Annotated in this window: 104 protein-coding genes; 13 read left to right on the top strand and 91 right to left on the bottom strand. The window is 42.3% G+C overall.

Annotated features, from left to right (window positions below):
• Positions 1-227: 227 nt before the first annotated feature.
• Together RZO55_RS01465 and RZO55_RS01460 are read left to right on the top strand one after the other, a co-directional pair.
• A complete protein-coding gene (locus RZO55_RS01465) occupies positions 228-425 on the top strand; it encodes a hypothetical protein (RefSeq protein ID WP_318062530.1) in 198 nt (65 codons plus the stop codon).
• Between the two features lie 104 nt (positions 426-529).
• Entirely contained in the window at positions 530-1,792 is a 1,263-nt protein-coding gene (locus RZO55_RS01460; protein WP_318062529.1) for a peptidoglycan-binding protein, read from the top strand.
• Between the two features lie 77 nt (positions 1,793-1,869).
• Here RZO55_RS01460 and RZO55_RS01455 read toward each other — a convergent pair whose 3' ends face one another.
• The 11 genes from RZO55_RS01455 to RZO55_RS01405 all read right to left on the bottom strand — a co-directional run bounded on the left by RZO55_RS01455 (position 1,870) and on the right by RZO55_RS01405 (position 11,788).
• Complete coding sequence (locus RZO55_RS01455; RefSeq protein ID WP_318062528.1) at positions 1,870-2,772, bottom strand: DUF368 domain-containing protein; 903 nt, start codon at positions 2,770-2,772, stop codon at positions 1,870-1,872.
• Between the two features lie 34 nt (positions 2,773-2,806).
• Positions 2,807-3,451, bottom strand: coding sequence for an HAD family hydrolase (locus tag RZO55_RS01450; RefSeq protein WP_318062527.1), 645 nt, complete (start codon positions 3,449-3,451; stop codon positions 2,807-2,809).
• A gap of 123 nt (positions 3,452-3,574) precedes the next feature.
• Positions 3,575-4,357, bottom strand: coding sequence for an N-acetylmuramoyl-L-alanine amidase (locus tag RZO55_RS01445; protein ID WP_318062526.1), 783 nt, complete (start codon positions 4,355-4,357; stop codon positions 3,575-3,577).
• Positions 4,358-4,437: 80 nt separating this feature from the next.
• Positions 4,438-4,893: an Lrp/AsnC family transcriptional regulator gene (locus RZO55_RS01440; RefSeq protein WP_318062525.1), complete on the bottom strand. Its 456-nt coding sequence runs from the start codon at positions 4,891-4,893 to the stop codon at positions 4,438-4,440.
• Between the two features lie 134 nt (positions 4,894-5,027).
• Positions 5,028-6,257, bottom strand: a complete 1,230-nt coding sequence (locus RZO55_RS01435) for an LL-diaminopimelate aminotransferase (RefSeq protein WP_318062524.1) — start codon at positions 6,255-6,257, stop codon at positions 5,028-5,030.
• A gap of 15 nt (positions 6,258-6,272) precedes the next feature.
• Positions 6,273-7,085 (bottom strand): diaminopimelate epimerase, encoded by an 813-nt coding sequence (gene dapF, locus RZO55_RS01430; RefSeq protein ID WP_318062523.1) that lies wholly within the window; start codon positions 7,083-7,085, stop codon positions 6,273-6,275.
• Between the two features lie 15 nt (positions 7,086-7,100).
• Positions 7,101-7,640, bottom strand: coding sequence for an ANTAR domain-containing response regulator (locus RZO55_RS01425; protein ID WP_369293187.1), 540 nt, complete (start codon positions 7,638-7,640; stop codon positions 7,101-7,103).
• A 51-nt stretch (positions 7,641-7,691) separates the two neighbouring features.
• Complete coding sequence (locus RZO55_RS01420; protein ID WP_318062521.1) at positions 7,692-9,029, bottom strand: glutamine synthetase family protein; 1,338 nt, start codon at positions 9,027-9,029, stop codon at positions 7,692-7,694.
• 233 nt (positions 9,030-9,262) lie between these two features.
• Positions 9,263-11,128, bottom strand: coding sequence for a heavy metal translocating P-type ATPase (locus tag RZO55_RS01415; protein WP_318062520.1), 1,866 nt, complete (start codon positions 11,126-11,128; stop codon positions 9,263-9,265).
• Positions 11,129-11,143: 15 nt separating this feature from the next.
• Positions 11,144-11,368, bottom strand: coding sequence for a cation transporter (locus RZO55_RS01410; protein WP_318062519.1), 225 nt, complete (start codon positions 11,366-11,368; stop codon positions 11,144-11,146).
• A gap of 36 nt (positions 11,369-11,404) precedes the next feature.
• Entirely contained in the window at positions 11,405-11,788 is a 384-nt protein-coding gene (locus RZO55_RS01405) for an ArsR/SmtB family transcription factor (protein WP_318062518.1), read from the bottom strand.
• A gap of 361 nt (positions 11,789-12,149) precedes the next feature.
• Here RZO55_RS01405 and RZO55_RS01400 point away from each other — a divergent pair, with 361 nt between their 5' ends.
• The 3 genes from RZO55_RS01400 to RZO55_RS01390 are packed head-to-tail and all read left to right on the top strand — an operon-like array spanning position 12,150 to position 14,561.
• Entirely contained in the window at positions 12,150-12,950 is an 801-nt protein-coding gene (locus RZO55_RS01400) for an ABC transporter ATP-binding protein (RefSeq protein ID WP_318062517.1), read from the top strand.
• A 9-nt stretch (positions 12,951-12,959) separates the two neighbouring features.
• The gene (locus RZO55_RS01395) at positions 12,960-13,763 is read left to right on the top strand and encodes an ABC transporter permease (protein WP_318062516.1); all 804 of its coding nucleotides are present in this window, start codon (positions 12,960-12,962) and stop codon (positions 13,761-13,763) included.
• Positions 13,764-13,775: 12 nt separating this feature from the next.
• On the top strand, positions 13,776-14,561 hold the full coding sequence (locus RZO55_RS01390; RefSeq protein ID WP_318062515.1) for an ABC transporter permease: 786 nt from the start codon (positions 13,776-13,778) through the stop codon (positions 14,559-14,561).
• A 79-nt stretch (positions 14,562-14,640) separates the two neighbouring features.
• Here the strand turns inward: RZO55_RS01390 and RZO55_RS01385 are convergent, their stop codons facing one another.
• The 9 genes from RZO55_RS01385 to RZO55_RS01345 form a co-directional block, all read right to left on the bottom strand.
• Positions 14,641-15,030: a NifB/NifX family molybdenum-iron cluster-binding protein gene (locus tag RZO55_RS01385; protein ID WP_318062514.1), complete on the bottom strand. Its 390-nt coding sequence runs from the start codon at positions 15,028-15,030 to the stop codon at positions 14,641-14,643.
• 58 nt (positions 15,031-15,088) lie between these two features.
• Positions 15,089-16,456: an MATE family efflux transporter gene (locus tag RZO55_RS01380; RefSeq protein ID WP_318062513.1), complete on the bottom strand. Its 1,368-nt coding sequence runs from the start codon at positions 16,454-16,456 to the stop codon at positions 15,089-15,091.
• 11 nt (positions 16,457-16,467) lie between these two features.
• On the bottom strand, positions 16,468-17,427 hold the full coding sequence (locus RZO55_RS01375; RefSeq protein WP_336624237.1) for a glycoside hydrolase family 25 protein: 960 nt from the start codon (positions 17,425-17,427) through the stop codon (positions 16,468-16,470).
• 12 nt (positions 17,428-17,439) lie between these two features.
• A complete protein-coding gene (gene ytvI / locus RZO55_RS01370; protein WP_318062512.1) occupies positions 17,440-18,582 on the bottom strand; it encodes a sporulation integral membrane protein YtvI in 1,143 nt (380 codons plus the stop codon).
• 51 nt (positions 18,583-18,633) lie between these two features.
• Positions 18,634-19,689: a histidinol-phosphate transaminase gene (gene hisC / locus RZO55_RS01365; protein WP_318062511.1), complete on the bottom strand. Its 1,056-nt coding sequence runs from the start codon at positions 19,687-19,689 to the stop codon at positions 18,634-18,636.
• Positions 19,686-20,894: a pyridoxal phosphate-dependent aminotransferase gene (locus RZO55_RS01360; protein WP_318062510.1), complete on the bottom strand. Its 1,209-nt coding sequence runs from the start codon at positions 20,892-20,894 to the stop codon at positions 19,686-19,688. Before RZO55_RS01360 ends, hisC begins: the two co-directional genes overlap by 4 nt.
• A 76-nt stretch (positions 20,895-20,970) precedes the next feature.
• Positions 20,971-24,783: an EAL domain-containing protein gene (locus RZO55_RS01355; protein ID WP_318062509.1), complete on the bottom strand. Its 3,813-nt coding sequence runs from the start codon at positions 24,781-24,783 to the stop codon at positions 20,971-20,973.
• 238 nt (positions 24,784-25,021) lie between these two features.
• Positions 25,022-25,882: a diaminopimelate epimerase gene (gene dapF / locus RZO55_RS01350; RefSeq protein ID WP_318062508.1), complete on the bottom strand. Its 861-nt coding sequence runs from the start codon at positions 25,880-25,882 to the stop codon at positions 25,022-25,024.
• Positions 25,883-25,884: 2 nt separating this feature from the next.
• Complete coding sequence (locus RZO55_RS01345) at positions 25,885-26,901, bottom strand: D-alanine--D-alanine ligase family protein (RefSeq protein WP_318062507.1); 1,017 nt, start codon at positions 26,899-26,901, stop codon at positions 25,885-25,887.
• A gap of 140 nt (positions 26,902-27,041) precedes the next feature.
• Between RZO55_RS01345 and RZO55_RS01340 the strand changes: the two genes are divergently transcribed.
• A complete protein-coding gene (locus RZO55_RS01340) occupies positions 27,042-27,908 on the top strand; it encodes an AraC family transcriptional regulator (protein WP_318062506.1) in 867 nt (288 codons plus the stop codon).
• A 48-nt stretch (positions 27,909-27,956) separates the two neighbouring features.
• Here the strand turns inward: RZO55_RS01340 and RZO55_RS01335 are convergent, their stop codons facing one another.
• The 19 genes from RZO55_RS01335 to RZO55_RS01245 all read right to left on the bottom strand — a co-directional run bounded on the left by RZO55_RS01335 (position 27,957) and on the right by RZO55_RS01245 (position 45,275).
• Complete coding sequence (locus RZO55_RS01335) at positions 27,957-29,249, bottom strand: O-antigen polymerase (protein ID WP_318062505.1); 1,293 nt, start codon at positions 29,247-29,249, stop codon at positions 27,957-27,959.
• A gap of 101 nt (positions 29,250-29,350) precedes the next feature.
• Positions 29,351-31,066, bottom strand: a complete 1,716-nt coding sequence (gene ptsP, locus RZO55_RS01330; RefSeq protein WP_318062504.1) for a phosphoenolpyruvate--protein phosphotransferase — start codon at positions 31,064-31,066, stop codon at positions 29,351-29,353.
• A gap of 33 nt (positions 31,067-31,099) precedes the next feature.
• Entirely contained in the window at positions 31,100-31,363 is a 264-nt protein-coding gene (locus RZO55_RS01325) for an HPr family phosphocarrier protein (RefSeq protein WP_318062503.1), read from the bottom strand.
• Positions 31,364-31,415: 52 nt separating this feature from the next.
• Complete coding sequence (locus RZO55_RS01320) at positions 31,416-32,720, bottom strand: CdaR family protein (RefSeq protein WP_318062502.1); 1,305 nt, start codon at positions 32,718-32,720, stop codon at positions 31,416-31,418.
• The gene (gene cdaA, locus RZO55_RS01315; RefSeq protein ID WP_439100008.1) at positions 32,698-33,579 is read right to left on the bottom strand and encodes a diadenylate cyclase CdaA; all 882 of its coding nucleotides are present in this window, start codon (positions 33,577-33,579) and stop codon (positions 32,698-32,700) included. The genes RZO55_RS01320 and cdaA overlap by 23 nt, the downstream gene beginning before the upstream one ends.
• Before the next feature lie 17 nt (positions 33,580-33,596).
• The gene (locus RZO55_RS01310) at positions 33,597-34,544 is read right to left on the bottom strand and encodes an ABC transporter permease (protein ID WP_318062501.1); all 948 of its coding nucleotides are present in this window, start codon (positions 34,542-34,544) and stop codon (positions 33,597-33,599) included.
• Positions 34,541-34,969, bottom strand: a complete 429-nt coding sequence (locus RZO55_RS01305; protein WP_318062500.1) for a hypothetical protein — start codon at positions 34,967-34,969, stop codon at positions 34,541-34,543. Before RZO55_RS01305 ends, RZO55_RS01310 begins: the two co-directional genes overlap by 4 nt.
• Before the next feature lie 120 nt (positions 34,970-35,089).
• A complete protein-coding gene (locus tag RZO55_RS01300) occupies positions 35,090-36,301 on the bottom strand; it encodes an ABC transporter permease (protein WP_318062499.1) in 1,212 nt (403 codons plus the stop codon).
• Between the two features lie 8 nt (positions 36,302-36,309).
• Positions 36,310-37,518, bottom strand: coding sequence for an ABC transporter permease (locus RZO55_RS01295; RefSeq protein WP_318062498.1), 1,209 nt, complete (start codon positions 37,516-37,518; stop codon positions 36,310-36,312).
• On the bottom strand, positions 37,512-38,303 hold the full coding sequence (locus tag RZO55_RS01290) for an ABC transporter ATP-binding protein (RefSeq protein ID WP_318062497.1): 792 nt from the start codon (positions 38,301-38,303) through the stop codon (positions 37,512-37,514). Before RZO55_RS01290 ends, RZO55_RS01295 begins: the two co-directional genes overlap by 7 nt.
• A gap of 12 nt (positions 38,304-38,315) precedes the next feature.
• Positions 38,316-39,695, bottom strand: coding sequence for an efflux RND transporter periplasmic adaptor subunit (locus tag RZO55_RS01285; protein ID WP_318062496.1), 1,380 nt, complete (start codon positions 39,693-39,695; stop codon positions 38,316-38,318).
• Positions 39,696-39,850: 155 nt separating this feature from the next.
• Positions 39,851-40,132 (bottom strand): hypothetical protein, encoded by a 282-nt coding sequence (locus RZO55_RS01280; protein ID WP_318062495.1) that lies wholly within the window; start codon positions 40,130-40,132, stop codon positions 39,851-39,853.
• Between the two features lie 10 nt (positions 40,133-40,142).
• Positions 40,143-41,006, bottom strand: a complete 864-nt coding sequence (locus tag RZO55_RS01275; RefSeq protein WP_318062494.1) for a glycine betaine ABC transporter substrate-binding protein — start codon at positions 41,004-41,006, stop codon at positions 40,143-40,145.
• Between the two features lie 17 nt (positions 41,007-41,023).
• A complete protein-coding gene (locus RZO55_RS01270; RefSeq protein ID WP_318062493.1) occupies positions 41,024-41,857 on the bottom strand; it encodes an ABC transporter permease in 834 nt (277 codons plus the stop codon).
• Positions 41,850-43,043 carry a quaternary amine ABC transporter ATP-binding protein gene (locus RZO55_RS01265; protein WP_318062492.1) on the bottom strand — a complete coding sequence of 398 codons (1,194 nt, stop codon included), beginning with the start codon at positions 43,041-43,043 and terminating at the stop codon, positions 41,850-41,852. The genes RZO55_RS01270 and RZO55_RS01265 overlap by 8 nt, the downstream gene beginning before the upstream one ends.
• Positions 43,044-43,429: 386 nt before the next feature.
• Positions 43,430-44,068: a GntR family transcriptional regulator gene (locus RZO55_RS01260; protein WP_318062491.1), complete on the bottom strand. Its 639-nt coding sequence runs from the start codon at positions 44,066-44,068 to the stop codon at positions 43,430-43,432.
• 85 nt (positions 44,069-44,153) lie between these two features.
• The gene (locus RZO55_RS01255) at positions 44,154-44,423 is read right to left on the bottom strand and encodes a hypothetical protein (protein WP_318062490.1); all 270 of its coding nucleotides are present in this window, start codon (positions 44,421-44,423) and stop codon (positions 44,154-44,156) included.
• Between the two features lie 89 nt (positions 44,424-44,512).
• Positions 44,513-45,007: a hypothetical protein gene (locus RZO55_RS01250; RefSeq protein WP_318062489.1), complete on the bottom strand. Its 495-nt coding sequence runs from the start codon at positions 45,005-45,007 to the stop codon at positions 44,513-44,515.
• A complete protein-coding gene (locus tag RZO55_RS01245) occupies positions 44,991-45,275 on the bottom strand; it encodes an MFS transporter (RefSeq protein ID WP_318062488.1) in 285 nt (94 codons plus the stop codon). The genes RZO55_RS01250 and RZO55_RS01245 overlap by 17 nt, the downstream gene beginning before the upstream one ends.
• Before the next feature lie 125 nt (positions 45,276-45,400).
• Between RZO55_RS01245 and RZO55_RS01240 the strand changes: the two genes are divergently transcribed.
• On the top strand, positions 45,401-46,603 hold the full coding sequence (locus RZO55_RS01240) for a helix-turn-helix transcriptional regulator (RefSeq protein WP_318062487.1): 1,203 nt from the start codon (positions 45,401-45,403) through the stop codon (positions 46,601-46,603).
• 9 nt (positions 46,604-46,612) lie between these two features.
• Here the strand turns inward: RZO55_RS01240 and RZO55_RS01235 are convergent, their stop codons facing one another.
• The 3 genes from RZO55_RS01235 to RZO55_RS01225 are packed head-to-tail and all read right to left on the bottom strand — an operon-like array spanning position 46,613 to position 49,428.
• Positions 46,613-48,361, bottom strand: coding sequence for a glycoside hydrolase family 3 protein (locus RZO55_RS01235; RefSeq protein ID WP_318062486.1), 1,749 nt, complete (start codon positions 48,359-48,361; stop codon positions 46,613-46,615).
• Position 48,362: 1 nt separating this feature from the next.
• Entirely contained in the window at positions 48,363-49,220 is an 858-nt protein-coding gene (locus tag RZO55_RS01230; protein ID WP_318062485.1) for an HAD family hydrolase, read from the bottom strand.
• A gap of 1 nt (position 49,221) precedes the next feature.
• Entirely contained in the window at positions 49,222-49,428 is a 207-nt protein-coding gene (locus tag RZO55_RS01225; protein WP_318062484.1) for a carboxylesterase family protein, read from the bottom strand.
• A 125-nt stretch (positions 49,429-49,553) separates the two neighbouring features.
• On the opposite strand from RZO55_RS01225, the gene RZO55_RS01220 reads away from it, so the two are divergent.
• The gene (locus RZO55_RS01220; RefSeq protein WP_318062483.1) at positions 49,554-50,777 is read left to right on the top strand and encodes an AraC family transcriptional regulator; all 1,224 of its coding nucleotides are present in this window, start codon (positions 49,554-49,556) and stop codon (positions 50,775-50,777) included.
• A gap of 113 nt (positions 50,778-50,890) precedes the next feature.
• Here the strand turns inward: RZO55_RS01220 and RZO55_RS01215 are convergent, their stop codons facing one another.
• The 4 genes from RZO55_RS01215 to RZO55_RS01200 are packed head-to-tail and all read right to left on the bottom strand — an operon-like array spanning position 50,891 to position 56,576.
• On the bottom strand, positions 50,891-51,982 hold the full coding sequence (locus RZO55_RS01215) for an NADH-ubiquinone oxidoreductase-F iron-sulfur binding region domain-containing protein (protein WP_318062482.1): 1,092 nt from the start codon (positions 51,980-51,982) through the stop codon (positions 50,891-50,893).
• Between the two features lie 12 nt (positions 51,983-51,994).
• A complete protein-coding gene (locus RZO55_RS01210; protein ID WP_318062481.1) occupies positions 51,995-54,085 on the bottom strand; it encodes an FAD-dependent oxidoreductase in 2,091 nt (696 codons plus the stop codon).
• A gap of 41 nt (positions 54,086-54,126) precedes the next feature.
• Positions 54,127-55,608, bottom strand: a complete 1,482-nt coding sequence (locus tag RZO55_RS01205; protein ID WP_318062480.1) for an FAD-dependent oxidoreductase — start codon at positions 55,606-55,608, stop codon at positions 54,127-54,129.
• Positions 55,609-55,631: 23 nt separating this feature from the next.
• Positions 55,632-56,576 (bottom strand): flavodoxin family protein, encoded by a 945-nt coding sequence (locus RZO55_RS01200; RefSeq protein WP_318062479.1) that lies wholly within the window; start codon positions 56,574-56,576, stop codon positions 55,632-55,634.
• 214 nt (positions 56,577-56,790) lie between these two features.
• Between RZO55_RS01200 and RZO55_RS01195 the strand changes: the two genes are divergently transcribed.
• Positions 56,791-58,305, top strand: coding sequence for a PucR family transcriptional regulator (locus tag RZO55_RS01195; RefSeq protein WP_318062478.1), 1,515 nt, complete (start codon positions 56,791-56,793; stop codon positions 58,303-58,305).
• Here the strand turns inward: RZO55_RS01195 and RZO55_RS01190 are convergent.
• The 9 genes from RZO55_RS01190 to RZO55_RS01150 form a co-directional block, all read right to left on the bottom strand.
• Positions 58,302-59,096 carry a DAPG hydrolase family protein gene (locus RZO55_RS01190; RefSeq protein ID WP_318062477.1) on the bottom strand — a complete coding sequence of 265 codons (795 nt, stop codon included), beginning with the start codon at positions 59,094-59,096 and terminating at the stop codon, positions 58,302-58,304. The two genes, RZO55_RS01195 and RZO55_RS01190, sit on opposite strands and share 4 nt — an antisense overlap.
• An 83-nt stretch (positions 59,097-59,179) precedes the next feature.
• Positions 59,180-59,827, bottom strand: coding sequence for a 3-oxoacid CoA-transferase subunit B (locus tag RZO55_RS01185; RefSeq protein WP_318062476.1), 648 nt, complete (start codon positions 59,825-59,827; stop codon positions 59,180-59,182).
• Positions 59,817-60,476, bottom strand: a complete 660-nt coding sequence (locus tag RZO55_RS01180) for a CoA transferase subunit A (protein WP_318062475.1) — start codon at positions 60,474-60,476, stop codon at positions 59,817-59,819. Before RZO55_RS01180 ends, RZO55_RS01185 begins: the two co-directional genes overlap by 11 nt.
• Before the next feature lie 11 nt (positions 60,477-60,487).
• The gene (locus RZO55_RS01175) at positions 60,488-61,666 is read right to left on the bottom strand and encodes an acetyl-CoA C-acetyltransferase (protein ID WP_318062474.1); all 1,179 of its coding nucleotides are present in this window, start codon (positions 61,664-61,666) and stop codon (positions 60,488-60,490) included.
• Positions 61,667-61,791: 125 nt separating this feature from the next.
• Positions 61,792-62,625, bottom strand: a complete 834-nt coding sequence (locus tag RZO55_RS01170; RefSeq protein ID WP_318062473.1) for a beta-keto acid cleavage family enzyme — start codon at positions 62,623-62,625, stop codon at positions 61,792-61,794.
• A gap of 1 nt (position 62,626) precedes the next feature.
• Positions 62,627-63,562 (bottom strand): cyclase family protein, encoded by a 936-nt coding sequence (locus RZO55_RS01165; RefSeq protein ID WP_318062472.1) that lies wholly within the window; start codon positions 63,560-63,562, stop codon positions 62,627-62,629.
• 59 nt (positions 63,563-63,621) lie between these two features.
• The gene (locus tag RZO55_RS01160) at positions 63,622-64,410 is read right to left on the bottom strand and encodes an SDR family NAD(P)-dependent oxidoreductase (protein WP_318062471.1); all 789 of its coding nucleotides are present in this window, start codon (positions 64,408-64,410) and stop codon (positions 63,622-63,624) included.
• A 15-nt stretch (positions 64,411-64,425) separates the two neighbouring features.
• Positions 64,426-64,773 carry a cupin domain-containing protein gene (locus RZO55_RS01155; RefSeq protein WP_318062470.1) on the bottom strand — a complete coding sequence of 116 codons (348 nt, stop codon included), beginning with the start codon at positions 64,771-64,773 and terminating at the stop codon, positions 64,426-64,428.
• A gap of 34 nt (positions 64,774-64,807) precedes the next feature.
• The gene (locus RZO55_RS01150) at positions 64,808-65,752 is read right to left on the bottom strand and encodes a 3-hydroxyacyl-CoA dehydrogenase family protein (RefSeq protein ID WP_318062469.1); all 945 of its coding nucleotides are present in this window, start codon (positions 65,750-65,752) and stop codon (positions 64,808-64,810) included.
• A gap of 237 nt (positions 65,753-65,989) precedes the next feature.
• Between RZO55_RS01150 and RZO55_RS01145 the strand changes: the two genes are divergently transcribed.
• On the top strand, positions 65,990-66,892 hold the full coding sequence (locus RZO55_RS01145) for a LysR family transcriptional regulator (RefSeq protein WP_318062468.1): 903 nt from the start codon (positions 65,990-65,992) through the stop codon (positions 66,890-66,892).
• Between the two features lie 338 nt (positions 66,893-67,230).
• Here RZO55_RS01145 and RZO55_RS01140 read toward each other — a convergent pair whose 3' ends face one another.
• From RZO55_RS01140 to RZO55_RS01100, 9 genes are read right to left on the bottom strand one after another with little or no spacing between them, the layout of a single operon-like run.
• Positions 67,231-68,292, bottom strand: coding sequence for an electron transfer flavoprotein subunit alpha/FixB family protein (locus RZO55_RS01140; RefSeq protein ID WP_318062531.1), 1,062 nt, complete (start codon positions 68,290-68,292; stop codon positions 67,231-67,233).
• A gap of 25 nt (positions 68,293-68,317) precedes the next feature.
• Complete coding sequence (locus RZO55_RS01135; protein ID WP_318062467.1) at positions 68,318-69,100, bottom strand: electron transfer flavoprotein subunit beta/FixA family protein; 783 nt, start codon at positions 69,098-69,100, stop codon at positions 68,318-68,320.
• Positions 69,101-69,112: 12 nt separating this feature from the next.
• On the bottom strand, positions 69,113-70,264 hold the full coding sequence (locus tag RZO55_RS01130; RefSeq protein ID WP_318062466.1) for an acyl-CoA dehydrogenase family protein: 1,152 nt from the start codon (positions 70,262-70,264) through the stop codon (positions 69,113-69,115).
• 45 nt (positions 70,265-70,309) lie between these two features.
• The gene (locus RZO55_RS01125) at positions 70,310-71,761 is read right to left on the bottom strand and encodes an AMP-binding protein (protein WP_318062465.1); all 1,452 of its coding nucleotides are present in this window, start codon (positions 71,759-71,761) and stop codon (positions 70,310-70,312) included.
• Positions 71,745-72,935: an acyl-CoA reductase gene (locus RZO55_RS01120; RefSeq protein ID WP_318062464.1), complete on the bottom strand. Its 1,191-nt coding sequence runs from the start codon at positions 72,933-72,935 to the stop codon at positions 71,745-71,747. The genes RZO55_RS01125 and RZO55_RS01120 overlap by 17 nt, the downstream gene beginning before the upstream one ends.
• Entirely contained in the window at positions 72,925-73,995 is a 1,071-nt protein-coding gene (locus tag RZO55_RS01115) for a LuxE/PaaK family acyltransferase (RefSeq protein WP_318062463.1), read from the bottom strand. Before RZO55_RS01115 ends, RZO55_RS01120 begins: the two co-directional genes overlap by 11 nt.
• A 44-nt stretch (positions 73,996-74,039) precedes the next feature.
• The gene (locus tag RZO55_RS01110; protein WP_318062462.1) at positions 74,040-74,276 is read right to left on the bottom strand and encodes an acyl carrier protein; all 237 of its coding nucleotides are present in this window, start codon (positions 74,274-74,276) and stop codon (positions 74,040-74,042) included.
• Positions 74,254-74,994 carry a MaoC family dehydratase gene (locus RZO55_RS01105; protein WP_318062461.1) on the bottom strand — a complete coding sequence of 247 codons (741 nt, stop codon included), beginning with the start codon at positions 74,992-74,994 and terminating at the stop codon, positions 74,254-74,256. Before RZO55_RS01105 ends, RZO55_RS01110 begins: the two co-directional genes overlap by 23 nt.
• Before the next feature lie 18 nt (positions 74,995-75,012).
• Positions 75,013-75,903: a LysR family transcriptional regulator gene (locus RZO55_RS01100; protein ID WP_318062460.1), complete on the bottom strand. Its 891-nt coding sequence runs from the start codon at positions 75,901-75,903 to the stop codon at positions 75,013-75,015.
• Positions 75,904-76,017: 114 nt separating this feature from the next.
• On the opposite strand from RZO55_RS01100, the gene RZO55_RS01095 reads away from it, so the two are divergent.
• Complete coding sequence (locus RZO55_RS01095; protein WP_318062459.1) at positions 76,018-76,305, top strand: NifU family protein; 288 nt, start codon at positions 76,018-76,020, stop codon at positions 76,303-76,305.
• A 35-nt stretch (positions 76,306-76,340) separates the two neighbouring features.
• On the opposite strand, the gene RZO55_RS01090 is transcribed toward RZO55_RS01095, so the two are convergent.
• From RZO55_RS01090 to RZO55_RS01065, 6 genes are read right to left on the bottom strand one after another with little or no spacing between them, the layout of a single operon-like run.
• Positions 76,341-76,673 (bottom strand): hypothetical protein, encoded by a 333-nt coding sequence (locus RZO55_RS01090; protein ID WP_318062458.1) that lies wholly within the window; start codon positions 76,671-76,673, stop codon positions 76,341-76,343.
• A 21-nt stretch (positions 76,674-76,694) separates the two neighbouring features.
• Complete coding sequence (locus RZO55_RS01085; protein ID WP_318062457.1) at positions 76,695-78,002, bottom strand: acetyl-CoA hydrolase/transferase family protein; 1,308 nt, start codon at positions 78,000-78,002, stop codon at positions 76,695-76,697.
• 3 nt (positions 78,003-78,005) lie between these two features.
• Entirely contained in the window at positions 78,006-79,322 is a 1,317-nt protein-coding gene (locus tag RZO55_RS01080) for an acetyl-CoA hydrolase/transferase family protein (RefSeq protein ID WP_318062456.1), read from the bottom strand.
• Between the two features lie 40 nt (positions 79,323-79,362).
• Positions 79,363-80,811 (bottom strand): 4-hydroxyphenylacetate 3-hydroxylase family protein, encoded by a 1,449-nt coding sequence (locus RZO55_RS01075; RefSeq protein ID WP_318062455.1) that lies wholly within the window; start codon positions 80,809-80,811, stop codon positions 79,363-79,365.
• 16 nt (positions 80,812-80,827) lie between these two features.
• Positions 80,828-81,943 (bottom strand): 4-hydroxybutyrate dehydrogenase, encoded by a 1,116-nt coding sequence (locus RZO55_RS01070; RefSeq protein ID WP_318062454.1) that lies wholly within the window; start codon positions 81,941-81,943, stop codon positions 80,828-80,830.
• A gap of 11 nt (positions 81,944-81,954) precedes the next feature.
• The gene (locus tag RZO55_RS01065) at positions 81,955-83,313 is read right to left on the bottom strand and encodes an aldehyde dehydrogenase family protein (RefSeq protein WP_318062453.1); all 1,359 of its coding nucleotides are present in this window, start codon (positions 83,311-83,313) and stop codon (positions 81,955-81,957) included.
• Between the two features lie 301 nt (positions 83,314-83,614).
• Here RZO55_RS01065 and RZO55_RS25770 point away from each other — a divergent pair, with 301 nt between their 5' ends.
• Entirely contained in the window at positions 83,615-83,938 is a 324-nt protein-coding gene (locus RZO55_RS25770) for a LysR family transcriptional regulator (protein WP_336624238.1), read from the top strand.
• A 6-nt stretch (positions 83,939-83,944) separates the two neighbouring features.
• Here RZO55_RS25770 and RZO55_RS01055 read toward each other — a convergent pair whose 3' ends face one another.
• A complete protein-coding gene (locus RZO55_RS01055; protein ID WP_318062452.1) occupies positions 83,945-84,172 on the bottom strand; it encodes an oxaloacetate decarboxylase in 228 nt (75 codons plus the stop codon).
• Between the two features lie 201 nt (positions 84,173-84,373).
• On the opposite strand from RZO55_RS01055, the gene RZO55_RS01050 reads away from it, so the two are divergent.
• The gene (locus RZO55_RS01050) at positions 84,374-84,925 is read left to right on the top strand and encodes an ECF transporter S component (RefSeq protein WP_318062451.1); all 552 of its coding nucleotides are present in this window, start codon (positions 84,374-84,376) and stop codon (positions 84,923-84,925) included.
• Between the two features lie 58 nt (positions 84,926-84,983).
• On the opposite strand, the gene ablB is transcribed toward RZO55_RS01050, so the two are convergent.
• From ablB to RZO55_RS00950, 20 genes are all read right to left on the bottom strand, one after another.
• Entirely contained in the window at positions 84,984-85,847 is an 864-nt protein-coding gene (ablB, locus tag RZO55_RS01045; protein WP_318062450.1) for a putative beta-lysine N-acetyltransferase, read from the bottom strand.
• On the bottom strand, positions 85,828-87,105 hold the full coding sequence (gene kamA, locus RZO55_RS01040; protein WP_318062449.1) for a lysine 2,3-aminomutase: 1,278 nt from the start codon (positions 87,103-87,105) through the stop codon (positions 85,828-85,830). The genes ablB and kamA overlap by 20 nt, the downstream gene beginning before the upstream one ends.
• Positions 87,106-87,205: 100 nt before the next feature.
• Positions 87,206-87,928, bottom strand: coding sequence for an amino acid ABC transporter ATP-binding protein (locus RZO55_RS01035; protein WP_318062448.1), 723 nt, complete (start codon positions 87,926-87,928; stop codon positions 87,206-87,208).
• A 7-nt stretch (positions 87,929-87,935) separates the two neighbouring features.
• On the bottom strand, positions 87,936-88,607 hold the full coding sequence (locus RZO55_RS01030) for an amino acid ABC transporter permease (RefSeq protein ID WP_318062447.1): 672 nt from the start codon (positions 88,605-88,607) through the stop codon (positions 87,936-87,938).
• Between the two features lie 30 nt (positions 88,608-88,637).
• Complete coding sequence (locus RZO55_RS01025) at positions 88,638-89,426, bottom strand: ABC transporter substrate-binding protein (protein WP_318062446.1); 789 nt, start codon at positions 89,424-89,426, stop codon at positions 88,638-88,640.
• Between the two features lie 251 nt (positions 89,427-89,677).
• The gene (locus RZO55_RS01020; RefSeq protein WP_318062445.1) at positions 89,678-90,064 is read right to left on the bottom strand and encodes a ribosomal maturation YjgA family protein; all 387 of its coding nucleotides are present in this window, start codon (positions 90,062-90,064) and stop codon (positions 89,678-89,680) included.
• Positions 90,024-90,374 (bottom strand): MmcQ/YjbR family DNA-binding protein, encoded by a 351-nt coding sequence (locus RZO55_RS01015; protein ID WP_318062444.1) that lies wholly within the window; start codon positions 90,372-90,374, stop codon positions 90,024-90,026. The genes RZO55_RS01020 and RZO55_RS01015 overlap by 41 nt, the downstream gene beginning before the upstream one ends.
• Positions 90,375-90,412: 38 nt before the next feature.
• Positions 90,413-90,814 carry a (deoxy)nucleoside triphosphate pyrophosphohydrolase gene (locus RZO55_RS01010; protein ID WP_318062443.1) on the bottom strand — a complete coding sequence of 134 codons (402 nt, stop codon included), beginning with the start codon at positions 90,812-90,814 and terminating at the stop codon, positions 90,413-90,415.
• The gene (locus RZO55_RS01005) at positions 90,811-93,822 is read right to left on the bottom strand and encodes a DEAD/DEAH box helicase (RefSeq protein ID WP_318062442.1); all 3,012 of its coding nucleotides are present in this window, start codon (positions 93,820-93,822) and stop codon (positions 90,811-90,813) included. The genes RZO55_RS01010 and RZO55_RS01005 overlap by 4 nt, the downstream gene beginning before the upstream one ends.
• Positions 93,823-93,837: 15 nt before the next feature.
• Entirely contained in the window at positions 93,838-95,004 is a 1,167-nt protein-coding gene (locus RZO55_RS01000) for an HNH endonuclease domain-containing protein (protein WP_318062441.1), read from the bottom strand.
• 53 nt (positions 95,005-95,057) lie between these two features.
• Positions 95,058-95,399 carry a nucleotide pyrophosphohydrolase gene (locus RZO55_RS00995; protein WP_318062440.1) on the bottom strand — a complete coding sequence of 114 codons (342 nt, stop codon included), beginning with the start codon at positions 95,397-95,399 and terminating at the stop codon, positions 95,058-95,060.
• Between the two features lie 138 nt (positions 95,400-95,537).
• Positions 95,538-96,023: an immunoglobulin-like domain-containing protein gene (locus RZO55_RS00990; RefSeq protein ID WP_318062439.1), complete on the bottom strand. Its 486-nt coding sequence runs from the start codon at positions 96,021-96,023 to the stop codon at positions 95,538-95,540.
• Between the two features lie 38 nt (positions 96,024-96,061).
• Positions 96,062-96,649 carry a helix-turn-helix domain-containing protein gene (locus RZO55_RS00985; RefSeq protein WP_318062438.1) on the bottom strand — a complete coding sequence of 196 codons (588 nt, stop codon included), beginning with the start codon at positions 96,647-96,649 and terminating at the stop codon, positions 96,062-96,064.
• Between the two features lie 301 nt (positions 96,650-96,950).
• A complete protein-coding gene (locus RZO55_RS00980) occupies positions 96,951-97,640 on the bottom strand; it encodes a hypothetical protein (RefSeq protein WP_318062437.1) in 690 nt (229 codons plus the stop codon).
• Complete coding sequence (locus tag RZO55_RS00975; RefSeq protein WP_318062436.1) at positions 97,621-97,878, bottom strand: hypothetical protein; 258 nt, start codon at positions 97,876-97,878, stop codon at positions 97,621-97,623. Before RZO55_RS00975 ends, RZO55_RS00980 begins: the two co-directional genes overlap by 20 nt.
• A 287-nt stretch (positions 97,879-98,165) precedes the next feature.
• Positions 98,166-99,248: an SIS domain-containing protein gene (locus RZO55_RS00970; RefSeq protein ID WP_318062435.1), complete on the bottom strand. Its 1,083-nt coding sequence runs from the start codon at positions 99,246-99,248 to the stop codon at positions 98,166-98,168.
• Positions 99,249-99,263: 15 nt separating this feature from the next.
• A complete protein-coding gene (locus tag RZO55_RS00965; protein ID WP_097003774.1) occupies positions 99,264-100,124 on the bottom strand; it encodes a PfkB family carbohydrate kinase in 861 nt (286 codons plus the stop codon).
• 17 nt (positions 100,125-100,141) lie between these two features.
• Complete coding sequence (locus tag RZO55_RS00960; RefSeq protein ID WP_318062434.1) at positions 100,142-101,113, bottom strand: SIS domain-containing protein; 972 nt, start codon at positions 101,111-101,113, stop codon at positions 100,142-100,144.
• A gap of 42 nt (positions 101,114-101,155) precedes the next feature.
• Positions 101,156-102,583 carry a YfcC family protein gene (locus tag RZO55_RS00955; protein ID WP_318062432.1) on the bottom strand — a complete coding sequence of 476 codons (1,428 nt, stop codon included), beginning with the start codon at positions 102,581-102,583 and terminating at the stop codon, positions 101,156-101,158.
• A 17-nt stretch (positions 102,584-102,600) separates the two neighbouring features.
• Positions 102,601-104,151, bottom strand: coding sequence for an amidohydrolase family protein (locus tag RZO55_RS00950; protein ID WP_318062431.1), 1,551 nt, complete (start codon positions 104,149-104,151; stop codon positions 102,601-102,603).
• Positions 104,152-104,256: the final 105 nt, after the last annotated feature.

Below are 104,256 nucleotides of genomic sequence, written 5' to 3'. Positions count from 1 at the left end.
TTTTCTGAGCTGACTGCTATCAGCCCAAATTGAATAGATTATACATTATCCCGCGACATTTTTCAACTGTTTTTTTATAATTTATTCATCTACTTTTTATGCATCATTTTTCTTTTTTCAGATATTTCAGCGGTATTTTTTGTATAATTATGCAAAGCATTTAATATTATACATTTCCGTATACTTTACGAGTACTTTGAACAAACTATGTTTGAGGTGATAAAATCATGATTGATAACAGAGAACTTCCCATTGGATTTACCATGGAACTTGCCCAGCATTCGGACATTATGATTCAGTTTTCCGGACTCTCAAAGGAAGAACAAAACCGCATTATAGACGGTGCAAAAGACATTGTCAGCCGGAATGAAATGAGAAGCTACGTAGAATCCATGTTCGGAGAACCCAAAACATCTTTCTTTTAAAAAGTCCCCGCAAAAACTGATTTTTCGGTTTTATGCGGGGCTTTTGTAATCATTGCCCCAGACAGCTAATATATTAATAATAATCATTCCCAAAGGGGCTATTTATGAATCCATATATGACCACTGCCCAGGAAACAGCTGAAACCGGCTCTCTTCAGGTAGATGTGGTTTCCTCAGAGAATAACTATCCCATTCAGGACGCTGAAATTTCCATCACCTACACAGGAGATCCAAACAGCATCATAGAAAAGGTAACCACCGACAGTTCCGGTCAGTCCGAAAACGTCAAACTTACCGCTCCTCCTGTAAGCTTAAGCTTATCCCCTGGACTGGTGCAGCCTTATTCAGAATATTCTCTGTATATCACTGCCCAGGGCTTTGAACCCGTAGCCATAGCCGGAACGCAGATCCTTGCTGAGACGGAAGCCATTCAGCCGGTCAAAATGACTCCCATTAAGGACGAAACTACACCCGATACTCCCATTACAATTCCGGAACACACGCTATACGGCGATTACCCCCCAAAAATCGCGGAGGCTGAGGTAAAACCAATTGCAGAAACCGGCGAGATTGTATTAAGCCGCGTAGTTGTTCCCCAGACGATTATTGTCCATGACGGTGTCCCAACAGACCCAACAGCCACCAATTACTATGTTCCCTATGGCGATTATGTTAAAAATGTAGCCTCCAGCGAAATTTACGCTACCTGGCCCAGAGAGACCATCATCGCCAATGTTCTGGCTATTATGAGTTTTACCTTAAACCGGGTTTATACCGAATGGTACCGCAATCAGGGTTATGACTTTACCATTACTTCCTCTACTGCCTTTGACCATAAATGGATCTATGGGAGAAATATTTACGAAAGCATTTCTCAGATTGTAGATGAAATCTTTAACAGCTACTTATCCAGACCCGGTATCAAGCAGCCAATTCTGACCCAGTACTGCGACGGCAACCGGGTAACCTGTCCAAGATGGATGTCACAATGGGGAAGCAATACCTTAGGCGAACAGGGCTATTCTGCCATTGATATTCTCCGTTACTATTACGGAAGCAACATGTACATCAACACTGCAGAGCAGGTATCGGGGGTTCCCTCTTCCTTCCCAGGATATGAATTGTCTGTGGGCGCTTCCGGTGACAAAGTCCGTCAGGTACAGGAACAGCTTGATACCATTGCCGGTGTTTATTCCAGAATCCCCAGAATAACAGCAGATGGGGCTTATGGGGAAAACACAGCAGAGGCTGTCCGCCAGTTCCAGTCAATATTCAAACTCCCGGTTACAGGAGTCATTGATTTTGCAACCTGGTATAAGATCTCAAATATTTATGTAGGCATCACCAGAATTGCCGAATATTCTTAACGTGTAAAAGGGATATTCGATCCGATACATAATTTGTATCAGACCGGATATCCCTCTGCTTTATCACAGGCTAACACTCATCCCTCGCCTCCCAGTAAGTCTGCGGCAACGTAGCCTAAGAGAGCCAGTGCAATCCCTCCCAGCAGCTCATAAATCTCCACGTTATTCCAGGGCACATCCCACAAAATTACAAATGGAGAGGAAATCACCAGCCCTATTATCACCCGGTACATCTGGTGCTCATAACGGTTCAATAGCCCTTCCACAACCCGGGCAAATAATAGAATACCTGTCAGCATTCCAAGAAAATATGGAAACAAAACCATCCCATTTTGAATCAGTCCGTTAAAATCAAGAGCACCTGCCGCCCTGATACATGCATTATTGGTCTGCAGCACCGGTTCATAAAAGCCAAGCATCATCATAATCATTGACCCGCTTACTCCCGGCACAATCATGGTAGCTGCTGCCAGAAGACCCACTGCGAACAGAGTTACCACCCAGTATCTGCCAGATGAAAGATATTCCGCTCCTGAAGCCATGATAAAGCCCTCTCCGTTGCCGCCGGAAGCAATCGCAGACTCTGCCGCCCAGGTAATTACAATCACGATCCCGCAGGTAACACCGGCAGTCACAAGTCCTTTCCATAAATCATTTTTCTTACCGGTAAAAGCTTTACGGCTAAGAGCCGGAAGACCTCCTCCGATCAGCCCCAGAAATGAAAGCTTCGTTTGAAAGGGATATGTATGAAACAGATATTCAAATACCAGTGACAAAAAAATAATACCTGCAAATGCACCGATTCCGTAAGGAAGAAGGAGCCGCATACTTTTTACCGGTTCCTTAAACAGCCGGTTTACCGCATGTATGATCTGGTCATAGACTCCCATTGTAATGGCCAGCACTCCTCCGCTGATACCCGGCAGTATATTTGCCACGCCTATAATAACACCTTTTAGAAGCTCACCGATATACTTCAAGCAATTCCTCCTGCATTAATCCGTATATCCAATCCTATGCCAATTTAACCGCTTCTAACACATCTTTTACCTGAGTCAGCTTATAATCTGCAAGACTTTGATCAAATTCAAATCTTGTATCTATGACTGCCGCAATCATGACCCCTGCCCTGTGTGCAGCCGTGATTCCGATGGTGGAATCTTCCACAGCCAGACATTCTCCGGGGCTCAGTTTTAACTGTCTTGCTGTATATAAATAGATTTCCGGATCCGGCTTGCTCTTTTTAAACTGCTCGCCGCTGACCACTGCCTCAAAATAATCCCGAATTCCATTTTCCTTAAGAACCCGCTCCACCAGCTCCAGATGGGTGGAAGAAGCCAGAGCCAGACGGTAACCAGCCTGCTTCAGCTGCATTAATGTATCTGTTACCTCCGGACGGTAAATACTGCGATAATCAATCTCATCATAGATGTTTCTCTGCCGGAATTCCATTCTCAGTTCCTCCCAGGTTTGTCCGTTGGAAACCGCTCTCTCCAACACCTCCCAGCAGTCCTGTCTGGTAGCACCAACCATAGGAAACAGGTCTTTAAGAACCACATTGGGATTTTTCGTTCTGGCAAATTCCAGCTGATATTCCAGATAGACTACTTCACTGTCAATAATAACACCATCCATATCAAATATTACTGCCTTAATCATAATTCTCTCCTCTGTACTCATTCTGATTAAGACCATACGATATAAAAAGACCTTTTGTCAAGTCAAAATAAGAAACGGCCGAAAGCTGCCTGCTTACCTGCACCCTCCGGCCGCTTCCCGGTCTCAATACACAGCAGGGCGTTTTACCATAAATGTGTTATGCCCCAGCTGTCTTAGAGCCTGCTCCATCTTTACAGCATTGTCCATATTTCGGAATGCGCCTACACGAACCTTGTATAATCCGTCTTCATAAACTACAAAAGCCGGAAATCCCTGGGATTTCAATATATTGGTCTGATTCTCTGCAAGAGACCTCACCCGGAACGCCCCCGTCTGGATCTGATAATACTCGGTCTCGCTTTCCTCCTGCTGCTGTATGGTATTTAAAATACCATCGGCAATTGCCTGTGCGATCTCCTGAAAATGATCGTCAAAAATATAATTATCTTCCTCGTTATCTATAAATCCAGCCTCAACTAAAACGGAAGGAACATTCGTTCTTCTAAGCACTACCAGCCCCGGGCGTTCCACCGTTCCTAAATTGGTAAATCCCACAGAACCAAGGGCATCTCCGATATTTTTTGCCAGCATTCCCTCTACGCCCTTATTTCCAAAAACAAGGGTTTCAACACCAGCCCCGGTCCCAGGAACCGGCATAGCATTCCGGTGAATGGAGACAAATAAATCTGCTTCTGCATCATTGGCCATCATGGCTTTTTCCAGGGGTGTATTATAGGTATCGTCAGTTCTTGTATACCTGACATCAACTCCGTTTTCTGCAAGGATTTTCCCAACAGCAAGCGCAAGTTTTAAGTTATCATTTTTTTCCTGCCGCCCAATATATTCTGCACCCGGGTCTGCACCGCCGTGACCGGCATCTATTACCACGATCTTTCTCTCAGCCAAAAGAAAAACTCCTTTCACATACCTTTATTCTATAACGTATGTAAAAGAAGTGTTCTCCGTACCATGTTTCAGACCATGATTTATGCATTCTCTCCTAATTCCGCCATCACATCCACACCTCTTGGTCCAACCGGAGTAGAAAAAACAATCTGGGTGCTGGTCTTTCCGTACTTCTGAAGCTGTCCAATGAAAATATCCAGTTCCATGGTGCTCTGAAATGCCACCTTAATCAGCATGGAATAATCTCCAGTCACACAATTGCATTCCAAAACATTGGGTATGGAATCCATATAGGAATAAAACTGAATTTTATCTACCGGTAAAACATCCAGATTCACAAATGCAATGATGTGATATCCCAGCTTCATTGGATCCACAGATGCGTGATATCCGGTAATGATTTTTTCCCGCTCCAGCTTTTCAATTCTGGAGGAAACAGCAGGCGAAGACAAAAAGGTATTTTCTGCTATGTTCTTTAAAGATGACCGGGCGTTCTTTTGCAGTGTCAGCACTATTTTCTTATCAATATCGTCCATATCTTCCTCCTTGAATTAAAAAAAGCGCCAGTACCTCTAAAGTACTGAACGCTTTTGTTCTAACAAATTAAGCTTAAATCTTATTATTCTTTTCTTATCAATATCATAACCAATTATTAAATACTTGTCAACGTTTATTTTATTAAGGAAGGCATATTTTTAATCCGTTCAATAGCTTCCACTGTATTTTCATAGGTTCCGAATGCAGTAAGCCGGAAGTACCCTTCCCCGCTGGGGCCAAAACCACTTCCAGGAGTTCCCACAACGCTGGCTTCCTCTAACAGGCGGTCAAAGAAATCCCAGGAAGTCATGCCTTCCGGAACCTTTAACCAGATATAGGGAGCATTAACACCTCCGTATACTTCACATCCTGCTTCTTTTAAGCCGTCATAGATCACCTTTGCATTTCTCATGTAGTAAGCGACCTGATCTTTTAACTGAGCCTTCCCCTCTTTGGAATAAACCGCTGTTGCCGCTTTCTGAATGATATAGGGTGCTCCGTTAAACTTGGTTCCATGACGTCTTGCCCATAGGGAATGAAGTTTGACTCCGCCCCGTTCCAGAGATTTGGGAATTACGGTAAAGCCGAGGCGTACACCGGTAAACCCGGCATTCTTTGAGAAAGAACGGAACTCGATGGCACAGGTTCTGGCACCCTCGATCTCAAATATAGTGTGGGGCACATCTTCCTGTGCAATGTAAGCCTCATAAGCGGCATCGTAAAGAATGACCGCTCCTGTTTTATTGGCATAATCCACCCATACCTTTAACTGGTCTCTGGTGAGAGTGGTTCCGGTTGGATTATTTGGAACGCATAAGTAAATAAGATCCGGAGTCTCCTCAGGCAGCTGGGGAACGAACTGATTCTTTGCTGTGCACGGCATGTAAATGACATTGCTCCACTTTCCTGTCTTCTCATCATATTCGCCGGTTCTTCCAGCCATGACATTGGAATCCACATAAACCGGATATACCGGATCACAGACTGCAATTTTACAGTTTTGATCAAAGATCTCCTGAATATTTCCGCAGTCGCTCTTTGCTCCGTCAGATACAAAAATCTCATCCGCCGATATCTGGCATCCTCTAGCAATATAATCTTCCCCGGCAATGAGTTCTCTTAAAAAACCATAACCAAGATCCGGCGCGTATCCATGAAATGTTTCAGCCTTTCCCATCTCGTCAACCGCTCCGTGAAGCTCTTCAATAATAGCCGGAGCAATGGGTTGTGTTACGTCACCGATTCCAAGACGAATCACCTTTTTATCTGGATTTGCCTCTGTATAAGCATTTACCTTTTTTGCAATCGTGGAAAAAAGATAGCTTCCGGGTAATTTTAAGTAGTTTTCATTGATCTTAAGCATAAGTTCCTCCTGATTTTAAAAATTATTTATGTCAAACTCTCCCTCAAACACTTCCACAGCAGGGCCTGTCATAAATACGTGACCGCTCCCCTCTCTGTCCCAGTGAATGGTTAAGTTTCCGCCTTTTAATGATACTAAAACCGTATTGCCGGTACGTCCGCAAAGTACGGAAGCCACTGCGCTGGCGGTTGCTCCGGTTCCGCACGCCCACGTCTCTGCGCTTCCTCTCTCCCACACACGCATACGAATGTGCTCCGGACTGATGACCTCTATAAATTCAGAATTGGTACGCTCCGGGAAACGCCCATGATTCTCAAAACCAGGCCCAATGGATACTAAATCCAGACTGTCAATGTCATCCATATAGTAAACTGCATGAGGATTGCCCATGGAAATACCAATAAATTCATAATCCGTTCCGTCAACACAGATCGGCTCCGGAATCTGACTGGTTACTTCCGGGATTCCCATATCAACCGTTAAGAGAATTGCTTTTCCATTCTCCTCTGTCACTTTTAAATGTCTGATTCCGGCTCCTGTTTCCACATCAAATTCCGTCTTGTCTACCAGATGATGATCAAACACATATTTTCCCACGCAGCGGATTCCATTTCCGCACATGGGACTTTCTGACCCATCTGCGTTAAACATACGCATACGGCAGTCTGCCACTTCTGACGGGCAGATCAGGATCAGCCCGTCAGATCCGATTCCAAAATGACGGTCACTGATTTTTATAGAAAGCTCTGCGGGATTTTCCACATCTTCTTCAAAGCAGTTGATATACACGTAATCGTTTCCGATTCCCTGCATTTTAGTAAATTTCATCTTGCTCCCCCACTATTATATATTAATAAGACTCATAATCATCTGGGCGGTTTCCACCATGTTGGTGCCGCTATCCATGCTGCATTTTTGAATATATCGGTGTGCTTCTGATTCTGTCATATGATTCCGTTCCATTAACAATTCTTTCGCCTGTTTTATCAGTTCCAGTTCTTCACTGTTTCTCTCCTTTGGCTGGCTCTTTAATTTTTTCCGCCTTTTTGCCATGGACTCCATCATCATTTCCAGAGTGCTTAAAAGATCCTGAACCTTTAACGGCAGGCCAAGACAGACTATGTCATCCGGTGCTCTGCCGCTCCACTGACTGGGAGATGCGACTAAAAGCATCCGTATCCCGCCCGGAAGACAATCATAAATCTCCTGATACATCATATCTGCAAATCTGCCGCCGCAGACTACTATTCCGCTGCCCAATTCATCCGCACTGTTTAAAGCCTGGGCACCCGAGGTGCAGACTGCCGAGACTGTAAAACCGTTCTTCATCAGTATATTCTTTATATTTTTCGCATCCTCTGCCTTTGAAAATGCCACAATCACATTGGTCAAACACTCTCACCTCCAGATAACAGTATCAGTGAACAGGATCTATTAATACTTGTATAAGTATTCTTCCACTTCCCAGTCTGTTACCTGTGTAAGGAACATTTTCCATTCGGCATCCTTGGCTTCTAAATATTTGGTATGAATGTGTTCGCCCAGTATTTCCTTCATAAACGTATCCTTACGGAATGCCTCAATGGCCTCACCCAGTGTTTCCGGCAGCTGTTCAATTCCTTTGGAAGCCATCTCCTCTACAGACATGGAACCTCCGTTGAAGTCCACGTTCTCAGGCGGAGTCATCTTCTTTTCAATTCCGTCAAGGCCTGCTGCCAGACAGGCGGCAAGAGCCAGATAAGGGTTGACTGCAGAATCCGGACTGCGCAGTTCAATACGTGTACTTTCTCCTCTAGCGCAGGGAATTTTAATAAGAGAGCTGCGGTTTGACTTGGCAGACCATGCGATATAAACGGGAGCATCATAACCTGGCATCAGACGTTTATAGGAATTAACCAGAGGATTGGTTAATATTGCCATTCCCTTCATATGGTAGAGGATACCTGCCATAAACTGATATGCGGTCTGGCTTAAGCCCAGCTCATCGTCTTTGTCTTCAAACATATTCCTGCCTTCCAGATCCGAAAGGGACATATTAATGTGCATTCCGGAACCATTGACACCCGCTTTGGGTTTGGGCATAAAGGTAGCGTGAAGTCCATGACGCTTGGCAATGGCCTTCACTGCCATCTTAAATGTCATAATATTGTCCGCTGTTACCATACCTTCCGCATACTGAAAATCAATCTCATGCTGTCCCGGAGCGATCTCATGATGAGATGCTTCAATCATAAATCCCATCTCTTCCAGAGTGAGAATCATATCTCTGCGGACATTCTCTGCCTGGTCAATGGGAGCCACATCGAAATAACCGGCCATTTCATGGGTATCAGTCGTTGGAAGTCCCTCTTCATCCATATGAAAAAGAAAGAATTCGCATTCCGGACCTGCATGAAAAACAAAACCCATATCACTTGCTTTTTTCAGCACCTTTTTAAGTACAAACCTGGGGTCTCCTTCAAAAGGAGCCTGGTCAGGACAATGTACATCACACATCAGCCTTGCGACCTTCCCCTGCTGGGGACGCCATGGGAATATCTCAAAGGTATCCAGATCCGGATACAGATACATATCAGACTCTTCGCTTCTAACAAATCCTTCTATGGAAGAACCATCAAACATGCAGCGGTTTTCCAGCGCCTTTCCCAACATATTCTTTGTAATTGCCACATTTTTCATCATGCCGAATATATCCGTAAACTGAAGACGGATAAATTCCACATCTTCTTCTTCCACAATGCGGAAAATATCTTCTTTGCTATACTTGCTCATAAAACACTCTCCTTTTCTCATGATTGAATAAAGAGCCCCGGCTATTTCGGGACTCTCCGCCACTAATGCGATCCTTGCGGAGCGTCTCTGCTCTATGGGGAACGGTCGTTCCTTCAGAAAATAATACCAGAAAAAAGGGTGGGCAAACACAGCCTCAGTACAATGGACCATCTTCGCACCACCCCGTCATATGTGTAAAATATAACAGCTGGAAAAAAATTTGTCAATGTTTTTTAACTTTTGTTCTGATACCGAAGAGCCCTGACCGCATTTAAAATAGCAAGTACGGATACACCTACATCACCAAAAACAGCCGCCCACATAGTAGCCAATCCTGCTGCCGACAGAATCAGGATCAGTACTTTCACGCCTATTGCAAAAATAATATTCTGTTTTACAATAGCAACCGTTTTCCTGGCGATCCGTATGGTATCAACCAGCCGGGTCAGCTCGTCAGTCATAATTACCACATCAGCGGCCTCAACGGCTGCATCCGATCCGATCTGGCCCATGGCGATTCCCACATCTGCACGGGCCAGAACCGGTGCATCGTTGATTCCGTCTCCCACAAATGCCAGCGCTGCATCTTTATGCTTCTTAGCCAGCAGCTCCTCAACTTTTCCTACCTTATCGCCAGGAAGAAGACCACCATGTACCTCATCAAGTCCAAGCTTTTCACCTACCAGCTTTCCTACTTCCGGTTTATCTCCCGTAAGCATTACAAGCTTTTTCACTCCTGCTGCCCTTAAGCCCTTCAGTGCGTCAGGCACGTCTTTTCTGATTGTATCTGAAATAGTCACAGAACCAAGATATGTGTTCCCGTCTGCTATATAAAGCGTTGTTCCTTCTGCCGGATTGCTGCCAGTTACAGTAATCTTCTGCTGCTCCATGAGTTTTGCATTCCCGATATAGAGCTCTCGTTCTGTATTCTGTACAGAAACGGTTGTTTTTACTCCAAGTCCTGCAAGCTCTTTCGCTTCACCTACTTTTGACTGATCCAGTGGTTTCTTAAAAGCTTCTTTTACAGACTGGGCAATTGGGTGGTTGGAATGAAACTCCCCATATGCAGCCAGTTTCAGAAGTTCTTCCTTCGTTCCTGTCAGAGGGTCCACGCTGGTAACCTGGAATTTTCCTGTAGTCAGGGTCCCTGTTTTATCAAATACAACTGTATCAAGATTAGCCATAGCTTCCAGATAGTTGCTGCCCTTTAAAAGAATACCCTGACCGGAGGCAGCTCCAAGTCCTCCAAAGAAGCTTAGTGGTACGGATATTACCAGAGCACAGGGGCAGGATACAACTAAAAAGCTGCATGCACGGTAAATCCAGGTTCCCCAGTCTCCGGTGAAAAGCGGCGGAATCACGGCAAGCAAAAGAGCGAGCACTACGACAACCGGAGTATAGATCCGCGCAAATCTGGTGATGAAATTTTCAGCCCTGGCCTTCCTGGAGCTGGCATTTTCCACCAGCTCCAGAATTTTGGCTACTGTGGAATCATCAAACAGTCTGGTTACCCGAACCTCCAGAACACCATTTAAATTGATGGAACCACTGATAACCGGATCCTGATCCTTTATCTCCACAGGCATGGATTCACCGGTCAGAGCCTTGGTATCAAGGCTGCTGCTGCCTTTCACCACAATTCCGTCAAGGGGCACTTTCTCACCCGGCTTTACTATAATGATGTCATCAACTGCCACTTCATAGGGATCAACCTTCTCCTCTGTTCCATCACGAAGCAGATTGGCATATTCCGGATTTATATCCATAAGATCCGTTATGGATTTTCTCGATCTGTTCACTGCATAATCATTAAATAATTCACCCACCTGATAAAACAGCATAACGCCGACAGCTTCTTCCAGTGCGCCGATTCCAATAGCTCCAAAGGTGGCTACAGACATGAGAAAATTTTCATCAAATAACTGGCCGTTTCTTATATTTCTCAGTGCTCTTAAGGGTATATCATAGCCTGCAGCAAGATAAGAGATAATAAATAAGATCCAGTACCCGAATACTCTTCCCTCCATTAACATGGCAAGAGCAAAAAACACTGCACTGATGAGCAGCCGGATTCCCATAATTTTCTGTTTTTTTGTCATAACTGCTCCTTTTGCTTACCGAAGAACTTTAAATTCAGCTTCCGGCTCTATCTTGTTTGCTGTTTTTCTGGCTGCTTCTATAATCTCATCCACCCTTTTCTCTTCCACTTCCATGGTTAATCTCTGAGTCATAAAGCTTAAGGAGGCATGTTCAACTCCACTTAATTTTTTCACCTCATCTTCAATTTTAGCCGCACAGTTTGCACAGCAAAGGCCCTCTAATTTAATTATCTTTTTCATGTTTTATCTTCTCCTTTTAATAATATGTCTGATTTATTACTCGCTGATGTGTTCCATCCCCTGAGCCAGGATGGTCTCTATATGACCGTCTGCCAGAGAATAAAAAACCGTCTTGCCTTCTCTTTTAAACTTCACCAGGCGCATCTGCTTTAATACCCGGAGCTGGTGGGAAATCGCCGACTGCCCCATCTGCAGCAGATTTGCAATATCACAGACGCACATCTGAGACTGGCTGAGCACATAGAGAATTCTAACTCTTGTGGGATCTCCGAATATTTTAAAAAAATCAGCAAGATCCATCAGCTGCTGCTCTTTGGGCATAACTTTTATGACCTGATTCACAACATTCTCATGAACGCAGATAAAATCGCACTGGTCGAACTCACCATCCTGAATGGCCCGTTTCTCTTCTTCTGCCATCTGGAACCTCCTTATATATTATTATATGAATATCTGTTCATATGTTAATATTATCATTTTTATGATATTTGTCAAGCTCATTTTGACAAGCTATTGACAGTTTTTCTCAGCAATGATAGAATGTAATTCCTTTTCCAAATCTAAACTCACATCTCAAATTCAGGAAAAGAGAATATTGATACCACGGTAGAGTCCCCGGAACATTATTCCGGAGAGCTGTGCTGGCATTTTTGCCTGCACTGACCGCTTGGAAAGATATTAGGACGTTCTACCAGTTATGACAGACCACCTACCTTTACGGCAGGATCTGCCCGCTGCAGGAATGACACGTTCACAAATATTACTGCCAGGAGGAATTTATATGATTCAAGTGGAACACATGAACAAGACTTTTAAAGTCGCAAGAAGAAGTGCCGGATTTTCCAATGCGGTAAAGGCGCTTTTTCACAAGGAGACTGACACAGTCCATGCTCTTTCAGACATCTCCTTTCGCATCGGAGACGGAGAAATGATAGGCTATATCGGTCCCAACGGAGCCGGAAAAAGCTCTACTATTAAAATTTTAAGCGGAATTCTCACACCGGACAGCGGAACCTGCCAGATCAATGGCCGGATTCCATGGAAGGACCGGAAGGAGCACGTAAAGGACATCGGCGTTGTATTCGGGCAGCGTACCCAGCTGTGGTGGGACGTTCCTGTAATTGATTCCTTTGAATTGCTCCGCGACATCTACGACATCCCCAAACACCAATACTTAACTACCTTAGAAGAGCTTACCAATCTTCTTGCTTTAGAAGAGATCTTAAAGACTCCGGCAAGACAGCTTTCTCTCGGTCAGCGCATGCGCTGCGAAATTGCAGCATCCCTTCTCCATACCCCGAAGATTCTCTTTCTTGATGAGCCCACCATTGGACTTGATGCAGTTTCCAAGCTTGCAGTCCGGGATTTTATCAGAAAGTTAAACCAGATCCATAAAACCACGGTTCTTCTTACCACCCACGATATGCAAGACATCGACGCCCTTGCTGACAGGGTTTTGCTGATCGGAAAAGGACGGCTTCTTTTGGACGGAACTCTTTCAGATTTAAAATCCCGCTGTAAACCCCCATGTGCCACCTTAGACGAGATTGTTGCATCCCTTTACCGGGAATTTCAGATATAGGAGGGCAGGATGAAAAAATACTGGTCTTTTTTCCGCATTCGTTTTATCAGGGGACTACAGTACCGCACTGCCGCTCTTTCCGGCATGGTGACACAGTTTGTATGGGGGGCTATGGAAATTCTTTTATTTAAAGCCTTCTATGAGGCATCTCCGGAAAGCTTCCCCATGACATTTGAAGCACTTTCCACGTATGTGTGGCTTCAGCAGGCATTTCTGGCGCTATATATGGTCTGGTTCTGGGAATCAGAGCTTTTTAATTCCATTATAACCGGGGATGTGGCCTATGAATTATGCAGGCCGGTCCGTCTTTATCATATGTGGTTTGTAAGGGGGTTGGCAGTCCGCCTTTCAAAAGCAGTGCTTCGCTGTATGCCAATACTCATTGTTTCCTCATTTCTCCCAGCTCCCTACGGGCTTACTCTGCCGGGAGATATTACAACCTGGGGAATCACTCTTTTGTCCATGACACTGGGACTGCTTCTCATCGTGGCTTTTAACATGATTGTATATATGTCCGCATTTTACACCGTATCCTCACAGGGAATGAAACTGGTCATTACCTCTTTAGCGGAATTTTTAAGCGGAGCTGTCATACCCATTCCCTTTCTTCCTGACCATGTACGTAAAATCGTAGAATTTCTGCCCTTTGCCTCTGCACAGAATGTGCCATTCAGAATCTTTGGCGGCGATTTAACAGGGCCTGATCTGTATAGCAGCTTAATAAAACAGGTATTCTGGCTGTTTGTATTTGTGCTCATCGGAAGTTTTATGGAAAAGCGGGTACTGAAACGAGTTGTCATACAGGGAGGGTGAAAGGAGGATTCCATGAATTCAATCAGACTTTATATCAATTTTTTTCTTATGCACTTAAAAAGCATGATGCAGCACAAAGTTTCATTTTTCATGACTTTAATGGGTCAGTTTTTAATCTCCTTTAACATCTTTTTGGGAGTTTACTTTATGATGACCCGGTTCCACCAGGTAAAGGGCTTTTCTTACAGTGAAGTTCTGCTCTGCTTTTCCATCACTCTGATGGCCTTTACTCTGGCAGAAACCATATTCCGGAGTCTGGATACCTTTGAGACTATCATTGGAAACGGAGAATTTGACCGTATTCTCCTCCGTCCGAAAAACAGTCTGTTCCTGGTTCTTTGCAGCAAGATTGAATTAACCCGCTTCGGCCGCCTTCTTCAGGCTGTAGTCATGCTGGCTTACGGGATTTCTCTCAGTTCCATAGTCTGGACTCCCCTTCGCTGTCTCCTTGTAGTGCTCATGATTCTTGGCGGAATCTTTGTTTTTGCTGCTATCTACTTAATTTTCGCATGCTTATGCTTTTTTACTTTGGAGGGGCTGGAATTTATGAATGTATTTACAGACGGAGCGAGGGAATACGGCAAATATCCCATTGGTATTTATGGAAAAAATGTGCTTTTTATCTGCACTTATCTGGTCCCTTTTGCCTTATTCCAGTATTATCCCCTGTTATATCTTACAGGCAAATCAGACAATTCCTGGTATATATTGCTGCCGCTATGCTGTCCCCTCTTTCTGATTCCAGCATTCCTTTTATGGAATTCAGGACTGAGACACTACCAGTCCACCGGTTCCTGACAATATAAAATGCATCCGTTCTGACCTGTTACGGCTGATACGGATGCATTACCATCTCTGTCTTTTTTCAATTATAAAATTAGTGTCCGCAGGACTCTCCATGATGGCCGCATTCATGCTCTTCGCTTCCCTCATGATGATGATCGCAAAGAGTATCCGGATCAAACTTAAGATTTCCTGACAGCAGAGAATTCACTGCCTCATCTACATTCCCTTCTACTCCAGGATATAATTTAATGCCTGCATCAGATAAAGCATTTCTCGCTCCTGCGCCAATGCCTCCGCAGATCAGAGTTTTTACACCTAAATTTGTCAAAAAGCCTGCCAGAGCGCCATGACCGTCTCCGTTGGTATCTGTGATTTCCTGTGATACCACTTTTTTATCTTCTACCTCATAGATTTTAAACTGTGTGGTTTGACCAAAATGCTGAAAAACATCTCCTCTGTCATAAGTAACCGCAATCTTCATAGCGTGACCTCCTGTTTTTTATTCAATCGCTCTTAAGAATATCATAGAATTATTTTGATCATATGTCAATAATTTTTGTCCTGTTATTAATGATTCGCCCGAATAATTTTGTAAAAACAATCATGGATACAGTTACGCTGATGAAATCTGAAATGGGTTCCGTATAAAAAATATAATTGACCCCCAGCCATGCTGGCAGCACTACTGCCCCAAGGAGGAAAATTATTTTTCGGAACATAGACAGGGAAATTGCCGCTTTTGCAGCTCCCATACCTGTAAATCCGTCTACAATTACATACTGAAGTGCCAGCGGGATAATTCCCATGGTATAGATCTTTATCCCACGGACTGTTTCATCCACATAGGATTGGTCTCGTGTGAAAATATGTACAAAAAGCTGAGGAACCGTATGGGCGAGCAGGAACATGACAGCCGTAAATCCAATCGCAAGCAGCGCAATACAACGCTCTGCCTGCCTGATCTTCTCCGGTCTGCCCGCACCCAGGTTATAGCCAAGGATTGTCTGGGTTCCTGTTGTAATGCCTCCCAGGGGCATGGTTACCATCAGCATGAAGCTCTGTACAATTGTCATACAGGTTAAAAGTCTTTCTGCGCTGCCTTCCCCGCCATAATGCATGATCACCTTATTCAGTGATATAATCAGCACATTGTCAAATGCAATAATAAGAAAAGGGGAAAGGCCCAGCGCAAGAATTCTCTTTATAACTTCCAGATCATAGCCCTCAAAGGTAATCGTAACCGGCAAAACTTTACCAAAAAGGAACCGGAGTACATAAATACAGGAAATGAACTGGGATATTACAGTTGCAATGGCTGCTCCTTTTACCCCCAGTCCGAAACCGAAGATAAACAGAGGATCCAGAAGGATATTGCTTATCGCTCCCCACAGTACTGTCTTCATCCCTATTTTAGAATATCCCTGACATACAATAAATGGATTCAGGCCTGCACAAAGCAGCGCAAACACAGTTCCTGCAAGATATATGGACAGGTATTGGTCTGCATAAGGAAATATGGTCTCACCTGCACCGAACCACAGGAGAATACGGTCCTTAAGCAAATATGAGCCAGCCATAATGAATAGAGAAAAGACTAGTAAAAGCATAAAACAATTGGCAAGAATCTGACTGGCTGCCCTCTTATTTTTTCCTCCCAGCCGGATACTCATAAGGGGAGCGCCTCCTGCACCCACTAAAAAAGCTACAGAAGAAATCAGGGTTACAACCGGACCGCAGATTCCAACTCCTGCCAGGGCAGATTCCCCAATTTCAGAGATGTTCCCTATATACATGCGGTCTACAATACTATATAAAACACTGACAAATTGAGCCAGCATGGAGGGTACCGCAAGCCTCCATACCAGCCCTTTTATATGATCTGAACTTAAATCGTTTTCTTTTTTCACTTATAACTCCGTTATTTTGTCTGATTTGTAATTTCTCCCTGGGAACCGAACGTATAGGTGACTCCATCGATCTCCATCGTCTGATCATGGATCACTTTACCGTCCGGATCAAGATAATACAATTTTCCATCTGTTTGAATCCAACCGGTCTGTTTTTCAAAGTTTTTCATGTAGTACCGTTCTCCGTCAATGGTTTTAAAGCCATCCCCGGGGATAATGGAATCATAGTCTGCAAAGGACAATTCGATCGTAACATCGCCTTCAATGCCTTCCACCCTTCCCTTATCCGTGCACTGCCAGATGGTCCTGTTTTGGCAGTCATTGACAGTTCCGTACCTTGCATACCAGACATCATACGGAATCTGATTCATATCTATATGAAACGACAGCCATTTATTGTTTGCATAGACAATCGGACGGTATCCGGCATCTGAAACGGTTTTGCAGAATGCATTGATATTGTCCGTAATCTGCTGCCTGGAAAGCTTGTTATCAAGAAGATATTGGGATTCTACGTCATAAGCAATGGGGTACGAGATCCGGTAATCCTTGATCTGGCGAAGTACATACTTCGCTTCTTCCACTGCAGTCTGTGTATCAAGTGCCTGGGTATAGAAAAACACTCCGGTTCTGATCCCGTTTTCCGATGTATGCTTCATATTTTCCTCAAAATAAGGATCCATATCATTGAGGTAGCCAATCCGCACCATGGCAAACGAAACTCCATCCTCCGCTACCCGTTTCCAGTCGATCCCTCCATTGACCTCATTCTGTCTGTTTTGGTATTTCGTTACGGTAATCCCTTTTTTTAAAGCTCCTGTTATGGCATTACCGGATGCATCGATGTATTGTCCGTTTTCCAATTTCCAGGCTTGTGCTGAAAAGCCATCTAAAGGGGTTGCAAATGCCTCAGAAGCCATAAGACAGGCAACCAGATACGCGGCAATCCGAAATCTTATGTTTTTTTTCATTGTCTCCTCCAATTACTTCTTTTTATCTGTTTCATCCTCTTTTCGGAATGCATCAAGATCGTAGATCAGGGTTTTCAAGCTATACAAAAACCGGTCAAATGAACCGAATTTATATAGATTAATCAGCAGCATACCGATAGGAACAGCCAGAATCATACCTGCGATCCCACTTATTTTAAATCCCAGGTACAAGAATAACAATGTCATCAGCGGATCCAGCCCCATGGTATCTCCCACGATCTTTGGCTGTATAATCTGCCTTAATACCAGAGTCAGAACGTAAATCACAATCAGACCCACTCCAAAGGCATATTCACCAGAAACAATCCGAAGGAATGCCCATGGAATCAGAATGGTTCCTGTCCCAAGAATGGGAAGAAAATCCAGCAGTGCAATAATCACTGCAATTAAAAGTGCATACTTGACTCCCAGAATCAAAAAACCTGCTGCCAAAACACCTGCGATAACAAACATGATTTTAAACTGAGCCAGGAAATAGCCTCCCACCAGATGCTTTACGTCTTTTTTCAGATAATCGTAATATCTTGAAAAGCCCCTTGGCAAATATCGTTTCAGAATGGTAAGAATCTTATCCCGGTCCACAATAAAGATATAGGAAGAAAATATGGTTACTACGATGTAAACCAATGCTGCCGGAATGCTTTTTACAACATTTCCTGCAGCCATAAATGTGGGAGATGCAATTTTCTGCACCATTACATTTAGATATTCTCCGATATGTGTGATAAACAAATTAACAGAACTCTGAATCCCGCCAGGAAGAAAACGCAGAAGATCTTCCGCAATCAAAAGGATCTTCTGGACCTCAATCCAGGCCGAATCATAGTAAAAGGGGATATCCTCTATAAATCCTGCTGCTTCGGAAATCAGCTTGGTTATAAGAAAATAAAAAGCCGCAATAATCAAAGCCAGTACTGCTACCACAATCAGTACAGAACTGTGCTTTCTCACAATCCTCAGTCGTTTTTCCAGCAGACGTACCAGCGGGTTTGCGATTACTGCAATCACCCATCCGATTACGAATGGCAGAAAAAAATTCAGTAATCTGGGTCCCCACACACAGATGAAATATAAGAAAACAATAGGGATTATAATATTTAATATGATCCTGCAATATTTTTTAACCGTATCCATGCTTATCTCCTGCCTTTACCATACCCCCAAAAGCCCTGGTGATCAATACCTTTATGAAAGAAATTCCTCCAGGAAATCATAAAGCTGTCTCATCTCTTCATCCGTCCCTATGGTAATCCTTAAATACGAATCCAGCCTGGGCTGTTTAAAATAACGGACAAAGATCTGATTCTCCTTTAAAGCCAGATATATCTCCTCTGCACTCTTCTCCTTATGGCTGGCAAAAATAAAATTTGCCATGGAATCAGGAAATTTAAAACCAAGTCTGCTGAGGCGTTCCTTCGCACGCTCTCTTGTTGTAATGATTTTATCCAGAGTCTCTTTAAAATAGCGGTCATCCTTTACCGCTGCTGCTCCCAATATCTGGGAAGGCATATTCATAGTATAGGAATTATAAGAATATTTCACATCATTTAATGCACGAATCAGATCCCGGTTACCCATGGCATAGCCGATACGCATTCCCGCCATAGAGCGGGATTTACTGAACGTCTGAACTACAAGCAGATTTTCATACTTCTTTATCAGCCCTGCCGCACTTACTCCACCGAAGTCTATATATGCCTCATCTACAATCACAACCGATTCCTGATTATGTGCGATAATATCTTCCACTTCACTTAATGGCATCAATACGCCTGTGGGCGCATTGGGGTTTGGAAATATGATTCCCCCATTTTCCCTGTAATAATCTTCTTTTTTGATAAGGAAGTCCTCATCAAGTGCAGGTGTTATATAGGGAATCTGAAAAAGCTTTGCCCATACTTCATAGAAAGAATAGGTCACATCGGGAAACAGGACCGGTTTTTGCGAATTGAAAAAAGTAAGAAATGCCATAGCTATTACATCATCGGAACCGACTCCAACAAAAATCTCATCTTCCCCAATCTGATAATATTCACAAAGAGCCTCTGTCAGAACAGAGGAGGCCGGATCCGGATATTTTCTAAACAGCCCGTAATCCATCTCATCCATGGCCTTTTTAACGAAAGGAGAGGGAGGATAGGGATTTTCGTTGGTATTCAGCTTAATTAGATGTTCCCCCTTCGGCTGCTCCCCCGGAACATAGGGTGTCACTCTGCGTATATTTGTCTTCCATGGTTTCATCTTAAGTCCTCCTCACTGGCTGTCAGCCCGTATGCCCGGGCAATCTGTTTAAAGGACGGCAGCGAGCTCTCAATCTGCTCATAGGATACGCAATAAGCAATCCGCGCATAGCCGGGACAGGCAAAAGCACTTCCCTGAACCAAAAGAACGCGGTGCTTTTTACAAAGTTCACAGAACTTCCGATCATCCTCAGGAGTTTTTATGAATAGATAAAATGCACCTTCCGGTTTAATACACTGAAAACCATATTCTCTCAGGCTGTTGTATAGCAGTTCCCGGTTTCTGTTGTAAGCGGACAAGTTTACCTTTTCATCCACGCAGCGCAGAATCACCCTCTGCATCAGCGACGGGGCATTGACACAGCCAAGCACACGGTTAGCGATGGAAGCTGCTGCAATCACCGCCTTAGAATCCTCCACTTCATCCGGAATTACCAGGTACCCGATTCTCTCCCCGGGAAGAGACAATGATTTACTGTAAGAATAGCAGACCACTGTATTCCGATAAAACAGCGTCACATAAGGAACGTTAATACCATCATATGCCAGTTCCCGGTATGGTTCATCTGAAATTAAAAGAATTGATGTACCATATTCTTTCTCTTTTCGTTCCAGAATCTCTCCGATCTCCCTAAGGGTTTCGGAAGAATAAACAACCCCTGTGGGATTATTAGGAGTATTTATAATCACAGCCTTGGTTTTTTTCGTTATTGTGCATTCCAATTCCACAAGATTAGGCTGAAAGGTTTCTGTATTGGGCGAAATCACAGTAAGAACACCATCATAATTGCGTACGTAAGAACCATATTCCATGAAATAGGGGGCAAATACAATTACTTCGTCACCAGGATCCAGAATGGTTTTTAAAATTACATTCAGACCGCTGGCCGCACCTACTGTCATAAGGAGATTGTCTACATGAAAATGAGTCCCGAACCGCCGGTTTATGGACTGCGCAATGCCCTCTCTGACGTCCTCAAAGCCTGCGTTGCTCATATAACCATGAACCATCGTTGATTCTTCCTCGTTTATAATATCAATAATTGCCTGTTTCACTGCATCCGGAGCAGGTACATTGGGATTACCGAGACTGAAATCATAAACATTTTCTGCACCAAATTGTGCAGCCATCTTTTTTCCTTCTTCAAACATGGCGCGGATGGCGGAATTGTTTTCTACAAGGGGTCTCATCTTGTCTGCTATCATATCATCAATCCTTCCTTTATCCTGAAATGGTTTACGTGGATTATAACACATATGAAAATGGAGGTCTATTCTTAATTTACAATTCCTGATCTGTACTTAAGTCTGTTCTCCTCAGGGAATCTCTGACTCTTTCGTAACATTCATCGAAATCTTCATCCTTAACCTGGATCACCGTAAGCCCTGCCCTGACAGGCAGCAGCATCTTTGACATCCGGCTCATCATCTGATATCTTAATTCCTTTAATATGCGCCTGCATTTTATGATCATATCGTCTTCTCTGATATTCCGGCACAAAATCAAAATCTCATACTCCCCATCAAGGCATATGATGTCATCTTCTCTGAAAAACCGTTTCATGAACAATGCCTGTTCAAGAAATGACGGTCTTACCGACTCCTTTAAGGCTGAATCTATATTCTCATGATTGAACGAGAACAGCATAAGACCTGATGTTAAAAATCTGTGGCGGGTCAGATAATTCTGCATTCTTCCTACTGCAGCCTCACGGTTCTGGAAAAATCTTACACCTCCAGGCAGCATCGGAGTTCTGCATTCTTCCACCTGGCTATACAGTTCACCCAGCTCCTCAATATCCATCATAACTCCGTAAAAAAAACTGTCCCCGGATTTCACGGATAATCTGGAATGGCAGAGAATCCATTTGTAACCATTGCGGGTCAGGATCCGGTACTCCACGCCCTTTAAGCTCTCAGCCGGACTTACGGTCTCCGTCATGAGTCTTATTTTTTCCCTATCACCCGGGTGTATCATATTTAAAAGCCGATTCTGGAACAGTTCACTCAAATCCTCTATGCTGTAGCCAAGAATTTCAAGGAAGCGTGGGCTGGTATATAAAAACTCCATATCCTCTGATTTTCTGCAGCGGTAATACCCTCCAAGCATTCCGGAGCTTAAAAACTCCAGCTCATCATTCTTAAAGCGAAGGGTTCTGTTGGCTTCCTGAAGCCTCTTCTGTGCCAGTACCGTATCGTTAATATCCATACAGGCACTTACAATTGCAAATCTTCCGTCTTCTGCCTGTACTACCCTGCCTTTTGCTGTCATCCACAGCCAGGTTCCGTCTCTTTTCTTCATGCGGTGGCGGAAGTTATATTCCATCCCAGGTGTCAGAAAGCGCAGCATATGCTCCTGTATCATATTTAAATCTTCCGGATGCAGGAGATTTCGCCCTGTACCCTTGGTTTCCCTGGCGAACTCCTCATATGAATCATAATTGAGAATACGAAGCATCTCATTATTGGCAAAATACAAAGGAAGTCCATTTTCACAGTAAACTCCGATCAGGCCTCCCGGTGCCATCTGGGCAAAAATTGCACTTGCAGCCCATTGATTCTCTTCTGCAATGTTATTAAATGAGATGTTCTTTCCTGCAATTTTCAATACATCTCTCAGCATGTCCTGGGAATCTTTCAGCTTCTGCCTCTGTTCCATCTGCTCTGTGGCGTCACTTACCGCCCCATAGTAAAGACGGTGATCATCCTGCTCCCGTAAGAAGAATACACGCAGATGCACCCACATCAATTCTCCGCTGTTGCGGTAGCGCCGGAATGTACCTTCTGCACCCTGCAGGGGATTTTTGTAGGCTTCTTCAAAAATGTTTAATACCCAGTCCATGTCGTCTCTGTAAACCTTGTTTAACACGTACCGTTTCCGCTCTTCCATATCAACGGGGTTGTCTCCGGTTATTCGGTAATATTCCTCATTTACCCGAAGAATCTCGCAACGGTCCTCATATATCTCATACAAAGCGATGGCACCAAGCATATTATTAAGCATAGCTTCACTGATGATATTCTCATTAAATAAATCTTCCAGTTTCAACTGCTTTAACTGCCGTGCCTGGATTCCGCGGTAATCTAAGTTGTTATCTTCCTCCAGAAGCTTTTCCATTACTTCCACAGGAAGTGGCTGATGGTAATAAAAGCCTTGTCCGTAAATACAGCCGATGTTGATAAGGAAATCCACCTGTTCCTTTTCTTCCACCCCTTCTGCAATGACCTTTAACTGCATAACCCTGGCCATCCGGACAATGGTCTCCAGAATCCCCATTCCTCTGCCTTTGCTGTTTTCATTCATATCGAGGAATTTGGTATCAATCTTGATAACGTCCACATTCACATCCTTTAACATGTTTAAGGAAGAATATCCGCTGCCAAAATCGTCCATAAACACCGGGAAGCCAACTCTGCGCAAATCCTCCACCACTTTACGGATCAAATCGTAATCTTCTGCATATGCACTTTCCGTAATCTCTATTTCTAAATATTTCGGGTCAATGTCATAGCGGCTTACCAGCTGTCTGAACTTTTCCACTACATCAATGGCATAGATATCCATGCGTGACATGTTAACAGATATGGGGATGGGCCGCCGCCCTGCTTTCTTCCAGGCACTTAACTGTTTGCATACAAGCTCCCAGATATACACGTCCAGATATGTAATAAAACCGTTCTGTTCCAGCAACGGAATAAACTCTCCGGGGGCTATGATCCCCCTCTTTGGGTGCTTCCATCGGACTAAGGATTCCAGACCGATAATCTTGCCAGTCAGCATATTGCACTGTGGCTGGGCATAGAATATGAATTCCTTTTTCTCAAGAGCACGCTGAATCTCAGAAAGCAGAACCTGATCACTTTCCATCTTGCGCTTCATTTTGGGATCATACCAGCCCACCCGCTTTGTATAATTCCCTTTAACAGAATTCAGAGCTATGGCAGCCCGGTCATACATCATACTGACCGGAAGGCTTAAGTCCTCGACGCGGTATACGCCAAAAGCGGGCATGAACCCTGCGTTGCCGCCATACTGCTTGGCATATATGTTTATCACATCCTCCAGTTCCTCCAACACGGATAAATCATCAGGAATTAAAATAACAAAATCATCTCCGCCCATATAGCCGGCAACAGAAGTGTAAAATTTCTGAATCTCTTTTAAGTAATCACTGATTCGTATTAAAAAACGGTCTCCTTCATCTTCCCCATACCATTCGTTAAAAAGTTTAAAATGTTCAATATCAATGGCGACCATAAAGAATCCTGTACAATCAGTATTATTCAGCAACTGGCCCGCCTTATCAAAAAACGGCCCGTAGCGATAAAGACCGGTCATGGAATCCGTCTCTTCTCTTATCTCTCTGAGCCGCTTTTCCTCTTCTTCATCCTTTTTCTTTCTCTCATCAATATCCTGGATATAACACATAATGATGGTATCCTGATCTTCACCGCAGCGGAAAAGAACCAGTATCAGGTTAATCCAGCAATAACCATCCCCTGAAGTCTTTCTGCGAAACTCTCCCTTTAATACCCTTCCACTCTCATTTAATCGGTCAACCATTGAGGAAATATCCCAAAATTCCTCAAAGCTCTGCCTTTCATCCGGATGAACCATAATATTCAATGCTTCTTTAAGAATCTGATCCAGTGAGCCTTTTAAAGGCGACATCTCCAGCTTTTCGTTATCATGAAACAAAACCTTATAAGTATTCGCAAATAAATTTATTTCAATCAATCCGTCATATACCGTAGATTTGGTAAGATGATAGAATAAATTTTTACTCTTTTCATTCACAGGCCGGGACATCATAAGTCTGCAGTTTCCACTGCCCGGCCAGTCAATCAGACCGGATGTTACAGCCATCCAGACCTGAGAATCCATATTATAAAAAATTACAGGACTGCTGGTTTCCTCCATCCAGGGACAGTCCGTACAGGGAGCCTGTTTAACCCCTATTCCCTGATAGCAGTACATTCCTACCTGTAAATTCGGATAATATAATTTTGCCATATCATTGAGATATACAACCTTGTAATCCTGGTCAATTACGTAAATACCAGCTTCTCCGTTTTCACACGACATACGCTTCATAAGCTCCCGCCTCTCCTGCAATATATCTTTCTTGCAGTAACTAAATTAAGGTATATTATAGTATGAAAATGCCGTTTCCGTCAACACATTAACAATATACCGCAATAGAATTTTCCTTATTTTATTAATAAAATATTTATAAATGGACGAAACAAAAAAAGCATGACTTACCACCGCATCAGCCGCGGGATTACTCCCTAAGCTTTCTGCGGATAGCTGTCATGCCAAAACTATATTTTTACTGTAGTGCCTTCACCTGTTCTGCAAATTCATGGGACAATGTAAATCTTCCCACATAGCCGACTTCTCCTGTCATGAGAACACTGTAATCCTCTTTAATTTCCACTTCAAGGACTCCGCCTGGCATATGCACATACATCTTAGGATCTGTCAGTCCCATGCGGTACGCAGCGCCAGCAGCTGCACAGCCGCTGGTCCCGGATGCAAGGGTATAACCAGCGCCTCTTTCATAGATCTCTATCTCAATATTGGTACGGTCCAGTACTTTTAAAAGCTGGGTATTAATCCTTTCAGGGAAATACTCCGCATTTTCAGAATGCTTTCCAATCCGGCATACCAGATCTTTAGAGATATCATTTAACCAGATTACGCAGTGAGGATTTCCGATATTTACACAGGTAACACGGTAAGGAATGCTTCCAAAGAGCATGGTTTCATTTAAAACCTCTCGTCTCGGACCTGTTACAGGAATCTCATCGCTGTAAAAATTGAGTTTTCCCATGGAGACCTTAATTCTGGTTCCCTCTTCATTTAAGTACTGAATGGTTTGTTCTCCGCTTAATGTGGTGACCACGAATTTATTCTTCTGGACATAACCGGCATCCTTTAGATATTTTCCAAATATGCGGACTCCGTTCCCGCTTATCTCTGCTTCACTTCCGTCAGGATTTAAAATCTTTACTTCCAGCTTATCCTGCCCCAGTATGGGGCCTACCAGCAGACCGTCTGAGCCTACCCCAAAGTTCCGGTCACAGATGAGTCTGATATTCTCCTTTGTCAGCCGGCATTCATTCTTGTTGGGATCAAAAATCAGATAATCGTTTCCCAGACCATGATATTTTTCCAAAGTAATGTTCATTTTTATACCCCTTTCCCATGCTTCACAATCGTGTCACACAGTTCATTATAAGATATTCCTGCAGCTGCTGCCTCCTGAGGGAGTAAGCTGTAAGGTGTCATTCCCGGTAATGTATTTGCTTCCAGACAATATATGCTGCCGTCCTCTGCCATCATAAAATCCACTCTGGAGTAATAGCCAAGCCCAAGAGTCTTATGTACTCTTAAAGCCAGATCAGCCAGATAGCCTGCTTCCTTCGCCGACAGGGATGCAGGACAGATTTCCTCTGTCTTTCCAGGCTGGTATTTGTTCTCATAATCATAGAAACCACATTTGGGTATGATCTCAATAACAGGAAGAGCAGTTCCTCCCAGAATCCCTACAGAAAATTCTCTGCCTGAAATTTTTGCTTCTGCAAGTATGGCAGCTTCACAGGTAAATGCAGTCTCAACTGCCTTTATCCACTGGTCATCTGTTTCAACGATGGAAACGCCAATACTGGATCCGCAGCCGCACGGTTTAACAACACAGGGGATTTTAAAAGGCTCCGTATTTGTTCCCTTTTCGTAAAGTCTCCAGTCCGGAGTAGGAATATTCGCATCCCGCATCAAAAGCTTTGCCAGGTGTTTATCCATCGCCTTAAAGCACCCTTCGTACCCGGTTCCAGTATATGGGATCCCGTATCCGTCAAGAACTGCCTGAATCTGTCCGTTTTCACCCGCTCCTCCGTGAAGCGCCAGAAAAACCGTCTCCGCCTGCATACACGCTTCTATTACCCGGCTGCCCAGAATCCTGCGATTGCTGCCGATTCGTTTTAACTGTTCTAAATCCGGAGCACTTTTTCCAATATGTCCGGTAAAGGTTTCTCCGTCTTTCAGGCTTACAAACCGGATCTCTATACCATCAGGGATTCCCAGATAGGAATCCACAAGACATACTTCATGTCCCTGTTCCATCAGCGCGTTTGTAATCATGGCACCCGATGATAAAGAAACCTCCCGTTCGGGGCTGTATCCGCCCGCCAGTACCGCTATTTTCATCGTTCATTCCTTTTCATTCCATTATTTGATTGATACCTACTATTATAAACAGCACAATCCATCATTTCTATTCATATAATGCTTTATATATTGCAAAAAGTGTTGTATTATAAAATCGACGGGAGGTGTAATCAGCCATAATGAATAACTATGAAAAGCGGGGATATCTAAACAGCGATTTTAAGCTGTTTCATCTTCTCGATGAAGGAAACCAGAACTACGAATACCATTATCACGATTTTGATAAAATCATTATTTTTATTCAGGGATCTGTGACTTACCGGATTGAAGGCTGTGCTTATTCCCTTGAACCGTATGATATCATCTTAGTAAATCAGAATGACATACATAAACCAGACATAGCTTCACATGTTCCTTACGAGAGAATCATCGTCTATCTTTCTCCTGGATTCTTGCATGCATACCAGTCCGAGGCCTATGATTTAAGTGCATGTTTCCAAAAATCCAAAGAACTCCATTCTCATGTTCTGAGGATCCATTCCATGGAGAAAAGCAGCCTGTATCAGACTCTTGCCAACTTAGAATATGCCTGCACCCACGACGGCTATGCAAAAGATTTATACTGCCAGGTGGTCTTTCTGGAATTCATGATCCAGTTAAACCGTGCCTCACTGACAAACCGGGTCCAGTATCTGCCCCCTTCCACCGGTGATGCCAGAATCTTAAGCATGATGGATTATATTAACAGCCATCTGACGGATGATATGACGGTGGACTCTATTGCAGAAACATTTTTCATCAGCCGCTACCATCTGATGCATCTTTTTAAAGCTGAAACCGGATATACACTTTTCGATTATATCACAGAAAAACGGCTCTTACTTGCTAGAGAACTCATAAGAACTGGTATTTCCGTTACAGAAGTATGCTTTTCCTGCGGATTTAAAAATTATTCCACATTTTCAAGAGCTTACAAGAATAAGTTCCACATTTCTCCCTCTGATACCGTAAAAGGGGACACCATTCTGCTATCCTATAACAGCTGAATAAAAAAAGCGCATGAAACCGGTGTTAAACCGGAACCATGCGCATAACTATTCATGCCTTCCATTATTCTTCCAGGAACAGAAAACATATAAGGCGCCAGTCACTGCCAAATAAAACCAGGTTGCCGGATTGCTGAACCAGGTTGTAAAAAATGACAGAATCAAATACATGGCAAACTGGGCATAAAACAGATAACCAATGGGATTTCTCACCCGCTTTATAAACCGCATCAGGAAAAATCCAACAGCTCCCAGGATACAGCTGAACAAAAGCACTCCAATAATGCCAAAATCATAAAACGAATCATAAAACAAAGTGACTGTTGTCAGCTCTTCCTTTGTTACATAAATAGGGAAATCCACCAAAGCAGGCACCAGGAATTTAAGTCCGGATAATGCCCACAAAGGGAACAGCATTCTAAGTCCAAACGTATGGGATGGAAGCCATTCCACCAGGCAGTTGAAATTATCGTAGTTATTGGCAATATACATGTACGGCTGCGTGATAAAAATCGGCATCTGGCTGTATTTCATCTGAAAAATACCATTTAAATAAGTGACATCATGTCCCCTGGCTATGGTAAGAATTATATAGATGGGAATCATACCTGCCAATAGTCCTGCCCCATATATAATCTTCAGCCTGTTCTCCATGGCAATATAGGTGAGAATTGCCAGACCTACTGCCAGAATCAGCTGAAAGCGGGAAACGCATAGAACCGGGATCACACAGGCAATGAGATCCATAAGCACTGCCAGGATCAGCCTGATCCCATTCCTTCCCTGTTCGATGCTGATATACAGCACGGAAAGAGCAGGTACCAGAACACAGGATACCGTGAAATAATGGAGCCCTGTGATGTGAAACGTAGAATATGCATGAGGCATTCCCTTGATAAAAAATGGAATAAATCCAAGAATCGCCGCCTCTGCAAGGAATGCTAAAAGTGACAGTACCGTAGTGATAAGCATCGCCAGAAAAAGCGGTTTTTCATATCCCTTAAAGCTGAACCATCTGGACCGCTGTCCTCCTGATGCGCCCTGCGTTCTGATCAGAAACTCATACGTCCCCCAGAAACCTAAGTATGCCAGCAGAAAGCAGAACCAGGTGATGATACTCCAGTCGGATGACAGTTCTGACAGCTTTAAGCATGCAATGCCCTGTCCTCCCACCCAAAATAAGGAAAATAATCCCCGTAAATGAATGATATTCTCTGTTCTACGGTAATCACACCAGTAGAGAAAGAAAGCTGCAAGCATGAGAATCAAACCGGAAAGCCAGTAATAACCGGCTCTTGCAAATAGATAAGATGCTGCATAACTGATCAGATAAACGCTCATTGTAACATATCCCCTTTTGTAAATAATCACCTTTTACCCTTTTTTTGAAAAAATGCAGCCGCCTTCATGGCAACAGCTGCATTCTTTCTATCATCAGTCTATTATGAACGGCTGATAAAATCTTTCATATAATCTTCCACTTCTTTTACAGTTGCAAAGGACATGGCCTTATTGGCAACTTCCTTAAGCTCCTGTGTGCTGTAACCCGTAATCAGCTTTCTTGCATTTAAAATTGCAGATGCACTCATACTGAACTCATTTAAACCAAAAGCAAGAAGAAGCGGTATTAACAATGGATCGCTTGCGGCTTCTCCGCACATACCAACCATAATTCCTTCTTTTCTTCCGCATTCAATCACATGGCGGATGCTTCTTAAGACGGCCGGATTAAGAGGAGAGTAAAGATAGGATACTTTGTCATTGCCCCGGTCTACAGACATGGTGTACTGGGTCAGATCATTGGTTCCGATACTGAAGAAATCAACTTCTCTGGCAAATACATCTGCCATCAGGGAAGCTGCCGCTGTTTCCACCATGATTCCAACCTGGATATCTTTATTATAAGCAATGGAGTTTTCATCCAGTTCTTTCTTAATCTCATCTACGAAAGCTCTCGCTTCCCGATATTCTTCCAGACACGTTACCATAGGCACCATAATCCGGATATTACCAAATGCGCTTGCTCTTAAAAGTGCGCGGATCTGAGGACGGTATACATCTTCCTTCCTATCCAGACAGAAACGAATAGCACGATATCCAAGGAACGGATTCTCGTCCTTTTCCAGACCCATATAAGGGATTTCTTTGTCTCCGCCGATATCCAGAGTACGAATGATAACCGGTTTCCCGTTCATAGCAGCCGCTACCTTGCGGTATGCCTCAAACTGCTCATCTTCCGTGGGCATGCTTGACCGGTCCATAAAAAGAAATTCCGTCCGGAACAGACCGATGCCTTCTCCGTCATATTGAAGAACCTTCTCCACATCCTCCGGCTTACCGATATTGGCAACCAGTTCGATAGTCACACCATCCTTTGTGATAGTTGGCTTTCCGATGTATTGCTCCAGTTCCTTCTTTTCTTTTAAGAATGTATCCCTTTTCGCTGTGTACTCTTCCCTTACTGCCTGATCCGGGTCTGAAAAAACCACTCCCTCTGATCCATCCAGTATCAGCTCTGTGCCATCTGAGATCTGGCTCATAAAGCCATCCACTGCAACCACTGCAGGGATCTCTAAGGCTCTGGCAAGAATGGCACTGTGAGATGTCTTTCCGCCCAGCTCGGTTACGATACCGGTTACGTTTAACGGATTGATTCCTGCTGTCATGGACGGTGTTAAGTCCCTTGCCACCAGAATGCTTCCTGCAGGAAGAGATCCGATATCCACGGAACTGACTCCCAGAAGGATCTTCTGCATACGGGTTTTAATATCACGCATATCCGTAGCCCGCTGCTGCATCAGCTCATCTCCCATGGAGGCAAACATATCAGCATACGTATTGCATACGGTTTCGATTGCATATTCACTGTTAACCGTCTCTCCAGAGATGGTATTCTCGATTTCACCAACCAGCATGGGATCAGAAAGCAGCAGCAGATGGCCGTTAAGAATCTCAGCTTCCTTTTCTCCGACTCTTGTGGCAAGATCTTTTGCCAGAGCATCGGTTTCCTCCATGGTCTGGTTTAAAGCCTTCTGAAAGCGGGCTTTTTCCGCATCCACATCTGTGATTGTGTCTTTCTTAATCTTCAGTTCTGTCTCTTCTACGATAACGGCTTTCCCAATTCCAATTCCCGCAGATGCGCTTGTTCCTTTAAACATAAAATCCTCCTTATTAATTAAAAATGAAAACATCTATTCACCAAGGCCCCCCTCAACAGCCTTGATCATGGTCGCCAGAGCTTCCTCTTCGTCTGCTCCCTCACAGACAAAGGTAATTTCATCGCCGCTTTTTACACAGGCACCCAACACACTAAGTACACTTTTGGCATTGGCAGTGGTGTTCTTAAAACGAAAACTCACTGTTGAATTAAAGTTCATGGCTTCCCTACAAAGAATCCCCGCCGGTCTCAAGTGCAGACCGGTAGGATTCTTTATAACAACTTTAGCACTGACCATACTGAATTTCCTCCAAACTTTTTACATACTAATCATCTGAATGACCAGTCTTTTACTGTGCAGAACTTTCTGTCGTCTCAGACACAGTGGTGCTTTGCGTCTCTGTCGAAACCGTGTTTTCTTTTGCAACCGTAACATTGAACGGTGTATACACGGTGACTTCAAATCCTTCCGCAACTTCAAAATGAATCATTCCGGGATATGTGCCGGGATTCAGATCTGAAACATCAAGAACAGCATTTAAATTCTCTTCTTTTAATGCATCTAAATCTTCCTTCAGTCCCTTCACAGTAACATCACAGGTCTGCTTGTCAAAACTATAATTGTAATCCTCAGACATCCCCTTCTTGTCAAGGTTGCTTAACTGAAGGGTAAATACCCGGGTGGTCAGTGGCTCCACTTTCAGTTTTACGGATACGTCTTTATATTCATCACCTGCAATGGTGGTATTCGGCGGCAGATACTGGCTCAAATCCAGCCGTACTATTTTATCTTTTGTGGCACCGTCTATATTCAGCTTATCTGATGATACATCGATGGACGTCAGAGAAGCAAGCACAGATTTAGTTCCTGCAACAGCAACCGATTTTACATCTGACTCCAGCCCGGTATAGCGGTATCCCTTTGCAACCTGACCCGTAACTTCAAAATTAAGGGGAAGGTTCTTTGCTTTCAATATCTGAACATAATAATCAATTTGCGACTTGTTCACAGTCACTTTATCTGACAGGTTCAGCTTATTGCCGTTTGCATCATAAAACAGCGGCTCAGCAGTCGCATTGATATCTGAAGTCGTATTGGCGGCAATCTGAATTTCCACTCCCATATGGTTGATCTGTCCCACCAACGATTCCGGTCCTTCCACTGTGACATGATCAGGAACCAGATTAATGGTTCCAGGCTGGTAGCCTTCCTTGGCTTTTCCTTTGGTAACCACCTGTAAATCAAATCGTTTGGTCTGAAGCTGTTCCGTAATGATCCGGATTACCATAGGCTTTGCCGTAATGGTATCGCTTTTTACCAGACCTTCCTTATCTTTATTTATCTCCACTGTAACCGGAACTGCACCTGTTACATTGTAATCTTTCAAATCCACATATGCCTTAAAGTCTGATGCCTTTATCAGAGACCGGTCTCTGGTTCTCACCTGGTAGTAGACTGCCACCATATCCTTGCCGTCGATTTCATAGGTTAAGTCTGCTGCCTTTAAAGCCTCCTCATTACGAACCTCAACAGGAACAAGCTGGGAGTCACCAATGACAGGGTTGGATATGTTTACAATCGCCATCCACACGCCAAAAGCAAGCACCAGAGACGCAACTTTCAGTCCAAGGTTATTTAAGAGCTTTTCCTTCATTCTTACGCCTTCCCTTCAAAATCCTGAATCTGCTTCCTTCCTCTCCGGCCTGCTTTACACCAGCCAGAACGGTTCTCAGCATATCTGCATCTGCAATACGCTTTAAACCTCCTTCCAGTGCAACCGTCACCCTTCCGGTTTCTTCAGAAACCACGATGGTTATGCTGTCACTGACTTCACTCACTCCGACTGCTGCCCTGTGTCTGGTTCCCAGATCCTTACTTATGGTCATATTATCGGACAACGGCAGATAACAGGTCGCCGCTGCAACCCTGTTTCCACGAATTACCACAGCCCCGTCATGAAGAGGGGTATTATGCTCAAAAATATTAATCAGAAGCTGGCTGCTGACAATTCCCCCCACTTCTATCCCAGTCCTTTCAATCTCTTTTAAGGAATCACTCCGTTCAATCACAATGAGTGCTCCCGTCTTTACCTTCCCCATCTCAAAAGTGGCTTTTACCAGTTCATTAATTGTCTTATCGGTAAATCCCGAATTATCTCTTCCATCGTCAAAGGTAAGTATTCCTGTAAATGGATTCTTGCTGCCCAGCTGCTCTAAGGCCTTTCGCAGTTCCGGCTGGAAGATTACAATTACCATGGTCACTGCCGGAGCAGCGATCTTATTGAGGATCCAAAAAATATTATCCAAGCGGAAAACGTAAGCAAAGAGATAAAAAACAAAGATTACAATAATACCTTTGAGCAGTGTCCAGGCTTTCGTATTCATAATCCATGCAAGAAGCTCATAGAGCAAAACTGCTATGATAACAATCTCAACCAGATTCGTTTTTGATATTCTGGGAAGGAACGATACCCAGGAATACATATTATCTAAAAAGTTTGCCAAGTCATCCACCTCCCTATTTGTTCTTCTTACCTTTGCGGTCTCTGGAGTTTTCTGGCATTGATTTTCTGAACTTTTACATCAGGGGTGCTGACTGTCAGCTTGGGAACTGCCTTGACGTAATAATAATAGTCATCATCTTCAAACTGTACGTACTCCGTCCGCGAATAATCCACTGTAAATACAAAAAATGTGTAGATTCCTGCAAGTACAACAGAAACAAGGACTCCTCCAAAAAGTTCCAGAACAGATACCGATACATCCGCTGTAATGTCACCAATGAAAATAACACTAAGCTGTGCAATGGTTCCTGCAATAATGGCTATAATCCAGGAATAATCCATGGAAAGCCCCCGTATAATCACCACAATTAACAGTGCCAGAGTAAATGCAAGCACCATAATTAACATCAGTTTGTTTGCAAGCAGACTCTTCATCAACTGCATAAACTTCTGCATCTCATCTGCAGCCAAATCATTGGTCAGCACTCCCGCATTCTGTTTCACATACAGGAGCGTATAATAGATAAATACGCCGCAGCCCACCGGTATTACGGAAACAATTCCTCCGGAGAGTCCCACAATCAAAGGGATTGCATAGGGGATCTTCAATAGGAAAAAGACCGGTGTCAATATCAAAAGATAGCTGTCTCCTGGCTGAAAACCATAATACAGCAGGCCAACCACAAGGATAAACACTGCCATAACCAGGGTAACTTCCAGTGAAATTCCTGACAGATGAGCAAGCATAAAACTGGCAGCAAGAAAGGAAATTGCTCCATAAGGAAGAAAAGAGCAGACCAAAGCCAGAACCAGCGGGATAAGCGGTTCTGTCAGCTTCGTCATAAATCCAATATTCTTGTTCATCAAAGAAAAAGCCAGAAAACTGAATATAAATTTGATAACAGGAGTGATATAGATTCCATACCTTGCATAAAACTCTTTTAGTCGTTCTCTTAAGACAAGAAGGCCCATCATGATGTACGCCCTCCTTTTATTCTTTTTATTGATCTGGTATTTCCATCATATCGCTTGTCCAGCCTCTTTAATTTTGCCAGATAAACCTTGATTCCACGGCTGGCATACTCGTAACGCTTCATATATATAGAGATGCTGATAACCAGATAAACCGCAAGACCGGTAGCGTAGACAATGCCAACCTTTATTCCAGTATCCATCAGACTCTTTATGTCCATGGTATTCAACCAGCGTTCCATATAATAAAGTCCCCATAACAGAAGGCAGGCAAGAAAGCTGAACGTGTAGCTGAAAAAGGAGCGAAACAGCTTGCTGCTGACGTAGTCACTTCTAAAGTACCGGTTGATCGGAAAAATCCTTTTCCCTTCCTTTTTCTCAAACATCGCGAGATTCGTCATGATTTTTATTTTTTCTTCACTCAGCATATGGTCTCCTCACTATACCATAAGATATCACCTTATTATAGCATAGAACATGTTACTTTGCGAGCCAATTAAGGAATTTTTTATTTTTGAGAAAAAAAGCACAGCAAGACTGCTGCGCTTTTACTCATACCTCAAGGCATCAATAGGATCTTTTCCCGCTGCTTTGGAAGCCGGATAAATGCCAAAAAACAGGCCAACCAGTGCAGAAAATCCAACAGCCACGATAATTACCAGCGGTTTGATTACAACTGTCATTCCAAGAAGTGTACCTCCAAGGAAAACCAGCCCCGCTCCCGATACAACACCTATTATTCCCCCTATTGCTGAAAGGATTGCTGATTCAGTCAGAAACTGAACCATAACATCCCCGGTTTTTGCTCCAAGAGCCTTGCGAATGCCGATTTCACGGGTTCGTTCTGTTACGGAAACCAGCATGATGTTCATAATTCCTATGCCTCCGACGAGAAGGGAAATTGCGGCAATTCCACCTACGGCTGCAGACAAGCCGCCCATAACCTGATCAACGCTTCCCATTTCACTGGATACGGAATAAAAGGTAACATCTTCTCTTTTCCTGTTCTTCATATTCGCTATATACTGGGAAAATCGGTCAGAAAAGGTTTTCATATCGGTCCCCTCTTTTGCGTACAGCCTGATATTGTAAATCGAATCATTTGGCCATACCAAAATTGTCTCCGGCAGATAACCTTCTTGCTTTTCATCGGCTCCTCCCATCATGGCCTCTAATGGATTCACCTTCTTGCGGTATACTCCTACCACGTCGTAATCAGCTGTATCTCCGTAAAAAGTCGTCCGGAAAGTCTTTCCTACGGCATCCTCCGTGCCAAAAAGCGCTTTCGCACCTTTTGCCTCCAGAACAACATGATTTTTTCTGCCCTTTATATCAGCCTCATTTAAATTCCTGCCATATATAATATTAATCTCATGAACGTCGGGATAATTGGCACGAATACCCTCAAACGCAAATTTTACCTTGTTTCTGCCGAAAACAGCTTCTGCATTCTGCCTTGCATCAGCATCTATATAACTGATCTCATCTCCGTAAACTTCTTTGATCCGGTCAATTTCATCCACACTGAAATAATCACTGTCTCTCATGTCACTGCCGTCAGAGGGCCAGACATAAACAGAAGCCAGGGTTGTTCCCGCATCCTTGTAGATATCTGAAATCATAAACCTCATGGTATCACCAATGGATACAATGGCAATCACCGACCCGATACCAATGATAATTCCCAGCATGGTAAGAAGAGACCTCATTTTGTTCGCTTTTATGGCATGAACTGCCATAGTCATATTTTCAAACAGCATGTTTCCTCCTATTCATACCTCAAAGCTTCTATCGGGTCTGCCTTTGCTGCTTTCGAAGCCGGATAAAGCCCGAAAAATATTCCCACCATTCCGGAAAATCCAACTGCCAGAACAACCACAGAGGGTCTTACGATTACGGCCGTTTTTAAAACAGCTCCTCCAATCATTACAATTGCCACACCAAGGATAATTCCAATGATACCGCCGCATGCGGACATCAATGCTGATTCGGTTAAGAACTGAATCATAATATCCTTTGTCCTTGCGCCAAGTGCTTTTCTGATTCCAATCTCTCTGGTACGCTCTGTCACAGAAACCATCATGATGTTCATGATTCCGATTCCACCTACAAGCAAAGAGATCGCAGCAATTCCTCCTACAGCTGCAGACATGGCTGAAAGAGTGGTATCCATGCTTCCCATCTCATCTTTTACTGTATTAACCATAATTTCTGATTCTTTGCGTCCCTTTATTTTTGCTACATACCTGGTTATCATAGGCTGAAACTCTTTCATGTTCACTCCGTCACGTACATAAACGTTCAATACCCGGAATCTGCCGCCTTTCTTACTGACAACAGTATCAGGTATGAATCCTGCCTGATTCTGTCCATTCCCCAGAAGCATAGCAGCCATGGGTGACAGATCTTTGTGATACACGCCTACTACAGTGTACTCCTGGGTATCCTTATCAACCGTCATTCGGAAGGTACGTCCTACACAGTCCGCAGTACCAAATAACTTCACCGCGCCCTTATCTTCCAGCACTACGTGATTCGCTGCCTTTTTCACATCAGCTTCATTTATAAATCTGCCGTAAATAATATTCTGCGGCTGAACATCCGTAAAATTATAATCCACTCCCTGAAAATCGAACTTCACCTTCTTTAAGCGGTTCACAGCTTCTGCATCAGCACTTGAATTGGTGTCAATATACTCTATCTTATCACGGAAGACCTCTTTGACCCTGTCCAGCTCATCTCTGTCAAAATAATCCGAATAGCGAAAATCCTCCACTTCCCATGATACCAGAATTATGGCCCGGTTCACTCCCACATCTTTGTAAGCATCCTTAAATACATTCCTCATGCTGTCGCCCACCGACACAATGGCAATCACTGAGCCAATACCGATTATGATGCCCAGCATCGTAAGAAACGACCGCATTTTATTAGATTTTATGGCATGTATTGCCATACTCATATTTTCTATCAGCATAATGCTTCCCCACTCTGATACTCTGAATTTTCCTCTTTGCCCATCGATACCGGAATATTAGGAGTATCGCTGACCAGCTCGCCATCCCTAAAACGGATTATACGGTTGGTAAACGCTGCGATATCTTCTTCATGAGTAACTAAAACAACGGTTGCCCCTTCGTCATGAAGTTTAGAGAATAATTCCATAATTTCCACGGAGGAAGCGGAATCTAAATTACCGGTAGGCTCATCTGCAAGGATCAGCGGCGGTTCATTGGCAAGAGCTCTTGCAATGGCAACTCTCTGTCTCTGGCCTCCGGAAAGCTCATTTGGCATATGTTCATATCTGGTTCCAAGACCTACACGCTCTAAAAGATCCATGGACCTTTTTTCTCTTGCTTTTTTTGAAATGTGGGCATAAGTCATGGGAAGCTCCACATTCTTTAACGCCGATGTTCTTGATATCAGATTAAATGACTGGAATACAAAGCCGATTTTCCGGTTTCGTATCGCAGATAAATCATCAGACGGCATATCAGCAGTATCAATGCCATCCAGATAATAATGTCCCATGGTCGGCCGGTCCAGACAGCCAAGAATATTCATCAGTGTTGATTTTCCAGATCCGGACTGCCCCATGATAGCAACGAACTCGCCCCGCTTAATTGTTAAGTTCACCCTTTTTAATCCCAGAACCTTAATGGAACCGGTATCATAGATCTTTACCATATCAACCAGTTTTATCAGATCCTCGCTGACATTTTGGGTAATATAGTCAGGGACCACTTCTTTCTTTTTCCACATACTAAATCCCCCTTACGATTGAGACGGAAGCACGTGAACCGCCATTCCATCTGAGATCATGGAGGATGGAGCTTCAATCAGCTGGAGACCTTCTGATAATGCACTCTCATCTTCCGGTATAATCTCCACCTCGATATCACTTTCTACACCTGTTTTTACAGGAATATATTTTACTGTGTTATTGACAACAGACGCAACTGCCATGCTTCCATCCGGATTCTGGATCAGCGCGGAAATGGGAACCACCCATACATCTTCTGCTTTTTGCAGTTCAATCTTGGCCTTTGCTGTAATTCCAGCAATCAGTTTAGAATTCTGGTCAATAATGCGGATGGTGGTAGGAATGACTCGCTCTGTAGAGCCGCCTCCCTTTTCCTCACCAGTAGGAGAAATCGCAGTCACTTCCCCTTTCACTGTATCACCATTTAATATGTCGGCACCTATCTCAACGGGCTGACCCACCTTTACCTTGCCGATGGAATACTCGCTGACATTAATTTTCATCTCCAGAACATCTAAATTATTGATAATGAACATGGGTTTATCATCATCTGTTTTATCTGCAAAACGTCCTACCTTACAATTTACCCGGACCACAGTTCCTGAGATCGGGCTTATTACTTTCGTATTCTCCAGTGCTTCTTTTTTCTGCTGCAGTTCAAATGCTTCTTTTTCAATCTGCAGGGTGTAAGATTCATTGGCAACCGGTTTTCCATCCTTTAGGGTGTAGGTGGTTATCTCCCTTGCCGCATCATTCATGGTGTTGGTAACACCTTCCAGCTCAACTTGTGTTGCGCTGCCCCCCTGGTATAAAGCGAGAGTTCTGTTGTAATTTGCCTTGGCCGTCTCATAGTCCTGTTTTGCCTTTGCATATCCGTTCTCGGCTTCTAACTGTTTATCTTTATATGTACTGACAGCCAGGTCGTAAGCATTCTGAGCTATATCCACTTCTTTTTTGGCATCTTTATCATCAAGAGTAGCCAGCAGCTGCCCCTTCTCTACCTTGTCACCTTCTTTTACCGGGAGATCCAGGATTTCAGCATGCAAATTGGACACAACCTCTACACTGTCCGTTCCCTGAACTGGTCCGCTTACAGAAAGAGTTTCCGTAACCTCCCCCTTCTTTAAAGGTGTTACCGTAACCGGCATCACTGCACTTTTCCCTCCTGCTGCACTGTTAAATGCAATAAAAAGGAATAGTACAGCAGCTACAGAACCTACTATAATTTTCTTTTTCTTACTCCATTTTTTCTTAAACAACTTTTTCTTCTTCTTTTTTCCATGCTCCTCAGACATCAGATGCTCCAGTTCCTTTTCAAAGACATCATCTTCCATAGGTCCGGCTTCCGCCGTCTGCACCTCTTCGTCTATTTTCTTTTTAAACCACTTCATTCTCAAACCCTCCATATCAGTCTCTGTCTCTATCCTATTATAACGTTCTGTTATAATGAATTAAATATTAAAATTCTTATAATTTTCTAAATTTTTCCAGATAATTAAAAAAGACTGCAATAAGGAAGTTTAATTCCTTACGCAGTCTTCTTAAATTACGATTGAATTTTTAATATCATTCCCATATTAATAAGGAATAAACTGGTGATGGTTAAAAACGCAATTCCGGCTCCCTGATACAGATAAGGTATGGAATAAGTCTTTAATCCCCACAGCAGGAGCAGCAGAACTGCATCTCCTCTTAAATAATGTCCAAACAGAGAACTGATACGCTTTTCCTTCTGTGACAAATCCGCTTCACCGGCCAGCAGCCAGCGCACTCGCTGACAGCTGAAAACAATCGATAAAAAGATAAAGAACAGTGCGGCGAATAACATAAAACACCCCTTACTTACCTAACCATGAATTTACCTGATCTTCATTCTCATTCATCCATTTTTTTGCTGTCACAAGGGGATCTTCCTTGCTGTCTTCAATCTTAGCCATCAGATCAGATAATACATCATCCGATAATTTGAAATTTTTGATAAATTCTGCTGCATCCGGCATATCTTTATCAAATCCTTTTCTGCTGTATGCATGAATATTTTCTGCATCACCATAGACCCCTTTTGGATCTTCCAGAACTTTTAAATCCCAACGGGCGAACATCCAATGAGGTGTCCAACCAGTTACAGCAATTGCTTCGTTTTTATCAATTGCCTTCTTTAAGGATGCAGTCATGGCAGGGCCGCTGCCGCTGACCAGTTCGTAATCCAGGCCATACTCATCGATAGCTTCTTCTGTTTTCTTCATAATTCCAGCCCCGGAATCAATTCCTATAATTTTACCGCCAAACTTATCCTTGCTGTCGTTTAACTGGTCAATGCTGTTTATATCAACATAAGACGGAACTACAAGACCGATCTTTGCATTTTCATACTCAACACCCATATCTACAATATCTTTTCCATATTTATCAAGATAATCTTTATGTGTAACCGGCAGCCAGGTGTCAAGAAATAGATCTGTATTTCCGCTTGCCAGTGAAGTAAATACAGGAGCTACATCGGCGAGTACCATATCAACATCGTACCCCATCTTATCTTCCAGTATTGCAGCTGCAAGGTTCGTCATCGCGATTCCTTCTGACCAGTTTACATACCCGATTTTAATCTCCTTTGCTTCCTCCTTCTTAGCGCCAGAAGCACATCCAGTTACCATACTTACCGCTAATCCCATTGTTAAAACACATGCTATAATTTTCTTCATTCAATCTTCCTTTCTTTTTAACCTTTTGCTTTTTTTGATTTACCAATACTCTGAGTAATACGATCCAGGATCATGGCCAGAATTACGACAGCCAGACCACCTTCAAACCCGTCACCAACCTTCATCTGGGATATACCCTTTAATACAACATCACCAAGACCGCCTGAACCAATCATGGCAGAGATAACTACCATGGACAGGGATAACATGATGGTCTGATTTAAACCTGCCAGAATCGTTGGCATAGCCAGCGGAATCTGCACCTTGAAGAGCATCTGTTTTGGAGTTGCTCCAAAGGATCTGGAGGCTTCCACCACATCGGCGGGCACCTGTCTGATCCCCAGGCTTGTTAAACGTACAATAGGCGGCATTGCAAAGATTATGGTTGCAACAGCACCTGGTACCGGACCCAGATCAAAAAAGTAAACTGCCGGGATCAGGTATACGAATGCCGGCATGGTCTGCATAAAATCGAGAACAGGTCTCATGATTTTATTCAACCGGTCGCTTCTTGACATCCAGATCCCCAGCGGAATTCCAATCAACAGTGCGATTAATGTCGCTGTTGTAACAAGAGCAAATGTACTCATGGTCATTTCCCATAATTCAATACTTTTAATAATTAAACAGCCTGCAACTGAAAAAATCGCAGTTCTCTTTCCAGCTGTTACATAAGCCAGGGCTGCAATTAACACCAGCATAATAACAAACGGAATTCCGATATATATAAATTCAAATCCATCAATAATTGACTCTATGCCGACTTTAATTCCCACAAAAAACGACGACCAGTGAATGGTCAGCCAGTCAACACCTTTTTCTACATAAACACCAATTGGCAGCCTAATCATTAACTACCTCCTCTCCCATTATTCCAGCCAGTACAGAGACTTTAAATATAATTCCCTTAATTGTCTGTTCTTCATCCGTAACAACTACCGGATATTTTGAATTCATGAATAATGGTATTAAATCTTCTATTAAAGTATCAGGTGAAACTTCATTGATATCACGATCGATAATTTCGCCTAAATCTTCCTTACCGGAATTGATCAGCTCCAGCGTATCTTCAATCTTAATAATACCCTTGATCTTCTTTTGCTTATCTACCATAAAAACACTGGATATATTGGCTTCCTTCATCTTTCTTACTGCCACTCTTGCACCATCCTTGGTATAAACCAGAGTGTCTGCTGGCTTCATGATGGAACCGGCTGTTACAACTTTCACGCGGTTTACACCCTGAACAAACTCTTTTACATAATCGTTGGCAGGGTTCTTTAATATATCTTCCGGTGTACCGATCTGAACAATCTCTCCATCTTTCATAATCGCTATTCTGTCACCGATTTTTAATGCCTCGTCAAGGTCATGAGTGATGAAAATAATTGTTTTCTGCATTTTAGACTGAATAGAAAGCAATTCATCCTGCATTTCTTTTCTGATCAGGGGGTCCAGGGCACTGAATGCCTCATCCATCAGTAAGATATCAGGGTTAGTGGCTAAGGCTCTTGCAAGACCTACTCGCTGCTGCATTCCACCGCTAAGCTCTGACGGCATGGATTTTTCATAACCCTTTAAGCCAACCAGCTCCAGAGCTTCGTGAGCTTTTTTCATACGTTCATCTAACTTTTCGTTTTGTATCTCCAGACCAAACGCCACATTTTCTTCAATACTGCGGTGAGGCAGCAGTGCAAAATTCTGAAAAACCATACCTATCTTTTTTCTTCTTACTTCTCTTAACTGTGCTTTGTCGCATTGCATGATATTCTGATTGTCTATAAAGACTTCCCCGCTGGTGGGTTCAATGAGACGATTGAGACATCTGATTAACGTTGACTTTCCACTTCCGGACAGTCCCATAACCACAAAGATCTCTCCCTCTTCCACTGCAAAGCTTGCATTGTTAACGCCAATCCCGTGGTCGGTTTCTTTTAATATGTCTTTTTTGGACTGGCCTTTTTTTAACCGTTCCATCACCCGGTGGGGTGTTGTACCAAATATCTTATATAGATTTTTCACTTCTAATTTGGTCATATACTTACCTTCCTTTTTATATTCACAAAAACAGGCATGCGAGTGATCAACATTCTTTTCACTTAGTGTGCTCAATTTTTTGTATAAAAAACAAAACATATTTAGCACTGTTGTATTATCCCGTAACTTTAGATTAGATGATTCAAGGAAATTTTTGATTTGTAAAAGATAAAAAGAATGTGGATTTCAGCTGCATTTCAACTTTAATGTTAGTCTGTTGTGAACTAGACTGAACAAACAACTTGCCTTAATTTGTAAGTTGTCACCTTTAAAAATATAACATAATTATTAAGATCTGTCAACATTCTTAACATTTTACTTCCAAAATGCAGCAAGACCGCAGGATCTCATCCGAGTCCTGCGGCCTTATGGTTTCATTTATTAAGTTAATTTTCAGGATATAAAAATTCCTTCACGCGGTCCGCTGTATCATCCTGCGCAATGAAATAAATCGTATCGCCCTCCGTCAGCGCCACATAGGGTCCTGGTGATTTCATTACCAGATCCTTCCTGCTTACAGCAATCACAGTCGCACCTGTATGCTGCCAGAACTGTATCTCTGTTACCGTCTTATTCAGGTAAACACAGTCATTCGTAATCCGGATCTCAAACGGCATAAAAGGATTCATGGATCGGAAATGTACGGAAGCTTCAATCAGTTCATTCATACACTCATTTAAGTAATCCATCTCTTTCTTCTGGCGGGCCACGCTTTTCATTAAATTCTCTTTAATGGTGTCAATGGTCTCCAGCTTACTGTTCTGCTGAATATAATCCTTCGCCTTCTTCTGGGATCTTATGATAATACCGCTGCCCTTTTCCGATGACACGATGCCTAAGTCACTGAGTATGCAAATGGCCCTGCGGGCAGTTTCCGGAGAAACGCTATACTGGCTTGCAAGGGAGGAGCGGGCATATATCTTCACCCCTTCTCCGTATTCTCCATTTGCAATACGTGCAGCTACCTCAATTGCAATCTGCTGGTATCGTGGTATCACGGTTCTGGTCTTTGGTTTTATGTCCATGTTGTTATCATTTCCTTTTCTGAATTATAATGTTAAACAAATTCAGTATATCCTAAAATCAGACGAAAAACAACCCGTGTTAATACTATATCTCATCATCTGCATCCATGAGAATTCCCAGAATTTTCACAGCCTTCTGGTAACTGATATCTTCCACCTGATGAAGCCGGTTCACTACCTGGCGTGTGAGCAGTCTTTTATCTTCCTCATCAGCGGAAAACACGTGCATAGAGCCTGTTTCCTGCTCTGCCCGGTTCGTCAGTTTAATATAATCATCTGTTATTTCTTCTACACTGTAATTTTTTTCATGATCTTCTTCGCAGACCGTAATCGTATCGCCAATACAAAGTTTCATATCAAGACCTCCCATAGAATATATATAGCACAAACCAGACGAAAAAAAAAGTAGGAAAAGACCAAAAATATGATCTTTCCCAGAGGAAACTAGTATTTTTTTATTTCGTTTAAAGCACTGTTTAAATCTACCATTTTGAAATCAGGATTATTGTCTTTATCACGACTGACAATACTCATAAGAGCCAGCCCTAATGGAATGCCATCATCTTTTATTATTTTTTCAGCTGTTACAGGGGCAAATTTAGATAATGCCTTCATCGCCTCCTGATTCTGAGTGATATCATAAGCACTGTCCTTTAAGGAAAAAAATCCTTCTCTTATCAGATCATCCTCTTTCAAAAACCAGTTTCTTACAGCTTTACCCGCTCCAGAATCAGGTAATCGATAGGACATTTCCTTTTCTGCCGCTCGTTCAAAGGTCGCACAATCCTCTGCACAATCTGCTCCTTCTTCCGCTTCTACACTTTTAACTACAAAGCAATTTTTTCCGGGCAATAACGCTGTATCATTAAAAACAATTATTCCATTTCCATTATTGTGTGCAGAACATATAAATTCTTTTCCGTCATTCCCATTTTCCAAACCGTCCGCCGAACTTATCAATAAGAAAACCAACGATAGGATCTGTAACGCCATCCCACAAACGCATAATAGTAGAAAAACTGGATGCCAATACTACAGCCATCCCTACATATCCATTGAGATAATATGACATAATCATGGTAATTCCCATATAGAGATTCACCGCCATGTTAGCACCGCTGAATCCGAAGATACGCCAGACCGGAACGAAATGTATCCCGTCCTCCTTCATATACTTTTTTATTTTTTCATTTGAGCTGTTATCCATTATGTCCTCCCTGTTTTTTTTACTTTATCAGCTACGCGTAATAGAATAGCATATTTATATTTTTTGTGATAGAATAATATCATTCGAAATAGCAATATATAATTATCCCGGAGAAAGGCAGTAAAATGAAAAATAGTACCTATGAAAAATATACAATTGCAGCGTCTTTAATTCAGGATTTTTATCATTTACAGATTAGTGTATTTGACCAGGAAGATCAAATAGAAAAATTTATTGATAAAAATCGAATTCACAATGTTCAGGCTTTTTTTACCAGTGAGATATTAAACCTTTATACACAGCAATACGTTCCTGATCGAATCTATTATCTGACGGATGCATTCATGGTGCATTTAGTTATCTTTTTTATTGAGGAAAATCCTGTGGTAATAGGTCCTTTCTGCACGCTTCTTATGACGCCCAAGGATGCCCGTACTATATTTGATCAGTACAAAATAACAAACTTAAGCCAGACGGATTTTTTTTCCTATCTCAGTTCGCTCCCCGCCATAAAAGAATCTGAACTTTTTCGCATGGTTTCGTCGTTGATTCATACAGTCTGCCCGCAAAGTCCGGAAAAGCAGATTCAGCATATTAATTTTTTTAATCACACAGCTTTAATACCAAAAGAATATGAAACCCGGGAACACTATACAGAACTTCTTGAAAAACGGTATACTTATGAACAGCATTTTATTCAGGCGATTGAACGCGGAAACTCCAGATCTGCTATTTTTAATCTTCATAATATGCAAATGGATGTGGCCTATTTAAAACGGATTGGAACTACCCTGGAAAATGAGCGGATCGGAGCGGCGATTACCAGAACAACTGTAAGACTTGCCGCACTTCGGTCCGGTCTTCCGGCTATCGTAGTTGACAGAATATCGTCTCAGAACACTGCTGTTACTCATAGTGCAAAAAGCGTGGAAGAAATTCTGACTGCAAAAGAAAAAATGATCCGCGAGTTCTGTAATGCAATCCATCATTACAAAGATCAGAAATATAGTTTCCTCGTACAAAGTGCGTTATACTTTTTTGACCACGAATATTATAAAGATATCAGGATAAAAGAACTTGCTGATGAATTAAACGTATCCCTGAATTACCTGATTTCTGTATTTCGCAAGGAAACCGGCACCACACCTAATTCATATCTGCAAAAAAGCAGAATGAAGCAAGCCTCCATTCTGCTTTCCAGCACCGATATGTCCATGCAGGAAATAAGCAGTTCCGTTGGCATATCAGATGCGAATTATTTTATTAAGGTATTTAAAAAATTGTACGGAGAGACACCAACCAATTACAGGAGAAAATACCGAAGCTAATTTTTCCTTCTACAGTCTGGTATCCCATCTGTCACAGAATACTTTATCATTAGCAGTTCCACAGAATTTACTTTTTCCGCATATTTTTTCAATTGCTGCTCTGATATTCTCCTGATTGCTGCCATAAGCATTCACAAAGGTATGAATCTGGGGTACATCAATTAAGTGATTGGTATAATTGAGGCTGATTCCAATTGTGGGGACCTCCAGATTATACCAGGGAAGTTCACAGCTATGATTGCAGCTCCAGCGAAGGCGGACATTGTTTTCCAGTGCATAACCTTTTACGTTTATCACCAGAAATACAATATCGTGATTATCAATAAAGGACTGTCGTGATTCGTGCCCCAGCATTTTCACAAAGTTCATGGGAGACACTCCGTTTTCCACTTCAAGATCATGGTAATTCGGACATACGTCAACATCAAATCCCGCGCGCTCTAATTCTTTTATTACTGTTTCTTTTACAGGATCGCCTTTGTATCCCTTACTGGTTGGTGTGCTCTGAACGTAAACCAGATATGCTCTCTTTTTTGAATGCACATCAACAGGAATTAGCTGCTTTGTGTCTTTTACCAGCGTAATGCATTCATCTGCTGCCAGTTTTGTAAATGCATGATGTTCTTCACAGCCAATCCATTTGTCTTTCAATTGCTGATCTGGTATTCTTACTGACTCATCGTAAAGATGTAACTTTGCCTTTAACCCAAGGACACGGTGTACTGCGTCGGAAAGCCGCTCCTGTGTTACGCCCCCGTTCTTAATTCCTTCACGAAGATATCCCATATCCTCTTCTACATCATTGGCAAATAAGAACATGTCGCAGCCGGAGGCAATAGCCCTGGGAATGGCATCGCATCGCCTGATCATGGCAGTCATACCAACCATATGAGACGCATCCGTAGTGATGACACCATTGAATTTCATCTCATTCCGGAGCAGATCAGTGATTAATTCTGGGGCAAGTGTTGCCGGCATTATTTCTTCATCTTTTATTCCAGGGCGTAACTTTCTGCTCATTTCCGGTAAGGCAATATGTCCGGCCATAATTGATTCAAGGCCCTCATCAATCATGGTCTGATATACTTTTCGAAAACTACTATTCCATTCTTCCACACTCAGGGAATTTACACCAAGCGCAAGATGCTGGTCCAGTTCTTCCACACCATCTCCTGGAAAATGCTTGCAGCAGCAGGCCATGTTGGGATTCGCTTCTTTAATCCCCTTTATGTATGCCCGGGCATGATCGGTGACTATCTGTGCATTATCACCGAAACTCCTTGTATTCACAATGGTATTTCGCCAGTTCATGTAGATATCTGTAATTGGATTAAACATCCAGTTACAGCCAACCGCAGTCGCTTCCCGGCCAGCCACCAGTCCTATATGATAGGAATGCTCCACATTGCTTCCAGCTCCGCATTCCGCTGCTGTGGCGACAAACGTTCCTTCTGGTATACAGCCGTTTCCACCATCATCACAATTGGCTGCAATCAGTAAAGGAATCTTGCTATACTTCTGATATAACGTATTTTGTAAATAAACTGCTTCCTTATCTCCTCCCTGCCAGCGCAGACCTCCCTGATGAGATTGGCTTACAGAATGCTTTATTTGTTCTTCATTGACTCCGGGAGCTCCTTTCAACAGGATAAACAATTGTCCGATTTTTTCGTCCAATGTCATTTCAGAATAAATCTGTTCCACCCATGAAATCTGTTCTTCATTTAAGCAAAATGGTTGTTCTTTTAAATTTACCAATTTATATTTCCTCTTTCTCATTTTTAAAATTATCATAGAATTTCTTTTTGTAGCAGACAGCGTCATCACCAAACTTCTGTTGAAGAAATTTTTCTAACCCATACTCGGAAAACTCTTTCCACGATTTTGCTTCCTGTCTTACAAGAATCGGATAAAAAAGAACTCGATTCTCATCAGCAGCTTTCTCATCTCCAGGGGCATCCCCTATCATGATTACATGGTCCGAATCATATCCCTTTGCCAGCAATTCATGAATACAATGAGATTTACTTCCAATATTTTGTGATAACAGCAAATCAATATGATCCAGAAGTCCATTATCAGACCATTCCTCCCGGACAGCTTCATAATTTGCAGAAGAAACAATTGCAATATCCGCATACTGATGTACCTGTTCCAATACTTCCTTTACATGATCAAAAGGTAGCTTTTCTTCAGGCATCAATTCTTTAATTTTTTTATTCAGGTTTTGTGACCACTGTAATGCCATTTGAAGGCATACGGAAGTGTTCTTTGAAATTTGCTCCATCAAAGATTCATTGGATAATTCTTTTGTTGCTTTTACCCAATTCAGAAAAGTATCCAGAGCCTCGATTTCAATGTAGGTTTCATTGATTTCTTGCAGCGCGATTGCAAGTCCTTTAAATCTGTTAATTCCTCTTAATTCGGAATACAGATTAATCTCACACCAGCGATTAAGAATTTCCTCCTCCCATTGCTGCAGATTCCATGTTTCAATCAGACAGGGACCAAAACATTTTTTATGCTTTATATCCATGGTATCCATAGCGCAACCGTCCGAATCTACACAGACCAGGAATTGTTTCTTTTTTTTATAGTTTTCAATATTTTGTAACATTTTATTTACTCCCTGCTATTTTGCCCATTCCTATCTCTGAATCTGAAAATATCATAACATCAGTCTGGGAATTACTTGTTGTTTTCCATTCTGGAAGCGATTCACCATTAGGGTTCCCATGCTTAGCAAAGTTGCTGAAATAATCCATTATTACATCAGATAAATGATAATCTTTCTCTTCCCAGGGCCTCCAGCAAAATAGTAACAATTATTTATGCAAGATAACAGAATTTTTTTTATTAAAAATAGCATTATTTTTTGTTTTATATTGTTTTGTCATGAAATTTATGCTATTTTGAATAAAGATGATTCCATAAGGAGGTACTCATAAATATGATTGATCAATCTATTAACTTAGCAAAAAATATATTCGACAGTCAAAACATACAGTCAACACTTCTAACTTCTCCATTTGATAATATCAGCGAGATTGATTACTCCTTACGTTCCCACCTGTATCCACAGCAAAATCCTTATGAAGATATCAAAAACTGGCTGATACAGGAATGTTCTTTTCCTAATATTTATCTCATAGAGAGCTCTTATCATTTCTGTAATGTATATTTGAAACTTCCTATTGCAGATGATGCCAGTTCTTATTTATCAATCGGTCCTTTTTTGTTTAGCAGGCCAACTGAACCGGAAATTCAACAAATAGCAGGTATTTATCCGTCTCCGCATATGGAACAGGAATTAAAATTCTTTTACAACAATCTTCCATTAACGTTCGCCCGTGAAAAATTCCAGGCTTTTATTACCGCGCTTTTTTCACCTGTACTGGGACCGGAAATGCGAATCATTTATCAGAGCCATTCAGATGTTTTAAATAATCTGATTACAGCGAATGATTTTGAACATTCTTTTTCTGAAGGTGATTTGTCACTGAATCTGGTAGAACAACGATATCAGATTGAACAGCAGATGATTGCCGCTGTTAAACAGCAAAACATCAGGGAAGCGATACGTTTACACAAGAAAATGATACAATTTAATTACGGACAGCGAACTTCAAACCAACTGCGTAATTCTAAAAATTTTATGATTGTATTTAATACACTTTTAAGGGCTGCGGCAAGGGAATGCGAAGTTCACCCATTCTACATTGATAAAATATCACACCAATTTGCCATAGAAATTGAACAATGTACCAATGATCTGCAATTAATGAAACTTTCCGCTGATATGATTCGTAAATACTGCCTGCTGATTCACAATCATTCTGTCAAAAAATACTCTGACAATATTCAGGACTGTGTCACTTATATAGATCTCCATTATAATGAAAATCTTACCCTGAAAAAAATGGCTGAATACTTAAATTTGAACAGCAGTTATCTATCTACTCTCTTCAAAAAGGAACTGGGTAAGACAGTCACTGAATATATTACTCAAACCCGCATCAAACAAGCTTTATTATTATTAAATTCAACCAAACACTCTATACGGGAGGTGGCCAATCAATGTGGGTTTGATGATATCAATTACTTTTCCAGAATATTTAAAAAATATGAGGGAATGTCGCCCAGTTCCTATAGAAAAATGATACAAGACAACTAAATTTATTTATAAAATTAAAATTACAATAACAGGCAGAGTTTTATCTGCCTGCTATAAAAATGATGTTAGTTATCAACTGCCTTTTATTAAACTGCACTTGGTTTTTAACATACTTATATACGCTTACATGGTACCGGTTTTTTCGGACATTTGGGCTTATCCGCTCCTGCCCTTATGATTGCATTCTCCTCGCAGGCCTCTATACAGTCGCCGCACCCGGAGCATTCATTCTGGTCGATGACATGGATAAATTTCTTTTTCCCGAGAATAGCTTCATCCTCACATACATCAAGGCACTCCGTGCAGCCTGTACATATATCCGGCAGAATGTGAAAAGTCAAAAACTTTTGACATACTCCTGCTTTACAGCTTTTCCTGGTGATATGCTCCTCTATTTCACTTTTAAAGCAATCCAAAGCACTCTCCACCGTATTGGCAATGGAAAAACCGGCTTCGCAAAGGGATTGCCTCTTCATTTCATGGCATAAATCTAAAATTAAGTTCAGATCATGTATTTTCCCTTTTTTTAAGGTCATATCCGTTAAAAGCATACGGATCTGAAAAACACCTTCATGACCGAATACACATCTTCCACAAGCTTCTTTTCCGTATCTGTCTGCGGTTTTAAGAAGATAATCCAGCATACAATCCGACTCATTTAAGATTTCAATATAATCCGTGGTCAGTTCAACCGGTTGATCTATCATGGTCTCATTGATGAAAACTCCCATTGGATGACCAAAGTACATTGCCTTAAATATTCCCTGCACCCCAGAGGCAGCCAGTATATATCCCGGAGTTATCTTCCTGTCCAAATCAAGAAATCCCTTTTTCTCAGCCTTCCCTCCGACATACACTTTCTTCTTCCCGGCATTCAGCAATTCTTCTACTGTAACCACCCTGCAGTCATCCGAATGAAACTCATCGTTGCGGCATAATGGAATCGGCTTTTCTCCCTCAGTTACCTTTTTCAGTGCAGAATCATTTCCATAACTAAAACCGGATTTATGACGGGTTTCGATGATTGTCAGACCCTCAGGTTTATCCCATACCCAACCGCCCTCCGGCACAATCAGGTAACGAATACCGGCAGGTTCCTTTAACAGCGCTTCCATGACCTTTTCTATGTTATCTTTTATAATCATAGAAGAAACGGGTGCCTCATGATATACCGGCATTGCATTGCAAATAATCATATCCATCATCCTTCGTTCCTCCTAGTATTCGTTCCAAAGCCTGGGATTGGTTAGATTCAACCTCAAATCACATTGCAGGCACCGCCCTGCTTCACATTTTGCTTCCCCACAGGTAAATGTCTGTTCCACTGCAGCGAAGCTTTTTTTCCGTTCCTGGGGTTCCATAAGAGCCGGTGACAGCCGCTTTAAGTTTCCAAAATCTTCCGTCCTTCCAAGGAACGGATCCGCCGTTTCCTTTTCCAGCAGTTCTTCGGAAATATCTCCGTCTCCACCAAGGTAACGGTCCATCTCCACAGCAGACTTTCTCCCGGCAGCAATCGCTTCTATTACTGATTTTGTTCCGGTTACCACATCGCCAGCCCCATAAACCCCTGGCATGCTGGTAGAAAAAGAGCTGTTTACCTTTACAAAGAAACCAGGATTCAGTTCGATCCCCAACTCCTCTGTCCCAGCCGGTGCCTGTCCCACTGCGAAAATCACATGATCCACTGGTATGTTCTCCCGAGATCCCTCTACAAGTTCTATGACTGCTTTCCTGTTTTCATCAAAATAAAACTTCTCCACTTTTTGAAGCTCGACGCCTTCTACTTTCGTGTTTCCTGTAATACGAAGAAACGAATGGCTGGAATGAAGAATAATTCCCTCATCTCTTCCTTCCCGTATTTCTTCTTCTGATGCGGTCATCTGATCCCCGCCTTCCAGGCAGGCAATGTGGACCTCTTCTGCGCCCAGGCGAAGGGCTGTCCTGGCGCAGTCATAAGCAACATTTCCACCGCCCAGCACCATCACTCTTTTACCTGGATCATCAATCTGGTTTCTGCGTGCATCTTTTAGAAAATCCGTATTCAGCATGACTCCGGGAAGCATATTGCCTTCCAACGGCAGCCGGATGCCCTTATGGGTACCGGTAGCAATTAAAACCGTATCATATCCCTGTTTTAAAAGGACTTCCGGTGCGTCAGCCGCAGTATTCACCCTCAGCGAAACTCCAACTTCCAGAATATCGCTGATCTCCCGGTCCAGCACCTCATCGGGCAACCGGTAGGAAGGGATTCCATAACGGCACTGTCCGCCCGCTTTTTCGTTGGACTCAAAGACGGTTACTTCATGACCTTTCTTTGCCAGATAATAGGCTGCTGTCAAGCCGGCTGGACCGGCTCCGATTACAGCCGCCTTTTTTCCTGTAGGAGCCGCGGTTTTTCTGTTTTTCTTCCATTCATCGGAATGAACAGCGGCGGCGGTTCTTTTTAACTTGCAGACAGACAGCGGCTTTCCAAGCTCGTTGCGCTTACAGGCTGTTTCGCAAATGTGATTGCAGATGCATCCCAGTGTTTCTGGAAAAGGCAGCTTTTCGCGGATAACAGCGGTTGCTTTTTCATATTCTCCCTCTTTTATGTACCTTAAGTACCTGGGGATATCTGTATGTGCAGGACATGCAGTCCTGCATGGAACCACACTTTCCCCATAAGAGACGTCTTCCCTTATCTGTCCCAGGGCATCCATAATGGAGCCGGTAGGGCAGACTTCAATACAGGCTCCACAGAATTTACAGCCTGCTTCTTTCAAGGAAATGTTTCCGTCGGTTCCGATGCGTACTCCCTCATCTGTTTTTTGGAAATCCAGCACCTTCACACCACGAAGATCCCTGCAGGCACGCACACAGCGTCCACAACGGACGCATCTGGTAAACAAATGCCGGATTAAGGGATTGCTGTCATCGGTTGGGACTGTTCTGGCCTTCTTTTTCCACCGCTCGGGACCCACTCCCAGATACTGATACATGGATTGCAATTCACATTTTCCGTACTTTGGGCAACCGGTGCAGTCCGCAGGATGTGTTGCAAGAATCAGTTCCATCGCCGTCTTTCTGGTCTTTTCCGCTTTGGGTCCATGAATAGTAACCCTCATCCCTTCCTGCACCTTTACCATGCAGGAAGGAACTGCCTCATCCATACCTTCAATCTCTACGGAACACAGGCGGCATCCCCCTATCGCCTCCAGATCCGGATGCCCGCAAAGATGTGGAATGTATATTCCCGCCCCCAAAGCAGCATTTAAAACGGACATTCCTTCTTTTGCCTCTATCTGCTTATCATCAATTGTTAACCACATATTTCCTCCACTTAGCGAATCAGCCCCCGTATTCTAAGACTTTAATACTCCACCGCTTCTTCTGCTGCATTTTCTCCTGCTATTCTTCCACTGTTTAAGCAAAATCCCATTGAATTTCCGGAAAGGATAAACGGATAGCTGTCTCCAAAAATATTGCACGCATCTGTCCCAACACAATAAAAACCAGGAATTACCTTTGCCTCTTCATTTAATACCTGTGTCTTATGATTGATCTTTACTCCACCCAAAGTGCCGTAAGCCCCTACATTCTGACGGCAGCAATAAAACGGTCCTTTTTCAATGGGCTGCATAAATGCCCGGTTTTTTTCAAAAATCTCATCAAATCCTGCCTCGCACATTTCATTGTACTCTTCGATTTGTTTTTTCAGCCCCTCTGAATCAATTCCGGCTTTCTTTGCCAATTCTTCAATGGTGTCGGCCTGACAGATGGGTTCATACCCATCCGCTAAATCCCGTTCCCACTGATCCTCAAAGTGGTCGAACAGATCGTGAGGATGCACATGCGAAATAATATCCGGGCCTTTTTTCTTATATTTCTTTAATAACTTACTGTCAAAGATCGAATATGCCACATAGCCTGGCTGGGAGGAAATCGCGTTGCCTGTGAACGTAGTATTGGCAATCTGGTCTTCCGGCATAAAACGATTTCCATTCCGATTGACCCAGAGACATGGCTGGCGGAATGCTCCGTCCAGAATAAAATGATTCATGTTATCCGGAAGCTGGTACATCAGTTCCATGGTGCAGGGGGCATGCCCGGCACCGGCTTCCCATGCCATTTTGATCCCATCCCCTTTCATTCCAGGTATGGCAAAATTAAAGATTGTCTTACCAAATTCATATCCGGTCTGTTCCCTGATCATTTCCGGATTGTCTCCGAAACCTCCGGTTGCAAGAATCACCGCCTTGGCTCTTGCTTCTATTTCTCCGCCGTCTCTGTCTCTGGCAATGACTCCCACAGCCCGTCCATCTTCCATGATAACTTTGGCAACAGGAGTCTCCATAAAAAATTCCACTCCCAGTTCTTTTGCCCGTTCCGTCATCTTCTTTGTCATAGCCGTTGCACAGCGTGGGCCGGGAGCTCCGCCGCCCTCCGGTTTTACCACATGCCAGGTAAATTCCCCATCCGAATATGCTCTTGTGGCTTCTGGCGCATTAAATGCCCTCTGCACTCCTAAGAATTCTACTCCCATGTCCATAAGCCATTCAATGGTCTCTCCAGACTTATAATAGTAATCCCGGACCAGACGTGCATCTACCCGGTAATGGGTATAATACATGTGCTTGCGAAATGCTTCTCCAGGTGTCAGGGAAATCATCTGCTGTTTCTGTATAGGAGACCCCACCCCAAGAGGTCCCATTCCCATATTGGCAGCGCCGCCGGTTGTATTAGATTTTTCAAAAATGATTACCTCTGCCCCATTTTCTGCTGCAGTAATGCCTGCTGCCATTCCAGAAAGTCCTGCTGCCACCACAATAACATCTGTATGTAACTGCTTCATCGAAATACCTCCATTTTTTGATTTTATATTGTTTTAAAATTCAGGTTTTTGTATTTTTCAAGCTTTTCGCTGGCAATTCTGCGTTTCTCCGGATCGGATAAGAACCCTCCCTGCGTATGGATGATTTCTTCCAGGTGCTTGCCCCTTCCCGCCAGGGTATTACGGTCTCTTATAAGCCCATTTTCCTGAATCACAAACTTCCACTTTCCCTCTTCTGCTTTCTCAAGGGTTCCGCCAGCACCGCATACCTGGCATTCAACTGGAAAATGAAGCCCATCCCACTGAACTTCTCCCAGAATCAGTGCATTGGAATGGCAGTTTGGACACCAGCCCATATCTTCGTCTCCCAGCCATTTGCGTTCTTCCACAGGAGTATTGATTGCAGTCACGATGTTTTTCCCCATCTGCCCCACTCGTTCAATCATCTCGTCGTGAAGGAGACATTGTGCAGGAGCCGGAACTCTCGTAGCAAGATACATATCCACAACCTTAAAGTCCGAAGTGAACATAGCTGCCTGCATGGATTCCAGAGCCATGGACTGCCAGGAACGGGTGGACCCACCTACGGCAATCAAAGCACTGACTCTGTCCTTATGTTCGATTGCCCCGATGGACTCCAGGAATGAGTTCTCATAGCTTAAACTTCTCTGGGCAAACTTTGCAAATACGGAACAGGCCTGCAGATCGTAAGTAGGTGCTGCAAAAATAACCCCGTCCGCTTCTAACAGCACCTCCATGATTTTCTTCTTATCATCCTTATTGTCCAATACGCAGCCGGTATTCTTTCCCTGTGACATGCCTATGGTACATGAGGTGCATCCGGTACAATCTATAATGTCATAATCTCTCAAATTGACCATTGTAACATCGGCTCCCTCCTCCTGACATGCAAGAAGTGCCTCCTTTAACAAAACATCACAGTTGCTGTTTTTACGCCCTGTGCTGACTCCTAAAATTTTTACTGACATGAATATTCTCCTTTTCTATTTCTCTAAAATTTAGTACAATTATCGAAAGTTATCATAATAAAGTTCCGTTATGTAAATATCTATAAAAATACTGTTTACTTGTACGTTAAAATAATAACATAGTATAGATGAAGAAGCTTCCACCGTTTATCGAAATTTTTTCTCATATTACCGGGATCATTTCCTACATTTGTCTCAATGAAAAGGAGTTTTAATGGCTTGTTTAAAAAATATAATTCAAAAAATACAAGATACATTTCAGGTTCATGTTCACGGACCCATTTTTTCCAACCAGCGGATTGAGTGTGTTTATTATCTGCAGCCTCCACATGACGATAAGCTGCAGCCTGATTCCGACACCCTGTACATAGGAACTTATCCGGATTATCAGCCTCTCATTCCAGGCGGCTGTATTCTTTTGCTCAACTGTTGTTCCAATGAAGAAAATAACAGACTTACCATTAAAGAGAACCTGGACTCCTTTGCGGTCTTAAACTGCATACAGCAGGAAATATACGATTGCCGCAAGGCAGATTTAAAGAAGGATGAAGTATTACAGGTATTGCAGGCAGGTTATGGTTACCAGGGCATGCTTGATACGGCAATGTCATTTCTAAATAACCCCATAACCTTATGTACCACAAGCTTCTCCGTGCTTGCCTCCAGCCCTAAGGATTATTTTGATGATAAATTTGATGTCTATGATGAAAAATTCTATTTAAAAAGTAATTTTATTCAGAGTATGAAAGAAAAACAGGTTCTGCAGCATCTGTTTACCTCGTCCTCCCCGATCATAGTGGAACCGGATGATTCACACGATATCTCTTATCTGTTCTGCAGCATTCATATCAGACGTGCCGCAGTCGGATACTTATGTATCAGCTCCCTTAACCGTCCGTTTGAAGATGCTGACAGTTCCTTTGCCATGAACTTGTCCAAGCTGATCTCCCTGGAAATGCAAAAGGATGAGTGCTACGCAGAAAAAACAGGGCTGAAATATGAGTGTTTCTTAACCGACTTGATCGAGCAGAATCTGCACAGCAAGAGCATTGCAGCCCGGCACCTGGCACAGCTGGGAGAGACCTTTTACCAATATTTCTGGGTACTGGGATTCACCTTTCATGGTTTTTCCAATAACCAGTTGAACCCTAATTACTATATTGACCAGCTATCAGGAATTTTTAAGCACAGCATGGCTTTCTTTTATAAAGGGATAATAATTCTTTTGCACACCAGCAACTGCAAAAATCTTTACCAGTCCATTGACAAACAGAAGCTGTTTCATTTTCTTCAGCTGAACCAGATCCATGTTGCGATTAGTTTTCGATTTGAACAACTACTGGATACCCCACGCTATTATAACCAGGTAATGTTTTTGCTGAAAAATCAAAACTGTATCAGGAAGGAGCACATTCTCACTTATGAAGACAATTATTTAAACCATCTTTTGGAAGCCTCTCAAAATCAAATAAGTACAGAGACCCTCATTCATCCGGATCTTTTATTTCTGCAAAACTATGACCGGGAAAACAACACAGAATACATGAAGACTCTAAAGGCATATTTCTTAAATAACCGTAATGCCTTAAATACTTCTAATTACCTGCATATTCATAAAAGCACCTTTTTTTACCGCATTGGTAAAATTGCAGACTTGACGGAATTTGATCCTTCCAATGCAGAGATTCTTTTTTCCTATGAATTTTCCTTTCGGATATTGGGATTTTAAAAATTATCTTTGTTCTGTGCGTACACTTCCAGCAAGATGGCTGCTAAATTGGAAAATTCCTTTATGTTGTGGGCAAAAAGGCTTTTAGCAGCGATTTCCGGAATTTTAAAGCCTTCAGGCAGGGCTTTCTTTATAATTCCATTCTCCAGTTTAAAACCGATCCAGAAGCGGGAGCAGAACATAACCCCGTCCTTATAAGGATACCATTTATGGGTCATGGCACAGGCGCAGGAACTCTCTCCAATGGCACAGACCAAAGACTCACATGCTTTACTTCCTAAGATGGAGGAATCATACCCGAAATCAGCCGGACTTTTGAAACACAGCTTAAGGAATTCAAAGCCGGGGCCAATATCTTCCATTATGTAGTGGTTCACTCCCCAGGTCTTCTCCCTCATTGGTACTTCAGGGTCACAGACATAATCGGGGCGGTCAGCCCTGGCAAAACAATGATCCTCCGGGTCCCATATTTTGTAGCGGAGATCGGAACCTACACTATGCCAGGGGAACCACCAGTCCAGCATGTCTCCTGTGACGCCGGGCATGTATGTGGTATTACATACGTAGCCAGTTCCATCATCATGGATGCCGTAACCGTTCTGACAGTATTCTTCATCATTTCCTGCAAGATAAAGGTTTCTTTTTTCAAATGGCACTCCCGCTTTTTTGTCCCCCTGTCCATTTATTAAGATGGCAAGCTTTTCCTCCGGTATTTCTGCCATAGGGCGCTCAAAAAACTTATAATAGGATAAGTTCTTTTCTTCCTGGCTTACGCCGACTTTTTTCCCCATATTCCTATCTCCTGTCTTTTATTTTTTATTGCTTAAACTATATTTATAATTCATTTTCTTAAATACTTCAAGTCTGTCGAATATTAAAAGCGCCCAATGCACTCCGCCATAATCAGAGGTGCTTCTGTCTTTGCGACCACCTCTTCAGGTGTGGTATCCACGGAAACTTCCTTAAGAACAAGACCGTCCTTTGTCACTTCGATGACAGCAAGTTCTGTCACGATTTTATGGACCTTGCGAACTGCCGTTGGCGGTAATGTGATGTTGTTTAAAATCTTGGGGGAACCGTCCTTTGCCGTATGGGTCATAGCAATGATCACCTTTTTGGAGCCTGTAACCAGATCCATGGCTCCACCCATGCCTGGGACCATCTTACCCGGTATGATGTGGCTGGCAAGGCTTCCCTGCTGATCTACCTGCAAGGCTCCCAGAACGGTTACATTCACATGCCCTCCTCGAATGATGGCAAAGGAAAAAGCGCTGTCAAAATAGCTGGCTCCATGTTCTACAGTCACAGGTTTTCCGCCTGCATTGACAATATTAGAATCGTATCCATCCGCTCCAGGCACAGGTCCCATGCCCAGGATTCCATTTTCAGACTGGAGGTGAATGGTCATTCCATCTGGTATGTAATCGGCAACCATTGTAGGAAGTCCAATTCCTAAATTCACCACATCTCCATCGTTCAATTCCTTTGCTACACGCCTTGCAATGGTTTCTTTAATCGACATAAGGTTCACCTCCTACAAGAAAATCCACAAATATTCCAGGCGTTGCGACGCTTTCTGCCTGAATCATTCCTACATCCACGATCTCTTCCGCCGCAGCAATGACTATTTCTGCCGCAGTCGCCATCATGGGATTGAAATTCCTGGTGGTTGCCCGGTAGAACAAATTACCCTTTTCATCGGCAACGGAGGCGCGAATCAGAGCAAAATCGGCTTTTAGTGGCTTTTCAAAAACAAAATGTTTTCCATTCACTTCAATTACCTGTTTTCCCTCTTCAATCTCTGTGCCCAGTCCGGTAGGAGTCAGAACGCCACCAAGGCCAGCTCCTCCTGCGCGGATCTGCTCTGCAAGGGTTCCCTGTGGCACAAGCTGTACCTCCATTTTCCCCTCGTTCATAAGCTGTCCTGTAAGTGGGTTTAAGCCAATGTGGGAAGCGATCAGCCGGCTGACCGCTCCTGTTTTGATGAGGCGGCCAATTCCTGTATCAAGAGTTCCTCCGTCATTTGCAATAATCGTTAAATTCTTAAGATCTTTTTCTATCAGCGCATCAATCAGGATTTCCGGAGTTCCGTTTGACATGAAACCTCCGATCATGATTACGGCTCCGTCATTGATGGAAGCAACCGCTTCCTGGGGCGAAACTTTTTTCATGCGCATTCCTCCTATCGTTCCACTACGATTGCTGTTCCCATGCCACCGCCAATGCATAAGGTGGCAAGGCCTTTTTTTGCATCCCGCTTCTCCATCTCATAGAGGAGGGTGGTCAGGATTCTTGCGCCGGAAGCGCCGATGGGATGGCCTAAGGCAATTGCCCCGCCATTTACGTTGGTCTTTGCCGGGTCAAGTTCTAAGTCACGGCACACGGCAATAGCCTGAGCCGCAAATGCTTCGTTGGCTTCTGCCAGATCCAGTTCTCCCGCGGTGATTCTGGCATGTTTCATGGCAAGTTCTGAAGCCGGGATCACGCCAAGACCCATGACCTCCGGTTCTACGCCTGCAGAACCATAGCCTGTAATCTTTGCCATAATGGGAAGTCCTAATTCTTCCGCCTTTTCTTTGGAGCAGAGAATCACCATGGCAGCTCCATCATTTAATCCGGAAGCATTGCCTGCTGTAACTGTTCCGTCCTTGATAAAAGAGGGACGAAGCGTTCCAAGCGTCTCCTTCGTCGTTCCAAACCGAGGAAATTCGTCCGTATCAAAAAGCTTTGGCTCTCCTTTTTTTACAGGAATTGATACCGGTACGATTTCTTCTTTAAAACGGCCTGCTTCTATAGCTTTTTGTGCTCTTTGCTGGCTTTCCGCTGAAAATGTGTCCTGTTCCTGTCTGGTGATTTTGTAACGCTTTGCAATGTTTTCTGCAGTGACACCCATGTGATAATCGTTATATACATCCCACAGGCCGTCCTGAATCATGGTATCTACCAGAGTTTCATTTCCCATTTTGTGGCCGTACCGATGATTGTTTAAGACATAGGGTGCACATGACATGCTTTCCGCTCCGCCAGCCAGGATCAAATCGGCATCTCCTGCCTTAATAATTTGTGCGGCAAGAGTAACTGCTCTTAAGCCCGAACCGCAAACTTTGCTGATCCCCATAGCTGGTACCTCTACCGGCACCCCTGCTTTTAAGGATATCTGGCGTGCCACGTTCTGTCCTGAGCCTGCGCTGAGTACATTTCCTACGATGACTTCATCAATTTGCTCCGGCTTGATTCCAGCCCGTTCGATAGCACCTTTTGCAGCCGTGGTCCCTAAATCCACCGCTGAAATGGCAGCAAGGCTGCCGCCAAAGCTGCCGATGGCTGTCCGGGCAGCACTTACGATAACTACTTCTCTCATGTTTCCTCTTTCCTGCCCACGTTCTTTGGGCATAAAGGTATACCCGTAGGGTGTTTCCTCTTTCCTGCCCACGTTCTTTGGGCATAAAGGTATACCCGTAGGGTGTTCCCTCTTTCCTGCCCTTGCTATACCCCAAGTATCTGTCTTGCTTCCTCTGGTGTGGCAACCTCTTTGCCGAATTCATGGATGATGCGCTTTGCCCGTTCCACAAATTCCACATTGGACTTTGCCAGTTCACCTTTGCTGTACATAATGTTATCTTCCATTCCCACACGGATATTTCCCCCAAGTGCCAGCGCAGTGTATAGAATGGGAAGGTGACCTTTCCCGATCCCAAGCGCACTCCAGGTGGAACCTTCTGGAACCAGATTTTTTAAATAGACCAGGTTTTCTACGGTAGCAGGCATTCCTCCTGCCGCACCTAATACGAACTGAAAATGGAGAGGGGCTTTTAAGACGCCTTTTTTTAAGTAATAAAGGGCATTGTAGATCATACCCACATCGAAAATTTCAATTTCAGGCTTTACACCTGCTTCCTGCATGGCATTGCCAAGTTTCTCTAGAAAAGCAGGGCTGTTTTCAAACACGCAGTTATTCTGCCAGTTCATGGAACCGCAGTCATAAGAAGCCAGCTCCGGTTTTAATTCTTTAAAGGGTCTGATTCTTACTTCATCGTCCAATCCGATCCCTCCGGAGGTTGTTAAATTTAAGACAATATCACAATCCTCTTTGGCTCGGATGAGACGGACAGTCTCTTCGAATTTATTGTAATCCATGGAAGCTTTCGACTCGTCATCTCTTACGTGTATGTGTGCCATGGAAGCCCCAGCTTTATAACAGGCGTAAACCTCCTGCGCGATCTCTTCGGGCTGAATCGGCACATAGGGGGTAATTTCCTTTGTGGGCCAAGCGCCCGTAGTGGCTACGGTCAGAATTACCTTATTGCTCAAATCTCCCATATTAAAATCCTCCATACTGATAGGTTCTTTCCGGAACATCGTTTAAATCGTCCTCATCGATTTCTGCCACGCACCGTGCCATGGAACCGTCACCTAAGTGCCAGCGGAGAGGGAAGCAGTAGAAACGGAACCGTTTTCCAGAAACTTTATCTAAGTTGCCGCCTAAGTTCTCTACGCCCACAATTCCGTGTCCCAGCATCTCCTTATGGCATGGCTCCCATGTCCCCCAGCAGCCGATTGCTTCCAGTTCACCGAATTTCTTGTCATAAGCTTCCTGGCCGTGAAGTCTGATGTATAATTCTTTATCAAATTCCGCATAGGCCTCCTCACCGAATTTCTCAATATATTCTTCGGTGATGGGTCTTCCGGAAGCACCCAGTAAATTCATTCTTGTCATGCCGTTGTTGCCCATGGCTGTGTGAAGGGGATGGTCTAATGCCTGCATATCCATAGCGACACATTTTACCTTGTGCTCCACAAACCATTTTCCAGCCTCAATGCCTGTGCCGCAGGAATAGTGGTAATATTCCTTGGAATCGTCAAATTTGCGGTGCATTCCGGTGTTTAAGCAGACAATCATGCCCTCCAGTTCTTCCGGTTTGATATTGGCTCTCTCACATGCATCTTCTAAATGCTTTCCTGTAATAAGCCCCCATGCCTCGATTTCAATTTCCAGACAGATGGCATCTCCGGTATAAGCATCTACAGGCATCTCATGGGTATATCGGGCACGTTTTCCGTCAAATTCCTTCTCCATGACATGTCTCGGTGCATCGCAGTGAGTTCCGGTATGCATGGTGCATCCTATGTATTGGGTTAAAACACCGCCCTTTGCAAGGGAATGTTTATTGTCAATGACCGGCTTGTCAAAATATGGCCAGCGGGGAATATCTGCACTGAATGGATGGGTTAAGTCTACGAATACTTTCTTGCTCATGGGTGTTTACCTCCGTAATCAACTTTATATTTTTGTATGTTCAAATGGTTTAGCCGCAATTAATTGGCCCAATATCCGCCGTCTGTGGCCACATTGGCACCCGTCATGAAATCGCTTGCCATTGATGCCAGAAAAATGCACGGCCCCACGAAATCTTCCGGCTCGCCCAGACGTCCGATGGGAAGGCGCTTCAAGAAATTCTGGTAAACAGCGCTTTCCGGGTCAAACATCCATTCGGTTAAATCAGAGCGGAACACGGTGGGATTGATTGTGTTCACATTGATGTGGTATTTTGCGGTCCACTCACAAGCCAGAGACTGGGCCATTAAGTCAATTCCGCCTTTTGCGGTACAGTAGCCTGTGTAATTTGCCATACCCATCTTGGAGCGGGCTGAGGAAACCATAATAACCTTTCCACCTTTGCCCTGATTTATCATCTGCTCACCCACGTATTTGCAAAAGAGCCAGGTTCCCTGAACATCAGAATCCATAATCTGCTTCCATGTGGATAAATCCTGTTCGACTATGGGCTGAGGCTTGTTGTATCCTGCCGCTGTTACCAGCACATTGATTTCCCCAAATGCCTTGACGGTATCGTTGACCACCTTAATCACATCTGCTTCCACAGCCGGGTCCCCTGTAGAATATCCGCACTGAATGCCCCGTGCTTCTAACTCCTCACAAAGCGCCCTGCAGGTTTCTTCCTTGCGGCCTGTGACCATGACTTTCATTCCTGCCAGACCGTAACCGATTGACACTGCCTTTCCAAGAGCTCCTGTGGCTCCCGTCACAAGGGCAACCTTGCCGGACACGTCAAATAAATTTCCCATAAATTCCTTGTTTACCATATGGATCTCTTCCTCCTACTCCGGATAATTGATGATGACCAGCATACTTGCCGGACGGTTGGATTCATTGACTAAATAGCGTCCTTCATTGGGCTGGAAGGAAATGCTTTCGTTCTGATGAATGACATACCTGGTTCCGGCTTTGTCCGTCACCGTTATTTCTCCTTCCAGGACGTAATATACCTTCTCTAAGGGATTGTCTTCATAGGCATATTCTGCCCCGCCTCCCGGCAAAAAGGTGGACAGCCCCATCCAAAACTTCCTGGCTCCTGTCTCTTCTTTCCCATGAATCCTCATAGCCGTCATACCGAAATGGCCTGGGGCATTGTAGCTTTTTAATTCTTCCAGCGTTCTCTTTATCATTATTTCCCCTCCGTTTTATATGTGTTTGCTGTGTTTAATCGTAATTCTTACTGGCTTGCAACTGCCGGATTAACCGTTTATGGAACTGGTTCTGAATCTCCTGCTTTTCCTGCTCCGGATAAGCAAAGAACCCTTCTCCGGTCTTAAAACCCAGTTTGCCTTCCATGACCTTTTCCCGTAGAAGCGGGCTTGCCTGCGCTGATCGGTCCATAACAGCTAACAGGTTATCCCCGACGGTGCACCAGATGTCCAGCCCGCCGAAGTCGGTTACCTCAAGCTGACCGGTGGTGGCATACCGGAATGCAGGGCCATATTTTAAAGCAGCATCAATATCTATGGGATCAGCTGCTCCCATTTCCATGAGAGAAAATACCTCTCTTGCGATACCCTGCTGGATTCGGTTGGCTAAAAGTCCTGGAATGTCCTTTTTCACCTTTGCAGGCCTTTTTTCGATGGATCGGTAAAGATCCTCCACCTCCTTGTAGCGGCTTTCCGTCATGTTTCCGAAAAATGACAGCTCTACCAGCGGAATTAAATGGGCCGGATTATACCAGTGGCATACCATGACCCTGGACTTATCCTTTTCCTCTAATTTTGCGGTTAAGTCGGAAAATGCGATGCTTGAAGTGTTGCTGGCGATGATGGCATCTGCCGGAGAGTACTTCATGAGGTTTTCAAAAAGCTGCTGCTTTAAATCCAGTCTTTCCGGAATGGCTTCAATAATATAATCTGCATCCTTTACAGCGAGCTCCAGATCATGAAAGGTCTCGATTCTGACCAAAGATTTTTCTATATCGACCGGCTCAATCAGCCCCTCCTCCTGGAGAAGTTTATACTGTTTTCTGATTTTTTCCTTACAGGTATTGCGTACCTCTTCAAAGCTTTCATAAACGGAAACAGGATATCCATATAGTGCAAAGCACCCCGCTATGGCATGTCCCATGGTTCCAGCTCCTATCACAGCGATATTTCGAATCACATGTAACACCTTCTCTCTTTACAAATTGTGACAATGATTGATATTCATCTCATTTTGCTTTTGTAAATCCAGTGTATCATTTTTTTGATTTTATAATAAATTGATAATTTTTATTACTGTAATAGTAATTTTTCATGCAATATAATTATTGATTTTTGAATTAAGGAGATTTTTATTAAAATTTATGATATATTAGATCTGTAAAAATGAGTTTTTTTAGTAAAATGGAGAGTATAGATGAACCTTTTTCAATTAGAATATTTTATTGTCCTAGCCGAAACCCTCAGCTACACGAAGGCTTCCCAACAGCTTCACATCACCCAGCCGACGTTAAGTAAGCTGGTCATTAACTTAGAGCACTCAATCGGTTCCCAGCTTTTCATTCGAAACAAAAGGGAGGTAAAACTGACTCCAACCGGAAAGATTTTTTACCACGAAATCAGAAAGATACTTCACGCTTATGATTCTGCCGTAATAAAAGTAAAAGACATGGAAAATGGGACAACAGGAGTCATTAGCATCGGGCTTTTAGGAACTGCCCTTGTCCATCATTTTCCCAAGCTGATCAAGCGGTTCCATGAGCTTCACCCAACCATCAAGGTGAACCCCATGGACTATACCTACGATTACATTATGGAAACCTTAACAAGCGGTCAGATTGATGTTGCCATCTTACCAGATATAGAAATTGACTGCCCGCCTCAGTTTATAAAAAAGACCGTTTTCACAGACCATATGTGCGTGGTACTGCCTCAAAACCACAAATTTTCAGAGTTAAAATCTGTTTCTCTTACCATGATAAAGGACGAGCCATTTATACATATGGACCCTAAGTATTCCAGGACTGACCATAATTTAATTGACAACATCTATTCCCAGGAGGGCTTTTCTACCAACACGGTTTATGAGGCCAACTCTCTGATTAATATGATGCTTATGGTAGACTGCCAGCTGGGCATTTCCCTTCTCGCCAGCCATATGAAGCAGTTTGCAAATGATACCGTGCGTTTTGTTCCTCTGATAGGTTTTGAAAATTATTTTAAAGTAATATGTCTTTATAACAGGGAATCAAATGATTGTATTGAGAAGTTACTGGAAGTGGCTGATGAATATTTTAACAGCTGTAGCAACCGGGAATAGCCATTGGTTGCTAAATGCTGCATAATGCAATTCATAACTTATTGATGCAGTCAATAGATGAATTTACCTTTTAGGTAAACCAGTATAAAAGAAACAGCAGGCACAAATCCTGCTGCCTGCTGTTCCTTATTTATAAATTACGATTTTTAATTACGACAATTATGGTTCCCAGAATGATGATGATTCCACTTACCAACAGGACCGTGGAAGTAACTGGACTTGGCTTTCCGCAAATCCATTTCATCATTTCTGCTTGCCCCTTTTGTTTTGATTATTTCAAGTACTTTGTAATAAGTATACCAAACTGTTGGAGCTTTGACCAGTCAGTACATGTTTTTCTATTTTATAAAAGCAAAATGGGCTGTTACTTTTTCATTCTGAATCTTTTTTATCAGCTCCGGTACAATCTTTTTCCAGTCTCCGACAATCCCATAGTCCGCCACATCAAAAATAGGAGCTGTTTCGTCCTTATTGACAGCAATTATAATATCAGATTCTTCCATTCCGGCCACATGCTGGATTGCTCCTGAAATACCAATGGCAAAATACACATTTGGCCTCACCGTCTTTCCGGTCTGTCCTACCTGCATATCCTTGGGCTTCCAGCCGGCATCTACAACCGCGCGGGAGCAGCTGACCTGACCATTAAGCGCTAAAGCCAGTTCTTCCAGTAAACCAAAATTTTCAGGTCCGCCAATGCCCCTTCCACCTGACACCAGTATTTTAGCATCCATGATGTCGGCACACTCTGCTGCTGATTTTACAATATCCAGTATCTCAACATATTTTTGATCGGGTGTGAATCCAGGATCAAATTCTTCCACAATTGCCTTCCTGCCTTTTATGGGCGTGATTGCCTGCATCACACCGGGGCGCACCGTAGCCATCTGGGGACGGTGATTGGGGCATGCAATGGTGGCTATGGTGTTGCCGCCAAAGGCCGGGCGGGTCATTAAAAGCTGGTTATGTTTTTGCTCTCTGCCCGCCACCGGATTCAGAGGAAAATCCCCGATCTCCAGTTTGGTACAGTCTGCAGTAAGCCCGGTAGCAACTCTGGCTGAAACTCGTGGTCCCAGGTCCCGGCCAATTGCAGTCGCGCCCACCAATACAATCTCCGGTTTGTATTTCTCTATCACACCGGCCAGCGCATGGGTATATGGTTCTGTCATATACTCCTTTAACGCCGGATTATCAACCACGATGACATGATCCGCCCCATATTCAGCCAGTTCCTCTGCCATCTGTTTTACACCGGAGCCTAACAGGACCGCCGTCACATCTGTCCCTAAACGTTTTGCCAGTTCCCCTGCTTCGCCTAACAGTTCAAGTGCAATCCTGCAGATCTGATTATCCACCTGCTGGGCAAATATGTATACACCCTTATATTCCTCTAAACCCATTTTATTCACCACTTTTCTTTCCATATTAGATGATATGTCTTTCTCTAAGTTTGTTCACAATATAATCAACAGATTCCGGCACCTCCAGATTCACAACCTCTCCAGCACCCTTTCTCACTTTATCTGATGCCTTTGCGATCTGGGTGGGGGAACCTTTCAGACCAAGATTGCTGTCGTCAACCTCTTTTAAATCCTGCCTTCCCCACACGGTAATCTCTGCAGCATAGGCATCGAATATGCCTCCCGGTGTCATATACCGGGGAACGTTTAACTCCGAGAGAGCAGTAATCAGACATGGCATCTTTGCCCTGAGCAGATGATAACGGTCCTCAAACTGGCGCTCTGCAATTACATATTCTCCATCTATCCTTAAATTCTGTACATAGGATATGACCGGGATATCAAGGTGCTCGGATATCTGCGGTCCCACCTGGGCAGTGTCTCCGTCGATGGCCTGACGCCCGGTGAGAATCAGATCATAATCAAGTCTTCTAAGCGCTCCTGCCAATGTGGAGGATGTAGCCCATGTATCAGCTCCTCCCAGTACCCTGTCTGTGACAAGAATGCCGTTGTCTGCCCCCATTGCCAGGGCTTCTCGCAGGACCTCATCTGCTTTTGGCAGACCCATGGTAATTACGGTCACTTTTGCACCGTACTGGTCTTTTAATTTGAGAGCTGCTTCAAGTCCTGCCTTATCATCCGGATTCATAATTGCCAGCATGGCACTTCTGTCAAGGGTGCCATCCTGATTAAATTTTACACCGCCCTTTGTATCAGGCACCTGTTTTATGCAAACAACAATATTCACTATGTATCCTCCTTATTTCAGAACATCGCTGGAAATCACCATAAGCTGTACCTCGCTGGTTCCCTCGTATATCTCTGTTATTTTCGCATCCCGCATCATTCTTTCCACGTCATATTCGCGGATATATCCATAACCGCCGTGGAGCTGAACCGCTTTTTCCGTCACTTCCATTGCAGTCTTTGCAGCATACAATTTTGCCTTTGCCGCTTCCACACTATATATTTTCTGGGTTTCCTTTGCCAGAGCTGCTTTGTATACAAGCATTTTGGCAGCCTCAATCCTGGTTGCCATATCCGCCAGCTGAAACTGGGTATTCTGGAACTGTCCCAGCGTACGGCCGAACTGCTTTCTCTCTTTGACATATTTCACTGCTGATTCAAAAGCCCCTTCTGCAAGACCAAGTGCCTGAGCGGCAATGCCGATCCTTCCGCCGTCCAGTGTATGCATGGCAATACCAAATCCCTTGCCTTTCATTCCCAAAAGGTTTTCCTTTGGTATCCTGCATTCATCAAATATCAGCTCATAGGTCGCAGAGCCGCGGATACCCATCTTTTTTTCTTTGGTTCCAAACGAAAAGCCTGGTGTCCCTTTTTCCACAATAAAGGCTGATATCTCCTTCGATTTTTTTCCTCTCTTTTCAACAGTTCCAGTAACCGCTATGACGATGTAAACATCTGCTTCCTTTCCATTAGTGATAAAGCACTTAGAACCGCTAAGCACCCACTCTTCTCCGTCCAGAAACGCTTTCGTCTGTTGCCCCTGGGCATCGGTTCCAGCCCCCGGTTCTGTCAGTGCAAACGCTCCAAGCTTCCTGCCTGCCGCCAGGTCTGGTATGTAGGTTCGCTTCTGCTCCTCTGTCCCGTATGTAAGAATGGGATCAATACACAGGGAGGTATGGGCCGATAAGATTACCGCAGTGGTACCGCATGCCTTTGCCAGTTCTTCCACGCACATGATATACGACAGTACATCACAGCCCTGTCCGCCATACTCTTTTGGAACCGGTATTCCCATCAAACCGCATCTGGCCATCTTTTCAACAGTTTCTCTGGGAAATATTTCCTTCTCATCCACCTCATGTGCCATTGGCTTCACCTCATTTTCAGTGAAACTTCTGTACAGAGATTGTGCCAGAAGATGTTTTCTTGATAAACTAAAATCCATATCCTGTTTCTCCTTTTACACTCCGGCATCAATGCCGTTATTTACTTACTCCCTGTTATTAGCTGCTGTTTCCAATTCTTTATACAGGGTTTTTCCCGATTCATTTTTAGGAATCTGATCCACACACCTTACGGATGCTGCCCTGCTTCTGATTCCCGTTACGCGGTATAAGTAATCAAGAATCTCCCCGCCGGCGTCTGGTATGAGATAATCTGTAAAAATCACAAGCTTATCATCGCTTCCCACACATGCAAAATCAATTTCTTCATACTGTTCCTTCAAAAGATGCTCCACTTCATCCAGATTCACCCTGCTGCCGGATACTTTAATAAAGCGCTTTTTTCTTCCTGTTATATAGTAATACCCGTCAATGTCCCGGCTGGCAATATCCCCGGTATGCAGTACTCCCTTCCATTCATCCGGTTTTATAAGATCGTCTTTACCGCAGGCATAGCCAAGCGCTACATTCTTCCCCTGATACACCAGTTCCCCCGATACGTCAGGCTTTGTGATTTCACTCCCCTGTTCATCCTCCAGCCAGAATCTGCCGCCAGGTATGGCAAATCCCATACTGCCGCACTTCTCCAGAGATTTTGAGGCGGGAAGATATCCCATTCTCGCCGTCGCTTCTGTCTGTCCGTACATAACAATCAATTTCCTGTTGGTCCGTTCTGCGTAAAGGGCAAATTCTTTGTGCAGACCAGGCGGCAGCTTACCACCTGCCTGGGTCATGGTTTTTAAATCCGGCAGATCCATATCCATGAACCCAATCCGTTTTAAAATCTGATAGGTATAAGGTACACCGCCCAATGATGAAGCTTTCCTCTTCCTTGCAAACTCCCAGAAGGGCGGTTCCAGAACTCCAGAAGTGGTGAGCAAAAGTGTACAGCCCATTAAAACATGGCTGTTAATAATGGACAGTCCGTATGTATAATTCATGGGCAGCGTGGTAATCGGCCTCTCATTTTCGTTAATCTCCAGATAGGAGACAATGGACTGTGCATTGGCATCAATATTTTCGCTGCTCTGCCTGACCAGTTTGGGGCTTCCAGTGCTTCCTGATGTAGTCAAAAGAAGGGACAGCTGAAAAAACAGAGATGGCGGCAGTTTTTCATTTCTTTTGCAAAGGCAGTATCCGCCATACTGCCATATCATTTCGCCGTCTTCTATCTTCGCGGTACAGGCCTCCGGAACATACAAAAATTCCGGGTGATATTCCCTTATGAGACTATTTAAAAGGCTGGGGTGGATATGACTGTCCAGCATCAGAGGGACAATACCTGTTTTCAGGCAGCCGAGATAACCAAGCAATGATTCTACGGTATTTTCACAGAGAATAAAAATCAGCTTTTTTCCTCCGGCCTTTCCGTACAGTTCTCCGGAAAAATCATTGAATTGGCCATATGTGACACTTCTGCCCTTGTCATCCATAGCCAGAACTCTGTCAGCATACAACTTTTCCTTATCAAATAAGCGCACCTCACACCTCTCTTCCAATCTGCCTGGACAGCACAGCAATGAAATCCTGCCCATCCCATATGGGATCCATATCCGCTGCCCGTCCAACCGGTACGATTCGGTGAACCCCTAAAAGATGATTCCTTATTATAAAATCCATTAACTCCTGTTCTTCTATTCCATAGTATGTAAGGGTCTGCAAGCGGCTTGAGGCCAGCTGGCTGACGGCTTTCCTCCAATCTCCCTGATATTCAAAAAACAAACCAAAGAGACCGCGAAGCTTATCAGGGCATAAGGGAATGCTGGGCAGCCTGATTGTGTACAGGCAGTTTTTGTAACGGCTGATTCCAATTTCCCCTTCCAGTATCATGGCATATCTGCACAGCAGTTCATATTTGACCATTGCTTTATTGGCTGTCAGGTCATATGACAGGGCTTCCTTAGCAACAGCATTCCACCAGCGCACTCTGATTTTTTCTGTTTCTACTGATTCCTGCTCCTGATCCCATATAATAAACCGGGGGCTGGAACAGGCATTCTGATCCAGGAGATAGGTGTCATTATAAAACCGGTGAGCCAGATTCTTCAGCTCATCTTCCATCATAGAGCCTATCTGCACAGGATTCAGTATGCACATGGAAAACCGTTCCGGAAAATTCAGCTGCACTGCATCCGGTCTTATGGGCACAGACCTGATTTCCGATATGGTACGGTCACTTCCCCAGACCACACAACCCTCACAGCCTGAAAGCATCTCCCTGACTATCAGGGAATCTCTCTGACTGGAAAAGACACAGATCCGCCTCCTCATCCCCCTGTATTCATGCCGCTTAAGAAGACGCTCCATAATACGGCACAGGATTATATCCTGTTCCTGGCTTTTTAATGAGATGCGGACGGAGCAGCTGTTTCCTGCCAGCAATCCCATGACCAGGCTGTATCCAAACAATACCGGAACATTGGAGGCTGGTATATGAAAAATGATCCCCCGCCCCAGACGGGACCTCCCATCCCAGTACCTTTTTTTTAATTCCTCCATATGAGATGTGCGGCACCAGAATCCAAAGGCGGCCAGAAGCTCAAACTGTTTTTTCTCCCTGCGTATCTCACAGGACAGCGCTCCCAGAAACTTAATTACCGGCCCGGAAAAAGGTTCTGACGGTTTTGTCTCCGGGTTTCTTACCCCTGCCAGAATCACTGCTTCATCCTTCATAAGTATCACTGCACCCCCTGACCTGGGCCTGTTTGATTCTCCCCGTCACTTTAAAATATTTCCCCAGACGTCCGCACAGACAGTCATCCCCCCCTATGATAATCCCCTCATCCTCAGTAAGAATGGAATGTCCCGGATAGGACCGCGGCAGGGGGGATAAAACCTGAATGATTCCTTTTTCCCCGAATTCACAAGGAGTAAAATCAACCGGTCTTCTCGTTATGATATCCGAATAAACACTGGCATGAAGATTCCCGCATGGACATTCCATGTAAATGCAGCCTGTCTGTTCGGCCATTCCATAATAATTATGGATACGGCTTATTCCTGTCACCGAACAGATACGCGTTTTAAACTCTTCCTGAGAAACCGACTGGCTTATGAGTTTCTTCCAGCCTCCTCCATGGATAAGAACTGCATTGTTAAGTTCCAGCTTCTTCCCCTGTATGGCAAGAGCCTTATAAAAGTACTTCCAGATTATATAGGTAAAACCAAACACCAGAATTTTTTTCTCTTTATACTGTTTAAGGAATGCTTCCACAGCCTCCATATCCAATTCCATATCACTGGTAAGTGCATAACATATCCTGGAAGAAAAAATAGAAAAGCCCAGTATTCCGGCACCTCTTGCAGAAAACAGCTCCCTGTTTTTAAGCACATCCGGACTGTCGATTACAAGAAGCGGAAGCCGTTCACCTCCAAAGAAATCCTCCCCTATACTGGCCAGGGCATGCTGCTGGTATCCTGCAGTTTCCGTATCCAGAAAAATCTTTGATACCTCCTGTCCGTTTGTTCCGGAAGAGGTCATGGTCTTAAATACATCAGCCGGAGGAACGCTTATCAGTTCCATATCCTTAAACAGGCCAACTGGCAGCATAGGGATCTCTTCCTCCTTCATGTTTCCTGAAGGAATTTTCAGGGCTTTTAACAGCTTCTCATACGGCAGGCAGTGCTGCCTGTGGTATTCGGTCAGTTCTGTCATCCATTGACTGTACAATTCCCTTTTTTCCACCCTGCCAAGAGAATATGGCTTCCTTGCCAGAATCATTTCATAATTCATATCTGTCTTCCCCTTTTCATGAAACACTCCGCTGGTCTGGGACGTTAAATAATAACACCATATTTTTTCAGAACTTCTTTTCCTTTCTCATAAGAAGAAAAATCCATTACATCTGCGGTATTAAGGTGAATATCAAATGTCTCTTCTAAATCTGTAACCAGATCCATATGTCCCATGGAGTCCCATGAACGAATTCCCCTGTACTTAAGCTCCTCTAAATCTTCCTTTTTAACTCTTAAATCTTTTATAAACAACTGGTCATATTTTTCTAAATTCGTCATTGTCTGCTTCCTTTCCCCCTGCTGCTATGAATAATTGCTTCTTCATCATCTGACTGCTGCGGGATGTCAGTACCCGTTCCCCCTTCTGATTTCTTAAGGTTCCGCGAAATAAGCCCACATAACAGTCCTCCCGTTCCTCGTAAGAGACAAATTCCACCGTTAATTCTATCATGTCTCCCTGATAAACCGGGCGGATAAATCTGGTGGTGTGTTCCATATACAAAGTGCCGCTGCCAGGAAGCTCAGATCCCATGACGGCTGATACAAGAGAATCCAGAAACATACCATGAACCGGAGGACATTTAAATCCGGCCCTCTCTGCGTAAGCGGGATCCAGATGCAGCAGGCTCTCATCTCCTGTAAGCTCTGCAAAGCACTGTACATCCGCCTTTGTTATCAGCCGCCGTCTCACCGCTTTCTCATGCAGATGGAGAATTTTCTTTTTCCTGGAGCCAGATGCGCCTCCCTGTATCTCCTGTTCCAGACGCAAAAAACCTGCTTCATCCCATAGAAACACTACCTTTGTGCAGTTTATCAGACCGCTTACATCTGCGCATCTGCGGCTGCAGCCGCAGACTACCATCCAGATGTCGCATACAGCAGATGTGTCTGATATGACATATTCATGCCCGGGATTGGCTTCCCTGAACTTACTGACCCGGCTGCTTCTGTCATAGAGAGGATTGCAGCCTCCACAGAATTTAATCCCTATTCTCATAGTATCCTCCGCCCTGTTCTAATCCTGGGATTCCAGCATACACTGCAGTTTTTTTGCAGCCGCACTCAAAGGCCGTCTGCTGTCACTGACGATACATATATCCCGCTGGGGGATTTTCTCATACAGGTTTATCTCCACAATTTCCCCCTTTTCAACCAACGGCCGGGCAAATTCCTCTGGTACAAACCCGATTCCAAGATTCTTAAGTATAATCGGGAGGATAAGATCAATAGACGCCACCTCAATGGAAGGGCGCATGGTCAGGCCGCAGGACCGGTAAAAATCCTGAAAAAACTGAAATGTGGTGGTATTTTCAGACATTGTTATAAGGGGAAGTTTTTCCACCTCTTCCAGATATACAACCCGGTCCTGGTACTCTTTGTAGATAGGGCCGCCCACCAGTACGCTGTTAAAATCCTTAACCTTCACCACCTTTAAAGACTGTTCATGGTCAAAGGGTGAGGTGATAATGGCAAGATCAATCTTTCCGGCTTTCAATTCATTGAGTGTCTGGGGCGTATTATAGTTAAAGATATTTAATTTCACTTTAAGATACTGCTCCTGGAACTGCTTTAAACTGGCTACCAGGTAAGAAAGCATAGCCATCTGAGTAGCGCCCACGTTGATATATTCATGCTGTTCCCCAAGGTGTTCCCGCAGTTTTTCCTCCCCCTGTATCAGCTGCTGGCAGGCGGGCGCAACATAGCTGTAGAGCAGCTCTCCTTCCGCAGTCAGGGTAACCCCTTTTCTGGACCGGATAAACAGCTTGCACCCCAGTAAATTCTCCAGATTATGCATGCAGTATGTCACGGATGGCTGGCTGGTCACCAGGGCATTGGCAGCCCTGGTAAGATTTTTATACTTTGCTACGTAATAAAAAATTTTATAATGTTCAAAATTTGCAGTCATACCACTACTTCTTTCTCATTATTTTTTATGTTTATCCATCAAATTTTCATATCATGGCGTCAATTGACAAACTGCCTGCCCGCTGTTAAACTACAAAGCAAAGGAGGGTTTACAATGGAAGCCACAATTCAACAAATAGAAGCTGTCCTGGATGCAAACGTGCGTCCGGCACTGGCTGAGCATCATGGTAATGTAATGATACATAGCCTGGAGGATCATATATTAAAAGTAAGGTTAACCGGGAAATGTTCCGGCTGCCCTGCTGCACATAGTACCAATGAGGAACTGATTACCGCAGAAATCCGGACTGCATTTCCTTCTATCCTTGATGTCATTCTGATAGAAGAAATCAATCCTGAATTAACCTTAATGGCCCATAAGATTTTAAATCATCAGATCTAGCGGCATATGAGCGCCGGCTTATGACAACAGCCATATCAGGATAAGCCGGCAGCTTCTCCCTCTCTTTCTTTATCAAGTTTTATATTTCTTACATAAAGCCACATATCAAAAGATATCTCAACAAAATTCAGTACATAGAAGAACCATGACAGAAGAAACAGCCAGTCATATGAGACTGCATAGTGGTATTGCAAAAATTTCCTTGCTATGCCAAAGATATAACCAAGCCATATAAAAAACTCAAACTGAAGGCTTTTGCCTTTGGCAGTTCTTGATTTGTACGATTTGTAAACAGAAAACGGCCAGGATAAACCAAACCCGATGATCATAAGTGTTTCCAGCAGATCTGAGATCATTGTTACATTCATATAGTACCCCCTTGTACTTTGTTATAGTGCTTCCCCAAAACGCCTCTCAAATTCCTCTGACAGATCATCCCGAAACGCAGGTGCTGCGATATTAATTAAAGCCCTTGCCCTTGCCCTTAAGGATTTTCCTTTTAAGTGTGCAACCCCATACTCGGTCACAATATAATCCACATCATTCCTGCTTGTAGTCACAGCCGCCCCCTGGGTCAGAAAGGGAACAATCTTAGATATGGTCCCTCCCTTGGTGGTAGCTCCGAAGGCAATGATTGACCTTCCGCCTTTGGAGGCGGAGGCTCCCCTTACAAAATCCATCTGTCCGCCCACCGCTGAGTACTGCTTCAGTCCGATTGTCTCCGCACAGACCTGCCCCATCAGATCCGTCTGCAGGGCAGAGTTAATGGATACCACATTGTCATTCTGGCTGATGATGAACGGGTCATTGACGTAACTTACCGGTTTCATACAGATAGCCGGATTATCGTTGACAAATTCATACAGCTGCTTTGTCCCCATCATAAAGGTGATGACCATTCTTCCTTTATCAATATTTTTCCTTTTCCCTGTAATTGCCCCTGTCTCATACAGGTCCATTAACCCGTCGGATATCATCTCAGAATGGATTCCTAAATCCTTCTTGTCCCCTAGAAATTTAAGCACTGCATCGGGTATTGCACCGATTCCAAGCTGCAGGCAGTCCCCGTCATGTACCAGCTCTGCTATATTAGCGCCTATTTTCTCCTCCACTTCTCCGATAACCGGGCGGCCGTGTTCGTGGATTGGTTCGTGACTCTCTACAATTGCTTCCAGATTGCTGACATGGATGAAATTATCCCCCATCACTCTGGGCATGTTAGGGTTTACTGCACCGATTACCTTTGTTCCGGGGCGCTCCCCTGCTTCCTTTGCAAAATCGCAGGACAGTCCATAGCTGCAATAACCATGCTCATCCGGTTCAGACAATGTTACAAGGAATACCTGTGCAGGATCCATATTGGTTACATAGTCTGGTATGCGGTTAAAGAATACAGGAACAAAATCTCCTTTTCCCTCTGCAACGTAATTCCTGCTGCGTGCGCCTATGAACAGGGAGGAGTATTTAAAATGCTTATCCAGACCCGGTTCGAAAAATTTGCAGGCTCCCATGTCATGCTGCTGGACAATATGTATATCCCTTAAATCCTTTTCCACCGCATAATCCACCATAGCATTCACAAGTCCATCCGGTTCGGCAGCTGCATGGCCGATCAGAACCGTATCTCCTGAATGGATTACCTTTACAGCCTCCTGAGGGGTTTTTAATTTTGAAGCGTAAATTTCTCTCCAGTTCATACACTAAACCTCCTTATATTTTTCGGCAAAACGTCTCTGGAATTCTTCTGCAAGTTCATCCCGAAACTGGGGTGCCGCAATGCTAATCAGCTGCCTTGCCCTCTCCCTGAGCGTATTGCCTTTCATCTTAGCAATTCCATGCTCCGTAACAATATAGTCAACATCATTTCTGGAGGTAGTTACCGTTCCTCCCTGGGTCAGATATGGCACAATCCTGGAAACCGTTCCCTTTTTAGCAGTGGAAGGGAATGCAAGGATGGACCTGCCGCCTTTTGAGAAGGAAGCTCCCCTGATAAAGTCCACCTGCCCGCCGATTCCGGAAAACTGTTTTAAGCCCATGGCCTCGGAGCACGCCTCTCCCATCAGGTTCACCTCAACCGATGAGTTGATGGATACCATATTATCATTCTGACCAATTATGATTGGATGATTGACATAGTCCACAGGTGCCATGTAGACACTGGGGTTATCATCCGCAAAATCATACAGTCTGCGGCTGCCCATAAGGAATGACACGACTATTTTCCCTCTGTTAAAATTCTTGGCGGCACAGTTGATCACGCCTTTTTCATATAAATCAATGACACCGTCTGATATCATTTCTGAATGAATACCCAGATCTTTCTTATTATCTAGGAATTTAAGCACGGCATCCGGAATTGCTCCGATTCCCAGCTGCAGACAGTCCCCATCATTTACCATGGAAGCTATATGTTTCCCGATTGCCATCTCCACATCTCCTATTTCCGGAAGAGCAAGCTCTGGTATGGGGGTGTCATCTTCTACAATCACATCGATATCTGATACATGGATAAAGCTGTCTCCCAGAGTTCTCGGCATATTGGTATTTACTGCAGCAACTACCTTAGCGTCCTCTACTTCGGCTGCTGGTTTTGTATAGTCACAGGACACGCCGAAACTGCAGTATCCATGCTCATCCGGCAGGGATAAGGTTACAAAAACCACATCCGGTTTTTTTGTGCTGCGGTAAAATTCCGGTGTCTGATAAAAATAGCATGGAGTGAAATCTCCCCTCCCGCTGTTGACACAGTCTCTGGTCTTTGCTCCAAGAAACAGACTGTTTTCCCGGAAATGTTTCTCCATGCCGGGCTGTGCATAAAGGGAATGCCCCATATCCACCTGCTGGTAAATCTCTATCTTTCTTAAATCAGCCTGCACCGCATACTGGGTCATTGCATCCACCAGCTTTATGGGTTCACCTACCGCATGGCCAATCACCACTTTGTCACCGGATTTAACTACCTTAACAGCCTCTTTTAATGGCTTTAATTTTGAAGTATATATCTCTCTCCAATTCATACCTGTGTTAACCTCCCTCTTAGGTCTAAAACAGCCATATTTAATCCTTTATTTTTGCAATTGCCTTTGCAAGTTCTTTCTTTCTTCCAATATTGCCCTGACGGGAGATCATGATCCTCTGGGCCTGTGGCGAGCCGGCGCCATGAAGAGATTCTGTCCTGTAGCCCACTGCAGCAGTTCCAAGTGTCAGATTCTCGATTAAGCGCAGAATCCTGAGACGGTTTTCCGTTGACACTCCTTCAATTCCCTTTAAATATTTCTCCACATAGCCCCCCACAACCGGATTGTTTAAATCCTTCTCAGACGGTGCAGTCACCATAAGACCTCCTGCAATATCCTCTGCCAGTCGTGCAATCTCATATGGATATCTGGTCACATTCTGCTTACATACATTGGCGAGTAACAGATCTATAATGTAATTACCGGAATCAGTGGGAGTTCCTTCTGCGGAGCATGCAATGCCACAGCAGTAAAGTGTCTCGTTTAAATGGGTCATCTCAATCAGTTTATCCTTAATATGGGAAGCTTTGGGTACGCCGTTATAATCAGCTGCCAGGGCTGCCGCTCCAATCAGGACATCACCCACTCCCACCTTGCAGCCGCCATAGGACTGTCTGTGGTATCCGGCGAACCGTTCTACCAGCATACCGGCAAATTCAAATTCTCCATTAAGGAAAATGCGGTCATTGGGAACAAATACATCATCAAATACAACCAGTGCCTCTACACCTCCAAATTCGCTGTTGCCCACATCCATCTGTGATCCTTCCAGCTTTCTGGTGTCGCAGGACTGCCTTCCGATAATCATCACGATTCCCTCTGCATCTACAGGAACTGCAAAGGATATTGCATAATCCTTATCATCTGGCCCCATGGCAACAGTAGGCATTACAATTACTTCCTGTGAATTGATAATACCTGTCTGATGTGCTTTTGCGCCTCTGACTACAATTCCGTCAGCTCTGCGCTCCACCACTCTTAAATACATATCAGGATCTGGCTGCGCATGTGGTGCCAGCCCCCGGTCGCCCTTGGGATCCGTCATTGCTCCATCTACAGTCAAATCTTTATCCTGAACCATACGGAGATACTTTTTAAAATTCTCATGGTAGCTGGTGCCGTATTTTTCATCAATCTCATAGGTAGTTGACCATTCGGCGTTAAACGCATCCATTCCCACACAGCGCTGGAAACAGGCAGCCGTTTTCTGTCCGCAGAGCCTTTGCATTTTAACCTTTTTAATCAAATCATCCGTGCTTCTGTGAATATTGGCAAATCTGTTGATTTTACGTCCATCCTCCAGGGTTACAGTCATTAAATCCTCATATTCCGGCATCTGCGCCAGATCATAGGTCGCCTTGACAGAATTAAGGGATGGTCTTAAAATCGGATGATCAATCGGGTTGTCAATCATTTCCCCAAACATATAAATATTAAGCTTCAAATTCCGCATACTTTCCACATATTCTTCACCAGTCATTAATCCCATAATTTTCTTCTCCTTTTCAATACAATTCCTGATAAATCTTAAGCACCCGGTCCGCATTCAGGGGCACAAAGTTATTTGCCATGAGACGTGCCTGCTGCTCCATGACGCTCTTGGTAAATACTGCAAGCTCCTCCTGTTTCACGCCATATTCATGAAGCGCCTTCTTCGGAAGAATTATGCCAAGCAGCTCATCAAGCTTGTCATAAACTTCTGATTTGGAGCACCCCAGCAGTTTTACAAGGCACTGGTTCATCACTGCAATCTCGCCATCCTGCCTGATTTCCATATAATTCTTAAGTACTCCTGTAAACATGGCATAGTTGCTCTCCCCGTGAGCCACATGATAAGTGCCTCCTAACGGATAGCTGGTGGCATGGACAGCCGCACACCCGGCTGTTCCGAATGCAATACCTGCATAATTGCTTGCAATGAGGAAATCCTTCATAAGCGGAAGCCTTGCCTCCGGTCCTTTTGCTGCAATCTCCTGATATCCCCTGATAATCATTTCAATGGCCTTATAACCAAACAGCTTTGTAAACGGTGTAGCTTTCGGAGACAGGCTGGACTCCACAGCATGAACCAGAGCGTCTATGGAACTGGTAGCAAACACGGCAAATGGCAGACCATTTAAAAGTTCCGGCACCAGCACCGCTTCATCAGCATACATATGAGGTGACACAAGACCAACCTTTGTTCCCAGTCTGGTCCGGTTGATAATGGAAATATTCGTAACCTCACTTCCAGTTCCGCAGGTTGTGGGCAGGATGACAAGTTCACGTTTCTTTCTGATATTCTCAGGTGCAGCGTAAAGTAAATCCAGGGGATCCCCTTCGGACACCGCCATAACCTTGGCAATATCAATTACCGTACCTCCGCCTATGGCGATAATCCGCCTGCAGTCTGTTTTTGCAGCCACTTCAAGGATCGAATCTACCATGACATCGGTCGGCTCCCCTGTTCCGTATGTTTCCTGAAAAATGGTATGGACATTCAGGTCAAGACTTCCGAAATATGGTTTGTATATGTATTCATTGGTCAATATGAGATCACCGCTGCCAAGGTTATATTCTCTGGCGAATTCTGCACAGGTATCATAGTATGAAATCTGGGATTTTAAAATAATCTCTTTCATTTTAAGTCCTCCTATGCAAAAATTTCTTCATCTGACGGCTGTTTCCAATCCTTTTTTACAAATGCAATCCGGCTCTTGTTCATCAGGTGGGTATAGAACAGATTCTCGCTGATCGCATTGCTGCCCCAGCTTCCGCACCCCAGTGTGGTGGTAGGATTCAATGAGTTTGCAAAAGCTCCGCCTGCCATGCTGGAACAGGTCTGATTGACTACCACCCGGCTTACAGGAAGCTTCACACCTGCGTATTCAATGTGTTTTTTATCATTGGACTGGATATCTGCGGAATGCCCTTCCCCTTCATATACCAGATTGTCATATGCAATCTGTACAGCCTCTTCCCAGGTTTTATAGCTGTATGCAGCCATCATCGGGCACATCTTCTCCTTGCTCCATACAATACCAGCTCCGTGTCTCTCAGGCTTTACAATAATGACCTTTGTACCCTGGGGAACGGTAATCCCAGCCAGGTCTGCTATGGTTTCAACCGATTGTCCAACCACTTTTTTGTTGATCACACCATTGGGGAATACCACTTCTGCCAGTTTATCAATAACTTTTCTATCCTCTATGTAGAATGCTCCCTGAGTTACAAATTCCTTTATCACCTTATCGTAATCCTTCTCAGGAGCAATGATTGTCTGGGTTCCGGAACAGATAATACCATTGTCAAAGATGCGGCTGGCAATCATGCGCCCTGCAGCTGCCTTGTAATCAATTCCTTCATCAATCAGTCCCTGTACATTGCCAGGTCCCACGCCATAGCTTGGTTTTCCGCTGGAATAAGCGGATTTTACAACACCCGCGCCGCCGGTAGCCAATACAACATCACAGGCAGCCATCAGTTCGTTGGTAAGTTCGATCGATGGTTCCTCGATTACCAGAAAGATATCTCTCGGGACTCCCATGCGGTCCAGCTCTTTATAATATAGTTCAGCCACTTCCATCGCACATTTCTTACTGCGCGGATGCGGTGCAATAATAATCGTATTCTGGCATTTCACGGCGTACATTGCATTACACATGGGGGTAACAACTGGGTTGGTGCACGGTGTTGCGGCTGCAATAACGCCCATGGGCTTTGCCACCTCAATCAGCCCGGCTTCCTCATCTGCTCCAATAATGCCAATGGACTTTTTTCCCTTTAATGCATTCCAGATAATTCTGGATTTCCCTTTATTCTTAGTGACCTTGTCTTCGTAAACGCCCATCCGGCTTTCCTCAACAGCAAGCTTTGCCAGCGGCTCTGCATTGTCAAAAATAACTTTTGCAAACATCTTTACAATTGCGTCTGTCTTTTCCTGGTCATAGGTACGCAGGACCTGCTGTGCATTTCTGGAACGTTCTACTAACGATTGAATTAACTGGCTCATTTTTGTTATCTCCTTAGATAGTGATTTTTTTAACATTGTTTCTATGGTTAATTCTAATTCGTTTTTTCTGTATTTAAAAATACTAATAACTTATCATAAACAATAGGATTTTTTATGGTTCATTTTTGGCATAATGACCAATTTATTGATCAATACAAGCCTTGCCCCAATTTTCAAAGGCATAATACGCGAAATCTTATTGTTATTTTTTTAACTTAAACATGCTAAAAAAACCGTATACAGAGAGACAATAAACGGATAAGGAAGGTTTTATTCCGGAACGAAACAGATATGATCTGAAATATCACGGTTCATTAATAATTTAGAGCATCAACTGGGGTGTAAACTTTTCGTGAGATCCAACCGCGGTATCTCATTGACACCCGAAGGGGAGAAGCTTTATTCCCATGTAAAAATTGCCCAGGAACAGTTCAGGGCTGCTGAAGTACCTAAGTCTTCTCTTAAAGAGCCGATTCCAAGACGCAGTATCTGTCTGGTGGAGAATACCAGCAGATGCCCAAGTATTGCTGCAAATGCATTAAAGCAGATGAAACTTTCCAGGATTCCTGCAGCAGACAGTTATAACAATTATAATAAAAAAAGACACTTCCAGAATATTTCTTAGAAATGTCTACTTGCGATTTTTTACAACTATAATTATAATTCCTAAAATGATGATGATTCCACTGACCAGCATGGCTGTGGAAGTAACGTGATTTGGCTTTCCCGCTATAAATACTGACGTTGGACCATCGGCCCCGCCAATCACTGCAACCGCCTTATTTCCTGCAGTAAATACACCAGCTATGATCAGTGCACCTCCCGCCAACCCTAATATCCCACAAATCCATTTCATCATTCCCGCACTTCCCCCTGAATAGAATATTTACGTTCTCCAAATCATTATAACATAATATTCACTCAATTCAAGTCTGCTCCATCGAATAAAATTTTTCCGATGCAACTGGTATGCATAAATTTACTGAAATTGGCTATTTTAATAATTCCAGTTTTTCTATATGATAGGTTTTAACAAACACAACAGAAAGGGCAGGTAACTATGAATAGCAAAAGAACAAAGAAATTAGTATTCAGCGCATTGATGGCAACACTTACAACTGTAGCTACCCTGGTAATACATATACCGTCATTTCAAGGCTATATTCATCTGGGGGATGGTATGGTTTTATTAAGCGGCATACTTCTTGGTCCTATAGCTGGAGCAGCCGCCGGGGGAATTGGTTCTATGATGGCAGATTTGGTATCTGGCTACGCATTCTATGCGCCGGCTACATTTTTAATTAAAGCACTGGCCGCCTTCTTTGCCGGATACTTGTACCGCAGACTTTCACCCAGCCGCCCCAACATACATTTTCACATACTGCCTTTTCTGACCGCAGGTATTATAAGCAGCTGTATCGTCACAGGTGGTTATTTTATATTCGAACTTTTTGTATATAACCGGGCTGCTGCCATGGTTAATATTCCATTCAATCTGGTACAGAATCTGTTCAGTCTGATTGTGTCCGGTGCCCTGCTTCCTTTTCTTGTACGTATTCATGAGATCAGAAGTCTGAACCTGGAAGCAGATTCAAAGGTTGATTTGAACTAAACATAAAGCCGTGCTTCCCGCACGGCCTTGTTTAACCCTTTCTATAATCCCCACCTGATCAGAATGAATCAAGACTTTTTACCCAGATATTCATATCTTCAAATGCACCACATATATTACAATTATTGATTAATCTTCCTCTATATTTATATTGATGTTTACATAAAGCCATATTAACCCCTACATTAACTGCTCTGGATAAACTATATAAAGCAATGAATTTTCTGTTTTTAAGCTCCTCTTCTAACTCATGGATAATATTTGACAGCACCCCTTTTCCCCTGTAATCCGGATAGGTGGCGCAATCCGTCATCTCAGCATTTCTGTTCTTACTATCCATATCCGCTGAAGCCATTCCAATGATCTTTCCCTCTGATTGCGCAACTTTATAAAGTATTTTTTCATTCATTGTCTGTCTTATATATTCCTCGTCATATACAGGCGTGGGATAGGTGGAAAATACGGTGGAAAATAACGCTACGATTTCTCCTATATCGTTTTGTGTGGCTGTTCTGATGCTGTAAGAAAGTGTGCTGCTGCCACCTGCAGTATGTCTGGTGTCTGGCATTAAGCACTGAGCGATTATCTTATCCTTTTGTTCCGGATTCTCAGAAATTTTCCTTTTGCTGTCCATAAAATATGACACACAATAAGCATCTGCGCCTTTGAAAAAACCATCTATTTTCCCTTCAATGCAAAATCCTGCCTGAGTAAATAGTTTCACCTCGGACAAAACGGTATTACATAAAATTTTACCGGCCTGATTGACTGATGCAAAGTTTTTTATCTTATCTAACGTCTGAATCGGTATGCTGCCGGAATCAAGGATTTTTACGCGCTTATTCATATGATCCAGATATATTTTCACTTTATCTATTGTAAAATAGCAATTATCTTCAATATCACATTGGAACTTTTTCATTGTATCCCGCTCTCCTGTCAATTCGAACATTACTTGTAGGTGTCAGGCAAGTACATTCATTTTTTAAGAGTTTTTCCAACCCTTTAGAGTCATCATTTTTGTATTTATCACAAATACCGCAATGTTTACATGTATGGGTTTTATCGGTGGGTTCCGTATACGTACAGATTACGCCTTCATAGTTTCTTAAAATCACTTTTTCCGGTGATTGGGAAATTACATATTGGGGATTAACTGGTATCTTGCCTCCGCCTCCAGGTGCATCTATTACAAAAGTAGGTACTGCAAACCCGGAAGTATGCCCGCGTAACAGCTCTATAATCTCAATTCCTCTCGCTACCGGGGTGCGGAAATGTTCAATGCCCTCAGACAGATCGCATTGATAGATATAATAAGGCCTTACCCGGTTCACTACTAATTGCTGTACAAGGGATTTCATAACAGATGGGCAGTCATTAATATTCTTTAATAAAACAGACTGGTTCCCCAGGGGAATTCCAGCATCCGCAAGCATCTGGCATGCACGTTTTGATTCCGGTGTTATTTCATAGGGATGATTGAAATGGGTATTAATCCAGACCGGATGGTACTTTTTAATCATGTTACATAAATTTTCTGTAATACGCTGGGGCATAACAACTGGAACGCGGGTTCCAATTCTAATAATTTCAACATGAGGGATTGCCCGTAATTCTTTTAAAATAAATTCAAGTTTTTCATCGGAAACGCACAATGCATCACCGCCGGATAATAAAACATCTCTGACTTCCTTATGAGCTTTTATATATTGAATGGCTTTTAAAATGGATCTTCTTGATAAGGAACTATCTTCCTGGCCTGCAAAACGTCTTCTTGTACAATGCCTGCAATACATGGAGCACTGTTCGGTAATAAGTAAAAGCACCCGGTCCGGATATCTGTGTGTGAGTCCGCGAACCGGAGAGTCCAGCGTTTCATGCAAGGGATCACAGCTGTCACAATCCGATATTTTTGATTCATGAACCGTTGGTACTGCCTGCCTTCTGATGGGACAATTATAATCTTTGGGATTAATGAGAGTCGCGTAGTAAGGAGTAATCGCCATTTTTAATTTCTTAAGGCTGGTGATGATACCAAACTTTTCGTCTTCTGTCAGATTGATGATTTTCTCCAGTTCCTCAACTGTTGTAATCCGATTGGATATCTGCCATTGCCAGCTGTTCCACTGTTCTTCGGTAACATCTTTCCATAATTCTATATTTTTATAATTTCTCTGCATTCACACCTCCATGAAAACGGTTCCTAGTTACGTTGTTTACGATCCAGCCTATGCACAAACGGTTGCCGCAAGGTTGAATCGTAATTGAATTCTGATACTATTATAAGATCTGCGATATAAACTCTTTCGTTCTGTCATTGACCGGATGATTAAATATTTCTTCCGGTGTCCCTTCTTCGACAATCCTGCCGTCATCCATGTATATAATTCTGTCAGCAACTTCCTTTGCAAATCCCATCTCATGGGTCACAACAACCATGGTCATGCCGTCATCTGCAAGATTCTTCATAACCTTCAAAACCTCACCAACCAGTTCGGGATCAAGGGCTGAAGTAGGTTCGTCAAATAGCATGATCTTAGGATTCATCGCTAATGCACGTGCAATAGCGACACGCTGTTTTTGTCCTCCGGATATCATCGCCGGATATGTATCCGCCTTATCCTTCATATTCACTTTATCCAGCAATACAAGCCCCTGTTCCTTTGCAGCAGCAAGGGGGACCTTCTTAACCTGGGTTAAGCCTTCTATTACATTTTCCAATACCGTTCTGTGTGGAAAAAGATTAAAATGCTGAAACACCATGCCTACCTCTTGTCTGACTAAATGCAGATTTTTCGTCTTTGCTGTGATTGTTTTCCCACCCAGTCTTATGGTACCCTCCTGGTATTTTTCAAGGAAATTAATACATCGAAGCAGTGTACTCTTGCCTGACCCACTTGAGCCAATAACAACAACAACTTCATTCTCATCTACATGGAAATTAATATCATGCAATACCTGATGTTTCCCAAACCATTTATTAAGTCCATTTATATCTATCATAGGCTGATCACTCCATCACTTTAAAATCACTGACATTTAACCGTTTCTCAACTACATTCGCAAATATCGTTAATACTGAGGTCATAATTAAGTAGTAAATAGCTGCTATGGTTAACATCTCCATCAGCCGGAACGTAGAAGATCCAACCTGCCTGGCATATAGCAATAATTCCGGTATTGCAACAGCACTTGCTAAAGAGGAGTCTTTTAATGCTATAATTAACTGATTACTCAATGAGGGAACTGCACGCTTGAATGCCTGGGGTAATATGATACGGCGCATAACTTTCCCTTCTGTCATTCCCAGAGAAAGACCTGCTTCCCGCTGACCTCTGGCAATCCCCTGAATCGCCCCTCTGAATATTTCCGCAATATATGCAGCATTATGAAGTCCAAGTGCTAAAAAAGCAGAAGGTAAATTCCCAAGACGAACAATATTAACTAACCCAAAATAAATTAATAGCAGCTGTAACAGCAACGGCGTTCCCCGGACAATCCATATATATACTTTTGCCGGAAAACTTAAAATCCCATATTTGGATATACGCATCAGCGCAAGAATAAGCCCTAATATCAGACCAATCAGGATACCGAATACTGTCACCAGTACTGTCATCTTTGCTGCAGCTAAAAATGACAAAAAATATTTTGGAATTATTGAAAAATCCCAAATGCTCATACTTTTTCTCCTTTTCACAAAATCCTGAAATTACTTCACGGTGATATCTACACCATCAAGCCATTTTTCACTGATCTTTGTCAATGTGCCATCATCATGCATATCTTTTAAGATCTCATTTATTCGCTCCAGCAGTTCCTTATCATCCTTGTTGATTGCTATTCCCATACTTTCAAGCCGCAGCAGCTCTCCAACAGGTATAATCTTATCTCCGCCCGCAATATCCTTCATTGCAGACAAGCCTACCAGCCGGTCCGTAATTACACCATCTACCCGGCCATTGATCAATTCCATGAGTGTGGCATTATCATCCTGATAAAAGCTTACTTCTGCTCCCAGTTTTTCCCCATCCTGAACGAAATTAGTTCCTGTAGCTACAGCAATCTTTTTTCCTTCCATCTGATTCACATCTGTAATTCCGGAATCATTGTTCACGAATAACTGTGCACCGGAATAATAATAGGGGCTGGTAAAATCCACAACTTTAAGGCGCTCATCTGTTATCGCCATGCTGCCTAAGATCCCATCGTAACGTTTGTTTCTTAAGCCTTCTGTCAGTCCATCCCAGTCGGATGTGACATAATTAAGCTTTACTCCTAAACGCTTTGCTATCTCCTGCCCTGTATCTACATCAAATCCAACTACTTTACCATCTTCCATATAGTTAAATGGGGGATAACCTCCACTTCCTACGACAGTTAAGGTCCCTGCCGCCTCAACTCGCTTTAAACTGTCTGTTTCCTCCTTTTTACAACCTGTGACGAGAATTGAAAATGATATTAACATTAGTAAAAACATTAATCTTTTCTCTAGTTTCATATACCCTCCTTATTCTTTGAAGCAAAAAGTAACAACTTCATTTTAACACAAAGTTGTTACTTTTCCAAGTAAAATATTACCTGATTAACAAAATTTAGAAATAAATGCTAAAATTACACTGGGATTTTTACCTGGCAAATGGTAAATAGCCAGTCCAGGAAAATAAATTAACCGCCCCATAGGGGCGGCATAAATGGTATTACCAAAAGTCGGCGTGAAATGCTTATAAATACATTTAACCCGTTATTTTCCTATCCAAGTATCCTTTCATAGGCTTCAAGCAACATGGAGCCAACACCGTAGGAGACAATATCTTTAATATCAAACACCGAACCTAATACGATCCGTAGAAACCTGTTATGTTCCAGTCCAAGAACATGTACTAACTTGAAATATTGCAGCACCTCTACTCCTGCTGCAAACAGGAATACATACAATGGGAGTAATCTGCATCTTTCCGGTATGAAGATTCTCGTAAAGCTATACACTAGAATTACCACCAGCATATCTCCCACATACGGCCGCACAAAAGTATCATGTACATATAATGCTATCATTACCTCTACAAGCAGAAGAAGTACAAACGCAATTGCATACTTAATTCTTAACTGATTTCTTTTTGTCATTTGTAAGTTCATAACTCTCCCCTATCATTTTGATAATATCACTGTCTGGAATTGTTCCATCCAGAATAATGGAACTCCAATGCTCTTTATTCTGATGATATGCCGGTATCACAGAGGCATATGTGCTCCTCCATAAATCTCTCCACTCCGGATCGCATTTTACATTGATCCATATATTGCCTTCTCTTTCATATATCCAGGCAAATGCTTTCTTATTCTTTTTATGCCGCATTAAGGTCCAGTTTGTATCATGGAAAGGATAATCCTCATAGACTTCCTTTAATTTCATGCATATATCTATTACTTCTGAACGTTCTTTCAAAATTACCACCTGCTTTATAGTATTATTCGCTACAATAACTATATTGACATACGAATTTTATCTACGAGAGTTATATCCGCTGGCAACCAGCCCACGGAATTCATCTCAGCCTTCGTCAGCCACTTTGCGTCCTCATGCTCTTTCAACACCAAATCCCCGGCAATAACTTCCGCCCAAAAGCAATCCATAGAAAGATGAAATGCAGGATAATCGTATTCAATGGTATGAATCAACTCTCCAATTGAAATCTCTGTATCTAATTCTTCCTTTATCTCTCTCATTAGTGCTTCTTGTGGAGTCTCACCTTCTTCAATTTTCCCCCCAGGGAATTCCCAGCCGCCTTTTAGATCACCATAACCACGTTGGGTAGCAAAAATAATGGGTTCTCCCTTTTCATTAAAATCTTTAATTACTGCAGCTACTACTCTTACTATTTTCATCCTGCCTTCACATCCTCTTTTTTTATATTACTTTGCAAATAACGTAATAAATCTTCTCTAACTGCATGATGCATCTTCATCTGAAATTTAGTTATATCACGTTCTTTACCATAATTATCGTTTTTACGGGCAGGTTTAGCCTCTATTATATCAAACTGCCCTACATAATAAAAATCTGTTACTGCATCACTTTTCTTAACTAAAAGATGTTTTCTCCGTGCTGTCATTACATCAGTAACATAAGAGCTATTAATTCCTCTTCCTATCTGAGAATCCCAACGAAAAATCATATTATCCTCAAAAGCATCTGCGTAATCCGGTTTACCATCTATATAATTTTTATCATCAGAACTCTCCTCTTTATGATATGTTACAAAAATAAATACATCTTCTTTTATCCGTTTCATTCCATACATTATAGATGATATATCCTTACCGCAGTTCATTAACAGACTCACATCACGCCTTGAATATTTTTCATAGAGAACAAACGGTTTATTATTATCCTGGTTAATCAAATACTTTTCCCTGTATCTTCTAAGACCCACTTCAATAATATCGTTGACCTGCTTATAGAATTCTATATGAAGAAGGCGTTCTGCAAACCCGCCAAGCCTTTTTAACGTGCTCTTCTCATCGTAATTAACAATATCAATATGACAGTATTTTTTGTACTCTTCCTCTTTGCTTACAAATTTTCCTTGCAGAACTTCAATTGCATTTTTAAAAGAGGTGATATCAAGATCATAACCGTAAGTCTGCTGAAACTCTTGTTTAATCTGATCTACATAAATAACCTCATGTTTTAAAAAGCGCTTTAATATTTCAAGTTCGTATGGTCTTGCTCCACTAAGTATTGTCTTTGACAAGTATTCTAAAGTAATCATTTCCTGTTCCGTTATCTTTCCCATGAAAGTTTCCCTTTCTAAAGAAACTAAGAAACTTTGATAGGTCTTATATTCTCTAATAATTACTAGTGGATCTATTTCCCCATTTTCATAGAAATCAAGAAGATATGGAATTCTGCCCAGGCGATTTTTCAAAAAAACATAACTTTCTCTGATGATGGATTTCATACCCTTAATTTTATCAATTGACGAAAAGATTTTTTCCTTAGCAATCTCATCAAAGTGTACGGTAGAAGCTCCTGGAATCGTACTATTGCCACTAATAATATATTTACGAATGGTATCTGGATTATAAGAACGATCTCCTGATAACGCAATAGGAATCATAAAATTATTATTATAATTGCCAATAAAATCCAGAATTACAACATACTCTTTTCCCTCTGCTTTTCTAAGACCTCTTCCCAACTGCTGAATAAATACAATAGGTGACTCCGTAGGGCGAAGCATAATCACCTGATTAACTTCTACGATATCTACACCTTCATTCATAACTTCAACTGAAAATATGTAATCCAATGGCTGCAAATCCTCTATAGTCTCATCTTCGTCCATGGCTAATCTTTCAAATGCTTCTTGTCGGATCGCTTCAGATGTATTACCATTTAAGGCAATGGTTCTATATGATTTTCCAGTTTCTGGATTAATAATCTGATTAAATCTTGATGATAATTCTTCAGATTCATCTACTCGACTACAAAAAATTAATCCTTTTATTCTATCTCCACTATATCCGAAATAATTAGCCTGCTCGATAATATGCCTTACTCGTTCTTCCCCTGTTAGCTGATTAAAATCTCTTTCAGAAATATATTTTGCTTTAATCTGCTTATCATCCATCATTGAAATATCACTGATTCCAAAATAATGAAACGGGCAGAGCAATTTTTCTTCCATAGCCTGCTGAAGACGTATTTCATAAGCAATTTGGTAATTGAAAATTTTGTATATATTTTTATCAGGTAAATTATCCTCTCGCTTATCAGGGGTTGCTGTCATACCAAGCCAAAGTCTGGGTTTAAAATATTTCATTACTTTCTGATATGTATCTGCAGAAATATGATGAGCTTCGTCTAAAATGATACAATCAAATTCATTGGAATCATATTTTAACAAATGCTCATCTCTATTTAATGTTTGCACTGTTGCAAATACATAATCAGAATCGTATTCATGATAACCTGCGCCGACTAGTCCCATTGAAATTGTTTTCGCAAACACTTTTTCATAAGATTTTTTTGACTGACGTGCAAGCTGTCCTCTATGAACTACGAACAATACTCTCTTAAAATCAAGTTCACGCATGGCAAATGCTGAAGCATAAGTCTTTCCTGTTCCTGTCGCTGAAATCAGAAGTGCTCTTTCCTCACCAGCAGATAGTATTTTCCTAAGATTTGTAATAAAACCAGTCTGCATATTATTAGGTTGTAATCGATACTTTTCAATAGATGCAATCTCATCTTGCTTAGCAATTTTACGTTGGTGCTTAATGGTATTATAGCGTTCTTTATAATTCTCGTAAAAATCATCAAACCTTAGTGAATACCTTGATTCCCAAAGTTCATAAAATTCTGCAATAATCTCCTGCGCCATCTCTCCCTGCTCAGTAGATATAACTTTTGTATTCCATTCGCGGTTACTTGTTAATGCGGAGCTTGTAATATTGGAACTTCCTATTATAATTCGGTAGATTTCTTCCTTTTTAAAAATATACCCCTTTGTATGGAATCCTTCATCAGCGGCTTCTACATCAAACATTTTAAGAGTAATATTCTTAAGCCCATTTAATTTCTCTAATGCCTTAGGCTCACTGAAATTCAGATAATTGGTCGTAAGAATTTCTCCAGGAATGTTTTTCTTCTCAAGTTCTCGCAGCGTCTGGAGAAGAGGGGTAATTCCACCCATCGTAATAAATGCAACACTTATCTGAAACTGATTGCATACTAACAGCTCATTTTCAATGGTTGAAATTACTTTTTTTCCTTCTTTATAATTGTTAGAAACAAACTCCGGTTTGTAAGCTAAATTAGATGAAAATCTTTCATCAACGAATGCTGTTTCTAAACCACACTTTATTTCAGTTAACGTTTCTTTTGTCATGTACCCATTCCCCTTTTACCAAATTTGGTACCCTTGTCTTCTCGCCGAATCATAGACCGGCTGCATGTTTTTCTCCAGAATATTGTAGAACTCCTCTTTTGAATTTCCTTTTCTATAGAGTTCCTGATTGGCCCATATGGAATGTAAATTATCCCGATAGCAGGACTCATACTTTTTTCTGATCTCTGGCTTCCTGTCATCATGAATCATGCTGTATAAAATGAACTGGTTACTTGCAAATCGCCTGAAAAACGGATCCCATTTAGGAAGTTTATTGCTTTTCGATGAATTTAATGCAGAGTCCATAGGCATTAGATTCCATAATTCATCGTTCATTACAAAAGACCAGGGAATAAAATGATCCACATCATAATTATTATTTACAATAGGCGAATTTTTAAATACATCAACGATAGACTGATTATCCATAACTGCTTTCCACAGCTTCCTAACACTATTTAGTTTACGCATTTTTTCATTCATTGGTGCAAGCTTATATATAAGACCAGGGACTTCGGGATTATTGTTCTGAAGCCACTTAACTTTTTCATATTGGATCCAGCCTAAAATAGGGACTGTATTATCCTGTATCATCTTTATCCAGGCTTCATGAAAAAAGACTTCCTTATTAAGTGAACTTCCTGCACCAAGCGTATATGGCAGTAATGATATCTGATTAACTCTTTCAATATAGGAAACCATTCTTTGAGTGCTGCCCCAATCCGCCCGTTCCTGACACTTATCGAAAAATCCTGAAAGCGCTCTATAAGGGACCATGTGGGTTAACTGTTCTTTATAAAGTGTAAGTTCTTTATCATATTCTTTTATCCCATTTTTAATTTCAACCTTTGAAGCATTTGCCGGAAGTTTACTTAACTCCTGCAGTGTAAGAATGGCTCTTTCCAATCCGTCTTTTATCTGCCCTTCAATCATACCGCTGAGATGAATATGAAATTCTAAAACCGTATACCATGCATTTGCAATCATTTCATCAATTATTTCATTAAAGCTGGTTTCTTTCACATCTTCTGAAATCAGCTGAACAATTGCCTCAAGCCAGTAGAACTTATAACAATATGAGGGATTCTTCATCATAAGAGAAAATGCGTCTATATCTAGATTGTTATAATACTTACCATCAATATTTAATTGATAGCCGATTTTCTCATAATATTGAGCCATAATTCTTCATCCCCGCCTTATTTTCGTCTGCTGTTACCCGTTGTTCATCAGCATCAACTCTTTTTCAGCTTATTGTATTTTTCCTTGCTGCCCTTTGCTAATTCTACTGGATACTTCTCATTATTCTTTTTAATCTTCGCCTGAACAATCTCATCTAAATCAAGACCGCATGCATCTGCCATAAGCACACAGTAATTTACAACATCAGCAAGTTCTTCTCTAATCCTGTCCATTTTCTCATTGCAGTTCACATCTTCTGCACTCCACTGAAAGACCTCCAGTAATTCAGCTGCTTCCAGTGAAATAGAGATTGCTAAATCTTTTGGATTATGAAACTGATTCCAGTTCCGATCATCACGGAATTGTAGTATCTTGTTAATTGTATCTTGTGTCATTAATGTTCCTCCATCACGTCTATATGTTGCTGTAAGACATCTTTTAATGCTCTTTCATATTATACATGAAAAGTATATGATAGTACACCTCTCAGAACGGAAGTAAATACTTCTATAATAATCTTCCATAGTACCCACTTAGATTGAAAATTCCGCACTAATAAAATATTTTTTAGGAGTTTCCTGTTGTAACTCAATTGAAAAACCTTTTATTATTCGATACTGGCCGGCAGGTAATATACCATATAATATCTCATAATCAGTAGACCACGGGAAATCACTCCCTTTTTTTAATTCATACCCTATAGAAGTGAACATAATATCATCCTTTGCAGGTAATGAATACCACTTATTACCTTCCTTTACTTCAAGAATATAATCTTCACCAAATGTCACCGATTCATCAGCAGAATTATTAATATTTACTGCGATTTTTGTATCGGCTACACGTTTCGCAGTCATAGTTACACCACTATAATCATTTAAAACTATTGTGCTTTCAGACCTAATAGGATTTATATCATTATTATCTTTATAATTTATTTTTTCTCTATAAATTAGTATTAAAAAAAAAGTAATAACGGAGGCAATTATAAATACTCTTTTTCTTATTTTCTTATCCATTCCTTTTACACTTTCGATGAATTGCATTCCCTAATACTTTAAAAAATATACGATCTAAGTAACCATACAAAAAACATACATACAATAAATGCAATAAAACCAACCAGTAGAACAAGTAAAAATTTTTGATAAGGTCGTTTTCCAGATTCCTTAGCTTTCTCAATCTCATCTAATCTTTTACCTTCAGTAAATGAAAGGATTTCTTTGTATGTCTGTATGTCATTTATTTTTTTTAACTTTTCAATCTTCGAGGCATAAATCATTGATACCCCCCAAATAACACCTGCTATGAGTAGTCCATAAATTCCTAAAAAAACTGATAATGGTACAACTGAAACTACAAATAGTATTAAAAACCCAGTAAATTTAGCACCATCACGATTAAGCTGATTAATTTCACGTTTGTTAATTTCCTCTCTCATAATATTAACATCTCCCTTAATTAATTGATCAAGAGATATATTAAACGTTGAACTTAACAAAAGAAGACTATGAATATCTGGGTAACTTTTGTTGTTTTCCCAGTTAGAGATAGTTTGCCTTGTAACATAAACTTTTTCTGCAAGTTCTTCTTGTGATAAATTCAGATCAGTTCGATTTTTCTTAATTTGCGTATAAAGTTCCAAATGATACCTCCTTTCGTATAATGGTTCTCTTGACCTAAATTTATTATACTAAATACAGATTATTGTTTTCTATCAAAGGTCTTTTACACAGCTAAAATTCAACATGTCAAAGGTCTTTTACATAGCTAAAGAACGTCTTTTTTTATCACAACTTGGCATCTTAATCTCTGACCACGACATTGCTGCTGTTCCATTGGTATCCATCTCTGGATAAGATACCTGATTTAATTGTCTCAGTTCAGGTAACCTGAAAGCAATAACAGTGACGGGGTATGATTCCCGCTTTGCAATCGCCTGGTAGCTACACCACTGAAGTACAAATATCTTGTAGACGCTTTATCATCAATTTCTTTCTTTTACTGTGAAAATCTTTTAAGAGACTTTCATAGTTACTATATATACTTTCTAATTCACTAAAATTATCATCGCGCCAAACTTTTGAATATATCCTTTTCAAATAAAACTCACTATAATCTCTTTTTAATCCACGGATATCATTTAAACAAAATGAATCCAAATAATGCTTATATCCTATTTCTCCTTCTCCAAATAAATCCCAAAAAAACTTGTATTCGCATATACAATTTTTAACTTTATCTTCGTCATCATCGTTCATAAATCCCTTTTTATATAGTTCTTCCAGCGACTCAAAAAACACAAATAAATTATCATTATATCCTGCACAAGATGCCCGTTTTTTATTAAGGCTACCTTTATTTGAATCAAACGGTAGTAAAATATCACCATTAAGCTGTATATAACAATTTTTATCTTTATCATTGCGCTTGCAAAGTCTTGCCTTAATTTTACTAGATGTAACTACTAACTCTGTAATATTAACATATTCTCTCCATATAACAAACAATGCCAATTCCGTCATCAGAACATCTTGTTGAATATCTGCACAATTATCTTTTATAATATCGTACTTTTCTCTTACAATGCCATATAAATACTCTTTAATTAATTTTTCATCCGTAATTTTTTTCATAATTTATTATCCTTTTAACATTGATAAAATCTATTTTTACATCTAGTTGCAATGTAAATGTTCTATTGCTACTATTAGAAATAAATACGGTGACGGGGTATGATTCCCGCTTTTCAATCATTTTGGCTACACCGATAAATGACTCAAATTTAATTGTTGTATAGATAGACTTATATTCTCTTGATTCTAAATGTACCTTTATTTCCTCCCAATATACCTTCTGTACGATTATCTCCATCGTATTGTTGAGAATGCACTTCCACCACATCTATAGCCTACTTCAGCCATTAAATATATTATTTTATTATATTCTTATACTCGAATATTTTCAACGAATAATTCACTAAGCACGGTTTAATTTGCCATCTTTCACACTAACTCTCCGCATATTAAAAAGTAACCGGGGCTGAGATCTACTCATTATTTTATTTAATATAAGAACACATAGAATGGGCGGGTCCAGAAAACCGGCCCGCCTTTAATTATTACTGTTTTGTGTATATCGGATACTGCAACATCCTCCTACTACTTATCCATCTCCAATTTGCTTCCCATATATTTGTGGAATTCTGGATCTTTCGGTATATTCAGATTAATACCTCTTGCACGCGAGGTTAGTACAAATAACATCTGCAGTGGCAGATTATATTCTAACATCGAAAAATCCGGATCATTTAAAAAGCCAAACAACATTTTTTTTGGCATATTCGGCATGTTAATAGCGTACTGAATCGATTTTTTCTGTTCATAATACTTAAATAATTTCTCCATTCGCTCCAATTCGTTTCCTGAAGCTGGATATAAATACAATAGATTTGTTCTTTCAGTTACCGCATTATACATGCCATGCATAAACTCATCGACTTCATACCCTCGCACTGGTAATCTACATGTTTCTGAAAATTTCAAAACGCTTTCTAAAAGCAAGCTTTTAAGGTTACTGCTGGAAATAATAATTAAATCATCACATTCTTTTAATTTTTCTACAGTTTGATTGCACCATGTTTTGCTATCTTCTAATACTGTATTCATATTCTTAATGACAGCCTTTATCCTTTTTCGATAATCCTTTCCCTCTTGCAAAGATATTTTCCCATAATCTTCCGCTAACATAATTAGAAAAAGCATTAATGTAAGTACAGTTGATGTATATCCTTTTGTTGTTGCTCCAGCATCTTCATATCCACATTCTATATATATATTTGCATCACTGTGTTTTGTAATTTCAGTTTCGTATTCCCCAGTAACGGAAATTACAGGTATTCCCCTGCTTCGTATCGCATCCAACGTATGAATTACCGCCATACTTGTTCCCTGCTGTGAAATCCCTAACACCACTGCCTTATCTGAAATTAATTTACACTCCTCCAAAAGTGTTACAGGGTATACGGCAGTTGCACGTATACCCAATAATTTTTTTGCGGAAAAAGCTGCTGCAACGGCCGCATTATAAGACGATCCAGATCCTGTAATATAAACTTCTGTAATCTCCGTTTTACTAACCAATGCTTTTGCCTCTGCAAGTATGCTTTGCTCATTATCTAATATGTGTTGAAGAATTGCCGGAGTCTCATAAATATAATTCAGTGCATCGCCTTGATAAATCATACTTCTTTCTCCTCTTTAGTCTTCGTAAGGTTTTCCGTATCCAAATGCTCCATTTAAGGTACAAACATGTGCCGCGAATTTAGATGCTTCTGCAAGAGCAAGCGTTATCGCAGCCTGTTTTTTATTCCCCTTCTTCTGCTGATCAATGTAGCTGTTCATAAACGCTGTCAAAAATGAATCGCCAGCCCCCATCGTATCTACTACACTCTCTATCATCGTGGCCGGCTGAACATAGAACTGCTCTCCGTCATACAAAATGCAGCCCTTGGGTCCTCTGGTCAAATAAGCAATTTCAGGTCCTAGAGAATGAATGAATTTCAGGTGTTCTTTTGCTGCATCATCATCTCCGTCAAAGGAGCAGAATGCATATGTTATAAAAGGTGCATATTTTTCATAATATTCATTTGTAGACTCATCAGAAAAGTCGAAAGATACCTTGATACCTGCTTCTTTCATAACCTTTAATTGAGACTCTGTATAACAATAATTTCCAGTATGAACAAAATCAAACTGCTTCATGTACTCAAGATCAAATCGATCAAGAATATATGGATTCTTTCCTCTTACACCACCTTCATTATAATCACCAAAGGTACGTTCGCCATCAATCAATGTACATTTAGACCAACCGTTCTCTCCAACCAGCTGTTTGCATTTGACCGTTTCAATCTCCATTTCATTCAAGACAGAAATTACAAATTCCGCAATATCGTCGCTTCCAAAATACCCCATATATGCTACGCGTTCAGCGCCAAAAATCTTAGAATATGCACACAGATTCACACAATTCCCCCCTGGGTACATCATATGAGAATGTTCATACAGATCAACTACATTGTCACCAAACCCCAATACTTTTGTATTATATTTTGCCATTGCAATTCTCCTTATTATTAGTACTTAACTACTCCCATATATCTTCTCATATCCAGTGGATGTCTTCTCTTGTCCTGAAGCCCTGTACGATATGCAACAGACATTGCATAAAACAGTATTGGACAGAAATATTCATTTACACTTGCGTCAATTGCATTAATTCCCAATTCTTCCGCATCAATCACTTCATATTTTTTTCCATATTTCTGTAAGAATGTAAGTGCACGTTCATCCATAACTCTGGCAGCGCCAGTTCCCATCAGCAGAATGTAAAGATGGTCTTCATCTGTACACTCAAATGGTCCATGAAAATATTCTCCTGTGTGCAGATAGCAGCAATCCATCCACTGCATTTCCTGGAGGGAACAGATAGAGAATCCATATGCCTGAGAATAAGAAGCACCCGATCCCATGATATAGAGGAATGATTCTGCAAAATATTTTTCGGCAAATACCCATGTACGGTTTTTCACTTTCTTTTTTGCTGCCAGAACAATGCCATCTACCTTATCCAGTCCGTCAAGAATAGCCTCATACTTTTTATAACCAGGCTCCTGCAATTTCAATAGTTCATTTAAAATACGCATTACTATACCCTGAGGTCTTTCTTTTTCGTCTGTGTCATCTTCCCAGCTGTAAACAATCGGGTTCATATCATCCTTTGCACAGATGGAATCTGGATTGTGGGTCATTGTAATAATAGCAGCTCCACGTTCTTTCGCTAATTTTGCAGCTTCTACAGTCTCATTTGTATTTCCGCCATGTGAACATAAAATTACAAGTGCACCTTTTTTCAGAAATTTGGATGGCGTTACAATCAGTTCTTTTGCGGTCAGCCAATGTGAATGCATAGTTTCAGACTCAGCATTAACAAAATAGTAACCTGGGTATAGATCTACCAGTGAACCTCCACAAGCGGTAAAGAATACATCTTTAATTTCTCCTTGTTTCTCGTAAATTTTTTTGATTAATTCTTCTGGTCTGTTCATTGTTAATTACTCCTTCTTCTCTATATAAATTATTTGTTATTATTAAAGTGCTGCTGAAATTGTACAGAATATAATGGCAAGTACTGTCAAAATCAAGAATACTTTCCAAATGGTTTTCCACCACTGAGCAAAAGAAATTCTACAGATTGCAAGTCCTGCTACTGTTGTTCCAGCCACCGGACTCATAAGGTTTGTAAGCTGATTTCCATACTGGAGTGCTGTAACCGCAGCTTCTGGATTTACTCCATGAAGATCGCATAGTGGAGCAATAATTGGCATAGAAAGTGCAGCCAGGCCAGATGAGGATGGTACAAGCAGTGTTAACAGTGACTCTACAATATACAAAACTACAGCAAATACTGCATTGCTTGAATCTGCAACCAGGTTACTTAATGTGTTTAGAATCGTATCGATAATCATTCCGTCCTGTGCAATTACCATAATACCGCTGCAGAAACCAATAACCATAGCAGCAAATGAAATGTCTTTCACTCCGGTGATGAACTCATCTGAAATCTCTTTTTCATTTAATCCACCAAAAATACCCATTAGCAGTCCCATACCCATAAAGCACATGGAAAGTTCATTCATATACCAGCCGAATTTAACCAATCCGACAACAACAACAACAACAACCATTCCGATTACGAAAACAGCTAATACGGATTTCTGACGAATTGTCATATCCTGATTGAAATCTACTTTCGCAGTAATTTCCTTTTTCTTATGAATATCCTCCTGATAAGTAATGGATTTTTCAGGGCTCTTTTTAATTATCAAAGCACGCCATGTAACGAATGTGATGATAACTCCCATCATGATTACCCACTGAATCATTCGAAAAACTAACTGTGGATTTCCCTGAATACCCGCAATTCCCTGTGCAATCAGTACACAAAAAGGATTGACTGTTGATGCGGCATATCCAACGGTTGCGGCAAGGCATACCGTCATAAATGTTGTCATTGAATCATAACCCATAGTAAACATAATTGGCATAATCAGCAAATAGAACGGTACAAGCTCGTCAGACATACCAAAAGTACTTCCACCAAGTCCAAACAACAGCATTAAAATTGGAATAATCAGTATCTCTTTTGCGCCTAGCTTCTTCACGATTTTCTGGATTCCCATGTTTAAAGCATTTGTTTTTGCCATAATCTGGAATACACCACCGATAATAAACACAAATGCCAAAACTTCGATCATCTGCTGGATACCTTTTCCAGGTGCCATCAGAACCTGTCCAATTCCCTGACGCAGACTGGTTCCATCTTCAAGCACTTTATCTACTGAATGATAAGTTCCAGCTACTGCTACACTTCTTTCTCCCGCCGAAGTATCCATCAATGTTCTTTCGAATTCGCCACTAGGTAAAATCCATGTAAGAATTGCTACAATCACTATTAATAAGAAAATCAATGTAAGCACATGTGGCATGTGTAATTTATTTTTTTTCTTTTCTCCCATTTCTTTCTCCCCTCTTGTTATCCCCGATATACAATTTTACCATCCATTATTGTTAGTATTACTTGGGCTTTTTTTGCTTCTCTCGCATCAACTACTAATAGATTTTTATCAAATACTGTTATATCTGCCAATTTTCCTTCTTCTAAGGTTCCTAACTTATCGCTCATACCTAGATTCTTCTGTCCCCCGACTGTCCAGGCTTTCAAAAGTTCTGAAACTTCAAGTGTATTTTCCCTTTGGAATGGATCCTGGCTGCCATCCAAATATCCTCCAACAGAATAATAAATAGATTCAGGAACACTGGTAATCATTAATGGTAAATCTGTAGCACCACTTAGTGTCATTCCACAGTCCAGCATCTTACGGCGGTTCCAGTAGCACTTTCCTCGTTCCATACCGATTGTTCTTTCGATATTTTCCAATAATACCTTTGAAGAATCCAGGGACATTATCTGGAAATATATTTCAGCAATTGCCCCAATTTCACCAAGCTTTTTCAGATCCTTCGGGTCTGTGAATTCCATATCGGTAATGGCATGATGATTTTTCAATTTTCCATTTACCCTTTTGCATTTTTCATAAATGCTTGTTATTTTTCCAACTGCACCATCCCCTTGCGCATGCAAGGTCCATCGAAAATCTTCTTTGTCTGCGGCAAGAACATCTGCTTCAATCTCTTCGTAAGGAATCTGGATACTGCAGGTATACAGTTTACCCTTATAAGGCTCCTTCAAGTCCCCTTTATGATCAGCAATCGTACCATCCGTCATGCGATTGAATCCACTAAAACGAATCTTATCTCCAGTAAACATATCTCTCATATTTCTGGCATACTCCAGATTCATTTTTGCGCCTACAGGCTGTGACATAAAAAATGTCCTCAGATGAAGTTTTTCAGAGTTTTCCATTGCCTTAAGATAATTGGTAAATCCGTAAAAATCATCAAAGCCCATTTCTTTAACCGTTGTCACTCCTCTGGAATTCATCATTTCCATGTAATCTGAAAATTCCTTTTCAATAAACTTACGGTCATTTAAATATTCCCGCATGATTCGATAATAGCTTTCCGGATAGCAAGTATCAGATGTAAATTTGTAAATATCACTTGCTATTTGGTTCATTATGCAAGTGGATCTGTCGGCCGCAAAAAGAATGACCGCTTTTTGTGGAAAATGCTCTTCCAGCATTTTCTCAGCCTCCTGCTGATTCCATTTTTTAGGATCCCATCCATGTCCAAACATTGCCCCAATTGATGGATGTTCTTCCTCATAGGCTTTTAAAATGGTCAGCCCTTTTTCATTATCCTGAACTTTTGACACATCTGCCCCAAGATGAAATACTGCATATCCAGTAAAAAAGGTATGTGTGTCCGTAATACCAGGCATAACCAGTTCTTCCTCAAAGGTCAAAATTTGATCTGCCCGGCTCAAAATATCTTCTGAAGGCTGCCCAATTCCTTTTTCAGCAATGCGATTTTCTTCAATGCAAAGATAACCTTCATACGCATTTGAATTCACACTGTCGAATAGATTTTTTGCAACTATAACCATTGAAAATTTCTTCTCCATTTTTTCTCTTCCTTTCTTGTTTTAGATTATATCATCTTATAACGTTATAATTCAATATGACCTTTTTATGAATTGAATTATTTGGGTATAATTAATATTTTTGTC

Source organism: Clostridium boliviensis, from assembly GCF_033342255.1.
Taxonomy (GTDB): Bacteria; Bacillota; Clostridia; order Lachnospirales; family Lachnospiraceae; genus Lacrimispora; species Lacrimispora boliviensis.
This window is presented reverse-complemented; position numbering and strand designations above follow the sequence as displayed.

Bases quoted from the DNA above. Each gene is read 5' to 3' on its own strand.
- RZO55_RS01465 (WP_318062530.1), top strand. From the start codon at position 228: ATGATTGATAACAGAGAACTTCCCATTGGATTTACCATGGAACTTGCC.
- RZO55_RS01460 (WP_318062529.1), top strand. From the start codon at position 530: ATGAATCCATATATGACCACTGCCCAGGAAACAGCTGAAACCGGCTCT.
- RZO55_RS01450 (WP_318062527.1), bottom strand. From the start codon at position 3,451: ATGATTAAGGCAGTAATATTTGATATGGATGGTGTTATTATTGACAGT.
- RZO55_RS01440 (WP_318062525.1), bottom strand. From the start codon at position 4,893: ATGGACGATATTGATAAGAAAATAGTGCTGACACTGCAAAAGAACGCC.
- RZO55_RS01435 (WP_318062524.1), bottom strand. From the start codon at position 6,257: ATGCTTAAGATCAATGAAAACTACTTAAAATTACCCGGAAGCTATCTT.
- dapF (WP_318062523.1), bottom strand. From the start codon at position 7,085: ATGAAATTTACTAAAATGCAGGGAATCGGAAACGATTACGTGTATATC.
- RZO55_RS01420 (WP_318062521.1), bottom strand. From the start codon at position 9,029: ATGAGCAAGTATAGCAAAGAAGATATTTTCCGCATTGTGGAAGAAGAA.
- RZO55_RS01415 (WP_318062520.1), bottom strand. From the start codon at position 11,128: ATGACAAAAAAACAGAAAATTATGGGAATCCGGCTGCTCATCAGTGCA.
- RZO55_RS01410 (WP_318062519.1), bottom strand. From the start codon at position 11,368: ATGAAAAAGATAATTAAATTAGAGGGCCTTTGCTGTGCAAACTGTGCG.
- RZO55_RS01405 (WP_318062518.1), bottom strand. From the start codon at position 11,788: ATGGCAGAAGAAGAGAAACGGGCCATTCAGGATGGTGAGTTCGACCAG.
- RZO55_RS01400 (WP_318062517.1), top strand. From the start codon at position 12,150: ATGATTCAAGTGGAACACATGAACAAGACTTTTAAAGTCGCAAGAAGA.
- RZO55_RS01395 (WP_318062516.1), top strand. From the start codon at position 12,960: ATGAAAAAATACTGGTCTTTTTTCCGCATTCGTTTTATCAGGGGACTA.
- RZO55_RS01390 (WP_318062515.1), top strand. From the start codon at position 13,776: ATGAATTCAATCAGACTTTATATCAATTTTTTTCTTATGCACTTAAAA.
- RZO55_RS01385 (WP_318062514.1), bottom strand. From the start codon at position 15,030: ATGAAGATTGCGGTTACTTATGACAGAGGAGATGTTTTTCAGCATTTT.
- RZO55_RS01375 (WP_336624237.1), bottom strand. From the start codon at position 17,427: ATGAAAAAAAACATAAGATTTCGGATTGCCGCGTATCTGGTTGCCTGT.
- ytvI (WP_318062512.1), bottom strand. From the start codon at position 18,582: ATGGATACGGTTAAAAAATATTGCAGGATCATATTAAATATTATAATC.
- hisC (WP_318062511.1), bottom strand. From the start codon at position 19,689: ATGAAACCATGGAAGACAAATATACGCAGAGTGACACCCTATGTTCCG.
- RZO55_RS01360 (WP_318062510.1), bottom strand. From the start codon at position 20,894: ATGATAGCAGACAAGATGAGACCCCTTGTAGAAAACAATTCCGCCATC.
- RZO55_RS01355 (WP_318062509.1), bottom strand. From the start codon at position 24,783: ATGAAGCGTATGTCGTGTGAAAACGGAGAAGCTGGTATTTACGTAATT.
- dapF (WP_318062508.1), bottom strand. From the start codon at position 25,882: ATGAACATTACTTTGGAAAAATATCATGGTCTGGGAAACGATTATCTG.
- RZO55_RS01345 (WP_318062507.1), bottom strand. From the start codon at position 26,901: ATGAAAATAGCGGTACTGGCGGGCGGATACAGCCCCGAACGGGAGGTT.
- RZO55_RS01340 (WP_318062506.1), top strand. From the start codon at position 27,042: ATGAATAACTATGAAAAGCGGGGATATCTAAACAGCGATTTTAAGCTG.
- RZO55_RS01335 (WP_318062505.1), bottom strand. From the start codon at position 29,249: ATGAGCGTTTATCTGATCAGTTATGCAGCATCTTATCTATTTGCAAGA.
- ptsP (WP_318062504.1), bottom strand. From the start codon at position 31,066: ATGTTTAAAGGAACAAGCGCATCTGCGGGAATTGGAATTGGGAAAGCC.
- RZO55_RS01325 (WP_318062503.1), bottom strand. From the start codon at position 31,363: ATGGTCAGTGCTAAAGTTGTTATAAAGAATCCTACCGGTCTGCACTTG.
- RZO55_RS01320 (WP_318062502.1), bottom strand. From the start codon at position 32,720: ATGAAGGAAAAGCTCTTAAATAACCTTGGACTGAAAGTTGCGTCTCTG.
- RZO55_RS01310 (WP_318062501.1), bottom strand. From the start codon at position 34,544: ATGATGGGCCTTCTTGTCTTAAGAGAACGACTAAAAGAGTTTTATGCA.
- RZO55_RS01305 (WP_318062500.1), bottom strand. From the start codon at position 34,969: ATGCTGAGTGAAGAAAAAATAAAAATCATGACGAATCTCGCGATGTTT.
- RZO55_RS01300 (WP_318062499.1), bottom strand. From the start codon at position 36,301: ATGCTGTTTGAAAATATGACTATGGCAGTTCATGCCATAAAAGCGAAC.
- RZO55_RS01295 (WP_318062498.1), bottom strand. From the start codon at position 37,518: ATGCTGATAGAAAATATGAGTATGGCAATACATGCCATAAAATCTAAT.
- RZO55_RS01290 (WP_318062497.1), bottom strand. From the start codon at position 38,303: ATGTGGAAAAAGAAAGAAGTGGTCCCTGACTATATTACCCAAAATGTC.
- RZO55_RS01285 (WP_318062496.1), bottom strand. From the start codon at position 39,695: ATGAAGTGGTTTAAAAAGAAAATAGACGAAGAGGTGCAGACGGCGGAA.
- RZO55_RS01280 (WP_318062495.1), bottom strand. From the start codon at position 40,132: ATGTTATTCGCCGCACTGTTCTTTATCTTTTTATCGATTGTTTTCAGC.
- RZO55_RS01275 (WP_318062494.1), bottom strand. From the start codon at position 41,006: ATGAAGAAAATTATAGCATGTGTTTTAACAATGGGATTAGCGGTAAGT.
- RZO55_RS01270 (WP_318062493.1), bottom strand. From the start codon at position 41,857: ATGATTAGGCTGCCAATTGGTGTTTATGTAGAAAAAGGTGTTGACTGG.
- RZO55_RS01265 (WP_318062492.1), bottom strand. From the start codon at position 43,043: ATGACCAAATTAGAAGTGAAAAATCTATATAAGATATTTGGTACAACA.
- RZO55_RS01260 (WP_318062491.1), bottom strand. From the start codon at position 44,068: ATGGACATAAAACCAAAGACCAGAACCGTGATACCACGATACCAGCAG.
- RZO55_RS01255 (WP_318062490.1), bottom strand. From the start codon at position 44,423: ATGAAACTTTGTATTGGCGATACGATTACGGTCTGCGAAGAAGATCAT.
- RZO55_RS01245 (WP_318062488.1), bottom strand. From the start codon at position 45,275: ATGGATAACAGCTCAAATGAAAAAATAAAAAAGTATATGAAGGAGGAC.
- RZO55_RS01240 (WP_318062487.1), top strand. From the start codon at position 45,401: ATGAAAAATAGTACCTATGAAAAATATACAATTGCAGCGTCTTTAATT.
- RZO55_RS01230 (WP_318062485.1), bottom strand. From the start codon at position 49,220: ATGTTACAAAATATTGAAAACTATAAAAAAAAGAAACAATTCCTGGTC.
- RZO55_RS01220 (WP_318062483.1), top strand. From the start codon at position 49,554: ATGATTGATCAATCTATTAACTTAGCAAAAAATATATTCGACAGTCAA.
- RZO55_RS01215 (WP_318062482.1), bottom strand. From the start codon at position 51,982: ATGATGGATATGATTATTTGCAATGCAATGCCGGTATATCATGAGGCA.
- RZO55_RS01210 (WP_318062481.1), bottom strand. From the start codon at position 54,085: ATGTGGTTAACAATTGATGATAAGCAGATAGAGGCAAAAGAAGGAATG.
- RZO55_RS01205 (WP_318062480.1), bottom strand. From the start codon at position 55,608: ATGAAGCAGTTACATACAGATGTTATTGTGGTGGCAGCAGGACTTTCT.
- RZO55_RS01200 (WP_318062479.1), bottom strand. From the start codon at position 56,576: ATGTCAGTAAAAATTTTAGGAGTCAGCACAGGGCGTAAAAACAGCAAC.
- RZO55_RS01195 (WP_318062478.1), top strand. From the start codon at position 56,791: ATGGCTTGTTTAAAAAATATAATTCAAAAAATACAAGATACATTTCAG.
- RZO55_RS01190 (WP_318062477.1), bottom strand. From the start codon at position 59,096: ATGGGGAAAAAAGTCGGCGTAAGCCAGGAAGAAAAGAACTTATCCTAT.
- RZO55_RS01185 (WP_318062476.1), bottom strand. From the start codon at position 59,827: ATGTCGATTAAAGAAACCATTGCAAGGCGTGTAGCAAAGGAATTGAAC.
- RZO55_RS01180 (WP_318062475.1), bottom strand. From the start codon at position 60,476: ATGAAAAAAGTTTCGCCCCAGGAAGCGGTTGCTTCCATCAATGACGGA.
- RZO55_RS01175 (WP_318062474.1), bottom strand. From the start codon at position 61,666: ATGAGAGAAGTAGTTATCGTAAGTGCTGCCCGGACAGCCATCGGCAGC.
- RZO55_RS01170 (WP_318062473.1), bottom strand. From the start codon at position 62,625: ATGGGAGATTTGAGCAATAAGGTAATTCTGACCGTAGCCACTACGGGC.
- RZO55_RS01165 (WP_318062472.1), bottom strand. From the start codon at position 63,562: ATGAGCAAGAAAGTATTCGTAGACTTAACCCATCCATTCAGTGCAGAT.
- RZO55_RS01160 (WP_318062471.1), bottom strand. From the start codon at position 64,410: ATGGTAAACAAGGAATTTATGGGAAATTTATTTGACGTGTCCGGCAAG.
- RZO55_RS01155 (WP_318062470.1), bottom strand. From the start codon at position 64,773: ATGATAAAGAGAACGCTGGAAGAATTAAAAAGCTACAATGCCCCAGGC.
- RZO55_RS01145 (WP_318062468.1), top strand. From the start codon at position 65,990: ATGAACCTTTTTCAATTAGAATATTTTATTGTCCTAGCCGAAACCCTC.
- RZO55_RS01140 (WP_318062531.1), bottom strand. From the start codon at position 68,292: ATGGGTTTAGAGGAATATAAGGGTGTATACATATTTGCCCAGCAGGTG.
- RZO55_RS01130 (WP_318062466.1), bottom strand. From the start codon at position 70,264: ATGGATTTTAGTTTATCAAGAAAACATCTTCTGGCACAATCTCTGTAC.
- RZO55_RS01120 (WP_318062464.1), bottom strand. From the start codon at position 72,935: ATGAAGGATGAAGCAGTGATTCTGGCAGGGGTAAGAAACCCGGAGACA.
- RZO55_RS01115 (WP_318062463.1), bottom strand. From the start codon at position 73,995: ATGAATTATGAAATGATTCTGGCAAGGAAGCCATATTCTCTTGGCAGG.
- RZO55_RS01110 (WP_318062462.1), bottom strand. From the start codon at position 74,276: ATGACGAATTTAGAAAAATATGACCAGTTGTTTATAAAAGATTTAAGA.
- RZO55_RS01105 (WP_318062461.1), bottom strand. From the start codon at position 74,994: ATGAGAATAGGGATTAAATTCTGTGGAGGCTGCAATCCTCTCTATGAC.
- RZO55_RS01100 (WP_318062460.1), bottom strand. From the start codon at position 75,903: ATGACTGCAAATTTTGAACATTATAAAATTTTTTATTACGTAGCAAAG.
- RZO55_RS01095 (WP_318062459.1), top strand. From the start codon at position 76,018: ATGGAAGCCACAATTCAACAAATAGAAGCTGTCCTGGATGCAAACGTG.
- RZO55_RS01090 (WP_318062458.1), bottom strand. From the start codon at position 76,673: ATGAATGTAACAATGATCTCAGATCTGCTGGAAACACTTATGATCATC.
- RZO55_RS01085 (WP_318062457.1), bottom strand. From the start codon at position 78,002: ATGAACTGGAGAGAAATTTACGCTTCAAAATTAAAAACCCCTCAGGAG.
- RZO55_RS01080 (WP_318062456.1), bottom strand. From the start codon at position 79,322: ATGAATTGGAGAGAGATATATACTTCAAAATTAAAGCCATTAAAAGAG.
- RZO55_RS01075 (WP_318062455.1), bottom strand. From the start codon at position 80,811: ATGGGATTAATGACTGGTGAAGAATATGTGGAAAGTATGCGGAATTTG.
- RZO55_RS01070 (WP_318062454.1), bottom strand. From the start codon at position 81,943: ATGAAAGAGATTATTTTAAAATCCCAGATTTCATACTATGATACCTGT.
- RZO55_RS01065 (WP_318062453.1), bottom strand. From the start codon at position 83,313: ATGAGCCAGTTAATTCAATCGTTAGTAGAACGTTCCAGAAATGCACAG.
- RZO55_RS01055 (WP_318062452.1), bottom strand. From the start codon at position 84,172: ATGATGAAATGGATTTGTGGGATATTAGGGTTGGCGGGAGGTGCACTG.
- RZO55_RS01050 (WP_318062451.1), top strand. From the start codon at position 84,374: ATGAATAGCAAAAGAACAAAGAAATTAGTATTCAGCGCATTGATGGCA.
- ablB (WP_318062450.1), bottom strand. From the start codon at position 85,847: ATGAAAAAGTTCCAATGTGATATTGAAGATAATTGCTATTTTACAATA.
- kamA (WP_318062449.1), bottom strand. From the start codon at position 87,105: ATGCAGAGAAATTATAAAAATATAGAATTATGGAAAGATGTTACCGAA.
- RZO55_RS01035 (WP_318062448.1), bottom strand. From the start codon at position 87,928: ATGATAGATATAAATGGACTTAATAAATGGTTTGGGAAACATCAGGTA.
- RZO55_RS01030 (WP_318062447.1), bottom strand. From the start codon at position 88,607: ATGAGCATTTGGGATTTTTCAATAATTCCAAAATATTTTTTGTCATTT.
- RZO55_RS01025 (WP_318062446.1), bottom strand. From the start codon at position 89,426: ATGAAACTAGAGAAAAGATTAATGTTTTTACTAATGTTAATATCATTT.
- RZO55_RS01020 (WP_318062445.1), bottom strand. From the start codon at position 90,064: ATGAACTTACAAATGACAAAAAGAAATCAGTTAAGAATTAAGTATGCA.
- RZO55_RS01010 (WP_318062443.1), bottom strand. From the start codon at position 90,814: ATGAAAATAGTAAGAGTAGTAGCTGCAGTAATTAAAGATTTTAATGAA.
- RZO55_RS01005 (WP_318062442.1), bottom strand. From the start codon at position 93,822: ATGACAAAAGAAACGTTAACTGAAATAAAGTGTGGTTTAGAAACAGCA.
- RZO55_RS01000 (WP_318062441.1), bottom strand. From the start codon at position 95,004: ATGGCTCAATATTATGAGAAAATCGGCTATCAATTAAATATTGATGGT.
- RZO55_RS00995 (WP_318062440.1), bottom strand. From the start codon at position 95,399: ATGACACAAGATACAATTAACAAGATACTACAATTCCGTGATGATCGG.
- RZO55_RS00990 (WP_318062439.1), bottom strand. From the start codon at position 96,023: ATGGATAAGAAAATAAGAAAAAGAGTATTTATAATTGCCTCCGTTATT.
- RZO55_RS00980 (WP_318062437.1), bottom strand. From the start codon at position 97,640: ATGAAAAAAATTACGGATGAAAAATTAATTAAAGAGTATTTATATGGC.
- RZO55_RS00975 (WP_318062436.1), bottom strand. From the start codon at position 97,878: ATGGAGATAATCGTACAGAAGGTATATTGGGAGGAAATAAAGGTACAT.
- RZO55_RS00970 (WP_318062435.1), bottom strand. From the start codon at position 99,248: ATGATTTATCAAGGCGATGCACTGAATTATATTTATGAGACTCCGGCA.
- RZO55_RS00965 (WP_097003774.1), bottom strand. From the start codon at position 100,124: ATGGCAAAATATAATACAAAAGTATTGGGGTTTGGTGACAATGTAGTT.
- RZO55_RS00960 (WP_318062434.1), bottom strand. From the start codon at position 101,113: ATGAACAGACCAGAAGAATTAATCAAAAAAATTTACGAGAAACAAGGA.
- RZO55_RS00955 (WP_318062432.1), bottom strand. From the start codon at position 102,583: ATGGGAGAAAAGAAAAAAAATAAATTACACATGCCACATGTGCTTACA.
- RZO55_RS00950 (WP_318062431.1), bottom strand. From the start codon at position 104,151: ATGGAGAAGAAATTTTCAATGGTTATAGTTGCAAAAAATCTATTCGAC.